General features: G+C 62.9%; 123 protein-coding genes, 1 tRNA gene and 1 pseudogene (1 of these 125 cut by a window edge). 51 read left to right on the forward strand and 74 right to left on the reverse strand.

All coding sequences use genetic code 11. The features are described from left to right. Nucleotides 1-1,425: a chromosomal replication initiator protein DnaA gene (gene dnaA / locus BM449_RS00005; protein ID WP_071799563.1), complete on the reverse strand. Its 1,425-nt coding sequence runs from the start codon at nucleotides 1,423-1,425 to the stop codon at nucleotides 1-3. Nucleotides 1,426-1,519: 94 nt separating this feature from the next. Here dnaA and BM449_RS00010 point away from each other — a divergent pair, with 94 nt between their 5' ends. Next, nucleotides 1,520-2,671, forward strand: a complete 1,152-nt coding sequence (locus BM449_RS00010; RefSeq protein WP_071799564.1) for a trypsin-like peptidase domain-containing protein — start codon at nucleotides 1,520-1,522, stop codon at nucleotides 2,669-2,671. Next, nucleotides 2,668-3,315: a TIGR04282 family arsenosugar biosynthesis glycosyltransferase gene (locus BM449_RS00015; RefSeq protein ID WP_233830843.1), complete on the forward strand. Its 648-nt coding sequence runs from the start codon at nucleotides 2,668-2,670 to the stop codon at nucleotides 3,313-3,315. Before BM449_RS00010 ends, BM449_RS00015 begins: the two co-directional genes overlap by 4 nt. Nucleotides 3,316-3,326: 11 nt before the next feature. Here the strand turns inward: BM449_RS00015 and BM449_RS00020 are convergent, their stop codons facing one another. Then, nucleotides 3,327-3,797 (reverse strand): GNAT family N-acetyltransferase, encoded by a 471-nt coding sequence (locus BM449_RS00020; protein WP_233831387.1) that lies wholly within the window; start codon nucleotides 3,795-3,797, stop codon nucleotides 3,327-3,329. A 105-nt stretch (nucleotides 3,798-3,902) separates the two neighbouring features. Between BM449_RS00020 and BM449_RS00025 the strand changes: the two genes are divergently transcribed. Then, the gene (locus BM449_RS00025; protein ID WP_071799566.1) at nucleotides 3,903-4,700 is read left to right on the forward strand and encodes an alpha/beta hydrolase; all 798 of its coding nucleotides are present in this window, start codon (nucleotides 3,903-3,905) and stop codon (nucleotides 4,698-4,700) included. On the opposite strand, the gene BM449_RS00030 is transcribed toward BM449_RS00025, so the two are convergent. Beyond that, nucleotides 4,673-6,472 carry an ABC transporter ATP-binding protein gene (locus BM449_RS00030; protein WP_071799567.1) on the reverse strand — a complete coding sequence of 600 codons (1,800 nt, stop codon included), beginning with the start codon at nucleotides 6,470-6,472 and terminating at the stop codon, nucleotides 4,673-4,675. The genes BM449_RS00025 and BM449_RS00030 overlap by 28 nt on opposite strands. Further along, nucleotides 6,472-7,131, reverse strand: coding sequence for an ATP phosphoribosyltransferase (hisG, locus tag BM449_RS00035; protein WP_071799568.1), 660 nt, complete (start codon nucleotides 7,129-7,131; stop codon nucleotides 6,472-6,474). Before hisG ends, BM449_RS00030 begins: the two co-directional genes overlap by 1 nt. A gap of 29 nt (nucleotides 7,132-7,160) precedes the next feature. Between hisG and gloB the strand changes: the two genes are divergently transcribed. Next, entirely contained in the window at nucleotides 7,161-7,961 is an 801-nt protein-coding gene (gene gloB / locus BM449_RS00040; RefSeq protein WP_071799569.1) for a hydroxyacylglutathione hydrolase, read from the forward strand. Between the two features lie 22 nt (nucleotides 7,962-7,983). Here gloB and BM449_RS00045 read toward each other — a convergent pair whose 3' ends face one another. Further along, nucleotides 7,984-9,096, reverse strand: coding sequence for an ABC transporter ATP-binding protein (locus tag BM449_RS00045; RefSeq protein ID WP_071801789.1), 1,113 nt, complete (start codon nucleotides 9,094-9,096; stop codon nucleotides 7,984-7,986). 145 nt (nucleotides 9,097-9,241) lie between these two features. Here BM449_RS00045 and BM449_RS00050 point away from each other — a divergent pair, with 145 nt between their 5' ends. The 4 genes from BM449_RS00050 (at nucleotide 9,242) to BM449_RS00065 (ending at nucleotide 11,214) form a co-directional block, all read left to right on the forward strand. Further along, on the forward strand, nucleotides 9,242-9,643 hold the full coding sequence (locus BM449_RS00050) for a Rid family detoxifying hydrolase (protein ID WP_071799570.1): 402 nt from the start codon (nucleotides 9,242-9,244) through the stop codon (nucleotides 9,641-9,643). 96 nt (nucleotides 9,644-9,739) lie between these two features. Next, on the forward strand, nucleotides 9,740-10,009 hold the full coding sequence (locus BM449_RS00055) for a hypothetical protein (protein WP_071799571.1): 270 nt from the start codon (nucleotides 9,740-9,742) through the stop codon (nucleotides 10,007-10,009). A 23-nt stretch (nucleotides 10,010-10,032) separates the two neighbouring features. Then, nucleotides 10,033-11,118, forward strand: coding sequence for an NAD(P)-binding protein (locus BM449_RS00060; protein ID WP_083544585.1), 1,086 nt, complete (start codon nucleotides 10,033-10,035; stop codon nucleotides 11,116-11,118). A 22-nt stretch (nucleotides 11,119-11,140) separates the two neighbouring features. Continuing rightward, nucleotides 11,141-11,214 (forward strand) — tRNA-Pro (locus tag BM449_RS00065). A gap of 220 nt (nucleotides 11,215-11,434) precedes the next feature. On the opposite strand, the gene BM449_RS00070 is transcribed toward BM449_RS00065, so the two are convergent. From BM449_RS00070 to BM449_RS00120, 11 genes are all read right to left on the reverse strand, one after another. After that, the gene (locus BM449_RS00070) at nucleotides 11,435-12,712 is read right to left on the reverse strand and encodes a hypothetical protein (RefSeq protein WP_071799573.1); all 1,278 of its coding nucleotides are present in this window, start codon (nucleotides 12,710-12,712) and stop codon (nucleotides 11,435-11,437) included. Further along, nucleotides 12,709-13,149: a hypothetical protein gene (locus BM449_RS00075; protein WP_071799574.1), complete on the reverse strand. Its 441-nt coding sequence runs from the start codon at nucleotides 13,147-13,149 to the stop codon at nucleotides 12,709-12,711. The genes BM449_RS00070 and BM449_RS00075 overlap by 4 nt, the downstream gene beginning before the upstream one ends. Beyond that, nucleotides 13,127-13,933 carry a hypothetical protein gene (locus tag BM449_RS00080; RefSeq protein WP_071799575.1) on the reverse strand — a complete coding sequence of 269 codons (807 nt, stop codon included), beginning with the start codon at nucleotides 13,931-13,933 and terminating at the stop codon, nucleotides 13,127-13,129. The genes BM449_RS00075 and BM449_RS00080 overlap by 23 nt, the downstream gene beginning before the upstream one ends. After that, nucleotides 13,930-14,703 carry a hypothetical protein gene (locus BM449_RS00085; protein ID WP_071799576.1) on the reverse strand — a complete coding sequence of 258 codons (774 nt, stop codon included), beginning with the start codon at nucleotides 14,701-14,703 and terminating at the stop codon, nucleotides 13,930-13,932. Before BM449_RS00085 ends, BM449_RS00080 begins: the two co-directional genes overlap by 4 nt. Then, nucleotides 14,681-15,256, reverse strand: a complete 576-nt coding sequence (locus tag BM449_RS00090) for a hypothetical protein (protein WP_071799577.1) — start codon at nucleotides 15,254-15,256, stop codon at nucleotides 14,681-14,683. The genes BM449_RS00085 and BM449_RS00090 overlap by 23 nt, the downstream gene beginning before the upstream one ends. Beyond that, the gene (locus tag BM449_RS15115) at nucleotides 15,256-16,512 is read right to left on the reverse strand and encodes a collagen-like protein (protein WP_071799578.1); all 1,257 of its coding nucleotides are present in this window, start codon (nucleotides 16,510-16,512) and stop codon (nucleotides 15,256-15,258) included. Before BM449_RS15115 ends, BM449_RS00090 begins: the two co-directional genes overlap by 1 nt. A gap of 44 nt (nucleotides 16,513-16,556) precedes the next feature. Further along, nucleotides 16,557-17,498, reverse strand: coding sequence for a hypothetical protein (locus tag BM449_RS00100; protein WP_145536832.1), 942 nt, complete (start codon nucleotides 17,496-17,498; stop codon nucleotides 16,557-16,559). Between the two features lie 3 nt (nucleotides 17,499-17,501). Then, nucleotides 17,502-18,308 (reverse strand): hypothetical protein, encoded by an 807-nt coding sequence (locus BM449_RS00105; protein ID WP_071799580.1) that lies wholly within the window; start codon nucleotides 18,306-18,308, stop codon nucleotides 17,502-17,504. A 98-nt stretch (nucleotides 18,309-18,406) separates the two neighbouring features. Then, nucleotides 18,407-19,522, reverse strand: a complete 1,116-nt coding sequence (locus tag BM449_RS00110) for a hypothetical protein (RefSeq protein ID WP_145536834.1) — start codon at nucleotides 19,520-19,522, stop codon at nucleotides 18,407-18,409. Nucleotides 19,523-19,530: 8 nt separating this feature from the next. Continuing rightward, the gene (locus tag BM449_RS00115; RefSeq protein WP_233830849.1) at nucleotides 19,531-19,947 is read right to left on the reverse strand and encodes a hypothetical protein; all 417 of its coding nucleotides are present in this window, start codon (nucleotides 19,945-19,947) and stop codon (nucleotides 19,531-19,533) included. 79 nt (nucleotides 19,948-20,026) lie between these two features. Further along, the gene (locus BM449_RS00120; protein WP_071799583.1) at nucleotides 20,027-20,905 is read right to left on the reverse strand and encodes a major capsid protein; all 879 of its coding nucleotides are present in this window, start codon (nucleotides 20,903-20,905) and stop codon (nucleotides 20,027-20,029) included. Between the two features lie 338 nt (nucleotides 20,906-21,243). Here BM449_RS00120 and BM449_RS00125 point away from each other — a divergent pair, with 338 nt between their 5' ends. Continuing rightward, nucleotides 21,244-21,690 (forward strand): hypothetical protein, encoded by a 447-nt coding sequence (locus BM449_RS00125; RefSeq protein ID WP_162922790.1) that lies wholly within the window; start codon nucleotides 21,244-21,246, stop codon nucleotides 21,688-21,690. Nucleotides 21,691-22,071: 381 nt separating this feature from the next. Here the strand turns inward: BM449_RS00125 and BM449_RS14710 are convergent, their stop codons facing one another. Next, the gene (locus BM449_RS14710; protein WP_162922791.1) at nucleotides 22,072-22,209 is read right to left on the reverse strand and encodes a hypothetical protein; all 138 of its coding nucleotides are present in this window, start codon (nucleotides 22,207-22,209) and stop codon (nucleotides 22,072-22,074) included. An 87-nt stretch (nucleotides 22,210-22,296) separates the two neighbouring features. On the opposite strand from BM449_RS14710, the gene BM449_RS00130 reads away from it, so the two are divergent. The 4 genes from BM449_RS00130 (at nucleotide 22,297) to BM449_RS00145 (ending at nucleotide 24,571) form a co-directional block, all read left to right on the forward strand. Continuing rightward, on the forward strand, nucleotides 22,297-23,022 hold the full coding sequence (locus BM449_RS00130) for a C39 family peptidase (protein WP_071799585.1): 726 nt from the start codon (nucleotides 22,297-22,299) through the stop codon (nucleotides 23,020-23,022). 8 nt (nucleotides 23,023-23,030) lie between these two features. Then, nucleotides 23,031-23,810: a hypothetical protein gene (locus BM449_RS00135; RefSeq protein ID WP_071799586.1), complete on the forward strand. Its 780-nt coding sequence runs from the start codon at nucleotides 23,031-23,033 to the stop codon at nucleotides 23,808-23,810. A gap of 202 nt (nucleotides 23,811-24,012) precedes the next feature. Next, entirely contained in the window at nucleotides 24,013-24,357 is a 345-nt protein-coding gene (locus BM449_RS00140) for a hypothetical protein (RefSeq protein ID WP_162922792.1), read from the forward strand. A gap of 52 nt (nucleotides 24,358-24,409) precedes the next feature. Then, nucleotides 24,410-24,571, forward strand: coding sequence for a sigma factor-like helix-turn-helix DNA-binding protein (locus tag BM449_RS00145; RefSeq protein WP_083544291.1), 162 nt, complete (start codon nucleotides 24,410-24,412; stop codon nucleotides 24,569-24,571). A 29-nt stretch (nucleotides 24,572-24,600) separates the two neighbouring features. Here the strand turns inward: BM449_RS00145 and BM449_RS14715 are convergent, their stop codons facing one another. After that, nucleotides 24,601-24,810 carry a hypothetical protein gene (locus BM449_RS14715; protein ID WP_145536964.1) on the reverse strand — a complete coding sequence of 70 codons (210 nt, stop codon included), beginning with the start codon at nucleotides 24,808-24,810 and terminating at the stop codon, nucleotides 24,601-24,603. 246 nt (nucleotides 24,811-25,056) lie between these two features. On the opposite strand from BM449_RS14715, the gene BM449_RS00150 reads away from it, so the two are divergent. Next, nucleotides 25,057-25,971 carry a zincin-like metallopeptidase domain-containing protein gene (locus BM449_RS00150; protein WP_233830851.1) on the forward strand — a complete coding sequence of 305 codons (915 nt, stop codon included), beginning with the start codon at nucleotides 25,057-25,059 and terminating at the stop codon, nucleotides 25,969-25,971. Between the two features lie 153 nt (nucleotides 25,972-26,124). On the opposite strand, the gene BM449_RS00155 is transcribed toward BM449_RS00150, so the two are convergent. From BM449_RS00155 to BM449_RS00200, 10 genes are all read right to left on the reverse strand, one after another. After that, complete coding sequence (locus BM449_RS00155; protein WP_071799588.1) at nucleotides 26,125-28,347, reverse strand: UvrD-helicase domain-containing protein; 2,223 nt, start codon at nucleotides 28,345-28,347, stop codon at nucleotides 26,125-26,127. Beyond that, a complete protein-coding gene (locus tag BM449_RS00160) occupies nucleotides 28,344-34,943 on the reverse strand; it encodes a DEAD/DEAH box helicase (RefSeq protein WP_071799589.1) in 6,600 nt (2,199 codons plus the stop codon). Before BM449_RS00160 ends, BM449_RS00155 begins: the two co-directional genes overlap by 4 nt. A gap of 94 nt (nucleotides 34,944-35,037) precedes the next feature. Next, complete coding sequence (locus tag BM449_RS00165) at nucleotides 35,038-35,790, reverse strand: RES family NAD+ phosphorylase (RefSeq protein ID WP_071799590.1); 753 nt, start codon at nucleotides 35,788-35,790, stop codon at nucleotides 35,038-35,040. Continuing rightward, complete coding sequence (locus BM449_RS00170) at nucleotides 35,791-36,177, reverse strand: MbcA/ParS/Xre antitoxin family protein (RefSeq protein WP_071799591.1); 387 nt, start codon at nucleotides 36,175-36,177, stop codon at nucleotides 35,791-35,793. 183 nt (nucleotides 36,178-36,360) lie between these two features. Continuing rightward, nucleotides 36,361-36,570 (reverse strand): hypothetical protein, encoded by a 210-nt coding sequence (locus BM449_RS00175; RefSeq protein ID WP_162922793.1) that lies wholly within the window; start codon nucleotides 36,568-36,570, stop codon nucleotides 36,361-36,363. Between the two features lie 56 nt (nucleotides 36,571-36,626). Next, nucleotides 36,627-36,974, reverse strand: a complete 348-nt coding sequence (locus BM449_RS00180) for a hypothetical protein (RefSeq protein WP_145536966.1) — start codon at nucleotides 36,972-36,974, stop codon at nucleotides 36,627-36,629. 36 nt (nucleotides 36,975-37,010) lie between these two features. Further along, nucleotides 37,011-37,700 carry a TerB family tellurite resistance protein gene (locus tag BM449_RS00185; RefSeq protein ID WP_071799594.1) on the reverse strand — a complete coding sequence of 230 codons (690 nt, stop codon included), beginning with the start codon at nucleotides 37,698-37,700 and terminating at the stop codon, nucleotides 37,011-37,013. Between the two features lie 60 nt (nucleotides 37,701-37,760). Next, nucleotides 37,761-39,446 (reverse strand): DUF262 domain-containing protein, encoded by a 1,686-nt coding sequence (locus BM449_RS00190; protein ID WP_071799595.1) that lies wholly within the window; start codon nucleotides 39,444-39,446, stop codon nucleotides 37,761-37,763. Then, nucleotides 39,443-44,362 (reverse strand): class I SAM-dependent DNA methyltransferase, encoded by a 4,920-nt coding sequence (locus BM449_RS00195; protein WP_071799596.1) that lies wholly within the window; start codon nucleotides 44,360-44,362, stop codon nucleotides 39,443-39,445. The genes BM449_RS00190 and BM449_RS00195 overlap by 4 nt, the downstream gene beginning before the upstream one ends. A 3-nt stretch (nucleotides 44,363-44,365) precedes the next feature. Continuing rightward, on the reverse strand, nucleotides 44,366-47,281 hold the full coding sequence (locus BM449_RS00200; protein WP_071799597.1) for a DEAD/DEAH box helicase: 2,916 nt from the start codon (nucleotides 47,279-47,281) through the stop codon (nucleotides 44,366-44,368). Nucleotides 47,282-47,562: 281 nt separating this feature from the next. Here BM449_RS00200 and BM449_RS00205 point away from each other — a divergent pair, with 281 nt between their 5' ends. Both BM449_RS00205 and BM449_RS14720 read left to right on the forward strand, forming a co-directional pair. Beyond that, entirely contained in the window at nucleotides 47,563-48,129 is a 567-nt protein-coding gene (locus tag BM449_RS00205) for a DUF4236 domain-containing protein (protein WP_071799598.1), read from the forward strand. After that, nucleotides 48,126-48,554, forward strand: a complete 429-nt coding sequence (locus tag BM449_RS14720) for a hypothetical protein (protein ID WP_145536969.1) — start codon at nucleotides 48,126-48,128, stop codon at nucleotides 48,552-48,554. The genes BM449_RS00205 and BM449_RS14720 overlap by 4 nt, the downstream gene beginning before the upstream one ends. 285 nt (nucleotides 48,555-48,839) lie before the next feature. On the opposite strand, the gene BM449_RS00215 is transcribed toward BM449_RS14720, so the two are convergent. The 4 genes from BM449_RS00215 to BM449_RS00230 all read right to left on the reverse strand — a co-directional run bounded on the left by BM449_RS00215 (nucleotide 48,840) and on the right by BM449_RS00230 (nucleotide 50,906). Further along, nucleotides 48,840-49,178, reverse strand: coding sequence for a hypothetical protein (locus tag BM449_RS00215; RefSeq protein WP_071799600.1), 339 nt, complete (start codon nucleotides 49,176-49,178; stop codon nucleotides 48,840-48,842). Nucleotides 49,179-49,329: 151 nt separating this feature from the next. Then, nucleotides 49,330-49,701 (reverse strand): AbrB family transcriptional regulator, encoded by a 372-nt coding sequence (locus tag BM449_RS00220; protein WP_071799601.1) that lies wholly within the window; start codon nucleotides 49,699-49,701, stop codon nucleotides 49,330-49,332. Nucleotides 49,702-49,778: 77 nt separating this feature from the next. Then, nucleotides 49,779-50,372, reverse strand: a complete 594-nt coding sequence (locus BM449_RS00225) for a thermonuclease family protein (RefSeq protein ID WP_071799602.1) — start codon at nucleotides 50,370-50,372, stop codon at nucleotides 49,779-49,781. 18 nt (nucleotides 50,373-50,390) lie between these two features. Then, on the reverse strand, nucleotides 50,391-50,906 hold the full coding sequence (locus BM449_RS00230) for a GNAT family N-acetyltransferase (protein WP_071799603.1): 516 nt from the start codon (nucleotides 50,904-50,906) through the stop codon (nucleotides 50,391-50,393). A 56-nt stretch (nucleotides 50,907-50,962) separates the two neighbouring features. Between BM449_RS00230 and BM449_RS00235 the strand changes: the two genes are divergently transcribed. Next, a complete protein-coding gene (locus tag BM449_RS00235; protein ID WP_071801791.1) occupies nucleotides 50,963-51,370 on the forward strand; it encodes a secondary thiamine-phosphate synthase enzyme YjbQ in 408 nt (135 codons plus the stop codon). Nucleotides 51,371-52,191: 821 nt separating this feature from the next. Here BM449_RS00235 and BM449_RS00245 read toward each other — a convergent pair. Together BM449_RS00245 and BM449_RS00250 are read right to left on the reverse strand one after the other, a co-directional pair. Next, nucleotides 52,192-52,866, reverse strand: a complete 675-nt coding sequence (locus BM449_RS00245; RefSeq protein WP_233831389.1) for a flavin reductase family protein — start codon at nucleotides 52,864-52,866, stop codon at nucleotides 52,192-52,194. A 48-nt stretch (nucleotides 52,867-52,914) separates the two neighbouring features. Continuing rightward, nucleotides 52,915-53,406: an alpha/beta family hydrolase gene (locus tag BM449_RS00250; protein WP_186437640.1), complete on the reverse strand. Its 492-nt coding sequence runs from the start codon at nucleotides 53,404-53,406 to the stop codon at nucleotides 52,915-52,917. Between the two features lie 13 nt (nucleotides 53,407-53,419). Between BM449_RS00250 and BM449_RS14725 the strand changes: the two genes are divergently transcribed. The 6 genes from BM449_RS14725 to BM449_RS14735 all read left to right on the forward strand — a co-directional run bounded on the left by BM449_RS14725 (nucleotide 53,420) and on the right by BM449_RS14735 (nucleotide 57,447). Continuing rightward, nucleotides 53,420-53,611 carry a hypothetical protein gene (locus BM449_RS14725; RefSeq protein WP_145536977.1) on the forward strand — a complete coding sequence of 64 codons (192 nt, stop codon included), beginning with the start codon at nucleotides 53,420-53,422 and terminating at the stop codon, nucleotides 53,609-53,611. Between the two features lie 503 nt (nucleotides 53,612-54,114). Further along, nucleotides 54,115-54,615: a hypothetical protein gene (locus tag BM449_RS14730; RefSeq protein WP_145536980.1), complete on the forward strand. Its 501-nt coding sequence runs from the start codon at nucleotides 54,115-54,117 to the stop codon at nucleotides 54,613-54,615. Nucleotides 54,616-54,631: 16 nt separating this feature from the next. Then, entirely contained in the window at nucleotides 54,632-55,180 is a 549-nt protein-coding gene (locus tag BM449_RS15120) for a hypothetical protein (RefSeq protein ID WP_071799606.1), read from the forward strand. Further along, nucleotides 55,141-55,539: a DUF1214 domain-containing protein gene (locus BM449_RS15125; RefSeq protein ID WP_205526827.1), complete on the forward strand. Its 399-nt coding sequence runs from the start codon at nucleotides 55,141-55,143 to the stop codon at nucleotides 55,537-55,539. The genes BM449_RS15120 and BM449_RS15125 overlap by 40 nt, the downstream gene beginning before the upstream one ends. A gap of 239 nt (nucleotides 55,540-55,778) precedes the next feature. Continuing rightward, entirely contained in the window at nucleotides 55,779-56,834 is a 1,056-nt protein-coding gene (locus tag BM449_RS00270) for a DUF262 domain-containing protein (RefSeq protein ID WP_071799608.1), read from the forward strand. Continuing rightward, entirely contained in the window at nucleotides 56,827-57,447 is a 621-nt protein-coding gene (locus tag BM449_RS14735) for an MAE_28990/MAE_18760 family HEPN-like nuclease (protein WP_145536983.1), read from the forward strand. Before BM449_RS00270 ends, BM449_RS14735 begins: the two co-directional genes overlap by 8 nt. A gap of 336 nt (nucleotides 57,448-57,783) precedes the next feature. On the opposite strand, the gene msrA is transcribed toward BM449_RS14735, so the two are convergent. From msrA to BM449_RS00290, 3 genes are all read right to left on the reverse strand, one after another. Continuing rightward, entirely contained in the window at nucleotides 57,784-58,485 is a 702-nt protein-coding gene (gene msrA / locus BM449_RS00280) for a peptide-methionine (S)-S-oxide reductase MsrA (protein ID WP_311134190.1), read from the reverse strand. A gap of 76 nt (nucleotides 58,486-58,561) precedes the next feature. Next, nucleotides 58,562-59,467 (reverse strand): GNAT family N-acetyltransferase, encoded by a 906-nt coding sequence (locus BM449_RS00285; protein ID WP_071799610.1) that lies wholly within the window; start codon nucleotides 59,465-59,467, stop codon nucleotides 58,562-58,564. A gap of 114 nt (nucleotides 59,468-59,581) precedes the next feature. Further along, the gene (locus tag BM449_RS00290; protein ID WP_233830854.1) at nucleotides 59,582-59,815 is read right to left on the reverse strand and encodes a helix-turn-helix domain-containing protein; all 234 of its coding nucleotides are present in this window, start codon (nucleotides 59,813-59,815) and stop codon (nucleotides 59,582-59,584) included. Between the two features lie 19 nt (nucleotides 59,816-59,834). Here BM449_RS00290 and BM449_RS00300 point away from each other — a divergent pair, with 19 nt between their 5' ends. The 4 genes from BM449_RS00300 (at nucleotide 59,835) to BM449_RS00315 (ending at nucleotide 62,302) form a co-directional block, all read left to right on the forward strand. Then, complete coding sequence (locus BM449_RS00300; protein ID WP_233830856.1) at nucleotides 59,835-60,599, forward strand: DUF1353 domain-containing protein; 765 nt, start codon at nucleotides 59,835-59,837, stop codon at nucleotides 60,597-60,599. Between the two features lie 159 nt (nucleotides 60,600-60,758). Then, nucleotides 60,759-61,163 carry a hypothetical protein gene (locus BM449_RS00305; RefSeq protein ID WP_071799613.1) on the forward strand — a complete coding sequence of 135 codons (405 nt, stop codon included), beginning with the start codon at nucleotides 60,759-60,761 and terminating at the stop codon, nucleotides 61,161-61,163. 223 nt (nucleotides 61,164-61,386) lie between these two features. After that, complete coding sequence (locus tag BM449_RS00310; RefSeq protein ID WP_071801795.1) at nucleotides 61,387-61,602, forward strand: hypothetical protein; 216 nt, start codon at nucleotides 61,387-61,389, stop codon at nucleotides 61,600-61,602. Between the two features lie 367 nt (nucleotides 61,603-61,969). After that, nucleotides 61,970-62,302 (forward strand): hypothetical protein, encoded by a 333-nt coding sequence (locus BM449_RS00315; protein WP_071799614.1) that lies wholly within the window; start codon nucleotides 61,970-61,972, stop codon nucleotides 62,300-62,302. A gap of 585 nt (nucleotides 62,303-62,887) precedes the next feature. Here BM449_RS00315 and BM449_RS00320 read toward each other — a convergent pair. The 5 genes from BM449_RS00320 to BM449_RS00335 form a co-directional block, all read right to left on the reverse strand. Next, complete coding sequence (locus tag BM449_RS00320; RefSeq protein ID WP_071799615.1) at nucleotides 62,888-63,259, reverse strand: hypothetical protein; 372 nt, start codon at nucleotides 63,257-63,259, stop codon at nucleotides 62,888-62,890. A 566-nt stretch (nucleotides 63,260-63,825) separates the two neighbouring features. Continuing rightward, complete coding sequence (locus BM449_RS15510) at nucleotides 63,826-63,954, reverse strand: hypothetical protein (RefSeq protein WP_257785593.1); 129 nt, start codon at nucleotides 63,952-63,954, stop codon at nucleotides 63,826-63,828. Next, nucleotides 63,944-64,993 carry a LysM domain-containing protein gene (locus BM449_RS00325; RefSeq protein WP_071799616.1) on the reverse strand — a complete coding sequence of 350 codons (1,050 nt, stop codon included), beginning with the start codon at nucleotides 64,991-64,993 and terminating at the stop codon, nucleotides 63,944-63,946. Before BM449_RS00325 ends, BM449_RS15510 begins: the two co-directional genes overlap by 11 nt. 27 nt (nucleotides 64,994-65,020) lie before the next feature. Further along, nucleotides 65,021-65,527 carry a hypothetical protein gene (locus BM449_RS00330; protein WP_071799617.1) on the reverse strand — a complete coding sequence of 169 codons (507 nt, stop codon included), beginning with the start codon at nucleotides 65,525-65,527 and terminating at the stop codon, nucleotides 65,021-65,023. Continuing rightward, nucleotides 65,524-67,113: a DUF4055 domain-containing protein gene (locus BM449_RS00335; protein WP_071799618.1), complete on the reverse strand. Its 1,590-nt coding sequence runs from the start codon at nucleotides 67,111-67,113 to the stop codon at nucleotides 65,524-65,526. Before BM449_RS00335 ends, BM449_RS00330 begins: the two co-directional genes overlap by 4 nt. Before the next feature lie 103 nt (nucleotides 67,114-67,216). On the opposite strand from BM449_RS00335, the gene BM449_RS00340 reads away from it, so the two are divergent. The 3 genes from BM449_RS00340 to BM449_RS14740 all read left to right on the forward strand — a co-directional run bounded on the left by BM449_RS00340 (nucleotide 67,217) and on the right by BM449_RS14740 (nucleotide 69,328). Continuing rightward, nucleotides 67,217-67,579, forward strand: coding sequence for a UPF0175 family protein (locus BM449_RS00340; RefSeq protein WP_071799619.1), 363 nt, complete (start codon nucleotides 67,217-67,219; stop codon nucleotides 67,577-67,579). Beyond that, entirely contained in the window at nucleotides 67,543-68,061 is a 519-nt protein-coding gene (locus tag BM449_RS00345) for a DUF3368 domain-containing protein (RefSeq protein ID WP_071799620.1), read from the forward strand. The genes BM449_RS00340 and BM449_RS00345 overlap by 37 nt, the downstream gene beginning before the upstream one ends. Nucleotides 68,062-68,545: 484 nt before the next feature. Continuing rightward, a complete protein-coding gene (locus BM449_RS14740) occupies nucleotides 68,546-69,328 on the forward strand; it encodes a hypothetical protein (RefSeq protein ID WP_145537002.1) in 783 nt (260 codons plus the stop codon). Nucleotides 69,329-69,445: 117 nt separating this feature from the next. On the opposite strand, the gene BM449_RS00350 is transcribed toward BM449_RS14740, so the two are convergent. The 3 genes from BM449_RS00350 to BM449_RS00360 are packed head-to-tail and all read right to left on the reverse strand — an operon-like array spanning nucleotide 69,446 to nucleotide 72,456. Then, nucleotides 69,446-70,039 carry a sigma factor gene (locus tag BM449_RS00350; protein WP_071799621.1) on the reverse strand — a complete coding sequence of 198 codons (594 nt, stop codon included), beginning with the start codon at nucleotides 70,037-70,039 and terminating at the stop codon, nucleotides 69,446-69,448. Nucleotides 70,040-70,045: 6 nt separating this feature from the next. Continuing rightward, complete coding sequence (locus BM449_RS00355) at nucleotides 70,046-71,683, reverse strand: terminase (RefSeq protein WP_071799622.1); 1,638 nt, start codon at nucleotides 71,681-71,683, stop codon at nucleotides 70,046-70,048. Then, complete coding sequence (locus tag BM449_RS00360) at nucleotides 71,680-72,456, reverse strand: hypothetical protein (protein ID WP_233830858.1); 777 nt, start codon at nucleotides 72,454-72,456, stop codon at nucleotides 71,680-71,682. The genes BM449_RS00355 and BM449_RS00360 overlap by 4 nt, the downstream gene beginning before the upstream one ends. Nucleotides 72,457-72,622: 166 nt before the next feature. Between BM449_RS00360 and BM449_RS00365 the strand changes: the two genes are divergently transcribed. Continuing rightward, nucleotides 72,623-73,060 (forward strand): SLOG family protein, encoded by a 438-nt coding sequence (locus tag BM449_RS00365; RefSeq protein ID WP_162922794.1) that lies wholly within the window; start codon nucleotides 72,623-72,625, stop codon nucleotides 73,058-73,060. Nucleotides 73,061-73,106: 46 nt separating this feature from the next. Here BM449_RS00365 and BM449_RS00370 read toward each other — a convergent pair whose 3' ends face one another. From BM449_RS00370 to BM449_RS00415, 11 genes are all read right to left on the reverse strand, one after another. Then, on the reverse strand, nucleotides 73,107-73,817 hold the full coding sequence (locus BM449_RS00370) for a 3'-5' exonuclease (RefSeq protein WP_083544296.1): 711 nt from the start codon (nucleotides 73,815-73,817) through the stop codon (nucleotides 73,107-73,109). A 176-nt stretch (nucleotides 73,818-73,993) separates the two neighbouring features. Then, nucleotides 73,994-74,314 carry a hypothetical protein gene (locus tag BM449_RS14745; RefSeq protein WP_145537006.1) on the reverse strand — a complete coding sequence of 107 codons (321 nt, stop codon included), beginning with the start codon at nucleotides 74,312-74,314 and terminating at the stop codon, nucleotides 73,994-73,996. Beyond that, a complete protein-coding gene (locus tag BM449_RS00375; protein WP_071799624.1) occupies nucleotides 74,298-74,678 on the reverse strand; it encodes a hypothetical protein in 381 nt (126 codons plus the stop codon). Before BM449_RS00375 ends, BM449_RS14745 begins: the two co-directional genes overlap by 17 nt. Nucleotides 74,679-74,681: 3 nt before the next feature. Next, complete coding sequence (locus BM449_RS00380; protein ID WP_071799625.1) at nucleotides 74,682-74,900, reverse strand: hypothetical protein; 219 nt, start codon at nucleotides 74,898-74,900, stop codon at nucleotides 74,682-74,684. Between the two features lie 114 nt (nucleotides 74,901-75,014). Next, complete coding sequence (locus BM449_RS00385) at nucleotides 75,015-75,350, reverse strand: hypothetical protein (protein ID WP_071799626.1); 336 nt, start codon at nucleotides 75,348-75,350, stop codon at nucleotides 75,015-75,017. Between the two features lie 21 nt (nucleotides 75,351-75,371). Continuing rightward, a complete protein-coding gene (locus BM449_RS00390; protein ID WP_071799627.1) occupies nucleotides 75,372-76,499 on the reverse strand; it encodes a hypothetical protein in 1,128 nt (375 codons plus the stop codon). Between the two features lie 211 nt (nucleotides 76,500-76,710). After that, nucleotides 76,711-77,427, reverse strand: a complete 717-nt coding sequence (locus BM449_RS00395) for a hypothetical protein (protein WP_071799628.1) — start codon at nucleotides 77,425-77,427, stop codon at nucleotides 76,711-76,713. After that, on the reverse strand, nucleotides 77,420-77,848 hold the full coding sequence (locus BM449_RS00400; RefSeq protein ID WP_071799629.1) for a hypothetical protein: 429 nt from the start codon (nucleotides 77,846-77,848) through the stop codon (nucleotides 77,420-77,422). The genes BM449_RS00395 and BM449_RS00400 overlap by 8 nt, the downstream gene beginning before the upstream one ends. 162 nt (nucleotides 77,849-78,010) lie before the next feature. After that, the gene (locus BM449_RS00405) at nucleotides 78,011-78,586 is read right to left on the reverse strand and encodes a hypothetical protein (RefSeq protein ID WP_071799630.1); all 576 of its coding nucleotides are present in this window, start codon (nucleotides 78,584-78,586) and stop codon (nucleotides 78,011-78,013) included. A gap of 50 nt (nucleotides 78,587-78,636) precedes the next feature. After that, a complete protein-coding gene (locus tag BM449_RS00410) occupies nucleotides 78,637-79,854 on the reverse strand; it encodes a helix-turn-helix domain-containing protein (protein WP_071799631.1) in 1,218 nt (405 codons plus the stop codon). A gap of 68 nt (nucleotides 79,855-79,922) precedes the next feature. Then, entirely contained in the window at nucleotides 79,923-80,174 is a 252-nt protein-coding gene (locus BM449_RS00415) for a hypothetical protein (protein WP_145537008.1), read from the reverse strand. Between the two features lie 63 nt (nucleotides 80,175-80,237). Between BM449_RS00415 and BM449_RS00420 the strand changes: the two genes are divergently transcribed. From BM449_RS00420 to BM449_RS00450, 7 genes are all read left to right on the forward strand, one after another. Then, nucleotides 80,238-80,975, forward strand: coding sequence for a hypothetical protein (locus BM449_RS00420; RefSeq protein ID WP_071799633.1), 738 nt, complete (start codon nucleotides 80,238-80,240; stop codon nucleotides 80,973-80,975). Between the two features lie 187 nt (nucleotides 80,976-81,162). Next, complete coding sequence (locus tag BM449_RS00425) at nucleotides 81,163-81,558, forward strand: hypothetical protein (protein WP_162922795.1); 396 nt, start codon at nucleotides 81,163-81,165, stop codon at nucleotides 81,556-81,558. Further along, on the forward strand, nucleotides 81,555-81,737 hold the full coding sequence (locus BM449_RS00430; RefSeq protein ID WP_071799635.1) for a hypothetical protein: 183 nt from the start codon (nucleotides 81,555-81,557) through the stop codon (nucleotides 81,735-81,737). Before BM449_RS00425 ends, BM449_RS00430 begins: the two co-directional genes overlap by 4 nt. Then, entirely contained in the window at nucleotides 81,734-81,967 is a 234-nt protein-coding gene (locus BM449_RS00435) for a helix-turn-helix domain-containing protein (RefSeq protein WP_071799636.1), read from the forward strand. Before BM449_RS00430 ends, BM449_RS00435 begins: the two co-directional genes overlap by 4 nt. A 378-nt stretch (nucleotides 81,968-82,345) precedes the next feature. Next, nucleotides 82,346-82,621 (forward strand): transposase, encoded by a 276-nt coding sequence (locus BM449_RS00440; RefSeq protein WP_145537013.1) that lies wholly within the window; start codon nucleotides 82,346-82,348, stop codon nucleotides 82,619-82,621. Between the two features lie 119 nt (nucleotides 82,622-82,740). Beyond that, nucleotides 82,741-82,932, forward strand: a complete 192-nt coding sequence (locus BM449_RS00445; protein ID WP_145537017.1) for a hypothetical protein — start codon at nucleotides 82,741-82,743, stop codon at nucleotides 82,930-82,932. Nucleotides 82,933-83,180: 248 nt separating this feature from the next. Then, entirely contained in the window at nucleotides 83,181-83,615 is a 435-nt protein-coding gene (locus BM449_RS00450; protein WP_071799639.1) for a transposase, read from the forward strand. An 803-nt stretch (nucleotides 83,616-84,418) separates the two neighbouring features. Here BM449_RS00450 and BM449_RS14750 read toward each other — a convergent pair. Together BM449_RS14750 and BM449_RS00480 are read right to left on the reverse strand one after the other, a co-directional pair. Next, nucleotides 84,419-86,392 (reverse strand): C1 family peptidase, encoded by a 1,974-nt coding sequence (locus tag BM449_RS14750; RefSeq protein ID WP_145537020.1) that lies wholly within the window; start codon nucleotides 86,390-86,392, stop codon nucleotides 84,419-84,421. A 19-nt stretch (nucleotides 86,393-86,411) separates the two neighbouring features. Next, complete coding sequence (locus BM449_RS00480) at nucleotides 86,412-87,452, reverse strand: hypothetical protein (protein WP_145537023.1); 1,041 nt, start codon at nucleotides 87,450-87,452, stop codon at nucleotides 86,412-86,414. A 509-nt stretch (nucleotides 87,453-87,961) separates the two neighbouring features. On the opposite strand from BM449_RS00480, the pseudogene BM449_RS14560 reads away from it, so the two are divergent. Further along, a pseudogene (locus BM449_RS14560) lies at nucleotides 87,962-88,114 on the forward strand (IS5/IS1182 family transposase); the annotation flags it as partial. A gap of 735 nt (nucleotides 88,115-88,849) precedes the next feature. Then, nucleotides 88,850-89,470, forward strand: coding sequence for a hypothetical protein (locus BM449_RS14755; protein ID WP_145537025.1), 621 nt, complete (start codon nucleotides 88,850-88,852; stop codon nucleotides 89,468-89,470). A gap of 421 nt (nucleotides 89,471-89,891) precedes the next feature. On the opposite strand, the gene BM449_RS14760 is transcribed toward BM449_RS14755, so the two are convergent. Beyond that, complete coding sequence (locus BM449_RS14760) at nucleotides 89,892-90,254, reverse strand: hypothetical protein (RefSeq protein WP_162922796.1); 363 nt, start codon at nucleotides 90,252-90,254, stop codon at nucleotides 89,892-89,894. A 774-nt stretch (nucleotides 90,255-91,028) separates the two neighbouring features. Between BM449_RS14760 and BM449_RS00485 the strand changes: the two genes are divergently transcribed. After that, nucleotides 91,029-92,570: an IS1182 family transposase gene (locus tag BM449_RS00485; protein ID WP_071801798.1), complete on the forward strand. Its 1,542-nt coding sequence runs from the start codon at nucleotides 91,029-91,031 to the stop codon at nucleotides 92,568-92,570. A 307-nt stretch (nucleotides 92,571-92,877) separates the two neighbouring features. Continuing rightward, the gene (locus BM449_RS00490) at nucleotides 92,878-93,186 is read left to right on the forward strand and encodes a hypothetical protein (protein ID WP_162922797.1); all 309 of its coding nucleotides are present in this window, start codon (nucleotides 92,878-92,880) and stop codon (nucleotides 93,184-93,186) included. Nucleotides 93,187-93,518: 332 nt separating this feature from the next. On the opposite strand, the gene BM449_RS00495 is transcribed toward BM449_RS00490, so the two are convergent. From BM449_RS00495 to BM449_RS00550, 14 genes are all read right to left on the reverse strand, one after another. Beyond that, on the reverse strand, nucleotides 93,519-94,622 hold the full coding sequence (locus BM449_RS00495; protein WP_233830861.1) for a site-specific integrase: 1,104 nt from the start codon (nucleotides 94,620-94,622) through the stop codon (nucleotides 93,519-93,521). A gap of 537 nt (nucleotides 94,623-95,159) precedes the next feature. Further along, nucleotides 95,160-96,041 carry a hypothetical protein gene (locus BM449_RS00500; protein ID WP_162922798.1) on the reverse strand — a complete coding sequence of 294 codons (882 nt, stop codon included), beginning with the start codon at nucleotides 96,039-96,041 and terminating at the stop codon, nucleotides 95,160-95,162. A gap of 75 nt (nucleotides 96,042-96,116) precedes the next feature. Next, nucleotides 96,117-96,329, reverse strand: coding sequence for a hypothetical protein (locus BM449_RS14765; RefSeq protein WP_162922799.1), 213 nt, complete (start codon nucleotides 96,327-96,329; stop codon nucleotides 96,117-96,119). 124 nt (nucleotides 96,330-96,453) lie between these two features. Beyond that, on the reverse strand, nucleotides 96,454-96,642 hold the full coding sequence (locus tag BM449_RS14770; protein WP_162922800.1) for a hypothetical protein: 189 nt from the start codon (nucleotides 96,640-96,642) through the stop codon (nucleotides 96,454-96,456). 317 nt (nucleotides 96,643-96,959) lie between these two features. Further along, nucleotides 96,960-97,661 (reverse strand): hypothetical protein, encoded by a 702-nt coding sequence (locus BM449_RS00510; protein ID WP_071799649.1) that lies wholly within the window; start codon nucleotides 97,659-97,661, stop codon nucleotides 96,960-96,962. Next, nucleotides 97,658-97,894, reverse strand: a complete 237-nt coding sequence (locus BM449_RS14775) for a hypothetical protein (protein WP_162922801.1) — start codon at nucleotides 97,892-97,894, stop codon at nucleotides 97,658-97,660. The genes BM449_RS00510 and BM449_RS14775 overlap by 4 nt, the downstream gene beginning before the upstream one ends. 105 nt (nucleotides 97,895-97,999) lie before the next feature. Next, nucleotides 98,000-98,356 (reverse strand): hypothetical protein, encoded by a 357-nt coding sequence (locus tag BM449_RS00515; RefSeq protein ID WP_162922802.1) that lies wholly within the window; start codon nucleotides 98,354-98,356, stop codon nucleotides 98,000-98,002. Nucleotides 98,357-98,967: 611 nt separating this feature from the next. Then, complete coding sequence (locus BM449_RS15515) at nucleotides 98,968-99,102, reverse strand: hypothetical protein (protein ID WP_257785594.1); 135 nt, start codon at nucleotides 99,100-99,102, stop codon at nucleotides 98,968-98,970. Between the two features lie 11 nt (nucleotides 99,103-99,113). Next, nucleotides 99,114-100,217 (reverse strand): hypothetical protein, encoded by a 1,104-nt coding sequence (locus BM449_RS14780; protein ID WP_162922803.1) that lies wholly within the window; start codon nucleotides 100,215-100,217, stop codon nucleotides 99,114-99,116. 44 nt (nucleotides 100,218-100,261) lie between these two features. Next, nucleotides 100,262-101,212, reverse strand: a complete 951-nt coding sequence (locus tag BM449_RS00530) for a hypothetical protein (RefSeq protein ID WP_071799653.1) — start codon at nucleotides 101,210-101,212, stop codon at nucleotides 100,262-100,264. A gap of 3 nt (nucleotides 101,213-101,215) precedes the next feature. Beyond that, complete coding sequence (locus BM449_RS00535; protein WP_071799654.1) at nucleotides 101,216-102,019, reverse strand: hypothetical protein; 804 nt, start codon at nucleotides 102,017-102,019, stop codon at nucleotides 101,216-101,218. Nucleotides 102,020-102,115: 96 nt separating this feature from the next. Then, on the reverse strand, nucleotides 102,116-103,066 hold the full coding sequence (locus BM449_RS00540; protein WP_071799655.1) for a hypothetical protein: 951 nt from the start codon (nucleotides 103,064-103,066) through the stop codon (nucleotides 102,116-102,118). An 8-nt stretch (nucleotides 103,067-103,074) separates the two neighbouring features. Beyond that, a complete protein-coding gene (locus tag BM449_RS00545; protein ID WP_233830864.1) occupies nucleotides 103,075-103,491 on the reverse strand; it encodes a hypothetical protein in 417 nt (138 codons plus the stop codon). Between the two features lie 72 nt (nucleotides 103,492-103,563). Further along, nucleotides 103,564-104,466: a major capsid protein gene (locus BM449_RS00550; RefSeq protein WP_071799657.1), complete on the reverse strand. Its 903-nt coding sequence runs from the start codon at nucleotides 104,464-104,466 to the stop codon at nucleotides 103,564-103,566. 228 nt (nucleotides 104,467-104,694) lie between these two features. Between BM449_RS00550 and BM449_RS00555 the strand changes: the two genes are divergently transcribed. The 7 genes from BM449_RS00555 (at nucleotide 104,695) to BM449_RS14790 (ending at nucleotide 108,139) form a co-directional block, all read left to right on the forward strand. Further along, complete coding sequence (locus tag BM449_RS00555) at nucleotides 104,695-105,231, forward strand: hypothetical protein (RefSeq protein ID WP_071799658.1); 537 nt, start codon at nucleotides 104,695-104,697, stop codon at nucleotides 105,229-105,231. A gap of 295 nt (nucleotides 105,232-105,526) precedes the next feature. Beyond that, nucleotides 105,527-105,730, forward strand: coding sequence for a hypothetical protein (locus BM449_RS00560; RefSeq protein WP_071799659.1), 204 nt, complete (start codon nucleotides 105,527-105,529; stop codon nucleotides 105,728-105,730). Between the two features lie 109 nt (nucleotides 105,731-105,839). Beyond that, entirely contained in the window at nucleotides 105,840-106,574 is a 735-nt protein-coding gene (locus BM449_RS00565; protein WP_071799660.1) for a C39 family peptidase, read from the forward strand. Nucleotides 106,575-106,748: 174 nt separating this feature from the next. Then, nucleotides 106,749-107,153 (forward strand): hypothetical protein, encoded by a 405-nt coding sequence (locus BM449_RS00570; RefSeq protein ID WP_071799661.1) that lies wholly within the window; start codon nucleotides 106,749-106,751, stop codon nucleotides 107,151-107,153. Next, complete coding sequence (locus BM449_RS00575) at nucleotides 107,137-107,448, forward strand: hypothetical protein (protein WP_071799662.1); 312 nt, start codon at nucleotides 107,137-107,139, stop codon at nucleotides 107,446-107,448. Before BM449_RS00570 ends, BM449_RS00575 begins: the two co-directional genes overlap by 17 nt. Before the next feature lie 45 nt (nucleotides 107,449-107,493). After that, nucleotides 107,494-107,934, forward strand: coding sequence for a sigma factor (locus BM449_RS14785; RefSeq protein ID WP_071799663.1), 441 nt, complete (start codon nucleotides 107,494-107,496; stop codon nucleotides 107,932-107,934). Beyond that, the gene (locus BM449_RS14790; RefSeq protein ID WP_162922804.1) at nucleotides 107,921-108,139 is read left to right on the forward strand and encodes a sigma-70 family RNA polymerase sigma factor; all 219 of its coding nucleotides are present in this window, start codon (nucleotides 107,921-107,923) and stop codon (nucleotides 108,137-108,139) included. Before BM449_RS14785 ends, BM449_RS14790 begins: the two co-directional genes overlap by 14 nt. A gap of 29 nt (nucleotides 108,140-108,168) precedes the next feature. On the opposite strand, the gene BM449_RS14795 is transcribed toward BM449_RS14790, so the two are convergent. Beyond that, the gene (locus BM449_RS14795) at nucleotides 108,169-108,384 is read right to left on the reverse strand and encodes a hypothetical protein (protein ID WP_162922805.1); all 216 of its coding nucleotides are present in this window, start codon (nucleotides 108,382-108,384) and stop codon (nucleotides 108,169-108,171) included. Nucleotides 108,385-108,516: 132 nt separating this feature from the next. On the opposite strand from BM449_RS14795, the gene BM449_RS00590 reads away from it, so the two are divergent. Both BM449_RS00590 and BM449_RS00595 read left to right on the forward strand, forming a co-directional pair. Continuing rightward, nucleotides 108,517-108,843 (forward strand): hypothetical protein, encoded by a 327-nt coding sequence (locus BM449_RS00590; protein ID WP_233830866.1) that lies wholly within the window; start codon nucleotides 108,517-108,519, stop codon nucleotides 108,841-108,843. Between the two features lie 88 nt (nucleotides 108,844-108,931). Continuing rightward, nucleotides 108,932-109,507: the 5' portion of a zincin-like metallopeptidase domain-containing protein gene (locus BM449_RS00595; RefSeq protein ID WP_233830868.1), read on the forward strand. Its footprint extends 531 nt past the window's final position; the window shows 576 of its 1,107 coding nt (coding positions 1-576); it begins with the start codon at nucleotides 108,932-108,934; its stop codon lies off the right edge, out of view.

Raw genomic sequence — 109,507 nt, forward strand, 5'->3', positions numbered from 1 at the left:
TCAGCGGCGGCGGCGGCAGTCGATCTGAAGCAGATCGCGCACCTGTTGCAACTGGCGGGCCAGGGATGGATCGATCGCCAGCTTCTTCTCGATCTGCTCAACGGCATACATCACCGTGCTGTGGTCCTTGCCGCCGAAGGCATCACCAATACGGGGCAGGCTCAGATCGGTGCTCTGGCGCATCAGGTACATGCCCATCTGCCGCGCCTGGCTGACAGCCCGTTTGCGGCTGCTGCTGCGCATCTCTTCAACGCCGATGCCGAAGACCTCGGCCACCTTCTCGATCACCTGCTGGGGGGTCACCACGACCTCATTGCCGACAGGATCGAGCATCGGCGCCACCGATTCCACCGTCATCGGCAGTCCGGTGATCGAGGCGAAGGCGACGGCCCGGGTGAGGGCACCCTCCAGTTCACGGATGTTGGAGGTGAAACGACCCGCCAGGTATTGGATGAGATCGCGGGGCAACGACATCCGCTCCTGCTCAGCTTTCTTGTGGAGGATCGCCATGCGGGTCTCCAGATCGGGGGCCTGGATGTCAGCGATCAGGCCCATCGAAAACCGCGAGATCAGCCGCTCCTGCAAGCGCGGAATCTGGCTGGGGGGGCGATCGCTGGCGATCACGATCTGACGGCCCGCCTCATGCAGGGCATTGAAGGTGTGGAAGAACTCCTCCTGGGTGTACTCCTTGCCTTCGATGAACTGGATGTCATCGACCAGGATCAGATCGGCGGCCCGGTAGCGGTCGCGGAATTTCTGCATGCCGTCCTTGCGGATCGCCTGGATCAGGTCGTTGGTGAACGACTCGGTGGAGACGTAAAACACCCGGGCGTCGGGATCGATCTCGACGCGGTAGTGGCCGATCGCCTGCATCAGGTGGGTTTTACCCAGGCCCACACCACCACAGAGGAAGAGGGGATTGAACTCGCGGCCGGGTGCTTCGGCCACCGCCAGCGAGGCGGCGTGGGCCATGCGGCTGTTCGGCCCCACCACAAAGCGGTTGAACACGTAGCGGGGGTTCAGGCCAGGAGCGGGACGGCGGGGCGTTTCCCCCCGCGGTGCTGGGCCGGCGTGCATGGAAGCCGGAGCGGACCCACCAGCAGCATGCAGGGAGGTTGCCTCCACAACTCCAGCGCCACCGCCAGCGCCGCCGTCGAGGCCCAGATCCGCGGCGGGACCCACGGCTGTCTGGACCTCCACCCGCAGATGCTGGCCGGCCAACTCGGAGGCCACCGCCTCGATCGTGGTCAGATAATTCTTGCGCAGCCAGCCACAGGCAAAGCTGTTGGGAGCCTCGAGAAGCAGGCGTCCATCACTGAATCCGGAGCAACGGGCCGGCCGGATCCAGGTTTCGAAGGTGGGCTTGCTGAGATTGGCCTGGAGTGCTTCCTGTACCTGGCGCCACAGCTCCTGACCCTCCTGCACCTCCCCCTCGTCACACAGTGGCCGAATATAGGCAGATCACCAGCGAACGACCGCCCTCCACCCGGCGGTTTTCAGCCTGGCCCCCCCCTCCGCCATGACCTCTGCCCAGCCCACCGTCAAGGCCGTTTTTCTCCGTGGCTTGCTGGCGGCCGGCAGCACCGGTTTTCTGCTGGCAGGCTGCAACCTGCAACTCCCCAGCCTTGTCAGGGAGAGGGTTGAGCCTTCCGAGCCAGCCAAGGTGAGCGATGCGCCGGCGTCGGCCCCGCTGCAGCTCGGCAATCGCTTCATCGTTGATGCCGTCGACAAGGTGGGTCCGGCGGTCGTGCGCATCGACACGGTCAAACGGGTGATCAATCCCATCGGCGGCCTCTTCGGCAGTAGCCCATCGATCCGGCAGCAGCAGGGCCAGGGCTCCGGTTTCATCACCCGCTCCGATGGCGTGATCATCACCAATGCCCACGTGGTCGAAGGCACCAACGAGGTGTCCATCACCCTGCCGGATGGGCGCAATTTCAACGGCAAGGTGCTGGGCAGTGATCCGCTCACCGACATCGCTGTGGTCAAGGTGGTGGCGACGGGCCTGCCGGTGGCGCCCCTGGGCGATTCCTCCAAGGTGCGGCCGGGGGAATGGGCGATCGCGATCGGCAACCCCCTCGGACTCGACAACACGGTGACGGCCGGGATCATCAGCGCGACCGACCGCACCAATGCGATTGGCGAAGGTCAGCGGGTGCCCTACATCCAGACCGATGCCGCCGTTAATCCCGGCAACAGTGGCGGTCCCCTGATCAATGCCGGCGGCCAGGTGATCGGTGTCAACACCGCCATTCGGCAAGCGCCCGGCGCCGGCCTCAGTTTCGCCATCCCGGTGAATCTGGCTCGCCAGATCGCCGCCCAGATCCTCGAGACAGGACGGGTCTCACACCCCTACATCGGTGTGCGCCTGCAGGCGCTCACCCCCCAGCTGGCCCGGGAGATCAACGCCACCGCCTCCAAGTGCCGCTTGCCGGAAATCAATGGCGTCGTGATCGTCGAAGTGCTGGAGGGGAGCCCTGCCGAGAAGGGCGGACTTGAGCCCTGCGACCTGATCGAACAGTTGGACGGCAAGCAGGTCGGCAACCCCACCGAGGTACAGCTCGCCGTGGACAGGGGCAAGGTCGGCAAGGATTTGCTGGTGCGGGTGCGCCGCGGTGATCAGAGCCTCAATCTCACCGTGCGGCCGGCAGAGCTGAGCCGCGACAGTTGACGCGCCGATCAGCTCCAGCCAGCGGCCCCAGGCGCTTGGTGGTGATGAGCCGCTGGCCAGCCCCCGGTCGCTGCAAGCGGCGCCTGGCCGCCAGCCTTGGGGCGCCGATGGCGGCCCGGATCCAGCAACGCCTCACTGGCCACACCCTGGCGGTCGCCCGGCGCTGCGCGACGGCCGCAGCCCCGATCGAAACCCTGCTGGCCGTCGCTGGACTGGGCCCGAGGGCCGCAAAGCGCTGGGCAGCCGCGCTCGGAGCCGATCGGTTCAACCTCCAGGGTGAGGGCAGCCTCGGCCTGCGCATGGCGCGTCAGACCAGCCGCGCCTTCCGGGAGGGCGCCCGGCAGGTGGTGCTGATCGGCACCGACCTTCCCGGGCTGGAGTGGCGGGATCTGCAGGGCGCGTTTACGGCCTTAGAGCGGGCACCGCTGGTGCTGGGGCCTGCCCTCGACGGGGGCTACTGGTTGATCGGCATGAACCGCTTCCATCCCGCCCTGTTCTGCGGCATCGCCTGGGGCGGACAGGCCGTGCGGCACCAGACCCTGGAGGTGGCTGCCGGCCTGGCCCTGGAGACGGCCCTGCTGCCGCTGGCGGCCGACCTCGATCGTGCCGGGGATCTGGGCCCCTGGCAGGGCCCGACCGTTTAAAGCCAGGCCGTTCAAGGGGAGTACCAGAAGGCGCAGCGTCGTTGACGGGGCTCCAGCTGCCAACCCTGCAGCTGGTAGAAGCCGATCACGTCGGGGTCAGCGAACAGGGTGACGCGCTCCACCTCCATCTGCCGCAGCTGCTCGAGCACAAAAGCCATCAGCTCCTTGCCCAGCCCCGCCCCCTGGTAGGTGGGATGGACCGCCACATCCCAGACCGTGGCCTCCAACACACCGTCGCCGGTGCAGCGGGCAAAGCCCACCAGCTTCGGCAGGCGTGGATCGTGCCGCCAGAGCCCCACCCGCAGCAAGCTGTGCTCAAGCGCCTTGCGCACGCGGCGCAGGGGCCGGCGGCTCCAACCGACGGCATCGCAGAGCCTCTCGAGTTCGAGCAGATCAATCTCCCTCTCCAGGCTCAAGACGAGCTGAAGCTTCGGATTGGGCGTGGGGCAGACCCGGAACTGGGAGCCGTAGGCACTGGCCAGGAAGTCGGTGGAATCCAAACCAGAGGGGCGCGGCAACGCAATGGCACGATCCTGCCCGATCCTCGGCGCGCCGTTGCAGGCTGGAAGGCAACCAACGCTGAAGGGATGCCAGCACGCAACACCGGCGACCCCCTGTTGATCTGCCTGCATGGCTGGCTGCTCTCCGGCCAGCTTTGGCATCCCCTGCTGGAGGAACTGGCACCCCGCTGGCGGGTGGAGGCGCCCGATCTGCCGGGGTTCGGTCAGCGGCCCCGACCCCGGGGCCTGCAGCCAAGCCTGGCCAGCTACGGCCGCTGGGTGGCCCAGCACAGCCTGGAACAGGCCGGCAACAGACCGATCGTGCTGGTGGGCCATTCACTCGGTGGCAGCCTGGCGCTGCATGCCGCTCCCCTGCTCGGTGACCACTTGCTTGGGGTGATCCAGATCGGCGTCGGCGGAGGGGTCTACCAGCCACGGGCCTTCGCCCGGCTGCGGCAGGGGGGCGCCGCCCTGTTGCGCTTCCGGCCAGGCTGGCTGGCCGGCTGGCCGGGAACCGCCTCGATCCGCAGTCCCCTGATCGCTGATCGCCGTGCCGCCCTGGGGCTGCTGGCCTGCAGCACCAGCCGGGCGGCCGTACGCGAGATTCCAGGCCTCACCGCCGCCCTTCAGGTGCCGAGCCTCTGGATTGCCGGCAGCCGTGACCAGGTGATGGAGCCCCGCTACGTGCGCCACCTGGCCGGCTATAGCGACCAGCATGAGCTGGCGGTCCTCGACGGTTGCGGCCATCTGCCGATGCGCGAGAGCCCCCGCCAGCTGGCCGCCCTGATCGACGCCTGGCTGGAAAAACGGATCGCTGGCAGCGGCAGAACCAGGGATGGCCAGGGCTTCCCCAGCGCTCAGAGCCTGACCAATCCCCGCTCCTGAAGTTCCGCCAACTGGGCATAAAGGCCACCCTGCCGGCGTAGTTGCTGGTGGGTGCCCTGCTCAATCAGCCGGCCCTTGCGCAGCACCAGGATGCGATCAGCCGCCTCCACAGTGGCCAGGCGGTGGGCAATCACGATCGCCGTGCGGGCCTTGAGCAGCCTGTCGAGGTCGCGCTGCAGGGTGGCCTCGGTGGAGGGATCGAGAAAGGCGGTGGCCTCATCCATCACCAGCACCGAGGGATTGCGGATGGCGACCCGGGCCACCGACAGCAGCTGCCGTTCTCCGGAGGAAAGATTGCCGCCGCGCTCCCGCAGTTCCGTGGCCAGGCCATCGGGGAGCCGGCGCAGCAGCGCCTCAAGGCCCAGGTCGCGACAAAGCGCCAGCATGGCCTGGTCGTCGATGGCGGCATCGAGGCGCAGGTTGTCGGCCACATTGCCGCTGAACAGAAAGGTGTCCTGCAGAACCACACCAAGGCGCTGGCGCAGGGTGGCAATCGGCAACTGGCGGATGTCGATGCCATCGAGCAGGATCCGCCCCTGTTGCGGCTCGTACAGGCGGCAGAGCAGGCGGATCACGGTGGTTTTACCAGCGCCGGTGGGGCCGACTAAGGCCACATGCTCACCAGGCGCGATCTGGAAACTCAGGTCGCTCAGGATCGGATCATCGGGGCGGTAGGCAAACGAGACGTTGTCGAAGATCACCTCGCCGGCGCTGGAGCGCTCCAGGCCGGAATGGACGGCAGCAAGGCTGCGCTGGGACTCGGCCAGGTCGCTGATCTCAATCGGTTCTTCGAGGAGCTCGCCGATCCGCTCGACGGCCGTGAGACCGCCCTGGATCTGGGTGAAGCGTTCCGCCAACTGGCGCAGCGGATCAAACAGCCGCTGGGAGAACAGGATGAAGGTGGTGAGGGTGCCCAACCCCATCGCCCCCGTGGTAACCATCCAGCCACCGAGAGCCAGCACCACGGCCACGGCCGTCAGGGACACCCATTCCAGGAAGGCCGAAATGGAGCTGTCGTAGAAAATCGTGCCTCCCACCGCCTTGCGGTAGGCATCGGTGGTGACGGAGAAGCGCTGGGCATTGGTGCTCTCCCGCCGGAACATCTGCACCACCTCCAGACCCTGGAGGTTTTCCTGCAGGTCGGCGTTGAGCTGGCTGAGCTCCTCCCGCACGCGGTAGTTGGCCTTGCGGTAGCGGCCCTGCAGCCAAAGAATCGACAACACCACGGGGATCTGGATCACCAGCAGCAAGGCCCCGAGCCGAGCCTCGATCGTGAGCATGGTGATGGCGATCACCAACAGGGTGACCAGATCGGCCAACACCCCGACCGCACCGCTGCCGAAGACTTCAGCAAGGGCATCGACATCACTGGTGAGGCGGGTGAGCAGCTTGCCCACGGGGGTTCGGTCGTGGAAGCGGAGCGAGAGCTCCATGGCGTGGCGAAACAGGTCGTTGCGGATCCGGGCCGTCAGCCGCTGTCCCACCGCCTGCACGCTGTAGCTCTGGACCCCCTGGAGAGCGAGCCGAAACAACACGGCCCCAAGCAGCAGGAACACCAGCAGACGCATCGCCTCGGGGACCGCCAGACCCGTAAGCCAACCGAGGGTGGGTTCCCGGCGCAACACCGAGATCGCCTGACCCACCAGCAGGGGCTGAATGGCGGAGGACAAGGCCACCGGAATCAGCAGCAGCAGGGTGAGCAGCAGGCGGCGACGGTCGCGACCCAGGTAGGGCAGCAGCCGCTGCAGGCGGACCCGATCAAGCCTGGCCATCAGGCCACCCCCGCAGGGCTGGCCAGCCTTGAGGTGGCAGCAATCCGCTCCACAATCGACTGCAGCTCCCCTTGATCGAGGCGCAGGGCGATCGGGTGACCGATCAGGCGGGCCGTGCTGGTGAACAGGTCTTCGATCGCCACCAGGCCGTTGTCACGCAGGGTGCGGCCTGTGGCCACAAGATCGACGATCGCCTCGGACATGCCGGTGATCGGACCGAGTTCCACCGATCCGGTGAGCTGAATCAGCTCCACCGGCAGATCGAGCTGGTCAAAGAAAACTTCGGCGCAGCGCACAAATTTGCTGGCCACCCGGCAGTGGGCCGGCAGATCGGCGGCGCGGCGGTAGCCACTGCTGGCCCTGACGGCCACCGCCATGCGACAACCACCGAAACCGAGGTCGAGCAGGGGCGCCACGGGCAACTGGTGCTCACGCAGCACATCGTCACCGACGATGCCGAGCTGGGCCTGGCCGTAGGCCACATACACGGGCACATCGGCATTGCGCACCAGCAGGGCCCGGGCCTTGCCGCAGGGACTGGGCACCATCAGTTGGCGATTGTCGTCATCAAGCAGGGTGCTGAAATCCAGACCGGCAGCAGCAAAGCGCCGCACCGAATCCTTGAGCAGGGCCCCCTTGGCCAGAGCGACGGTGATCATGGAACTACACCGCAATCTGGACTTTAACGATGGGCCCAACCGGAAGCGAGCGGGCCGCTGATGTGGCGGTGGACGTGGCGGTGGATGTGGCCCTGATTCCTGTGCTCAGCGACAACTACGTGTTCGTGCTGCACAACAGCCGTCGGGCGGTGGTGGTGGATCCGGCGGTGGCGCCGGCGGTGATCCGCTGGCTGCGGCAGCGCGGGCTGGAACTCGAAGCGGTGCTGCAGACCCATCACCACAGCGATCACATCGGCGGCACCCCGGGGCTGCTGGCCGAATGGCCTGGCGCCCAGGTGATCGCCGCCGCCGCCGACCGCGAGCGCATCCCCTTCCAGACCCGATCGCTCAACGGCGGTGAGGAGCTCACCTTGCTCGGTCGCACCATCAAGGTGCTGGCAGTGCCCGGCCACACCCGCTCTCACCTGGCCTATGTCCTGCCGGCCGTGCCCGGCGGTAGCGGCGAACTGTTCTGCGGCGACACGCTGTTCGCCGGTGGCTGCGGGCGCTTGTTTGAAGGCAGTGCCGAGCAGATGCAGCGCTCGTTGCAGAGCCTTGCTGCCCTGCCCGCCGACACCCGGGTCTGGTGCGCCCACGAGTACACGCTCGCCAACCTGCGCTGGGCCGCCAGCGTCGCCACAGCTGGCGCGCTGGCCAGCAGGGCGGCGATCGAGGCACGGCTGCTGGAGGTGATCACCAAGCGCCGGGCCGGCGCCTCGACCATTCCCAGCACGATCGCCTTGGAGCGCGCCACCAACCTGTTTCTGCAGGCGCAGAACCCAGCCGAGCTGGCCGAGCGGCGGCGCCAGAAGGAAAGCTGGGCAGGCTGAAGCTATGGGGCAGATTGAGGCCCTAGGCAAATTGCGGCTCAGTTGGTTGCGGATCGCCTGCAACGGGCAGGACGGTGAGTCCCTGGGGAAAGAGCAGGGCAGGCTGGCCGGGGCGCAGCCGCAGCCGGCAGCGCTGGCCGTGGCTGAACTCCTGATCCAGCGGCAGCCGCAGCCGCAACTGGATCGGCGCTTGACCCGGATGGCTGAGTTGCACCTGAAGTAACCATTCGCGACCAAGGAATTCCCGGCCCGTCACCCAGGCATCGCCTTGGGGATCGTCACTTAACTCCAGCCCAGTGGGATCGAGCAACACCTCCAGATCGCTGGATTCAGCCATCTGCCCGTTGCCGGCCTGGGAGTGGGCCGGCTCCAGCCAGCCCAGCGGGGTGAGCAGCCGCTCGCCCTGCCAACGGGCCGGCAGCAGGTTGCGTTGCAGAACGAAGCGCCCAACAAAAGCACTGGCCGGTTCAGTCACCAACTCAAGCGGGCTGGCGCACTGATGGATGCGACCCGCCTCCATCACCGCCACCCGATCACAGATCGCCAGGGCCTCTTCGGGATCGTGGGTCACGATCACACCGCTGGCCCCGCAGCGGCTCAGCACACCGTGGAGCTCGCCGCGCAGGCGCAGGCGCACATCCACATCGAGGTTGGAGAAGGGCTCATCGAGCAACAACAGCGCAGGCCCTGGCGCCAGGGCACGGGCCAGGGCCAACCGCTGTCGCTGGCCTCCTGAGAGCTCGTGCGGAAAGCGATGCTCCAGGCCCTTGAGTCCGAGCAGCTCCAGCAGCCAGCTCGCCCGGCTGCGGTCCTGGCGTGGCCGCAGGCCGAAACAGGTGTTGCGCCAGGCGTCGAGATGGGGGAAGAGGGCGTAATCCTGGAAGACCATGCCAACGCCGCGCCGCTCCGGCTCGACCCAGCGCTGGCTCCCGGCCACTTCCTGGCCCTGAATCAGGATTCGGCCACGGCTGGGGCACTCAAAACCGGCGATCAGGCGGAGCAGGGTGGTTTTGCCGCAGCCCGATGGCCCCAGCAGGCCAACCAGTTCGCCCGGGCGCAGGTTGAAGTGAATGCCTTTGAGGATCCAGTCGTCCCCAGCAGGCGATTGCCCGTAGCGATGCCAGACGTCTTCCAGACGCGCCGGGTCGCGATGAGGCGCTTCACTCCAGCCGGAATCACTGGAGGAAATCGGGCTGGCAATCGGGGAAGAATTCAAGGGCGATGTCGCGGTCGGTCTGCAGCCGAACACCCGTAGGCTCGTGATCCCATCATCCCTTGCCATGCCCTTGGCTTCTGTCCCTGAGGCGATCAACACGGCAGCGGCCCCTGCTCCGGTCGGTCCTTACAACCAGGCGGTGAAGGCAGGAGCGCTGCTGTTCTGCTCCGGTCAGATCGCGCTGGACCCGGCGACGGGGGGCATGGTTGGGGACGGAGATGTGGAAGCTGAAACCCGGCAAGTACTGGCCAACCTCGCAGCGGTGCTGGCGGCCGCAGGCTGCAGCGCCCAGCAGGTGGTGCGCACCACGGTGTTTCTGGCGGATCTGGCCGATTTCGCCGCGGTGAACAAGATCTATGCCGAAAGCTTCGGAGCCGGGGTCTCGCCGGCACGGGCCTGCGTTCAGGTAGCGGCCCTGCCGAAGGGCGCCCGTGTCGAAATCGACTGCATCGCTGTGTTGACGTAACGCGGGGTTGAGGTAACGAACAACACCGTCGGTAATCAAGGTGACAGTCAGCAGCTGGCACAGTCACCACAATGGGGAAATGCTTCAGCTCACCCCATGGCGTCCTCTTCTTTCAGCGTCAGGTCTGTTTTGAACGAAAGCTCCCGCCGCCTCTACCGACTGGTGGATCAGCAATGCTCGCCCCACCCCGTGCTTGATGACCATTTCGAATCGATGGAAGCCGCCTGGGAAGCAGCCCTTAATTGGTGGCAAGACCAGGTAGGTGCTGTGGAGCAGCCAATCGGCATAGGCGTCGAGGTGAGCACCCCCAGAGGTGACTGGCGCACCTTGCGTTATCCCGGCACCTGGCCGGGGCTGATGCACTGATCAACAGGTCGGACCATGTGGCGGTGATTGGTGCGGGTGTCTCCGGTTGCGCATTGGCATCCGGCCTCCGCCACAACGGCTTCGACGGGGAGATCAGCCTCTGGGAAGCGGGGCGTGGCCCCGGTGGCCGCTGCGCAACCCGCCGCAGCCGCGTTGATCCGAGTTGGCGGCTTGACCATGGCGCCCCCTTGTTTAACATCAGCGGCCTCGAGCCGCTGCCGCTGCTTGAGACCCTGGAAACTGGCGGCTGGATTGAGCCCTGGACCGGAACGATCGGCCGCCTCGATAGCCAAGGAAATTTTCAGCTCAAAGTCAGCGCCCCCCTGACAGAGGGCTTTCTCTATCGAGGCTGCGGCGGCAGCGATGGCCTCTGCCGCGGGCTACTGGCCACGGCCCGCGGCCTGATCGACAGCCATTACGGTGTTTTGGTGCGTCGCCTGGAGCGCACAGCCGATGGACAGTGGCAGCTGTTTGGCGCCCTCGGTGAGCAACTCGCTGTTGTCAATTGGTTGCTGCTCAGCGGCACCCTTCTGGCCCATCCCCGCAGCGTCGCTGTGATGGGCTGGAGCGACATCCCCCTGCGCCAGGCTGCCGACGCCGATCCTGCCCTGGGTCAGGCGCTTGAGGCGATCGCCACACTCAGCTACGTGCCCCGCAGCAATCTGCTGCTGCGCTTCGAGGCCGAAGCCGCCCTGGCCTGGCGGGCGCTGCCATTTCAGCTGTTGCAGTTCGCTGATTCCCCCCAGCGGCACTGGGGTTGGCAGCGCCTGTCGATTCAGCCACTGCCTGACGGCCGCTGTGGCGTGGTGCTCCACACCGACGCCACGGTGAGCGATGGGCAGGACCAGGCCTGGATCCAGCAGCAGTACCACCGCCTGATGGAAACCTTGGCAATTTGGCTCGGCCCCGCCCCGCTACCAGCCGCTGATCGGTCGCTGATGCGCTGGCGGGCTGCCTTCCCGCTGCCGCCAGGACTGGACATCGCAACCATGCTCTGCCCCTCCAGCCAGATTGCCTTCTGCGGCGATGGTGTGGCCGGTCCTGGCCAGGGCCGCGTCGAGGGAGCGCTGCGCAGCGGCCTGGCCCTCTGCGAGCAATTGCTTGGCTAGGCGCCAGGTAAGCTCAGAAAACCGGGGCGTGGCGCAGCTTGGTAGCGCGGGTGCTTTGGGAGCACTAGGTCGCAGGTTCGAATCCTGTCGCCCCGATCCAATCATACCAAGGGATCTCAAGGAATCTCAGCACTTGAGAAAGCCCTGATTCGGACCGTTTGTACGCAAAAAGTACGCAAACCAACGGAGAGGTCTCAGATCAGCGACCGATTGAAGGCCCAGCCTTAGCTCCGGTACCAGCCCTCGATCTGCTCCGCCAGATCAGGCTCACCAGCCTGCTGGCCGGCCATCTGCAGATCCTGATCCTGCGGGTCCATCAACCCACCCGGCGGGGCCACAGCAGCCCGCTGCTCGGCCGCGGCGAACCCGTGCCAGCGCCTGAGCCATCACCACCACCGGGCTCGACCTCCTCGCCCTGCAGCTTCAACAGCTCAATCGCCGCCTCTCGCATCAGCGCGTTCTGCCACAGCGCCGTCAGCGGCGTGTAGGCCTGAGCGCGCGGATCGCCCTGATCAGCCAACACCACGCTGCTGACGGGCATCAAATAGAGCATCAGCGCAGAGCTGCGCTCACGCCAGCTGAAATCAGCGAACGAGGTCCAGCCCGGCGCCGTGGTCGGCAGGCTTCCCGCCGGCACACTCAGCCACCAATCCACACTGAAGCCACGGCCGAGCTGCAGCAAGCTCTGGCCACCAGCCAGCTCGATCCGGCCGTTGACATGCATCGCCCGCTCTGGATACAACGCTGGATCGCTGTTCACCGGACCGATCCAGAGCGGCGCCGGCAAGCTCAGCAAAAAGGCATCCGGCACGTCCTGATAAACCAGCTGCCCGAAGGACAGCACCTGAATGCGTGCTTCCGGTTGCAGCGCCACCCGGCTCACCAGCCGCTGCTGCAGCGCACTGAGTGCAGAGAGCTGCACAGCAGGGCGCGCCAGCACAATCTTGCCCATCCGCCCCAGGCTGTTGGGCGCCATGCCCTGCAACTGCCGCAGGCAGACACTCCACAGGCCGCTGGGGGCATGACGGGCCAGCAGGAACGTCCAGGGGTTCGGGTTCAAGTGGGTCTGCATCGGTGCCGCCGCCGCATCACCGCTGAACAGGAACCATTCCGCCCCAAGCGTTGTGTCCTGCGCGAACAGCAGCAGCGACGCTCCAGGCTGCGCCTGCATCGCATCGCACTGCAAGGCCGGATCAGAGCTCGGGCCACGCAGATCCCAGCGTGACCATTCGCCACTGAACGGATCACTCAGTGAGCCGTAGCCGTCGTTGTTGCTGCCGTCGTTGTAGAGCGAGCTGTGGCCGCCGTGATTGACGACCGACCAGTAGTCCTCAGCCGTGGTCGATTGCGTCCAGTACCAGATCCAGTTCTGCTCAGGCCCACCCAGTTGCAGCACCAGGCCGCGGCGCACGCCAGCAAGTGAGCTGCTCGGTTGCCGCAGGATCGCCAGCGGCGAGGCCGCGTTCGCTGGGGCCGCATTCACCACGGCGATGAAGGCGGCAAGCCGCTCGATCAGCAGCGGAAACGGGTCAGTCGCTGCCAGGCCGCGCCAGTTCAGCGATGGGAGCAGTTGGATCCCGCCAGCCCTGCTCATGTCCCCACCGTCCGGGGCCAGAGCACCCCTGCCTCTGGCCGGCTGCTGCCTCCAGGGCCACCGCCATCAGGGGGGTCCTGCAGTAGCTCCAGCATCCAAGCGCGCTGCAGCGGATGGGCCATCGCCAATGCCGCTGGCACGTAAGACGCTTGGTTCGTGCCATTGAGCGGCAGAGGCGGGGCGTCATCGAACGCCGGCAGATTTGGCACCAGCAGCAGGTCCGTCATCCCAGCCACCCAGCCGCCGTAGGCCGCAAACGTCGTCCAGCCCGCAACCGCTGGCATCAGCGCCAGCTCAGCAAGGCCGATCTGCAGCCAGGTCATCTGGAACCAGGCCCGGCCGATCTGGAACAAACGCACGCCCTCAAGGTCGAGGGTGCGGAACTGCTGTTCCAGCCGCTGGGGGTAGGCCCATTCACCACCAGAAACCCGGCCCATCCAGAAGCGCAGCGGCAGCGGCTGCAGCCTGTGGGCTCTCGCTCACCGCACCGGTGCTGCTGCGCGTGTTGCTGGTCACAGCCACGCCGCGGGCCGCGTAACGGGCCAGGCCGGAGAAGCCCGCGAGCGACTGCGTGCTCGAGCGCAGCGTCTCGTACTGCTGCTGCAGGTTGAGCAGGCAGCCCGATGGATTCTGGGCCGGAAACATCACGCACCAGCCGGCAGTGCCGGCCTGGCGGAAGAGCAGAAAGGTCCAGGGCCGCCCGTTCGCCGCGCCGTTGGGATCGAACGGCACCACGCTCGAATCGGCATGGAACAGCCACCACTCCGCCCCGGGCGTTGTGTCCTGCGCCCAGAGCAACACGCCAGGGGAGCAAGTGCTGGGGATCATCACGTTGCTGCCGCCGTTGCGGCAATCCACCGCCGGATCAAGGGCGCTCACGTTCAGCAAGCTGCCGTAGCCGCCGTTGCCGCCGTCATCAAGCCAGTTGCGGGCACGACCCACCCGCAGCAGCGGTGTTTCCAGATCGCTGACCGGATGCACCCACTGCAGCACCCAGTCCTCGGTGGGGGTCTGCAGCCGCAGCACCATGCCTCGTTGGCTGCCTGTCGCATCGGTGTTGCGCTTGAGCACCGTCAGCTGGGCGTTCTCATTGCCCGGCGTGGCGTTCACCGTGGCAATGAAGGCCAGCAGCCGCGAGAAGAACTGGGAGTACGGCGCGGTGCCGCCTGCGCTCTGCCAATCCAGCAGGGGCGAGGTGCGCAGGCCACCACTGAGCGTCATGGCGGTGGGATGCGCACGGCCAGGTTGCCGCCGACTGTGACAACAAACTGGCCCGGCGGAGCCGTGTCCACCTGGGATGTCCACAAGGGGGTCAGCAGGGCGCGGCAGAGAAAGTCAGCCGGCAGCACCAGGGCCGGCTCGATGATCACCGGCCCCTGGTAAAACGCATAGCTCGTCGAGTTCACCACCACCGGCCAGGCGAACGAGGTGCCGAGCATCGGCTGCCACAGCCACTGGGAGCCCAGGCGGATCAGTTGACGGAAACCCGGAGCTGCTGAGCGATCGGCGATCATCGTGCAGCCGTTCTGCAGATAGCTCATCACCAGCCATTGCCCCTCGCTCACCTCACGGGTGATCAAAAACAGCAGGTTCGATTGCGAGCTGCTGGCGCTGGCCATCGACAGGCCGAAATACTCCTGGCCTTCTGTCTCACCAGAGAAGACAAAGTAGTCCTGCAAATGTGGAGGATTTGGCCCAGCTGTTGGGCTCAGCCTGTTACTGGCCAAGCTCGTATTACTGGTGATCAAGGCTGTAGCGCCAAAACCATCGGTCGCTACGGCGGTGTCCACCACACCATGCACACCTCGCGAGCTATCGAGCGGGTCGTAATCGGCCAGCAGGCCGAACCAGACATCAAAACGGTTCTGCCGGTCGGGCACCGGACACAACGGCCCGCCGGCCAACATCTGGGCCACCAAGGCGCCGTGCTTGCTCTCGATCTGCAGCGTCCAGCCGCACCAAGCCGCGTCATCCGCCGGGCCATGCAGCACCGTGATCTGATGCTGTGGGTAACGGCCCGTTCACCAGCGCCAGCCAGGCCTCCAGCTGCGCAGCAGCGCGGCGGGCCAGATCGGGCCAGTCGAGCGTCGCGCCAGCCGGTGGCAGGTAGGAGAGGGTTGCGGCCATCAATCGGTGAGCACCACGGCCTCGATGGCCAGCAGCGGGGTTGAGCGAACCGCTCTCCTCGATCCGCAGCCGCGCCAGTAAGCGCCTCTGCAGCGGCTGCTCGGCGTTGGAGTAACTGGTGCCTGGCGCCAGCAGCAATGCACCACCGCCCAGCGACGGGAAGCGCAGGTCGGCCACCACACCGCTACCAGGCTCTGGATCCTGGTTAAGAGGCCGCAGCAGGTCTGCCTGGAAGGCCGCCTCAGAGTTGTAGAGCGTGATCCAGCTCGCCAGATTCACGTTCACGCGCCGGATCAGAGCATCAGAGCCCAGACCGTCGAAGGCAACCGTCGTGGTCGCTGGGCCGACCAGCAGCGGCACGATCACCTCCTGCAGCTCACGGCGGGGCGTGTCGATCCGGGCGATCCAGGTGGGCATCAGGGGATCACCGCAATCTTGCGGATCGCCCGCGTCTGCTGGGCGAAGGTCTTGCTGTTGCTGAACCAGTTGCCGTAATACCAGTCCTGCAGAATCACTTCTGTTGCTGAACTCTGCGTCGAGGTATTCATCTGCCCATCGAAGAAAGCCTCAGCACCGCCTAGCTCGAAAGGTATGAAAGCTGTGCGGCCAGGGCTTGAAATGGTGTAATTCGTCGATGGCGGCACGGCATAAGCATTGGTGCCGAACTGATCATTGTTGCCTTCATCACTGGTCGGCTTGAAACGCCGATAGAGAATCTCCAGCTCATAGAGAGCCGGCACATACCAATCGTCAAATCCTGCGATCGTCAGTCCCCGCGCCCATTCGTTGGCCGGATGACTCGCATCCTTGGCCGCCTCGCTGTTGGCAAAGCCATCGAAGCTGTTGTCGGCTCCGCTGCTCGCCGTGTTCGAGGTCTTGGTCTGCTGGCTGCTCATCCCCGCCGCCTTTGGCGCAATGATCAGCGCATGGGTGGCCACGCCGTTGGCGCTCTGGGAGATCAGGCCGCCGTAATAGCCACCCTGATAGGAAGAGCCAATCGAGGGAAGATCACCTATAGGAACACCCGCAGGGCCAGCACCAAGCTGATACACCTCGCCCGTGAAGGTGTCGAGATACAGATCACCAGGGATCGAGCCCGCAATTTGAGCCAGCGGCGGGCCTGTGCCCACAAACCAGCCCGTGCCGCGGCTGCCAGCGCTGCCAGCGGCGCCAGGCACTCCCGGCACGCCCTGGATGCCCTGCTGGCCAGCAGCGCCAGCTGGGCCAACGACGCCAACACCCTCAGGCCCCGTCGGGCCGGCAGGGCCTTGCGGGCCAGCAGGGCCTGCCGGCCCCTGGATCTCGCCGGCATCCACCCAGCCCGGCTGCGCCGCATCCCAGACGTAGAGCTTGTCGTTCTCAGCTGAAACCACATAGGCATCGCCCTGCTGCTGGCCAGTACTGGGCAGATCGCCAAAGGTGGCCACCGAACCCCTGAGGTTGATGCCGGTGCCCGCCGGTCCCTGGGGGCCAGGGCCACCGGCAGGGCCAGAAGGTCCAGCAGGCCCCGCCGGGCCTGCCCCGCCAGGGCTGCCTGGGCTGCCCTCAACTCCGGCAACACCCTGCTCTCCAGCCGGACCAGCCGCGCCTGGGCTTCCGGCCGGGCCGGGGCTTCCCGCAGGCCCCGGTACACCCTGCGGGCCGCGGATCGAGCCGGTGTTCGTCCAGGCCATCAAGCGAGAAGCGGTCTGCCTCCTATTGCCAGACGCTCACGCACTCAGCGGTCGCTCTCGCAATACAGCCGCTGCACGCGAATGTGGCGAGACGCAGGATTGATCGTCTGCATCTGGAAGCCAGCACGCATGTAAACCGTGCCAGCAGGAAGGCTCAAGGTCTGGGAACCTTCCGCCAGCTGCTCGGTCGTCAGATCAGTGATCGACCAGAACACCTCGCTCGCGTGGGGTGGGGCAAACACCCTGAAATCAAAGGCGCGTTCAGGCAGAAATGGCAGTCCCGTGTCCTGCAGTTGCAACGTGACGTTGTTCTTGGTGGCGAACTGCCAGTTGGCGTCTTGAGCACCGTCATCTGAATGGCAGCGAAAGAAGCCGCAGTAGTGCCCAGCCGGATTGTCAGAAGCAACAGAAGACGACATGGTCTGACTGGTCAGGCCGCAGAACAGCCGTGTGCCGGTATCAGGGCCGTCGCTGTCGTAACTGTCAGCAGGAAAGCCAAGCCGCGCCGCATAGAAAAAGCCAGCGGCACCAGAGCCGTTGCCGCGCGTCCAGATCACGTCACGGTTGCCGGTGCCTGCCGTGATCCCGGCCAAAGCATTGGTGTTGAAATTCGCCATCCGGCCGCAGGCAGGGCTCGGCGCCGGGTGGGAGATCGTGCCCACGGAGGTCAGTCCGCCACCGAGCGCCGACAGGGAGCTGGTCTGGTTCGGTGACACCAGCCAGAGATTGTTCTCAAAGAGCGCCGGCTGCAGCACCGTGCGCAAGCCCGATGCCCCCCGCTGGTTGAGCAGCATCCGGCCGGCGAGCTTGGCGCTATAAGCACGCAGGACGCCATCAGCTGGTGCAGACGGCTCGCTGACTTGATCGTTGAAATCGACCCACTGCAACGGCTCGTTGCCCGTGCCACCGCCTGGGCCAGGTGGCCCTTGTGGCCCGGCAGGCCCTTGTGGCCCCTGAATCGATTCGCCCGTCGGGTTCCAACTCATCGCTCAGGCCACCAGCTCATAGACCAGGCCCGTCACCCGGTCCAGATAGAAATCACCCGGCGCCGGTGGGGGCTGGATCACATCCATCCACGCCTGAGTCGGTGGCCCGTCACCGGAGTACCAGCGACTGCCACGGCTGGCGGCGCCGCTGCCGTACATCACCGCCAGGGCTGGCTTGCCATCCACCGGGCTCGGCAGCAGAGCCAGTCCGCCATCGGGGTGTAGCCGGAGCCGCCACTGCTCCGTGGCGCTGCCGTTGTACGGCTGGCCATCGAGGCCATCACCCGGCACCAGGGCCTCCACGCCAGAGAGGCCGGCGCCGCCTCCTGCCTGGCCAACGGTTTGGCCCATCATCCCGAACACCACAGCCGGCGGCAGCGGGCAGCCCAGCAGCGACACCGGCAGCGAGGCCACATACAGCCCCATGGCGATGGTCACCACCAGGTCGGAACGCTCGCTGTAGACGTGCCGCAGCTTCGGGACATCAGGCCGTCCGATCGTCCACGGCACCAGCTCGCCTGTGCCATCTCCCCAGTCCACCTGGAGGTCCTGCATCGGCACACCACGTGGATCGATGCTCAGCTCGATCGCGGCCGTGCCCAGCTCCTCATTACAGCGCCGGGCTGATGGCAACCACCACAGTTCCAGCGTTGCCGCTGGCACCGGCCCGAGGCGAAAACCGATCTCCAGCCAGCGCTGCACCTGATGACGCAAGACCCACTCCTCGCCGCCAGGGCAACCCACGGGCGGCAGCAGGCGCAAGCGACCGTCATCGCGCTCCGTCGTGCCAGTCAGCGGATAGGGGGGCATGGCAGACAGCCAGCGGCAGGGGAGCTACCACCCTTTGCCAGCTCAACAAAAAGCCCGCCGTCAGCAACACCGGGTAGGTGTCTCTCCCCAAGCGGGGATTAACCCAGCAGATCGCTGGGGACATCTCCCAGGCCATCACCAGCAGGGGGATCGGGCATGGTGGCCACTTCAAGCTGCAGCCGCTCGGCCTCAGACAACATTTCGGCTTTGGTCATCGATTGATCCAGGTGGATCCCGAAGTCCTGCAGGCAGTGATCGGTGATCTCAGCCTTCGTCATCGAAGCAAAATCGACAGGTTTCGCTTCCGGCTTCCCTTCAAGCTTGGCTTCCGCCTCCTGCTCCAGGCGCTCGGCCTCAGCCACCATCTCCTTCTTGGTCATCGATTGATCCAGGGCGACGCCGTAGACCTCCAGGCAGTGAGATGTCATCTCGTCCCTGGTCATCGCGGTGAAACCAGAGAAATAGGGCTCTGGCTCGGGTTCACCCTCGATCTTGGAATCAACGGGAGCAGGATCATCTTGGGTGGGGAGGACCTCAAGCATCGCCGGATCACTCTGACCCGCGCTATTGACAAGAATCACCGGCAATTTAATTGGCCGTCTGATCGCGCTTGAATCAAAGATAAAACTGCACTCTGTGTCGCTTGTATAGGTGTAATTAGAATCAGCAGATTGCAAGGCTCCATTCACGAGAAGATCACCTGTTGCCTCGATGCCGGTGCCGACCACTGACACGTTCACAGGCTTGCCCCTCACCTCCAGAGGCTCCTCGGGATTGAGCTCAACGATCACCGGCAGCACCGGACCAGGGTCCGGGGGGTCAACGGGATCGGTCGGGTCCGTGGGGTCGGTGCCGCCATCGCCCACTGCGTCTGTCGAGATCGGCAACACCGCCTGCCACTCCAGCTTCAACCAGCCCTCCAGGTGGCAGGGATGAACGAAGCGATCCACCTCGCCTGGCTTGCGGATGCGCAGCATCCCCTCCGGCGTCTCCAGATAGGGCGCGCTCGCCAGGACCGGCTCGCGCACGGTCGGATCCACAGGTTCGATCCGGTCGCTGATCAGGTGTTCAAGGTCATCAGAAGGCGGCGCCAGCAGGTCCGGGCGGGCCGACACCTCAGCAGCCTGCGGCGGCGCCCACGGCTCGCCAGGCCTCGACGGGATCACGCGCATCGTGCCCTCTTGAGCCTGTAGAAACGGTTCCAGTTTCGGCATCACAGCACTCAGGCGTGGGTGAGACCGGCGTAGGCGCCAGCAGGGGTGCTCGGAGTCAGCGTGCAGCGGGCATACACAAAGGCGTGCTCCTTCACGTTCGCCGCATCAGCAGGGGCCATCAGCAGGGCACCGCCGCTGATCGTTGCTTCCACCTGGCCGCCGGCAGCCGGCACCGCCACCGACGCTGCCGTGACCCAGGTGCCGATCGTGCCGTCCTTCAGTTCAGGCGCCAGCTCCAGCAAAAATGTCACCGCAGCAGCAGCGCCCGGGTGCTGAGCAAGAAAGGTGAAGTGACCCGCTGCATCCAGCGGCGTGCTGATCTTCACCACCTCAGCGCTGGCTCTGACCCGCTCAAACGGATCGGTGGCGCTGTGGTTGATCCAGCCCACCAACGTCGTAACTGCATCAATCAGTTTGTTGGCCATTGCAGCCATGGTCGTGTCCTCTCAATCAAAGGTGGATAGATCTAAAAAAGGAGTGGGCTTAGGTGAGCAGATCGAGCAATCAGGTCACGACAGGACTGACGTCATACAGCCGAGCAATCGCCCGGCTGTTGCACACCGCAAAGCCCACGTACCAATCCACCCGGGTGCGAAACACCGGGGCGTCCTGCACTTCGCCGAAGTCCCGCACCGAGAGGCCGTAGCGGCCCTCGAACGGTCCCTGCAGGCCGGTCATCAGCTCATCACCCAGGGCGCAGCAGTAGAAGCTGGTGGTGCCGCCGGCTTCATCGAAGCCCAGCACCTGGTTGCCGCTGGCGTCCTCATCCACCACGAGGATTTCGACGTCCTCAAACCAGTGCCGGCCATCCACCACCTGGTAGAGATCAGCGCTGAGCACCTGGCGGCTGGCGGTGCTGATCTGGCGGCGACCAGCCTTGCTGGTGATCAGCACCTTCTCGCCACCGTTGGCGTTCACCGAATCCACCAGCGATTCGAGCTTGGTGAGCTTCACCGAGCCGCCTTCGTTATCGATGGTCTGGGGAGCAGCAGGGGGGAGACGCTTGCTCAGCCCGTTGAAGGCACGTGGATCAAAGGTGGCATCGCCGTTGATGATCGCCGCCTCCAGGGTGAGGCGCATCGAGCGCACCTTCTGCTCGGTCTGGCTGGCGCGGGACTCGGGGCCATTGAGGTCAACGATCGAGCGATCCACGTCGAGATCGCCACCGAAGAGGTGCACGAACTCCGAATCGTTCTCGACGGCGCCGTAATCCCTGCGGTAGCCCTCATTGACAGCGCGGAAGCCAACGCGAGGCAGCTTCACCTCTTTGGCGAATTGCAAGGCACCACCAGCAAGGTTGCGCCAAGTCATGCGGCGAAGCAGTTCACCTTCAACGAAGGTCTTGGTGACCGCCAGGCGGTCAACCCTCGTCTCATGCTTCATCGCCTCGATAAGGTGAGGCCCATGGTCACTCCGGGGGTCTGGCCCCAGCAACGTCACCACCTATTGCCAGCACCACCGCAGCTGATGGGATATGGGGGGCTGACGGGCTCTTGTGGCCTGAGGCGGCGGCGGCGGGGTTCGTCACGATCCACGGCGGCGCAAGGGCGGCGCAAGTCCGCGAGGCCGCTGCGCGGTCGCGGCCCCTTGCCCTCGCCGTGGTTTCGCTCGAAGTCCCTCCGGCCTTCCTGCCATGGCACCGCAAATCCTGCTCATCCAGCGCCGCTCTCAGCTCAGTGGCTACAGCGCCTATTGCTCAATCAAGCGCCAGATCGCCCACGATGAATCGCTCACGCCCCGCGTCCTCGCCTGGCTGGTGCAATGCCCGCTGCAGGCACTCTCGGCCTGGCGGTCGGCCGATCTGGTTGGCCCATGGCGGCGAGTGGGCCGAGCGCCACGAGCTGGAAAGCTTCCGCTGGGAGCTCAAAGGCAGCACGATCATCCACGGCAAGGCGGTGAGCGTCATGCCCGATGAGATCACCGGCGGCTGGCGGGCACTCACTGAAGGAGAAGCCGAGCATGCCCACAAAGATCTCTGGGGCTTGATGGGGGCCATCACCCAGGCCAAAATGCCGCTCGATTTCAACTTCAAGTTGAGGCTCAGCCCCCAGGAGCTGAAGGCCTATGAAGCGGCCGATGAAGCCGGCAGGCTTGAAATGCGCCATCGGGTCTCTGGGCTGGTCAAAGAGCGCCGCAAACAGGCAGCTGCCATCGGCTGGGCGGCCTGAGGCCCAAGGCCCACCGGGAGCCTCAATCCCGGCACCAAAACACCGTGTGGCGGGCGGCCAGGGCGGAGGGGATCAGCAAGCAAGTCAGTAGAGAACACGGTGACGGCGGGCGCCGTCGCTTGGATGTGGGCTGCGCACAGGCCCCTTCATGGTCGGTGGGCGCCTCAAGGGCTGCGCAAGGCCGGCTTGGTTGCGCCGCTGCGCGGCTGTGGGGCTGCGCAGGCGCTCCGCACGGACGCTGGCCGGCCCCTTGACCCGCCCACCGCCTGCTTCTGGGTCCTGCGCTGCGCCACCAATGGCCACCACGCACCGCTCCACCCGCTCCCGCTTCAGTGCCTTGAGCTCCAGCCGCCTAGAGGATCTGCAATGGATCGCCTCAGGTCAGCCGCGCCATGCCGCCGTGTCGCGGAGCTGGCCGGGCAGATCCTCTTTGAGCGCCAGCTCGCCACTCCGGCCCGCTGCCCGGTGGGGGTAGGGCTGCAGGAGCTGCCCTTCTAAGGCGGCCAGGGGCCGAGGCATTCAGCGGCGGGGCTTCTGCCCGCCTTTCTGCTGACACCTGGCGGCTAGGCCGCTGGCAAGAGGAGGAGAACGTCGCCCAACACGGCAATGCCCACCCCCATGACCGTGGCGCGGTTGATGGACCGCTTCCAGTACTTCGAGAGCAAACAGCAGCAGCAAGACGCCGTGGCGATGCTGCACGACGCGATCGGGCGGATCGAGCAGCAGCAGGGCCAGGCCGAAATCCTGCTGGAAGAGGCGCCATGGGCTCTGCGTTTCAGCGAGTCACCGCCAGCACCGCCGGCACCAGCCTTCGCCAACCCGCTGGTGGTGCCCTACTTCTCCCAGAACGACAACGCCAGCGGCACCGGCTACCGCGAGTGCTTCTCCTCGAGCTGCGCCATGCTCGCCGCCTACTGGGGCAAGGTCAGCAGCGATGACGCCTACAACGTCATTCGCGCCCAGTACGGCGACAGCACCGAGGCCCAGGCCCAGCTCTCAGCCCTGCGTTCGCTCGGGCTGGAGGCCAACTTTTTCACCAATGGCGTCACCGCCGATCTGATCAAAGAGATCGACGCCGGCCGGCCCGTCGCCACCGGCTGGCTGCACAAAGGCCCCAGCTCCAGCCCATCGGGCAGCGGCCACTGGACCGTGGTGACCGGCTACGAAGCGAGCGGCTGGATTCACAACGATCCCAACGGTGAGGCCAATCTCGTCGGTGGTGGGTACACCAGCAACCTCAACGGCAAGGGCCAGCACTACAGCGCCAAGAACTGGGATCCCCGCTGGAGGCCAGGCGGCAGCGGCGGCTGGTTCCTGGTTTGTAAGGGCTGAGCAGAACCATGGCCGACCTCAGCAACCTGCAGCACTGGCTGTCCTTCTTCTGCACCAGCACCGTCACCCGGGCCAGCCTGGGTGCCATTGCGCCACTGAGCCCGCAGGAAGCCGCCGGGTTCATCGGCTGCATGATCGTGGAGACAGGCTCCACTGATCTCTCTGATCTCGATGTGATCGAGGCGGGCAGCGGCGCCGGCCGCGGGGCCATGCAGTACACCGGCCTGCGCCGACCGCCCTACGACGCCGCCAGGGAGCAAGCACTGAGCGAGGGGATCGATCCCAACAGCAATGAGTGGCAGGAGATCTACTTCGCCCAGGAGTACGCCGGCCTGCACGATCCAGCCGAAGGTTCCCTGATCGGCTGGTGCTGCGTCTTTGAGACCGCCCGCTGGCCTGGATCCAGCTGCTGCTGCCGCCTACTGGACCGGTCAGCCGAAGCGGTGAGGGCTACTTCAGGCCCGGCACACCCCACAGCGAACGTCGTCAGGCAGAAGCGCTGCACGTCTGGGACTGATCGAAACCGGAGACCTGCTCATCCCCAGCGAGCCAGACCATGGACGGACGATCTGAGCCACCACACAGCAGAGCTCACCACCAGCAGCCGGGGGGCTGCCGGTAAAACCACCGTTCGACCGCGAACGCTTCCTCTTTGTCCTGCTCGCAGCGGTGATCATCAGCGAGTTCTCGATCTATCTTCTCGCTGGGACGGTGTGCGCCTGGCGTCTGGTCTTCCTCGATGCCAAAGCCTGCCCAGAGTTTCTGATGCGGCTGCATACAGCCACTGAGTCCGCCCTCAACTTGATCCTCGCCCTGCTCGGTGGTGCCGCCATCGGCAGCAGCGTCAGCAGGGGCAAGCCGTAAATGGCAGGAACGATCCGGGCAAGCAGCTGCCGTGATCAAGGGTCCGTGGTGGCCGCCACTCATCCGCTCCCAGCTTGCCCTTCTCTGCGTTTCGGGCTGGTGGTGCGCGTTTTTCGCACACCAGCCATGCCCCGTCCCCTCTCCGCACGCGATGCCCTGATCCTGGAGTTCCTGCCACTCGCCGATGCCAGCGGCGGCGGCTTCTCTCGCCAATTCGCCGGCCTGATCGAGCGAGAAGATGCGATCCAGGTCGCCAGATTGGCCCTCACCACAGCAGTGAGCCGGCTCAGCAAGCGCAGCACAGCCCAGCCTTCTCAGGGCCACCATCGCGGCGCACTGCGTCACCATCTCCGCGATCGCGTCCGCCTGGTGCGGGTGTCACGCCGTGAGCATGAGAAAGGCACCACCCGTTCCGGCACGAAAGCTTGGATCAGCCGCAGCCCAAAACCGGTTTCTGCCTGCTGGATTTGATCCCTGCTGAGGCCAGCGCAGAGCAGAGCGAAGAGTCAGGCAAGCTCGAAGCATGCTGGATCAACTTCCGGCCAATCAGGCCGCCGTGCTCAGGCTGCACATCCTCGAGGGCCTCTCGATTCGCCAGGCGGCAGAAGCCATGGGGGTGAGCCACACCACAGCCCACCGGCTGGAGCGCAAGGCACTGGCCAGCCTCAGGGCGGAGCTGGCCTGAGGGCCATGGCCCTGCATCACACCTACGAGTCAGACCAGCTCCAGCGCCGTGTTGCGGCGCAGGTAGGTCTCCAGCTCAAGCTTGCGGATCACCCGCGACTCGTGGTTGTTGCTGATCTGAACCTTCTGGCCGCTCATTGAAGCCGTCACCCGCCAGGGGCCAGGGCTCGCGGGTCGAGCATCTAAGGCCGCCGGCGACTCACCCAGCAGGGCCGCCAATTCATCCCGTTCTCCAGCCATTCAGCACAAGGCCACTCATCAGCTATTGCCAGAGGGGCGGTTGCAAAAGCCAGTGAACACATCACCCTCAGCCGTCAGCAATGAGGAAGTGCGGGCGCTGGAAAACGTCAAGAAACGCCTCTGACCAGAGGGTTGAGTCGCGCAGGTTTCCTCATGGTCTGCGGCGGCGCAAGGGCTGACGCGAGCGGCTGGCGCCGCCCTTGCCCTCGCCGCAAGTGCCATTCGGGGCACTGCGCAATCCTGTCCATGGCCACCAAAACCCGCTCACGCCGAGGCCGTAAAGCCTCAGAGGGTCCATCGCCCGCAGAAGCGATCGTGGCCGATCTCATCAGCCTGCTGGAAGCGGGCACCACGCCTTGGCGCAAGCCCTGGGAAGCCAGTGGCGGCGGTCACCACGTCAATCTGCTCTCCGGTCACCGCTACAGCGGCGCCAATCCGATCCTGCTCACCCTCGGCATGCACCTGCGGGGTTCCGCCCTGCCCTTCTGGTGCGGCTTTGCCGAAGCCAAGAAGCTCGGAATCTTCCCCAAGAAGGGCTCCAAAGCCGTTCGCATCCTGCGGCCCCAGCTGCACAGCCGCGAAGAGGAGGGCGAAGGCGGTGAAATCTCCCTGAAGAGCTGGGCCAGCTTCCGCCCCGTAGCCATCTTCAATTCCAGCGATCTGCAAGGCGAGGCGCTAGAAGGCCTGATCGCCAGCCGCAAGGCGATCGAAGAGCCTCAGGTGCGGCCAGAGCCTGAGCGCCACGCCGCTGCAGAAGCCACCCTCTCCGCCTGGTGTGTGCCAATCAGTCGCGCTGGGGATCGGGCTTTCTACATGCCAGAGCTCGATCGCATCCAGCTGCCGGAGCGCCATGCTTTCACCAGCAGCACCGGCCACTACGCCACCTGGGCGCACGAGGTCATCCACTCCACAGGGCACAACAGCCGGCTCAAGCGGAATCTTTCCGGCGCCATGGGCTCCCACAGCTACGCCCGCGAGGAGCTGGTCGCTGAGCTGGGCGCGGTGCTGCTGGGGGATCGGCTGGAGATCGGGGCTGCGCTGGAAGGCCATGCCGCTTATATGGGCCACTGGATCGAGATGCTCAAGGCTGAGCAGAGGGTGCTCTTTCAGGTGCTCAGCGAGGCGCGGCAGGCGGCGGATTTGATCTGCCCGAATAGTTGATCACGACGAGGGTTTAGCGGCTGCAAGCTGATGGCAGCATGGGCATCGAGGCCCTTCAGCGGCACGACATCCGAGATAGTTGCCGCCGATTCTTGGCCCTCAATCACCAGATTGATCAGTCAGAGCGCCTTGGCGAATGCACGTAGAAGGTAGTCATTCCACACTCAGATACGGCGAACCCTGGCCAGTGAAAGTAACCACTACCCGTTTTTTGGCGCGAGTGGCTGCAACGTGCAGGAGGGAGCGTTCCTGTTGCTCGAATTGCTCCCGTGAGATCTGGTCAGGTCGGCGATTGAGTATGTAGCGGTAGGGCATCTGGTCGCTATCGAGCCCTGGGATGAACATCTGATCGAACTCCAGGCCTTTGACCCGGTGCATGGTTGCTAGGCGCAGGGCTGGATCACTCGGGTCATCGGATTCGCTGGCCTTGATCACACGGGTGGCGAAGCCTTCCCGTTCCAGCAGGCCGTTGAGCTTCTCGACCGCTTTCTGAGTGCGAGCGGTCACGCAGGTGCCCGACAGGCTGCCCTGCTCCTGCTGGATCTGACGCAGTTTTTCGACAAGGAAGCGCTGCTCGTCGGCCGGATCCTCAAAGCCCTGCACGAGCGGGTGTTCGCCGTGAAGCAGCGATCGGTAGTCACTGGCGGGGTCGCTGCCGCCGTCGAGATCGTCGAAGTCGAGCCCCTGGAGCACGGCCGTGGCCCAGGCGCGCGTTTCCTCGGTGGTGCGGTAGTTGATGCGCAGCTTGCGGGAGCGGCCACGGATCTCGACACCGCAGCGGCTGAGCACCACAGGTTTGCCATAAATGCGCTGGTGGGGATCGCCGACGATGAACAGGTCGTCTGCGTGCTGCTCACCGGCCAGGGCACGAATGAGGCGGAATGAGGCAACATCGAGATCCTGCGCCTCATCCACCACCACTGCGGTGAACAAGGGGGCTTGGGCGGCGTTGGACAACAGGTCAGCCGCGGCCTGTTTGGCCTCCTCGGGCTCCCACAGCCCGCGCTGGCGGAACTCAGCCCGCAGGGCATCGAACACTGGCCAGATCTGGGCGCGGTTTTGCCGCGTGAGGCGAGTGCCGCGGCCGACACGGCGTGCCATCAGGTAGTCATCGCGGGTGCGGCAGCCATTGGCCAACACCACTTCCTGCCACTCCTCGCTGTAGAAGTTCTCATCAAGCCCGAGGGTGGTGTCGGCGACATCCATGGCCAGGCTCCAGCACGAGTCGCGGGCCTGATCGTCAAACACCCGAACCTGCAGGCCCTGGTTCTTGAGGAAGTTCATCACCCAGCCATCGAGATGAATCACCTCGATGCGCTGCAGGGCCTCGGTGCTGCAGATCTTGGTGAGGTTGCTGCGGATGTCGGTGGCGAGGTTGCGCGTGAAGGTGGTGAACAGCACCCGGCCAGGCTCACCGGCATCGGCAAGCCGCTGGGCCAGCCAGGCGGTGCGATGCATGGCCACAACGGTTTTGCCAGTACCGGCACCACCCAGCACCCTCACCGGACCGTTCCAGTGTCGATCCACCAACTTGCGCTGGCTGGGGTGCAGAAACACCCTCCACTGCTCCAGCGGCGCCGAGAGCATGGCTTCGAGCACTTCGTCGTCGGTGATCACGAGGAAGTGGGCCTGGCTCTCGGGGGTCTGCAGAGCTGTGGCCACATCGCTGGGGTCGATGTGGGCCGGCCTTTGCCGCTCGAGCTCCTCAATCACCGCCTCGATCGGCTTGCCATCGGCCAGGAGAATGAGGCCATCGACGCAGTCCTGGGGGAGCCACTCGATCAGCCGTGCCAGGGCCTCGTCATTTCCAACGGCCCGTACGGCTGGCAGGAGAGCTTCTGGCACACCGAGCACCATCAAGTCGTCGTTGCTGCAGGCTGAGAAGAGGCCCGTCTGCCCGTTGCTGTCTCCGCGAGCTGTGGCTGGCGTCATTGGCAGCTCTGGGGCCGGTGCCGTTGTGGGTTCAGAGCTTGGGAGGGAAGCTGGCGCTGGACTGCCAGCGTTTGTTTCGCCCACCGCCGTTTCGGCTGCCTCCACATCCACCACCTGCAGAGCACCGGAGACGCGGTTGACGTGACAGGTTCGGCGACGGGCCCACTGGTAGGCGTCGTCGTGCTTATCGATCCAGAGCAAGACATAGGTGTTGCCTTGCTCCGGTGCGCTGACGATGCAGCGGATGTCCTGATCAACACGCAGGGAGCGGATCATCGGATCCTTGCCACCTTCGATGCGCTCGTAGTTCAAGCCCGGACTGCGGGGATTGTTGCGGAACTTGGAGATGAAGGTGGCAGCCTTACTGCGCCCTTTCTCGGGCAGCTTGTTGAGCGCCTTGAGGAAGTCGCTGGAGATGGCAACGGTGAGGCGGGTGTCGCTCATGGGGCTGCTGGGGTGTGGAGGTCAGTAGCAGTCGTGGACGGAAGAGCGAGCGCGATCGCTTCAGCGGTGCTTTCGGGTGGATCATCTGTGCACCAGCAGCACCAACCGGCGTTCTCAAAGGCTGCTCGGTCGTCTGGCTCAGCAATGAGCGCCAGCTGGTGATCGGGCCAGGCCAGCTCGGCTTGGGCCAGCACCTCACCTTTGCTGCCTTCCAGTTCAAAGCCCGCCATTGGCAGTGGGATGGGCGGCTCGGATGCGTCGGACCTGGAGGCCAACTGGCGTAGGACTTGGAGCACGGTCTGCACGCTGGGGATCGCCAGCTGCTCGAGCTCCTTCCAGGCGGCCTCGTCGGCTGCACCCGGGGTTGCGCCGGCTGACAGAGCGCGTTGGCCGCCGTCCACCCACACCTGATAAGGGTCGATGGCGGCTGCCTGCTCGGCACCGCCCCAGCCTGGGGTGGAGAGCAGCAGATGGGGCAGGAACTGGAAGAGATTGGCTTGCCGCAGCCATTCCCGCCAGGCGGCCTGCTGCTGCTGGTCGGTGGCAGCAGGCTCGGGCTGGAAGTGGATGGCGCGGAAGCTGGCGGCAGGGTGGTGCTGCTGGTGAAGATCCAGATCCGCGAGGTTGAGGGCCTCAAGGCCTGGAGCGATCGGAAGCCGCTGGCCCATGGCCTGCCCAGCCGCTGATTGTTGCCACTCGTCCACATGGGCCCTGAGCTGGAGCGCCTCAATGGCCGTGCTGAGCTCCGGTGCGTGAAGCGGGGTGCGGGCGAGCTGGGCCTGGACAAATTGGTGGGCCAGGCCCTGCCACCAGCGCTCTGAGGGGTTGAGCAGGTAGGCCATCAGCAGCTGCAGGCTGCTGGCCGTCTGGGCCTGGCGGGCGCTGTCGAAGGGAAAGCAGTCGGGGAGCTTGAGCTGTTGGAGCAGAGGCTTCGGCCACCAGTGCAGATAGAGCTCCGGTTTGGTAGTGAAGGTGGGGTGAACTCCGAGGGCCAGGCCGTTGGGCTCCAGCTGGTCTTGGCCGCTGGGGAGCTTCTCGACCACGTCAGCCCAGCTGAGGCCCCAGAACATGTAACGCCCGCTGCGTTGCAGCGCCATGCGCTGCCCGGCATCGGTGGCCAGTCGGCCGCGGTGGTACTCCCAGCCATCGGTGTAGATGGCGATCGGCTTACCGCCGGCGGTGGGAGTGAGCAGGAAGTCGGCCCGGGAGTAGACATCCACCCCTTCGCTGGGGGAGAGGGGCACTTGCTGCTCCAGCTTCCAGCTCACCACGTGGGTACCGGCGCTGAGGCTGAGAAGGAAGCCCTTGCGACCATGAATCAGGTCGTCCTGGAGCCGCACGGTCACCCCCTCGGGTGCTCCCTTGCCCTCGCGCAACTTGTCGATGAACCGCAGCTCGAGTTCGCTTTCGGCGCGGGTGTTGATCACCACCTCCGAGAGGCTGCGCTGGCTGGGCTGGAGATCGCCCCAGCGTTTGAGGATGGCCTGGAGCTGCTCGATGGCGCGGCGTTTACTCGTGCGCAGCCGATCGAAGCGCTGGCGGTAGAGAAAGATGCAGCGATAGCAGCCATCACTGCAGGGGCAGGCCTGGAGCGATTGCAGTGATCCTGCGAAGACCGCTTTGAGGTCTTGGCCGCCGGCCTCCATCAGCTGGCGCACGTAACCGGTACCGCCGGGCACCGAATCAAACAGGTAGAGGAAGGTTTTGCGTTGCTGGCTGCCGGGTTGGGGCTCCTCTGCCACCGCCGACTGCAGGTGATCCACCTTGCCGCCAAAGCGGTGGCGCAGGCCCAAGTGCAGGGCCCCCACGAAGGAGGGCTGTCCGGCCTCATCCCAGAAGTTGGCGCCGGGTAGGAGAAAACGCAGCGCCTCTGAGTTGAACTCCCTGTACATGAACAGTTGCTGATTCACCTGAGCGGCGGCGGGCTTGTCGCGGTAGCGGCAGCCCCAGGTGTGGTTGCTGGCCTTGGCAGGGCCGCGCTGCACCTTGCCGCAGCTGCTGCAGAGCTCGAAGCCCCGCACCTTGAGGCCCTTGCCGGCGATGGTGTGGGTCTGGCCGACGGGGGTGGGCTCGCCGAAGTTGATCTCGCGGAAGCTGCTGCTGGCCAGGTATTCCGCGCCGAAGGGAAAGTCCTCGTCCTCAATCGCCAGGGAGATTTCCCGCCGGCTTAGGTCGGGAAGGATCAGCAGCTGGCGGGTGAAGAACTGGGGGTTGCGCTCATCGCTGTCGTCGCCGAAGCGGCTGCGGGCATCTTCTGTGGTGGCCTGCACCTGACGGAGGCGGGCCATCTCCTTGACCTGGCCCTGATCGGCATAGCCACTGTGGCCGCAGCGTGGGCACTCCTTGCGGCCGAAGTCGTCGTCGGTTCCGCGGCAGGCGAAGGAGCAGGAGGGGCAGAAACGCCAGCGCTCGGGCCTGTTGAGGCTGGGGTCGACTTGATCGACCTTCACCCGCCGGCCCTGGGCATAAAACTGACCATCGGGCACCAGCTCGCGGATGGCGACAGCGGCAGGCCGTTCGTAGCTCAGTGTTGGCAGTTCCTCGCTGCTGCGGCCATCGGCTGAGCCACCCGAGCGGCTGGGCAGCCGTCGCCAGAGCACGGATTTGAGGGTGACGCCGGCCTCTGGGAAGGCGTAGTTGGGCAGGAAGCCCTCATCGGTGAGCATGGCCAGCAGGGGCCGGTTCTCCAGGTCTTTGCGGAGCTGGTTGAAGGCCTTGAGCTCTCGGTAGATCTCCGTTTTCGCCTCTCGTTCGGCCTCGGTGAGGGAGGCGTCGTCGCGGCCCGAGAGCTTCTTGAGCCTTTCGCGCAACTTTCGCGCCTCAGCGCCAAGACGTTTGCGCTCGGCGATCAATTCCTCAAAGCGCTGGATCAGCTCGCTGGCGTAGGGAGCGCTCAACGGCGCTTCTCCCTGGGAGCGAATGATGCGCTGCAGCTCCTGTTGGGTGGAGTCAGCCAGCTGGTCGGGGAAGAGCTGCAAAAAGCGCTCCAACAACTCGCCCTGATGGGCCTGGCACCACTGCAGCCAGGTGTAAGGGAAGGTGTCTGGAAGTCCTGCGTTGCCCGCCTTCTCGACCGCATCGAGGGCGGGTTTGAGCTGGCGAGGCAGGGCCTGGGCATCGATGCCGCTCTGCACCCAGCGATCCAGGGTGAAGGCGAGCAGCTGGCGCCGCAGGATGGCGGCAGCATCGAGATAGCAGCCCGGTGGGCTGACGCGGCCGCGCAGCATCGCCTCCGGCTCCGCGAAGAAGTAGAGGTCGTGGGGGGTGCCGGTGACGATGGTGCCGACCAGGGCATTGCCATCCCGGCGGCCGGCGCGGCCGATCCGCTGCAGGTAGTTGGCGGGCTCGGGCGGCACCGAGGCGAGCAGCACGGTGGAGAGATCGCCAATGTTGATGCCCATCTCCAGGGTAGAGGTGGCCGAGAGAAGGTTGGGATCGCTGCGGTATTGGCCGCGGATGAACTGGGTTTCGAGGCGCTCGCGATCCGGCCGTGGCAACAGGCCGGTGTGCTCACGGGCGACGATGCGATACACGTCGCCGCGGCCATAGAGGCGGCGGTAGAGGGGCAGGCCGCCGCGGGGATCGGTGCGGTAATGGCCTGAGCAATGGCGTACCTCACAGGCCATCCCATCCCAGAGCGGCAGCTGCTGAGCCAGCACGCTCTGGCCATCACCGCAGCAGGTGCAGCGCAGCAGCTGAGGGGTGGCGCTGACCTGAACTGCGGGCGGTGGAATAGCCCAGATGCGCTCAGCGCCGCCGCGGGTTTCCTGCAGCAGGCCCGCGTCCAGCAGGGCCGCCACCACCGCGAGCAACACCTCTTTCTGCTGCTCGCTGTTGAGGCTCTGGCTGGGCTGCAGGGTGCGGCTGAGCCAGTGCTGGGCCCAGGTGGGGCGGCCCCCATCGCGCACCAGCTGCTCGAAGCCGCCCTTGCCGCGGTAGCTGGTGGGGAAGGTGGGGCGCGGGGCCGAAAACCCGAAGCGCGGCGTGTAGGGGATGCGGTTGAAGGGGTAGGTGTTGGTGCCGCCGGAGTGGAGGTATTCGCTGCCCTGGCCGCTGCGGCCGAAGAGCTCAGGAACGACGAGGGCACCGCGCTGGCGCCAGTGGTGCAACAGCCCCACGATCAGCTGCTCGAGCTGGTTGCTGCGGGCCTGGCGGAGAGGCTCGATTTCGTTCTGCAGGCGGGTGAGCAGCGCCGGCAGCAGCGCGTTGATGGCGGCGGGATCCACCGCCGCGGCCAGGGCACCGGCCTGCTCCACCGAAGAGCCCAGGCGTGAGCGGTAGCCGAATTCGGCGGCCACCTCCCAGCGCAGACGATCGCGCACCCAGCCCAGAAGACTGCCTTTGGGATTCAGCGACGGGATGTCCTGCTGCTGCAGGGCGTCCCACTCGCGCAGCCACTCCAGATCAGGGGGCAAGAAGGTGGCGGCGAAGTCGACTTCTTTGGGGAAGAGCTGCTGACCATCGGCGATCAGCTGCTCCTGCAACTGATCCAGACGCATCGCACTGCCAAAGTTGGTGCTGTGCTGTTGAACAGTGCGGGTCAGGGCAGTGCGCAGGGTGGTGCGATAGCCGCGGGCGGCGATGAACCCAGCCCGGTGGGCGGCGTTCTGTACCGAATCGCAGAAGGCCAGCAGCTTCTTATCTCCGTTGAACGAGGAGGCGAACAGAGCGGCGCTCCAAGTGCTGGTGAGGCTGGCGGCGGAGGAACCGATCAGCAGCAGGCCCTGCTTGGCACTGCAGTAGGGGCAGTCGCGGCTGACGCGGGGGTGGTTGTGGTCATCGGTGGTTTTGCAGTCAGGCATCTCCACGGGCAGCAGCTCGGGGCTCTGGCAGTTTGGGCAGACCCCCTGGCCGCTGTCCGCTGGGGTGCTGCTGCTCTGGCTAGCCGTGGGGATGTCCTGCGCCCGATGGACCGACAGGCAGCTGGCGCAGAGCCGGTGCTCGCCTTGGCCCGTTGCCTGCGGAAAGAGATAGCGCAGTTCCGGGGCGCCGGAGAAGTAGGCCTTGTAGAAGGCCTTGAGGTTGGTGGCGCGATCGAGGCGGTTGCTGCCCTGGTGCAGGAGGGTGGAGGTCCAGCCCGTGGCGCCGCAGTCGCGGCAGTGCACCACCGGCAGGTGGGGGCTGCTGTCACCACCGGAGAGATCGTCGGAATGACAGAGCTGGGGCTCGGCCTCCACCGAGGCCACCATGCGCTTGAGCTCCCGCAGCCACAGCTGCAGGCGCAGGTTGAGCCAGGGCACCACCACCTCGCGGCCATCGAGGAGAGTGGTGGTGCGGCGGGCGTGGGCCACCAGGGCGAGCAGGCTTTCCAGCAGCAGCACGCGGTAGCCACGCGGGAACTGATCACCCAGGCCCAGCTGGCGGGAGAAGCGCTCGAGCAGGGTTTCGATGGAGCAGGTGCCGGCGGCCTGGCGCACCAGGTTGTGGATGGCCGGGAGGGTGCCGAGCCTCTGGCCCAGGGCCAGGCGCCAGCTCTCAGCCTGGACATCACCGCCGGGCGTGGGCAGCAGGGTGTCTGCCAGCCAGAGCTGCGCCTGCTGGGCCAGGTAGGTCTGCGGGTTGGTGGCGTTGGCTGGATCGAGCTGCTGGATGGCCTCGACGCCGGGCAAGGGCAGGGCGAACAGGCCGCCGCTGTCCTCATCCCCGTAGGCGGTGTGGGCGGAAAAGAACTCCTCGGGCGTGAGCCGCTCCTCCTCGATCAGCGCCGCCGCCTCGAAGCTGCTCGAGAAGATCTGGCCGGCGTAGTGGAGCATCGCCTCGCGGGATTCGGGGCCACCGAGGGTGGCGGAGGTGCCGACGCACACCAACGCATCGCCGGGGCAGTGGAGGCGATCACGCAGGCGGCGGATCAGACAGGCCAGATCGGTGCCCTGGGCGCCATCGAAGGTGTGGAACTCATCCACCACCAGATAGCGCAGGGTGCTGGTGCCATCGGCAATGGGATGGTTGTGGGCCCAGAGGCCCTGCACATGGGGCTGGATGAGGAGGTAGTCGAGCTGCTTGTAATTGGTGAGCAGGATGTCGGGCGGCGCCTTGTGCAGGGCGTTCTTGTCGGTGATGACGCTGGTGGCGGTCATCGCCGCGGTGGGGCTTTCATCGGCAGCCCCGATGTAGAGACCTGCGCGCAGACCGGCCAGGGACGGGATGGAGTGGATGAGATCGGCGATGCGCCGGGCCTGGTCGGTGGCCAGGGCATTCATCGGGTAGATGAGGATCGCCTTGATCCCCTTGCGGCCCTGGCTGTGCTGCTGGCGGCAGTGCTCGAGGATCGGCAGCAGGAAGCACTCGGTTTTGCCGGAGCCGGTGCCGGTGGCCACCAGGGTGTTGCGGGGTGTGCCGGGCAGCAGCCGATCGAAGGCCTTCTCCTGGTGGCGGTAGGGCGGAAAGGGCAGGGGGATGTGGGGAAACCAGTTGCGGCCGGAGCCTTCGTGGAAGGGCAGCGCGACGGAGATGTAGGGACCCTTGAGCAACCGCTCACGCTCGGCAAGGAAACGCTCGATCAGCCCTGTGAAGCCTGGAGTTGTGGGGTGAAAGGCCGTGCGGATGGCATCGGAAGCTACCTGCTCCAGCTCGCTAGCAACGACTGAGGGGAGCAAAGTGTGCTGCCGATTAAGAGATCATGTTAGCCGAGATCGTTGTTCTGCCAAAGGTTATGAATAGATGCAGCACACGTTTGAACCTGAAGAGTGATCAGCAAGCAGCATTTGGTAGTTGTCCATTGATCAGAAACCGCGCACGCGGGTAGCGATGCAGCACGTTGTCGTCGTGGCACAGAAATGAAGTGTGGTCTGCTGTTACTTCAGCGGTGATGTCCACCTGATCAAAGGGGGTGGACTGAAACACCGATGGGGTGAAGACGCCTACCTGCACAAGTGCTTCGCTGGAACGGGCACTGAGGTACTCAAAGACCTCGACTCCCCGATCTCGAATCCATCCCCCCAGAAGCTGCGTGGACTCGTAGTGAATCGGATCGCGGAGGGCGGCCTGGATGGCCACATCCGCAATGGCCTGCAGCTGCAATCCGCGGCGAGTCTGAATCACAACTGAAAACAGCGTCTGCCGCCGGAGAATCGGTGCCCTCGGAGGGTCGATCAACCCTTCCCAGAACAGCAGGGCGTAGTAGGCGCCTTCCACAAGTGAACCGCTGCGGCAGCGTGAGCCGTAGAACATCCCCCTCGTTTGGCGACTGCCGAAGCGCGAGCCATGCCGAAGCGGGGGATAGCGAAATGGCGTGGACAGGAGCGGATGGCTGGGAGCATCGGACCCGGAGGGTTGGAGCCGGGGCTTGCTGGTTTCCACCAATGCTTCCAGGCGTGCCAGCTGCTCGAGGTCATCAACCAACGGGCCAAGGCTATCGATACCCTGCTGTTGCACCAGCCGCAGCACCGTTCCCTGCAGAGAAACCTCAGGTGCTGAAACTGCGATGGCGCGCAGACCCTCCACTTAGATGGGAGCACGCATGGCGTCTAGGTACTGCGCGATCTCGACAAGCCCTTCGGTGCGCTGTACTTGCTCGGCCGGCACACCACCGGTGTGTCGGTTGGCGGTGTGAAACCAGTGACGCAGATGCTCGCGGTCGTTACCGACAAGGACCGACAGGCTGCGGTACAGACGGATCAGCAGCAGCGCCAGTTCACCGGTTTTGGACGCTGGGTCAATGCCCTTGGCACGAGTGAGCGTGGAACGATCTTTCCCCAGCACCCTGGCCAGGTCCGTGCGGCTCAGATCCAGCTGGTCGGCCGTGCGGAGCACTGCCTGCTGCAGCAACTGGGCATCGGATAGCGAGGCCGCTACTGGGGGAGCGGGTGGGGCGCGATCAACGACGGGCATGGCTCTGTTGCTTTTGCGTCAATCCTAGCCCTTGAAGCGCAAATGCATCAAGCGGGCTTCTGCATGGCTCAGTCGTTCACCACATCGCGCAGATAAGGCTGGGAATGGCCCCCATACATGGAATCTCAAGATTGCGGACTGTCTTCCATGACGCCTTGTCCCTCAAATCAAAGAGAAAGTCAATCAACCTGAAAAGATCTGCTGCCATTCTTCCTCCGACAGCTTGTCACGCAATTCCCGCTTCAGATCATTATACAGAGTCTTGTCCTGCTGAGCAACTGAGCGCACCATGATTTTGGCCATGGCAAGATCATTGTTCGCAACACAAACAATGATCTTGTCGCGGATGATCTTTGGGGCTCCGTGATTACCGGACAAGATATCCTTCAGCACGACTCTACCTAGGATTTGGCCGACGACGACAAGATTGATCCCCCACATGCTGTGACTCAGGAATTCATGAAATCGGAAAAAGCACTGGAGTCCCGGGAGCGCAAGGCGAACAGGTCAAACAGACTGCGGATCATATCTCGATACATGGCTTTTGTTTCTTCATCAGCCCCCTCATTCTTGGAAAGTTCGGTCAGGCCCTGAACTAGGGTGCTGAAGTTCTGGCTATTGATCTGCAGCTCTGCACAGCGAGCCTGAAGCGCCTCTCGGAAGGCATCTTCTTTGGCTCGCAGAGCATAGATGGACTTAAAGCCGTCGATGATTACTGGCAGGTTCTCGACCAAGCCTTTGGCAATTATGGCGCTAGTTGCCATCGACTCATTAGGTGTGATTGACGAATCTGTCATGGCACTTGGTGCTTAGTGATGAGGAGTGTCGGTGCTTCAGTCCTTCTTGAGGACAAGGTCCACAAGTGCTTTCACGCCCCAGATGGAACCTGCGGCAATGGCCGGGACGACCAAAACTGTGCCAGCCAACATGCCGCCGCCGACCAAGGCGCCCAAGGCGGCTAGCCCAGAGGTGATGCCAGCAGCGCTGAGGCCGAAAACTGAGCCCGAGGCGGCGATAGCAGCAATGGGAACACCAGCACCAGCAAGGCTAGAAGCGCTTTCCTTGATAAGTCTGTTAAAGGAGTCTGAGTCGCTTGGCGTATTCCTGATCTGCCATAGGTTGAACTGCACCTGCTTGATCGCCTCGATTTGTTCATCCCCGACCTCCAGCTGTCGGCCGAGAATAAGAACGTACTCTTGCTCTTCAACAGAGATGGAACCGTTAGCAAGGGCCATCAGGAATAAATCAGCAATCAGCGTGAAACGCAGATCCGAGTCGGAAAGGGCTTGGATGCCAGCAATGATGGCGTCACGATGGGAGTCCTTCAAATCATAGACAGCGGCGTATACCCGAGCTTTGCCCTGATCGGTGATTTGCAGCTGCTCCATCTGCTCATCGAGTAGCTTGCGCTCATGCTCGTCGAAGTGACGATCTACGTAGCACAGCTCTCCCAGCAGAGAGACGTAAGCGATCCTAGCCTCTTCAGGATAGGCGACTAACGGATGGGAAGTTTGATCTGTCATGGGTCTGATCGAGTAGATGGCTGTGATGAATCCAGACGGTCTTGCAGAGGTGCAGCAGAGCTATCCGTCAGGTGGATAGATCAGGCCTCCAACTCTGCTGATTGCTGAGGCAATGAGCTCCAGCCGCTGCTGCAGGAATCGCTTGTAGTCGTCGTTCCACAGCCCTGACTCCGGTCCATGGGGAATCAAATGGCTGCTGAGCACGGCCCGCATAGGGAAGCCGGGTTCGTCGCGCAGTTCTGCCATGTAGGTGGAAGGGGCACTGCAGCTGATGCGCTGGTTGGTGGCACTGTCGATTAAGCAGCGGTTGAGCACGCAGTCGCGATGGCGAGAGTCGATGCCACGGTCATCTAGGAACTTGGCAGGGAAGATGTGGTGGTCGTCGATGCCGTTGCTGGCGAGCAGCTGATCGTTGAGCACGGCACGGCTGTGAAAGTCGAGTGGGCGATCGCCACTGGCGAGGATCAGGCAGATCGTGGCACGGTAGAGAGAGCGCTGGCGGGGAGTCACATCCCTGAGCTGGTCGGGGTTGAATCGGAAGCTGCGTACGTTCTCTGGCGCTGGCGCAGTTGGCTTACTTAGCCAGGGGATCAGCTCACTCACGTCGCGGCCGCTCTGGGTGTTTGGTGAGCTCTCGTAGGCCTGACTGAACACCGAGCACCAGAACCAGCGCTTGATCTGCTCGCGCTGGGCACCCACAGCTACGCCCTTGCCGGCACCGGCACGAGCGAGGGCAGCAGCCATCGGCGCGAGCATGGTGTTGTAGGGGAGCCACTTGGGCTGGAGCACCCAGCAGTCGTCGTGGAGGATCGTGAGCGAGAGCGCCAGGGCACGGGTCACGGGCTCCCACCAGGTGGTGACCTGCTCGGCACTGAGGTTGAGCACGTCGCCGCGTTTGCAGCTGGGGGTTTTGCCGCCAGCCAGGGCGATGGCCATCAGCACGTAGTAAGGGTCGACATCGAACTGAGCGATCAAGGGGTGATCGCTGTGGGCCTGCTCCCAAAGCTCGCGCAGCTTGAGGTCTCGGCTCCAGAAGCGGGCAGTGAGCAGCTCAAACACGCTGAGCTTCACGCCGGTGCGGTTCAGCGTTTCGAAGATCGTGCAGAGGGCCGCGGGCTCGGTCTCTGCGGAAAGGGTGACGACTGGGAAGACGTATTGGTCAATGCGGTTGATCCACTGAGCTTCCAGATCCTGAAGCTGATCCTCCAATTGGTCGCGCTCTTCACCTTGGCGGGTACGGGCCACCTGAATGCCCCACTTGGAAAAACCTGTGCTGCCCTTATTGAGTAGGGAGAGTGGAAGCAGGAGCTGCTCGGCCTGCAGCTCGAACGCCTCTCGCTTGGCTACGGCTTTTCTGTTGTGGCGCAGATAGCCAATGGCGTCTTCGAAATCGGCACCGTCGATCAGGGCGCGGATGTCGAGGTAGTAGCGGTGATCGCCAACCCCATAGAAAGCCTGGTAGAGGGAGGTGAGTCGCTGCTGGCCATCGAGCACTAAGAACGTGTGCTCGGTGTTGGCTGCAGGAGCTCCTTCAAACTCGCGGCTGGAGAAAGCTCTCTGACGATCACGCACGCGCAGGATACTGCCGGCGGGGTAGTTGTTGGCGATCGAGACGATCAGCGCCTGGGTAGCACTGGGCTCCCAGACGAAATCGCGCTGGAAATCGGGCAACACCATATCGCCGGTGTGGACCCGATCCAATAGATCGAGCAGGGGCTTGGAGTTGGTGTCTTCATAGATGGTCATGAGCCCACGCGGTGCTGCTCAAAAAAAACCCAAGCCACCCGGTAATCCCCCACCCGATCGCACCGATCAAACGGGGCTTCATAGGTAATCGTGCGCTCCACCGGCCCACCGGGCAGCGTGTCATCGATGATCGTGCGTGACACTGTGCCGGAGGTCATTTCACTAATGTCTTCCCAGCCGGTGGTTTTGTTGGCGCCGCGGCCTGAGCCCTTGCGTGGGAAGCCAACGCCTGTGAGCCCCTTGCTGGCAGTGAAGACGATGCGGCCGTTCTGGTCGTACCAGGTGTCGCGTTCGTATTGCTGCATCACCGGGAATTGCACCCGGTAGATCGTGATGAGTTCATCGAGGGTGAGGCCGAGGGCCTGGGCCACGAGCACGTCGATTTCCACCAGCGCTTGGCGGCGCATGTAATCGGTGCGCAGGGCGCAATCGCGTTGCCAGGTGGGGGTGAGGTTGGTGAAGAAGCTGTTAGACAGGCGGGGATCGTTTTTTGCCCAGCGTTGCTGACGGAAGGCATCATCCCAGCACTCGCTCCAGAGATCGGCGTAGTGGGTGGTGAGGCAGTTGAGGGAGAGGGTTCGTAGACGCAGCTTGTTTCGATTACTTGTGGCCTGAAGAGGAAATAACTGCATGTCGCCAGCTGTCAGATCCGACTTCCCTGTTGATTTCAAATAGAAGTCAAGAGGAATTGACTGCAGCAGTGCACAGAAGTCAATAGCCTTGATCTGCTCGGCAAAGACAGTGGTCACCACGCTGATCACGTGGCCAGTCTTGGGAGGAGCAATCGACGGGATAAGAGTTCTTTCGCCTGACTGACTAAGGCGTTTGCGATGGGCCACCCGGTAAAACTCCGTCACCGGATACTTCTCCCCCCACGGCACCCGTGGCGTGCGAGCACGGTATTCAGCAGGCGACACATCCGGCCGGTAGTTGGTGCGGGGCAGGTAGTCATCGGGCAGGGTAGTGAGATCGAGGCAGTCGTAAGCTCTGTTTGTATTGCAGATCGCTTTTGGGGTTTGATAGAGAGGGTTGGCTACATTGAATAGGGGACCAGAAAGGATCAGCTCTGATGGATCTGGCGGAAAGCTGGTTTCGCGGCGGATTGTGCCGTCTTTCTGGGCGTTGGTTTCATGCCACATCTCTAAGGCAATGTACTCACCCTGCAAATCGCCCAGCCGTTTCGGTGCAGCGGCGAACTTCTCCAGCACATTCAGAAGTTGCTGAGAATGGAGTGCCGGCAAACGGGCCTGATTGGCGGGGGTCCCTGGTTCGTCATAGAGGCGGGCGAAAAGCCGAAGGGTTTGCTCATCAACGGAAATCACTCTTTGTGGATGGCCTTTAAGCTCCCAGCGGCTCTTTGTGTCCTTGATGCCTGGGACTAGACCACCACCTTCAGAGTTAAAGCATTCAGAGAGAGATGAAGCCGCAAAGAGATTGGCAAGAGAAACAAATCTGATCTGGGTTTGATCTGCTGCTTGCTTTTGATACACGTTGATGCTGTATTTAACGGTGTTATGAATCTCGGCAAAGAGTTTGTACTCATTCTCGAATTGGAAGTGTCCACGCAGCCATCGATAAAGCACCTCCCGCAACTCACCGCCCTTCGGGTCGTCATAGACCCCTTCCGGATGCAGGAACCCCTGCACCCCCTGATCTGAAGCCACTCGCCAGGCTTGGGGTAGGAAGCACTTGTAGAGGTTGGTCTGGCTGCCCTTAAGTAGCGGATAGTTGCCCACCGCATTGAGAAACGCCTGGCTGCCGTTCTGCCCCTCAAACTCCTCCAGGTAGGCCGCCCGCAGATCTGGGTGCACAGCCACTGCCTCCCCCCGCCGCTTGGCCAGCTCGCTGGCGCTCACCTTGCGGATCAGCACCATCGGGTCGGCATCGCCGATTACGCCCTTCTCTTCCCACTCCACCTTTAGCCAGGGCGGGTTGCCCACGATCAGATCAAAGCCACCGCCCGCCAGTAGGTCGGCGAACTCCAGATCCCAATGCAGTGGCCGGATGCGGGCCGTCACTGCCTCCACCTGCCGCAGCCGTTCGAACTCTTCTTTGAGCTTCTGCACGTCCACGAAGCCGTGGCGGTCGGAAAAATCCACCGCCAGCTGCACCGGTTGCGTGTCGGCAAACAGATTTCCCTGGCCAGGTTCTGGCGATACGCCCTGCTCCAGATCGCCCAGGATCATGCTCAGCTCCAGCAGCCAGCTATCCCGGCTCGGCAATGAAACCGCCTGCTTGATCGGCCAAAACCAGAGCGCACACCAGTAGTCCATCGCCCACTTCAGCCGTAACCGTGCATTGGTGTTGGCCACGTCACGGCCCAGCACCTCCTGCTCCTGGATGCGGTCTTTCAGCTGCAGCGGGATCCAGGCGGCATCGGCTGCTCCGCTGGGCTCCTGAACTCCTGGCTCCTCCCACACCGGCAGCGGGTCGGTGGTGCGCTGGCGCAGCTGGGCCAGTTGCTGGGCCCAGTCCTGCATCAGTGAGTCCGTCAGCTTGCTGAGCCGCAGCAGGTGGGAAATCTGCGCTTCGGTGAACACCTCGCCCACAAACGCCTTGTTCCAGCGTTTGCAGCGCTCGATAGCCTCTGGTTCCAGCTCCTTGATCACCTTGTCGCCATAGGCGGCCATGCCTGGATCGGGCAGCAGGAAGTGGAAGATCCCATCCGCTGGTAGCTCTGCATCCCAGGCCAGTTCCTCCGGGGCGTGCTCGTGCCAGAGCCTGCGGGGCCTGGCGCTGCGAGTGGTGCTGGTGGGCAGCTGGCTCAGCCGATAGATCTGACGTCGGGCACCGATCAGGGAGTTGCCGCACACCAGTTGTTGGCTGAACCAGGGGATGAACGCCCGGCCATTTTCGGGCGTGAAGATGCTGTTGAGCCAGAGGCTCACCTCCGCCAGCTCCACCGCCACCGGGTTGAGGTCCACGCCGAACACGTTCTGGTCGGCCAGGCGCATCTTCACCTTCTGCAGCTCGGTGGCGTACTGCTCATGGGGGATGCTCTTGCCGGTTTCCTGCTGGCGCCGTTCCAGGTAGGCCTGGGCCAGCTGGTTCACCACCTCATTGAGGAACGCGGCTGAACCCATGGCGGGTTCGCAGATCCGCAGCTTGAGGATCTGGGCTGCCGTGAGCCCCGCCAGCAACTCCTTGAGCGCGTACTTCACCAGGCAGCGGGTGAGGTCTTCTGGGGTGTAAAAGCTGGCGCTCTTCTGCCGGTCACGCCCCGCCAGGCGGTAGATGAAGCTGCCCTTTGGGTAACACTTCGGCGTGCCGGTGGCTGGATCGGGCACGATCTCTTCGCGCCTGTAGGCCTTGAGCTGCTCAGCGCTCACGAAGTGACCCACCTCCAACTCGTCGTGCCCCTGGCCTGTGGCCTGGCCGCTGGCGCGGTTGTCGTCGCCATCGCTTTCGTTCTCTTCGGCGGCTTCATCGCCCTCGGCCGCAGGCCTACCGCCTTTCTTGGGTGGGGGCTGCACCTCGAAGAGGTCTTCTTCTGCGAAGAATCCCCGGAAGCTCAGCAGGGCCTCGTACACCGCACCCAGTTGGTTGATGCCCAGCTGCGCATAGCTCACCCGGCCCCGCCGCTTGCCGCTCTTCTCCCGCGTCAGCGACATCAGTTCGATTACCTCCCGCAGCACCACGTTGCGGAAGCGCACCCGCGTGAGGCTGGGCATGCGCTCGGGGTCGAACAAGTGCGCCTTCAGGGGCGTGAGCCGGAAGCTGTTGTGGAAGGGGTCGTCGGTATCAGCCAGGGGCAGCTGGGCTGTGGCGTCGTCGCGCTTGGGGAAGCCCTCCCAGATCAGCTGGAACAGCCGGTTCAGCGAGTCGCTGATGTAGGTGCCCTCCTGATCTTCCTCGCTGGAGAGCTCAGCAGTGTCCATCTCCCGCAGACTTTCGAGGCTGTAGCCCAGGCGATACACATCGCTGCCCATCGGCGCATAGCCCAGATCTGGCCGGCTCTCGATATAAAAGAGGAACAGCAGCCGGTACATGTAACGCAGGCATTCGCGCGTGAGTTGCTCGGCGTCGGTTTTGCCCTTGAACACGCCCTCATTGCGGCTGCGGCGCCAGTGGATCGCCTCGTTGCCGAGCAGCTCGATAGAGCGGCGCAGGGCGTATTTGAGATCGCCGCTCACCTCATAGGCGTGCTTGTGGCTGTTCTCATCGAGTTCATCGAGCAGCGGCGTGCCGCCCCCTTGCGGGCAGGTGTGCTCGCGGTGCAGCAGGGTGGCCGCCGCCAAAAGCGCATCGGGGTTGTTCTCGCCCAGCAGGGTGACGAGCTCAAAACGCAGCAGCCTGGAGGCGGCCCACTTCTGCCGGTCGATCAGCAGCAGCTGATCACGGCTCACCGCCAGCACCCAGCGCGGCGGCAGTTCCTGGCCAAACACCCGTTCGCTGATCAGCGCCTCCCAGGCTTCGCCCGGCAGCACCAGTCCCAGCGTCGGGTCGAGGATCTGCCGCCCGTGGATGGTGAGATCGAGCGGATCGGTGGGCTCATCGCTGGGGTTGAAGCACTCCACAACCCACAGCCAGGGTTCGCCCTTGGCGTTGCGCACCTCAGCCAGCAGGGGCAGCTGGTAGGCCTCACCGCCGATCAGTACGGCTTCTGGCTTGGGGGCGTAGGGGTAGTTCAGGGCCTCCAGCAGCGGCTGGAAGAACAGCTCCCGCTGCAGCCGCAACCGCTCGGCCGGATCGTTGGTGATGCCAAGTTCGGCCTCGCGCAGCTTCTGCCAGGGTTTGCGCAGTGCTTTGAACTGGGCCTCCGGGGTGCTCACCTCCGCTGTCGGATCCGCTTCCAGCTCGGCCTTGGCCTGCTCCGCCCAGCGCTCACGCACCTTCTTGATGTCGCCTGTCAGCACGCTCTCGAGGTAGTGCGCCGAATAGAACTCGTTGGCGTTGCTGATGCCCGGTAACGCCATTGCTCAGGCCTCCCGGTGCAGCACGGCCACCAGCTTCAGGTAGGGGGCCGGTTCGATCGTCATCACATCGCTCACGAAGCGCTCGTGGTCTTGGAAGCGCACGTTGATCGCCCGTTGGTTGATCTGGCGCTGCTTTTCCTTGATCTGTTGAGGCCGTTGGTCGGCATTAAAGGTGAGCGCGAGCTGCTCCTCCTGCCGCCCGCGCAGCCGCCTCAACCGTTCGCGCTGGGCGTCCAGCGCCGGCCCCATCTGCGCACTCCAGCGCTCACGGCAATCGAGCAGGAACTGATAGGCCGCCTCCACCGCCACCCGGCGCTGCTGCTTGATGGACGGCGGGATCTCGGCTTTGGGGTTGGCGTAGGGCTTCTGGCCCAGCTCCAGTCGCTCGGCCAGCGCCTGGAACGGCTCCACCGCCTCCACCTTCAGGCCCGAGCCGCTGAAGCGCACCGCCACCCATTCCTGCACCACCGGCATGCCCTTGCGGTTGGGAATCGTGCCCTGCAGCACCATCTCCACCTCAGCGGGTTTGAGTCCCTCGCTGAGTTGGAGTACGGGGGCGCAATGGCGGGAGAAGGTGATCTGGCCGCAGTCGGCCAACCAGTCGACCAGCGGATGCAGATCCCAGAGGTATTCCAGTTCAGGCCTGGTGCTGTCTTGCCGGCGGGCTTGTTCCAGGGCCCTCTGCAAGGCCGCCACGTCGGTGGAGAGGGCCAGACGCTGGCCCCGTGGTGGTTGCAGTTCGCGCGGGTAGCGGTCGTAGCGGCGCTGCAGGTCTGGCGGCGGTGTGATCTCCAGCCGTTCCTGCTCGGCAAAGGCGCGCAGGTCAAGTTTCTCGCCTCGGCGTTCCAACGCCTCAGCTGCGGCCTCCAGGGCCCGATCCACGTAGGTCCACAGGCTTGGGAACAGGCTGAACGGTTTGCGCTGCTCCACCTCAAGGCCCGTCGCTACTGGGCTGGCGGTGTCTGCCTCGTCTAGCTCTGCGCTGCCGAACATCTCCTCGAAGAGATTCAGGTCGCTGCTCTGCTCCAGAAATGGCCGGGCATTGGCATCCATGCGCTGCTCCAGCTCATCGGCTGCACCGGCCTCAATCGCTTTGCCGATCTCCTCCTCCTCAATGGCGGCATCGAACACCCGCAGGAACACAGAGGGATCACCGATGTTCTTCTGGGCCTGGTCGTCCTTGCGGATCAGCACCCGCAGGATCTTCTCGGCATCACCCATCCCCTCGCTGCGCGACTGGGTGAGCATGTAGCGGATCTGCGGTTGTTGGCTCTGGCCGTAGCGGTCGATGCGGCCATTGCGTTGCTGCAGGGTCATCAACGACCAGGGGATATCGAAATGCACCAGCCGGTGGCTGAGGTAGTGCAGGTTCAGGCCTTCGGAGGCCACCTCGGTGGCCACCAGGATCCGCACCGCCTCTTTCTCCTGGGCGAATTGCTCCACCACCCGCGTCTGCTCCACATCCGGCATGGCGCCATCGAGCTGCACCACGGCTCCCTCCGCTAGCCCCAGATCTGCTGCCAGGTGCTGCACCAAAAAGCGCTGGGTTTCACGCCGCCCCGTGAAGATCACGATCCGGTCGTTGGGGGCACGGCCTTTCCAGGCCCAGTCGCTTCGGATCAGGCTGAGCAGCCGCTGGTACTTCGAGAAGTCGCCGGCACCGATCACCTCCAGATTGGGTTCCAGATCCTCAAGCGCGGCGATGTCAGCGGGAGCTGGGGTGGCAGCAACATGAAGCCGCTTGAGGCGGTTACGCACTGTTTCCAGCGCTGCCATGGGGCTGGAGAGCAGGCTCTTGGCCAGCGTCGTCTTAAACAGCTGGCCCGCCTTGGCTTTGGCGTCGCTGTCGGGCAGCTTGAGCTCTTTCAGCAGGGCGAACACGCGTTCCTCAGGTTCACTGGCCTGGGCCTCCACATGCCGTGTCTCCCGCTCCTGGACGCTGCTGCGCAGATCGGCGATCACGTCCTTGCGGAAACGCCGCACATACAGGTCCTTGATGTCGTCCTTGGTGTAGGCGCTGGGGTTGGCAATCGCCGTTGGATCGAGCATGTTCATGAGGCTTGCGAAGCTCTCCGGCTTGCCGTCATGCGGTGTGGCTGAGAGCAGGATCAACGTCTCTGATCGCGTCGCCAGGCGCTCTGCCAGCCGCGCCCGTTGGCTTTTCTGGGTGCCACGGGCCCGCTCCGCCACGTTCTGGCACTCATCGATCACGATGATGTCCCAACTGGCGTTGTCGAGGTAGAAGCGGTAATCACGGTCGTTTTTGAGCGTGTCAACCGAGACGATGGCCTTGTCGTAGTAGTGAAACGGGTTCTGGTTGGTGGGAATGTGCTCGCGGATGCGCTGAATGCCCAGCGAATCCAGCCGCACCAGCGGGATGGAGAAGCGGGTCCAGAACTCCTTCTGGAACTGCACCAGCATGCTTTTGGTGGTGACCACCAGGATCCGCTTGCCCCGGCCGCGGCGGATCAGCTCGCTGCAGAGGATGCCGCACTCGAGCGTCTTGCCCAGACCCACCGCATCGGCGATCAGCAGCCGCTGGCGCGGCATGGCCAGGGCCTTGGCGGCAGGCTGGAGCTGAAACGGCAGCGGGTCCATGGCCGCGGTGTGCCCCACCACCAGCGCTGAATCGGTGGGCACCGTGCGGCGCAGGTGCGCCTCAATGAACAGCAGGCTGTCGCGGTATAGGGGCGAAGGATCACTCACCAGCTCGGTGTCTTCCGGCTGCAGCACCTTGAAGCTGCCGGCCGCCTGCTCCACCTCCACCAAGAAGCGGGCTTCCTTCTCCCGCAGGAACGGCGAGACGCCCACCACATCCACCACCTGTTGGCCCTCGGAGCTGCGGCCCAGGCTGCGCACCAACCACTCGGCGCTGCGGCATTCGATGCGGGCCCCGGGGGCGAGAACGGCTTCAGGCATGGTGTAACCCGTTCACCGGAGCGCCGGGCTTGAGGTCTGTAAGACAGGCGCCCATGCAATCACCAGCTCCGGCCAGTCGATCCTGCAGCCCTGATGGGTAGGGGCTGCCATCAGCAGTATTGGCACAACTGACGGGTAGTTTGCCCAGGTCTGAGCCCCGGTAGGGCCAACACACGCAAATCCGGGGGAATTTCTCTGGCAGAAGCAGTATCCAAAACGCTCCGGTGGGTTGCGCCAGGGAAGTATTTCTGAGGCCAAGCTGGTTGGCGCCTCGTAACTCCATGCCCTTCCGCTTCCGCCGCAGCTGCCGCCTGGGCCCGTTGCGCTTCAACTTCGCCAAGAGCGGCCTGAGCTCGATCTCAATCGGGGGCCGTGGGGCGTCGTTCAACATCCCAGTGGCACGCTCCGGCAGTGCCCGCACCACGCTGGGGCTGCCAGGCACTGGCCTGAGCTGGAGCGTCGAGCCCAGCGGTGGGCCAAACCGCCCACCAGCAGCCATCCCAGCTGGTCCTGCAAAAGGTCTGCCCAACAGCCGTCGCCTCAAGGCCGGCCAGCTCGATGCGCTCAAGCAGAGCTGCCTGTCAGTGCTGCGCAAGAAGCTCATCCAGCCCGGCAGCAGCACCCAGCAGCTCTGGGAGTTGGGCCTGGTGAGCCGCCTTCTGGCGGATCCGTCGATCGGCGCCCGCACCACCGGCTTGCTGGCTGTGATCGAAACCCCAGAAGCGATGGAGGCCTACCTGCTGCGGGCCCAGGGCCAGAACGACCTCAAACGGCGGGCTAAGCGCTGCATCGATGCCACCGAAGAAGCTTTGCGGCTGGCAGGGGAGCGGGGCTGGTTGAGGCCATGAGCAAACTGCGATGCAACGGTGTTGGCGGCGGCCCTTCCCATCGTCCGCCCCGCGGCAAGGGCGGTGCGAGTCGGCCTGGCGGCCGACCCTTGCCATGCGGTGCGGCGGTGGGGGCGTCCCGCCTGCGCGCCCATAAGGCGCCTGCTGCCATGCCCCGTCCCATCACCAGCGGCACCGATCCCGTGCTGCTCCTGCTCAGCTGCCGCGAGGCCATCCGCGCCGTTCTCTTAGCGGCCGAGGCCACACGGGCCCATGGAGCTCCCTTTTCAACCAGTGAACGGCACTTCCTGCGGCAAGTGGCGCTGCCGGTGATCGAGCAATTCCTCAGCCGCATCCAGCAGATCCGCAGCGAGCAGGAACAGCAGCAGTGGGAGCGCTTTGCGGCAGGCCCGGGTGAGGCGGCCGGGCCCTCCAGCGGTAGCTGAGCCGTAGCCCACTGCCCATTGGGCCTACGGGTCGATGATCAGCGATTGACGCGGTGCTGGCAGCCGCTCAAGCAGCAGCTCCAACTTGCGGTCCTGTTCCTGCAGCACTCCCAGAAATTGCAGCGGACACGCCCAGCACGGCAAGCCAGGCCAGGGAGGTCAACAGAACAGCCCGCAGAACTCCAGACCAGCTACTGCAGCCGGAGCAACAACCGTTTGGCTTGCCTTCTCTGCAGTTGTCCTCCACTTGCAGATTGAGGACGAGCTTCAGCACCGCTTCCGGCGTCACCGGGACGATGGCGGAACCCGGTGTTGGTGATCGCGTGGTCTCCAGCAGTTCCTGCCGGCAGCGATGCAGTCCGCCGCCTGCCCAAACAGCCCCCAGGCTTTGGTGTTGCGTTGCAGCACCACCCAACGCTTTGGTCTGGCGTCGTTACGCGCCAGCTGGCAGGCTTTGACCAGCGACCAGCTCCGGCCAGCCGCCACCGAGGGATCGGCCTCCAGCAGCAACCTGCCGTGGGGATCACAGGTGAAACCGGTCACCACTTTCAGCGCAAAGACGTCGACGATCTGGCATTGGACAGATCGCTGAGCCTCGCTCCACTCCGGTGCCACGAACAACAAGGCGCCACCGTGCCGTCGCAGGCAGTTTTGACGAGCTGGTTTTCCTGCACCGTGACCCTGCACCAGTGGCAATCACGCTAGGGAAAGTTGTTCGTCGCACCAACCGCAGTGGAGGCCTTGACGTCAGCCGTAACAGAGCTGCACGCTCGCCTCATTCTTCGTCGTCGACCGCACCAGCAGGAATCAGCCGGATCTGCTTCTTACCCAGCTTGATCTCGAATTCATCGCCAGGCTTGAGGTCAAGTAGGGCTGTGTAGGCCTTGCCCACCAGCAAATTTCCGTTGAACTGGATTTTGGCGGTGTAGCTCAAGCTGCGCCCACCACTGCCGCGTCCTTTGCTAGTGCCATCACCAAAGCTGAGGCCTTTGGCCTCCAACAGGGCCTCGTAGAAGGCCGTGAAGTTCAGGCGCTCACTGCCATCTTTCTTGGTGCTCACGTAGCCGGCAGCTCGCACCAGATCAGATTTGGAGCCATCTCCAAGTTCTTTGACTTTGGCGAGCAGTTCAGATCCGGTGAGGGCCATCGATGTAGAGCAAGAATGGAACCAACATAGCAAAGTGGAAGAAGATTCCGGTGCCAATGGTGCGGCCAACCGTCATCTCAAGGGCGCAGCAGTTCCTGGGCGCGGGCATAGGAGCCGATCTCACTGCAGCGATAGCGGCGGCCAGCAGGAACGGATCTGGAATCAGCAGCAGATCGCGATGATCTTCTGCTGCGTCGAAAGTCCCAGGGCCTGGTGATTCCGCCAGGCACCTGCCACACGCCATAGCGGCGCCGGCTGGCCCTGAATTCGGCATCGAGATAGGCCTTCTCGTCGCATTGGCCGAGGTACTTCAGGTACGCAAAGGCCATCCCGTCTTCCACCATCGCCAAGTTCAAGTTGACCTCCCCGATCACTTCGGCCACGGTGCGGCCATAGCGATCCACGGTCTGAGAAAGGAGGTTCACCTTGCTGCCGATCTTCAACCGGCTCTGCAGATAGCTGCGGGCCTGTTCGCCATAGGGAGCCTGGGCCAGCTCCGGGGCGTCAATGCAGGCCAGGCGCACCGTGATCCGCTTGCCGCCTTCGATCACCCGGATGGTGTCGCCATCACCGATGGAGACGACAGTGGCAGTGGCGCGGCCATCGGGGCCGGCGAGCGCAGCCGGCAGCAACGAAAGGGCCAGCAAGGTTGTCAGCAACACCTCTCTCATGCAGCCTTCATGCAGCTCTCATGCAGCTGGACTCTCCAAGAGGCTCTGGACCATCACATAGGCATCCACGTAACCGAGTTGCCTGTGGCGAAAAGCCCCAGGCAGGGTGCCGATGGTGCGAAATCCATTGCGCTTCCAGCAACGGATCCCGGCGGTGTTGGTACTCACCACCAGGTTGAACTGCATGGATCGAAACCCCAGCCGCCGGGACGCCTCAAGCGAGTGCTGGCAGAGGAGGCTGCCGAGGCCTTCACCCCGGCAGTGCCCTGCCACCACATAACCGGCATTGGCCACATGGGCGCCAAGGCACAAGGCATTGGGCTTGAGGTAGTAGCTGCCCACCACCGCTCCATCGCCATTGAGTGCCACCATTACCGCCTGGCTCTGCTCCACCCACAGAACTCTCGCCTCGGCCTCGGTAATCGCCGGGTCGTGGGGGAAGCTTTCGCCGGCGCGGAAGACAGGCTCCAGCAGCCGCCACACCCCAGGCCAGTCGGCCGGCTCACATGGGCGGATCTGCAGGGGAGAGGCCATTAGTGCCAGGAATGCCGATCATCAGATCTGAGATTGTCTCGCCCCCTGTTGCCGCCATGCGTGAGTTGCTGCACTTCGCCAGCCATCGGAACCAGCAGCTGGTGGACATCACCGAGGCCGTGACTGCCGTGGTTCGTCGCAGTGGTGCGTCCGATGGTCTGGTGCACGTCTATGCCCAAGGCGCGACAGCGGCCGTGATGATCCAGGAGAACTGGGATGAGAGCGTGCAGGAGGACGTGATCGATTTTCTGAGCCAGCAGATCCCCAAGGGGGTGTGGAAGCACGATGCGCAGGACGGCAATGGTGATGCCCACCTCAAAGCCGGCCTGGTGGGTCCATCGGAAACGATTCCGTTGATCGATGGGAAGCTGGGCCTCTCGCGCTGGCAGAACATCTTCTTCTGCGAGTTCGACGGGCCACGCGAGTCGCGCAGCGTGGTGGTGACGGTGCTGGCCGACCGCTGATTTTGTTTGCGGCCGCTGCCTGGCGGATCTGAACCACGAAGCCCAAGGGGTCCCGATCCAGGGATGGGGTCTGGGAATCGCCGATGACAGGCCTGTCGGCAGCAGGCAAAAAGAAATCCACCTCTGGAAGACTGGAATCAGGCGTTGATCGGAGGGCTGTGTGGGGAGGCCAGAGTCCGATCTCCCTGTTGAAGGCCCACAGGGCCTGGATCTGCCCGCCGGCCGCTCCTACCTCTGCAGCTGCGGCCGCTCCCGCCAGGGCTGGTTTTGCGATGGTGCCCACCTCGGCAGCGGACTGATTGCTCGTGAGGTGGTGCTGGCGGAGCCAGGCACCGTGCAGGTGTGCCGCTGCGGCCGCTCTCGCCGCTATCCCCTTTGCGATGGAAGCCATGGGCGAGCGGCCAGGAAGCCCTGGTGGAAGTGGTGGCAAAGAACAACCCCAACCGTGAAGACGCCTTCATGAAGAGCCGTTGCCCCCGGTGAAGTCCGATGTCGATCGCGCCACAGACCTTGCCGTCTCCGGTGGGCCGTCCGATTGTTCACTTATCGGTTTCGGAGGCCCAGCGATGGATGACACTCCCCCGGGTCAGGTGCCAGGAGCGCGCTGACGATCCGGTCCCTGCTCCAACATTCTCGACGGATTACTGACTTCCCAGGCGTGTGACGTTGTCGCCGTCCACTGCACCGTTAAAGGCCTCGCCTCAGGTGCCCCGGACCCAAAGGGAGGTCCCACTTGTCAACTGGCCCCAGGCGCCAGCGTCAGCAGCTCCGCCCCCACAATCAAACTGCTCAAAGCCCGGTGGCCTTGTCACTGGGCTTTGTCATGACTGCCCCAGCCTGGGGCGCACCAGCTTGAACACCTCCCCCAGGCGCGTGTAGTCATTCAAGGCCAACTTGCCCACCGGTCGGAGAGCTTCCGTTGAAGCCGTACCCGAGGGGCCCAGGCAACGCTCCTGCACGTGCACCATGACCACCTGGCCCAACGCCATGGTGAACGTGGTGCCAGGCACGGGGATCAGCTCGAGCAGCTCACATTCCAGGCAGGCGGCGGCATCCTGCACACGCGGGGCCGCGATCCGGCTGCAGGGGACGGAGATGAGTCCAGCGGCCTCAAATTCATTGGTGCCGGGTGGGTAATCGGTGGCGGTGATGTTCATCGCCCGGGCGAGCCGGTCATCCACCACATGCACCGCAAAGCAGCGGGTCTGGCGGATATTCCGCAGGGTGTCCTTCTCCCGATCGCGCCGGGCACCGATCGACACCATTAACACCGCCGGCTGATCACTCACGGCATTGAAGAAACTGAACGGCGCCAGGTTGGCTTGCCCCTCGCTGTTGATCGTGCTCACCCAGGCAATCGGCCGAGGCACCACCAGGCTGGTGCACAGCCGGTAGAGCGCCGCGCCATCAAGGGTGCCTGGGTCGATGGAGCGAATCGGCTCGGGTCCGGGCATCGACGAGCCGAGATCAAGGGGCACTTCATGCTGCAGCAACACCGCCAACTGGCCCTTCCTGGCGATGACCTTCTTCTGGGAAGCCAGGGCTCAGCCGCTGAGCAGCTGCCGGAGGAACTGATCGCTTAGCGCCACCGCCGTGGCCCAGTTCTCCGCCTCGCTGAGCCCGGAGCTGCGGGTGGGCTTGAAGCTGTGGTCACCGCTGGGGATCCAGCGCAGCTGCACCTGCGGCGAGAGGCTGTAGGTCTCCACCTCCTCGCGGCGACCGAACGTGTCCCGTTCCCCCTGCAGGATCAGGGTGGACGTCTGCAAGGCGCTCAGGTGTTCGGTGCGCAGCTGCAGCGGTTTGCCGGGCGGGTGGAAGGGATAGCCCAGACAGAGGCAGCCGCGCACCCCATCGCTGGCGGTCAGCTCATCGGCCAGCAGGCTGGCCGCCCGGCCGCCCATCGACTTGCCGCCGATGAACAGTGGCCGGTCCGGGTGCTCCGTCTGCTCAAGCCGTGCCTGCTGGCGGAATGCCTCCTGCAGCACCGGCATCCGATTGGGTACCTGACACCTGCCCAGGATTCGCTGCCGGGCCATGTACGGAAACTCGATGCTTCGCAACCGCAAACCCGACTCCTATTTTGCTCGGCCGCTGCTGACCTCCAGGGACCGGATCAACCGGCACAGCGGAGAGGCACCGCCGATCCGAGGTCTGATCCTGCTCCATCCGGCCTTGGAGCGGATCCCCGGTGACTACGCCAACGGGATGGCCTTCAGTGAGATCGAGGCCCAGCAGCTCTAGAGCAACTACCCATGGCGGGAAGCAAAGCATCAGCGACCTACTGGATTTTCAGAGCCAAAGCATCAGGGACTGCAGCCAGATTGGAAATAACTTGTTCGGCCGTTTTCTTCCTTAGCTGATTCGTCGCGCCCCCTTCTTGGAGCAGCTTCGATTCGCATCTGTATCCAAGTGAACACTCGGTTTGCGGGTCCGCATAAGATCAGGACGTAAAGGGGAGTTGCCTCGCCAAACCGTTGCCAGCCAAAGGGTGCTGACCCTTGGCACGAACAGGACAGTCGTGTTCTGCGGCCGGAGGGGCACCTCAGCGGGTGGATATCAGACCCGCCTAAATACTATTGATTAGACCGGGTTCTTAAGATTGTACTGGGTGTGTAGGATATTTCTGCGGCTAAGCCAATCGCTGGAGCCGACACTGCCTGCTAGCCGAACGACGTTCGGTAGAACTGCGGTGCGGCTCAGCTCCTAGCTAGGCGTCACAATCACCGTCCACACCAAAGGGGCACATGTCCAAATTCAGCGAACTTTGCCAAGCGTATACAGATTCACGTGCGTCATACTTTGACTATCGCGATAAAAGCTATTCGTTTGCGATGGACATGATTAATCGTTATGTGAAATTCTTGGATATTCCCACAGAGAACACTCGCTTTGTACCTCTTGACATAGAGCCAACAGCGAACACCACGTACACATTGCACGGCGCAATGCATTTAAATGAAGACACCTTCTGGCACCTTGGCTTCCAGATGATTCTGTACTCTGCTCCGAACGTATTTCCTCATCAAGCCGTACTGCTAGCATTCAAGTTCAAGAGATCGGAGGATGCATTTCAAGTAAAAATATCTGCCGATGATAGTGGACACAAAGTTCGACTTGGAAACGCCGCAGATTTCGATGCGTTATTTGTTTTTCTTCAATCTCAGATAGAAAAGCATTTCCGAAATGATCTCCAAACATTTCTTGAGAGTTCAGCCTCGACTCGCCAGATTGGCTTCATTCAGTAAGGACGTCTAACAGAACTTGTATTTCTGGCGCAGTTTCATCGAGGACGGCAGCACCGCGACCGCATTTGAGAACACCCGGAAGTTTGCCAAGGTTTATCGGCTGGCCGCCGCCAAGAACCCGCCGCCGATGCAGTTCATCAATGTGTCGGTAAGTTCTTCAATACCATTGGCAGGAACGACTACAGTTTTTTTCACTGACATCGATGAAATCGTCCAAGCCCAGCCGAACGAGGCCTCCAGCGCAGAAATCCTGGGCATGCTGGCCACCATTTGCATCGAGAAGGGCAAGGCCTTCAATCCGGACGCCAAGCTCAAGAAGATGCTGAGCGAAGTCGTGGCTGTGGGCAATGCCACCGCCCGCACCATCGCCTACAAGCCGCGAATGAAGGAGGCTTTCCTGAATCCGGGCAGCGCATGGTTCTTCCCATTCGTGGGCGGGAGCTACCAGTTCCTCTCGCAACCGGGCTGCGCAACCTGGCATCACGTGTCCTGTACTCCTACAACTACACCGGTGTCACTCCGGCGATGGCGTTCGAAATGGTGGGCGTCGGCTCGCAGTACGTGATGGCGACCAGCGGCGCCAAGGGCATGCCGCTGGAAGGTGCCAAGACCTACAAAATTCAGCTGCCACCGAAAATCCCGGCCAAAGACTTCTGGTCCTTCGTCGCTTATGACAACCAGATCCGCTCAATGCTGCAGACCGACCAGCATTTTCCGAGCATCGGCAGCAAGGATAAGGACATCGTCATCAATGGCGACGGTTCGGTTAATGTCTGGTTTGGACCCACGGTCCCCAAGGTGCATGAAAACAATTGGGTTAAGACCGCTTCCGGCAGGGGCCGGTGCGTGCTGCTGCGCCTGTATGGGCCCGAGAAGAGCTGGTTCGACAAGACTTGGAAGCTGAGTGAGTTAGAATTTCAATAGGAATAAAGTCGGGCATCCCTCACTCCTCACTGCCGGAACTGGATGCCCGAGTGGCCAGACGCCGAGCAAAGCCGTGAACCGGAGCGGCAACGTTGAGCAGATTCAAGTCGACAATCTTCTGTCACCCCAGGTTATGGCAAGCGATGGGGGGGGCAGGCAACAGCTCTTCGCTATCATAATGCGTGGATAGATTCGCATAGCCTTGTCATTTGTACTTAACTCTTGCGCCCATACACAGCATGTCTACCACAGAACTTGACCACGCACTGACCGAGGCCAGAAACACGCTCACAGCGGATCGTTTAGATATGAGTTTCGGCGAGCTTATCAATATGTATGACTCAGGTGAGTTAATAATCGATCCAGAGTTTCAGAGGTATTTTAGATGGGGTGTAGAGCAAAGAACTCGATTCATTGAATCAATCTTGTGTGGCATTCCGGTCCCATCCTTATTCATGGCAGAAGATCAGGATGGCAAGTGGGAAGTGGTTGACGGCCTTCAGAGACTCAGCACTGTTCTTTCCTTCTTTGGCAAGCTGCAAGGCCACAAGTCAAGTGAGAATCACTGGCAGATGGGGGCAGGAGATATTGTTCAGGAGCTTGATGGCAAAAGTGTAGACGATCTCCCCCTGAAGTTTCAGCTCAACATCAAGAGAAGCCCTGTAAGAATTGAAGTTGTAAAGTGGGATTCTAAGTATGACATGCGGTATGAACTCTTCAATCGCTTGAACACTGGTGGCTCACCATTAACCGATCAAGAAGTGCGCAATTGCATTTTTCGGGGAACAGGTAATGATTTGTCAAATGAGATTCACGGGCTCGCGTCCAACGAACTGCTCGTGGAATTGGTGGCGCCGAGCGATCGCAAAAAGGCAGGATTATATCTAGATGAGTTGGTCCTGAGATTTTACGCATTGCTCTGGTCGCAAGCACCACGAAATAATCTTGGCGAGCACTTGACCGAATACATGAGGGCTGCATCTGAAAGGCATGAGTTGTATCAAGGCATGAAAGAATTATTTTTAAGAACTCTTGATGCGCTATCTAAAGCAGGCATTGAGAAGGTTTTCCAAGGGGCAAACTATCAGTTCTCCCCATCAAAATACGATGGGATTATGATTGGCATCGCAGAGAATATCGAGCACTGCGAAGGTGATTCATCATTCGTTGCTGTGCGGATTAACAGGCTTAATGCAGACAGTGAATTTAAATCTGCGACGGGTGTGGGGTCAAACTACAAGGAAAGAGTCAAGAAGAGAATTGAACGCGCAAAATCTGTATTTAGCAATGACTGATCTACGCGAGGAGTTATTTGAAGTGATTGACCGCCGTCAATCAGATATAGCGCTTGCCAAGAGATCCATATGCCTTGCCCGAACCGAGGCCCAAAGGAGTTTACTTTTCAGAGCATGTACTCTATTGATATATGCGGCTCTTGAGGGTGGCTGCAAGGAAATGACTAGCTGCTTGCTTTCAAGGGTTGCCAAGACTCGACCAAATATCTCTGACTTGGCTACGCCTTTCCTGTTTTTAGCCATCAAAAGATCTTGCCGCATAGGCGAAGCTGTTCTTGACTTACAAAAGAGGCACAAGCTTGCCGAAGAGGTGAGAGAGGCGGTTTCTGGGCCGGTCAAGATGCCAGGCTCTATCAATATAGAGTCTAACCTGACCCCGAAGACATTGATGAGAATGTGCCAGTCGCTGATGATTAAATATCCACTGGATAACGCTGGCGAACAGGAATTAAACCTGCTACTTCGCTACCGTAATAACATCGCTCATGGTGATCAGAATATGCCAATTGACATGATGCGGATCGATCAGTTCAGTCATATTGCTCAGTTCATACTCGTAGAAGTAGCTAGTGAAGTAAGTGACTGCAGTGTCAACGCTTATTGGAGGCGATGAGGCGCTGTCTCTTTGCCCACCAATAAGCCCCTCAAGTGGACAGGCCGCCGCCATCTTCTGTTTCGCCACCTCAGGCTCCTTGCCTGCAACTCAGGGGCAACGTTAATTGCTCTCAGCATCCCTAGCGAACGTCCTTTATAGGCGGTCTAGTTTCTACACGTCCCTCAGTAACTTATTCAGCCATTTGGATTTTATGTCTAACGCTAGGGCACTTTCAAGAATCCGATAACTCAACCGAGACTGCGATTCTGATTCCAGTCACAGCAATGGGTCTCAACTGACTGGAAGATCAAGAACAGTGATTTATCGAGGTGCCCTTAAGATTGGCTGTTTTTTCTACTGCCGTAACTCCGGGAACGTGCTTCGGAACGTCGCCAGTTTTGGCAGATCGTGCACCACCACATAGGGATGCAGTGGATTGCGCTTCACAAAGTCTTGGTGGTAGGCCTCGGCTGGGAAGAAGCGGTCGCTGCTCTCCACCACGGTGGCAATTGGCTTCTCGAAGCTGCCGGCCTGGTTGAGCTGCTCGATGTACTGCCGCGCCAGCTTCTGCAGCATGGGATCGGCCGTAAAGATCGCCGAGCGGTACTGCTCGCCCACATCGGGGCCCTGGCGATTCAGCTCGGTGGGGTCGTGGGCCACCGCGAAGAACACCTTCAGCAGTTCGCCGTAGCTCACCTGGGCGGAGTCGTAGGTGATGCGGATGCCCTCGGCATGGCCCGTGGTGCCGCGGCTCACTTCGGCGTAGCGGGCTGTGTCCGCTGAGCCGCCGGCGTAGCCGGTTTCGACGCTTTTGACCCCCCGCACTTCCTCGTAGATCGCCTCCATACCCCAGAAGCAGCCTCCCGCGAGCAGCGCCGTCTGGGTGGGGCCGGGGCTCCGGCCTCGATCAAGGGTGGGGTCGGGTAGGGCCGCGGCGCTGGCGGCACCGAGCCGCATGGGCAACTCCCCGGTGAACACCAGTGGCAGCAGCAGCACCCCAGCCAGGACAGCGCCGAGGGAGGTGATCAGCGGCCATCCCAACGTGAACCTGGGCATGGGAGACATCCTGAACGCTGTCTCTGGTCTACAGCTGGAGCCTGGGTTTGGATTGGGGGCTGCTCGCCGGGCCGCTTCAGCCCAGCTCCAGGCAGGCCAGGCCATACACATCCCCCAGCCCCACGCTTGGCGGCTCGCCCCGATACATCCGCAGCACGCTGCTGAGGGGCTGAAAGCCGAGCTGCACCATCAGCGGGCCCCCATGGGGGTTGGCGCCGGGCACATCGATCAACACCACGCCTGGATGTCGGGCCAGCATGCCGAGCAGCAGGCGTTCGGCCAGGGCCGGGCTATCGGCCAGCAGCGGCCCGATGCGCCAGCCGTAGCCCTGGCGCAGCAGGCAAGGCCGGATCCGCCCGAAGCCGTGACACTCCCCCTGGCGATCGATCAGAACCAGCACAGTGCCGGCCCGCTGGCCCAACCAGTCGGCCAGGAAGTGGGGGCGCGGGCTCGGTTCGCGCTGGGCGTCGTAGGCCTGCACCGCCCGCTGCGGCAAGCGTTGCCCCTGCACCAGCTCCAGCCCGTCATGGGGATCGATCGGCCGCTCGTCCCCTGTGGCCAGCGCTTGCCAGCGCTGGGTGGGGGAGGCCGCCCTGAAGCCCCAGCGGCTGTAGTCCTCCACCCGCTCCGGAGCCGCCTCGAGCCCGATGCAGGGCAGCGCGGCCAGGTGGTCCATGGCGGTGCGCCACAAGTCGAGGCCATGGCCCCGGCCGCGCATCTCAGGTGCCACCAGAAACAGGCCGATGAAGCCGTAACTGGCGTTGTAACGCACGCCGGCGATGCAGCCGATCAGCTGCTGGTTGAGCTCCTTCACCCACAACCCCTGGCGATCGGTGTCCCGGAAGCAGGCCACATCGCCATCGCCCGGACAAAATCCCTCGGCCCGCGCCCAGGCCACCACCTGGGGGATGTCTTGAGGGGCAAGGGGTCGGATCAGCCCTCCCGCCCCTCTGGAGCAGTCATGGCCATCGTTCTCAATCATGCCTCGACCACAACCCGCGTCCCCGGGGTCTCCAGCCTGCTCCCGGCTGCCAGCGTGGGGGCAGCTTTGATCCCCGCACCCGCACCCTGGTGCTCGATCTGGTGCTGGCCCTGATCAACGAAGACCCCGCTCACGGCAATACGCACTGAGCTCAGTCGCGTCTAGCCCGGCAGTCTCCAGCACCACCGTGAACTTGTCGGTGGCACCCCAGCCCTCGGGATCTTTCGCCGATGCCGGCACCACTTCACCCTGCAACCGCCAGGTCTTCCTCCATTTGTAGAGGGTCACCACGTGAATACCCAGTTCCTCAGAAATCCGGGCCACGCTCTGCCTGTGCGGCGGGCTCATCCGCTTCCTCACGTCAGCCTTGACGGCCTCGCTGTATCCGCGCATTGGTCATGTCCTCAAGCCCCCGGGTGTACTGATGAGAGGGGTGACATCTTTCCTGAAACTGGGGGCAACAGAAGATAACGTTTTTGGGATTCTGTTGATGTCTTCTCTGGCGGAATTGGTAAGGTTCCCCTCGGGTTTGACTGCATTTATTGACATGACCCAGAATCATGGATTCTTCTCTGGACGGCCACTAGCTAGATGGCTCACGGGAGACAAGCCAGACAGAAAGATGGTTCTTGAAGAGGCCTTCATATTTACTGATCCCGAGGGGAAAGTATGGGAAGTTCCTGCTGGCTACTCAATAGATGGTGCTTCAATACCCAAAGCCCTATGGTCGCTTATTGGTTCGCCATACACAGGTGACTATAGGAGGGCTAGCATTGTCCACGACAAGGCATGTGACGACGCAAAGAAGGACTTCAATGCTCGCCGTGCTGCAGATAGAATGTTCTTCCACGCATGCAGGGCTGGTGGATGCAGTACGGATGAAGCGAAAACTCTTTACTTGGGCGTCAGGATGGGAGCATTAAAAGATCAGATTCCACTCTGGTCGGATAGCATTACTGAATCATTTTCTCCAAGACCAAGAGCTTCGATTCCTTTAGGCGACCGTAGAATCGAAACAGACTTTCGGCTTGCTAGAGAAGTACTGAGACGTGAGGTGGAAACAGATGATCCTTTGGAACTTGAAGAACAGGTTGACAGGGCTCTTGAGCTTGTGGGCGCAGGCACACCATGAGTTCTCTGCATAACTGGCTGAGTCCATAACTTGATTGAATGGGCAGTGGCATCTAACCAGCCCCTCGAGTGGACAGGCCCACCTCAAGCAATCTGCTTCTCCGCCCTAGGCTCTCTGCCTGCCACCCAGGGGCAGAGTTGGGCGCCACAGGAGAGACTTATGGCTCTTGCGATCACTTTTAAGGCATTCGCAGTGTGGCTGGGCATCTTGGTGCTGGCAATCGCAAATGGTGCGCTCAGAGAAGCCGTCATTATTCCAGCGATTGGCAAATCGTCGGGATTAATCATTAGTGGCATTTTGCTGTCGGGACTACTTTTGACAGTTACGTATTATGCGATGTCGTGGTTAGGACGAGCGCCAGCCGTAAGTTACGCCGTAATCGGCTTTGGTTGGCTCTGTCTTACCTTGCTGTTCGAGTTTATATTTGGAAGTATCTTTCAGGGAAAATCTTGGCCGGAACTTCTTGAAGCGTACACTTTCAAGGGTGGCAATATTTGGCCAATTGTTCTGCTTGTCACCGCACTAGCTCCATATGTGGCGGCCAGAATCAGGGGTTGGGCGTGAGGTCGGTGGTGCCTAAATATTCATTCGAGGCTGACAACTTAGCCGGCGCTAAACTCAAACGTTAGGCAGCAAGAGCTGGGGCGTTGCGGCCTAGCCACGCCGAGCAGAACCCGGAAGCTGCACTGGCCTGCTCAGTTCGGCAAGGGCTGCGCAAGCCGCTACGCGGCCCCTGCCTTCCCTGCGCGAGCCGTGCGATGGGATCGGGTTCCTCACCGTATTGGCCATGGCCTCACTGCAAGCACCCTCCTGCGAAATCCGCCGCGTCATCGTTCACTTTTATCCCGAAGGGATCAAGGGAGGCGCTCACAGCTTTGAGCAGCAGTTCTTCGGGAAGCGCGGCAAGCCCGTCAAGAAGATGCGCTTCGTGCCTGCCGAGAAGGCCTTCGCAATCGCCCGTTCCTTGCAGGGCACCAAGGGCTGCACCGTCTCGGTGATCTGAGCCCTCCGGGCCGCTGCGGCGGCCCTTTTCTCTGCTCCTGCTCGCCACAAGAGCTGAAGCGAACCAACGGTGTGAGGCTTAGGTGCTGCACCAGGCTGATAGCGCGGCCTACGACGACGCGGCCTTAGCCGCGCAGGTAGCAACATCAGCAAGACTCGGGCCCACCAGCACCGGCCGCGACTCAGAGGTCGGGCGCATCGGAACGGGCGAAACGCAACCCATGGTGCCCTGGGCTGCCAGCAGCCGATCGCTGCGTTCTCGGGCTGGCGCCGCCGGCCGCGTCAAGGGCTACGCAAGCGGCTTCGCCGCCCTTAGCCCATCCGGCTGAACCACGGGCGTGGGGGCTGGGTTCTTCGCCTCTCCTGCGATGCAAGCCCATACCACCGAGTCCCTGCTGCGCCCCGTGCTGGCTCACAGCCTCGCCACACTCTTCCTCTGCTGCTCCATCGCCTACGGCGCCGGTTTCGCTCTCGGCAGCGGCATTCATTGGCTCAATGGCCAGCTCTCCGCTGTCGCGTCGGCACGGCTGGCACCGGCCAATCCACAGCTCATGGCCACCATCGAGGCCTGGCAGGAGGAAGTCAAAGCCGGTCGCTGGGTTGAGCCACAACCCATCGCCACCGGTTGCTGGCGCGATCTCCAGCCACAAAGCGAGCAGCAGGAGGCCGATCAGGAACTCCCGCTCTCCTGGGTCGTGTAGCACCGGCCAGGGCGGCTCAAAGCCGCCAAAACTGCCTGCAGATGGCATCTAGAAGCCGCCAGAAGGCATAGGACATCGTCGCCGCTGCGCTGCGCTCTGCTCCTGGAGGCGGCTGCTCCAGGCCGCTCCACCCGCTCGCTCCCACTCGGAATTCCACTGCCTCGCGCCTGTGCCGCCACACCAAAGCCAGCAGCCGGCATCACCACAGCTTCTCTTCTCCTCTCGCGCCTGCTCGGGCTTCGTTACCGCTGTTCGTGTGATGCCTCCTGGTGCGGTGTTTGGTGTTTCCAGATTTTGCGACATTTCCGATGCAATGTCCGCGCGTTTCTCAGTTCTAGGGATAGTTACCCCTTTTTGGATCTTGGTTTTTTATTTTCGTACACCTCTGCTTATCTTGCACCGTCGCGTTTGATTGTCGATCAATTCATTCACAGCAAGATCGACGGCGCCGTTCAACAGCTAATACGAGAACCACACCGGCTTCCTGCCCGTATCTTCTCCAAACAAAAGGCCCGGCACAGATGTGCTCGGGCCAGCAGATTCAGTCGTTGCCTCTGTCCAGATCAGTAGCCACTGCAGCTGGGATCAGCGCCTGGCCCCGGCTGGCTTGGGTCCATAGCTGGCCAGGTACAGCTCTGAGGTGGTCATGCTCTGGAGGTTGGTCGTCTGGCCATTGCCATCGAACTCAGCGATCACCGTGTTCGGGCCAAGGCCGCCGCGCTGGCTGAAGAGAAAACTGAGCACCGGGTGCGTGCGCAACGACTCCACGTGCTCAGAAGCAGCGAGGGTGCCGTCATCGCCAAGGATCGTGCTGCCCTTGCTGTCGATCGGCTCGAGAATGTCACGGCCATTGGCATCTTTTGTGAGCCTAAACTCAGCGCCAACCTGAGAGCGGAAGATCTCAAAGAAGCTGCCACGGTTGTCGCCACCGGTACGCCCCTTGGCATCAATGAACAAGCGCTCCAGCAGCGATCCTTGCGCAGTTCATCCACCTGCTTGAGGGCCTCATCACGCTCTTTGGCCACCAGCTTCACCTTGCGGGCAGCAGAGGCTTCCAGTTGGCGCTCGCGGGTGGCAATCTCACGTTCCAGCTGTTCCTTCTGCCGCTCGGCCTCCTGCAGCCGCTCGTACTCATCGGGATTGATCTTGGAGAACTGGGAGAGCTGGCGCTTCAAGGTGCGCAGATCGCGCTCCAGGTTGTTGGTCTTACGGCGCTCGCCTTGAGGGCCTCGCTGATCTGCGCGCCGCGGGGAGCAGGCTCGGGCTCGGCTCATCGCCAGCAATGTCATCGAGGGGTTCCTCGTCGTCCTGGTCCTCGTCGAGCGTTCATCCTCCAGGTCGAGGTATCGGCTGCATGGTCATGGTCAGTGTCGCCGGCACCTGGTTGGGCTGGTGCTGCGCTGATCAAAGGAGACGTAGCGCTGCTGAGCTGCAGCGAGTTGATCAAAGAAGGCTTGAGGCATGGTCCACCCATCGCGGCTGTGGTTGATGGGAGCAGCCCGTCCGGGCTCTGCTCCTGCCTGCTATTGCCAGCGCTTAAGACGGATCGAAGAGAAACCAACCAGCGGCGAAGTCGGATCGGGATTGGGATCGGGATCGGGATCGGGCGTGGGCTGCTCTGTCGGGTCCACATCCCAGAGGTCATCGGTCACCGAGACACCGCGCAGTTTCGGTAGACGGATCCATCGCCAGCGGGAAGCAGGGTCGAGGGCCGGATCGCTGGCACCACAGATCCTGGCCAGGGTCCAGCTCACTGCTGGGCCTGATCGCCGGCACGTTCACCACCAGGCCCAGCGGCAGCTGCTCAGCGCCGGGGTAGCGATCAAGATCCGGCAGGTTGTACTCGCGCAGGGTGGGTCTGGTGGTGTCATAGAGCTCAGCGAGCACGGCCAATGTGTCGCCCTCCAGCACCAGGTGGCCATCAGCGCGAAGCAGTTGCGGGTTGAGGTTGCGCAGGGTGTCCACCGTGGTGCCATGACGACCAGCCAGCAGGTTGAGCGTGTCGCCTTCCACGGTGGTGATCGTTTCGTAGCTGGCCAGTTCAGGGTTCTCCTTGCGCAAGGTCTGCACGGTGGTGCCGTAGCGCTCCGCAATCACGCTCAATGTGTCACCGGGGCTGACCACCAGCACGCGGTTGGGCTTGAGCGCCAGCACCACCTTCTCGCCCAGCTGTGGCTGCACCAAGGCGCCGATGCCACCGGAGCCATAGGCCTGGCCCACCAGCAGCAGAGAGAGGCCAAGCAGCTCAGCTCGCGGCTGTGGGGGCAGCAGGCCGGGCGACTGGAGGCCCGAGAGATCACCCAGCCAGCAGAGGCCATCACAGGGGGCAAAGCAGGTGGTGGCCGGGGGCGTCGTGGTGATGCCGGTGTCGGGGTCGGTGAGATCAGGCGGCTGGTAGATGCCGCGCAGGCCGCTGCCCTGCCAGGGCTGGCTGGCATCAAGGAAGTCCCAGGCGTAGGGGCGCAGCGCATCGAGCACCGCCGCCCGGCAGATGTAGCCCTCGCAGAGGATGTCGCCGGTATCGACACCAGGGCCGTTGGTGTTGTTGGAGATCAGGCGCTGCTGGGCAATGAAGACATCGAGCACATGCCGCGCCACGATCACCGGCTCCCTGGAACCGGGGTGCTGGGGTTGAAAGAACAGCAACCGGGCATTGGCGACAACCTGCAACGGCGAGGCGGACATGGTCATCAGCCGCGCAGGATCCAGCCCTGGTAACTACTGGGCTGGGGGTTGGCCTGCCAACTGCGCAGACTCGGCAGGATCAGGAAGAATCGTCTGCGCGTGAAGACGGCGCTGCTGGGCCGGCGCCAGCGCGGAAGCGGCAGCCGCCTGGTCGGCGCTGGGGATCTCGTATTCGGTGACCACTTCCTCCATGAGCAGATCGGTGGCGTACTCGATCACATCCAGCTTTTTTGTCGGCAGTTGCTCGGGGATCGGAATGGCAGCGCCCTTGCGCGACACCTTCGTCACCACCGCGTTCTGCGGTGGCGCATCAGGGTCAAGCGGGGGAGGTGGAGCGAGCAGGGCGGCATCAATCAAGGCAATGGCATCGAGGCTCGCCTTGGCGCTGGGGATCGGATCGGGGTAGCTGGCCTCCAGCTGCGCCATGGCGTCATTGATGGCACGCACGGCTGGTGCCGTTGCAGGCATCTGCAGGGCACGGCGGATGGCTTCGAGATCAGTGGGACGCCAGGCGTAGGGGTTCGTGGTGGGATCGCTCATGGCTGGTGGCTGGGTACGGCGATCGGATCAGCCGTTGCTGCCATGGGGTTCACCACGCCTGGGGCGCTGGAGAGCGCGAGCTGGTGGCGTAGCTCAGCGCTGCTGATCACGCCGCGCTCATGCAGGGTGAGCCATTCACCAACTGAGGGCAGGGGCCGAGCTGGCGGGGTGAGCGGCGTCACGGTCAGCGACACCCCGGCTCCTGCCTCCAGCGGATCACCGGTGAGAGCGCACCAGTGGCCCAGCAGGGTGGAGAACACCGAGGTCTTGTGCGTCGCCAGCGACTGGAGGAGCGCAAAGGATTGCCCGGCTGTGAGGCTGATCTCCTGTTCACTGCGGCCGGCGCCCATGTTCTCGGCGGGCACGAGCGCATCGCGGCGCATGTTCTGATCCAGCATCTGCAGGTAGGCGCGGTGCTCGGCCAGGGAGCGGGCGCGGATCTCCTTCCACTCGAAGTCCGCGCCGGCAGGCAGGTCCATGAAGGTGTTGGTGGAGAGCACCAGCGGTTCGGCGGGGCGCTCATCGCCATCGGCATCCGGCACGTTGCCGAACTGATCCACCAGGCCGCTGCGCACGGCCACCGGCAGGGCGCAGCGCGAAAGCAGGTCCTCGTACTCGCTCTTGAGGCGGTAGTGCGTCAGGTACTGATGGGCCAGACCGAGGTGCGGCAGATCGCCATGGCCGAAGGACGCACCATCGGCGGCGTACCAGACCGCAGGAAGCTGATGCAACCTGGGGCTAAGCAAGGCGGTGCCAAGGGGCTGGGCCCTGAAACCACCGGGTTCACGGGGGCTGGGCACCGCGGCGAACGACGCCTGGGTCATGCCATCTGGTGTGAGCAGCAGGCGGTGGTAGGTCCAGTCGCAAAGCTCAGCTGGCCGCAACTCCCGGCCATCGGCGCCGACGAAATGCACCGGGATCAGGTCATGGTGCCGCGGCGTCACAGGCCGGCGGCGGTCCTGGCGCCACCAGAGACCGTGGGGCGCCGCCTGCGGATTCGGCTGTGCCCAGTCCAGCAGGTCCGTACGGGGCACAAGCAGCAGCCGGGGCAGGGAGGCGCGATCACCAGCGGCGATGGCATCGAGGCGATGACCCTCGGAGGGCCAGCGGTGCTCGGGCGGCAGCACCATCAACAGACAGCCGCCATCGCGCAGCACGAGCAGATCGGCAACGAACAGGAACACCGACAGGTCAGTGCCGTGGCCATCGACATCACCGAGCACGCGGAGCAGGCTGCTCGGCAGGGCGCGGGGGTGAAGGAAGGAGAGCATGCCGGCATAGGTGCGCAGGGCATCGCGGAAAAAGCCGGTCGGCCGGGCCGCTTCGATGCGGCTGGCGTAGGAGAGGGAAGGCTCCTTGTGGCCCTGGGGCAGATAGACGCTGCGGCGGCAGGCGCCTTCCGGTGACTGCAGCAGGTTCCAGCAGTCGTAGGCGAGCTGAAGCCGATCACGCACGGCCACCAAGGAGGGATGCTCCCGCCAGGGCTGCAGCAGCGGAGTGCCTTTGGAGGCAGCGCGGGCCTGCTGCTCGGTTGGAGAGAGCGGCAGCCACTTGTTGCGGGATCGGCTGCGACTCCTGGAGGCCAAGGGCTTGGTGCTGCTGGGGGCTATTGCCAGGAGGGGGCCTGCCTGCTCCCTTCTCAATCGCCCTTAGAGTCATCCCATCAGATCATCCCTGGAGGGATGGGCCATGCATGCCGTCAGCGTCAGCGGCCTCAAGAACAATCCGGCCGAGGCCCTGCGCCAGTCCAAGCAGGGCATGGTCGTCGTGCTCAACAGGGACCATCCCGATGCGGTGATGATGGGCCTCGATCAGGGCGGCCTGTTGCAGGCACCGGGCGTGCGGGCCGCGCTGGCCACCGCCCTGTTCCGCGATGGTGAGCTCTCCCTGGCTCGCGCCGCCCGGGTCGCCGAGATGGACACCTCCGCCTTCATCTCCCATCTCTCGCGGCTGGGGATCCCGGTGATCCGTCTGACGGAAGCCGAAACCAACGCCGACCTTGACACCCTGGAGCAATGGCTGCAGTCGTCATCAGTGACGCCAGCCCTCTGATCGGCCTCGCCCGTGTGAACGGGATCGGTTGGCTGAAGGAGCTGTTCGGTGGAGGTCCTCATCCCAAAGCGGTGGTGGCCGATGAAGTGATCACCGGAGGCTTCCCTGCAGAAGAAGCGCGCATCACCGCAGCACTGGAGGCTGGCTGGCTCCAGATTGCTGGACCCATCCCAGCCGGGCCTGACCTGCCGGATCTCGATGAGGGAGAAGCGGCCAGCATTCGCCTGGCCCTTGCACATCCGGGCCCGGCGCTGTTGCTGATCGACGAGCGCTCAGGGCGGGCCGTGGCCCAGGGCCTGGGGCTGTCGATTGCAGGTACAGCCGCGGTCATCGGCATGGCCCGAGCGCGCCATTTGATCCCGTCGGCTCGGGCCGTGCTGTCCCAACTGCATGACAGCGATTTCAGGATCGCTCCGGCAGTGATTCATGCCGTTCTGCGGCGCTGCGGAGAGAGCAGCCCTGAAACTCCACAGGAGCCCTGAGGGAGGTCTGGGCTACGGCGCTCAGGCCAATACAGGGGGATGGACTGACCAACGCCACGGTTGTCTCAAGGCTGTTCTCCAACGACTTCAAGTGGCGCTACCCGCTTTCCCCCCGACCACTGCAGGGCAGCATGAACAACCTCAAGATCAAGAAACTCCTGAGTCACTGAGATGTGAGAACGACCATGATCTATACCCATGTTCTCAATCGTGGGTCGCCTGGGATCAGCAGCCCGGTAGAGATTGTGTAGCGTGATGAACAAGTGGTCCTCGGGCCCGAGAACCATGGCTACGCTTATGGAGATAAATCTGAAAGGCTTTAATGCGACTGGGTTCTTACTATGCCCCCGATGTACTTGAGCCGTGGTTCTCGGAAAAGGATGAGCAGTCGGCGGTGGTTCACGGAAACCATCCAATAACAAGTTATGTTTCACAAGAGAAGTATTCAGGAAAAACAACATTTACAAAATTGGAGGATGTTTAAATGAAATATGGATTAGGATGGACAAAGGCTGTTTGGGATTGGTACAACGAAGTTTGGAAGAAGCACGCACGTGGTGGAGTGGGAGGGTTAGGTGGAGTAATCATCACATTTTTTGCCATGATAGTTATGATAATCGGTGTCATATTAGGTGCAATACTCGATACAATCGTGGAATTTTTTAATTGGCTAGGCGGGCTATTTAACGATAAAGATGATGATAGAGCCAGAGCAGAGATCAGGGATATGTCATGCGACGAAATTAATGCTCTTTCTGAGGAGCGTCTGAATTCAATGACTCAGGCTTTACTGGATGGTCCAACTGGTGATGATGATGAAAAAGCGTTAATAAAAATTGTAGAGTGTTTGAACTGTGATCGATTGACCGGCACCTATTGGCCTCGTTTTGGATCGCGGATTCAAGATGATACACATGGTAACGAATTCGATCGCTTGCGTGTCGCTATGCGTAGATGTCGGTTAGTTAATTTCTCAAATTGGGATGATGATGCAACAAGAGTATTCATTCGTAATTCATCTTGTCCTGATTTGCAGCTACTAACGATGGATGACATAAAACAACTATTGAGAAATATGTTTAGTGGCTTTACTGGAGACGATGATGAAAGAATGATCAATAAGCTTATATATTGTTTGGATTCTGATACCGTGCAGCGTCTTGTTCGAGAGCGGGGGTTTTCCATTTCAGACTTTGATGATGAAGTTGACGGTTCGGAGTGGATACAGCTGGTAAGAATATTTAGGAGTAAAGGAGTATCTGCTTGATCCAAGAATGGAAACATAACTAGGCGCTCCAGCTGACCGTAAAAAGCGGCGCTCCTGTCGTCGCTCTGCTTTTTACGGCATCTGAGCTAGGTCGTTCACAAGTCAAGAGCCAACCCTTCAGCTATCCGGCTGCAGCGCAATCACAGTGATCGAGCAAGCATCCTGAATCTCCCGCCAGCGCTCGGCCGTGATCCCCAGCCGCTGCGATATCGCATCGGGCGGTTGTCCTTCCCGCAGCAGCTTCTGCCCGCTGGCGTAGAGGTCGCGCCAGGAGGGCGGCACCTTGATGGCAAAGCCGTGGTCCCGCAGGTAGTGGGTAATCTCGCCGTTGGCGTAGGTGCGGGCGTAGGGGCGAAACGAGCGCCCACCCGTACCATCGAAGCGGGCGGCGGCCTTGAGCAGGCCGATCACCGCGAGCTGACGCAGATCATCAAAGGGATGGGACGTGCGCCGGGCGAAGTTGCCGGCGATCTTGTCGGCCAGCTCGAGGTGCTCCAGCGCCAGGGCGTGGGCTGGCGAGAGGCGCGGGCGTGAGCGCTGGCGCTGGGGCCGGCTCCGTGGTGGCCGGCGAGGCGTGAGGCTGAGCGCCAGCTGTTGAAAACCGGAGCAGGAGCAGACGAGTCGGCGGCGATGGCGAGCGCGGGCCGATGGTCGGGGCCAGGCGGAGGCGTGAACCAGCGCGAACTGAAACGGCAGGCAGAGCTGCAGCACAACGGTTCAACGGGTCAGCAGCATCGGCAGCGGCTCCCGCTTGATGCCAAGACCGCGCCAGTAACGGGATTCGAGCCAGAGGGCACCCTGGCCAAAGGCATCGACCAAGTCCTTGGAGCCCCGCGGGAAGCGGGGCAGCTCCTCCAGCAGCGGAGCGGCGCGGTGATGGAAGCCCAACTGGCCGGCTTCCAGCAGGGGCGCGACAGCGTGGGCGCGCATCAGCTTGGAGCCCTTCGGGGTGATCGGCAGCAGGCCCGGCACCTTGCGCCGCAGGGTCTGGAGCACGGCCGGGCCGTTGGCGGCGTCCTCAATCAGCACCGCGTTGGGGCGCAGCTTCTGGCGCTCCAGGGCGGAGAGGCTGTGGAGCAGGAAAGCGATGGTGTCAGGTAGCCCGAAGCGGTGGCGGGCGGCCCAGAGCACCTCAATCTCCAGATGGTGAGGCGACGGGGGAGTGGCTGATCGCTGGGGCTGGTTGGGGCCGGGCGGGTCGCTCTGCAGCAGGCCCATCAGCACGAAGCCGCAGAAATCGCTGGTCTCCTCGCCCTTAAAGGAGAGGTCACAGGAGAACACCAGCGAGGCGTAGCGGCGGGGATGGCGGCGCTCAAACGGTCCGCGCAGCCAGCTGCGCTGGAACAGGCCGCCACTGGAGGGTGAGGGCCGCTGCTGGTAGAGCGCATTCCACCAGTAGGAGCCGAGGCGGCCACGGATGCGCAGCAACTCATCGAGGGGGAAGCGCTCAGGGCAGAGGGGTTCACCCGGCTGCCGCCAGTCAGGGTGAACGCTGCAGGTCGGCGGGAAGCTCTGGCGCTCAGCTGGCGGCTGGGCGATGGCCGGCAGGTCAACGATGTGCCAGCGCTGGGGGGCCTCACCGGCCTCATCAAGCAGGAGCGAGGCCACCACGTCCTCGTGTTCCCAGCGCGTGAGCACCAGGATCTGGGCCGAGAGGTTGCGCTGGCGGGCACCATCACCGGCCTCGATCGATTCCGGTTCCGCCCGTGTGAACCAGACAGCCCGCAGCCACTCCATCAGGCGCTCGCGCACGCGAGGGGAACCAGCATCAGCCGGGCCTTTGTAGGGGTCATCGAGGATGCCGAGGCTGTAGCCCTTACCGGTGAACGGGCCATTGACACCAGCGGCGATGCAGCCACCGCGCTGGGGCGTGAGCCAGTTGCCGACCGCCGCTGAATCACGGGAGAGCAGGCTGCCGCTGGCCCGGTAGAAGTGCCGCGCTTCGCGGGAATGGGCATAGGCCAGCTCGCCGGAATAGCTGGCGATGGCGGCGAACAGGTGCGGGTGGCGATAGACGAAGTAGGCCGGGAAAAGCTTGGAGATCAGCAGCGATTTGCCCAGCCGCGGCGGGCAGGTGACGATCAGCCGCGAAAGATCGCCATCGGCGATGGCCTGGAGCAGGGCAACCAGCTCGTCATTCCAGCGGTGGAAGGCGTAACGGGGGAAGACTTCGGTGATGAACGCCCGCAGCGCCAGGGGTGCCGTGGCGTTGTTGGCGGCAGCGGACTTTGCAAGGCCGAGCAGGCCAAGATCAGCCCATGGATCGCCGTGCAGGGGTGAGTGCAGCAGCCCGCCGCTGAGGGCCAGCTGGCGCGGAGGCGGGGCAAGCGGTCGGGGGCCAAGCAGGTTGCTCATGGCCCCGAAAGCATTGGCGCCTTGACAGGAGCGCGGAGCAGGCCGGCGATTTCGCAGATGACGCGATGGGCACCAACGGAAGCACTGAACTGCTCAGCATCAGCAGCGCGGCGGGCGACATCCATCAGGGCGTAGATCTGCTCGGCCTGGTGCATGAGCCGGTCATCCACCAGCTCCTCAACCATGCGAGAACGCGCCACGCGCATGTACTTGCGCAGGGTGCATTCCGAAGTCATGTCCCAGAGGATGGAGGCCTGATCGCGGATGAAAGAACGCGGCTGGCGTTGAGCGATCCAGAGCTGGAAATGGGCGACGCGGTTTTCAACCTCAGCGCGACTGGGACGAGGTTTGCTGACCTGCTGGGGGAAGCGAACACCTTCGCCGTGGCGCTTTTTTCCCTTGGCGCTGAGCTTGGCGCCGCTGGCGGCCCCCGGCCAGAGAGGGTTGCCGTCGTCGTCCTCATGCGGCGCTGAATCACGGAGGATGTCAACAGCGGGTTCGCGGTACGAACGATCGATCTCGCCAAGGGCAAGGGCAAGGCTCTCTCTGATCTGTAGGCGAACATCCACAACAGGAAGGAGCAGCACCGCCAGGGGCGAACGGTAGCGAACCCAAGAATACAGAACCAAGAAGTCATAGCAATGCTGGCGCCCGTCGGCGGGGGTTGAGGGTGTCACGCCACGCAAGGGCTGCGCAGGTTCGGCTGACGCCTCACCCTTGCGTTGGCGTAATGGATTCCCCTTGCCGCCGCAGGGCTGGTGCGCTGAGGTCACGGCGGCACGGCGGCCTTCCCGCGGCTGCGGTGGCCAGGCGCCTGAGGCCAGCTGGCTGTCGCGCGTTAGCGCATAAAGGCCAATCAGGAGTAGAATAGCGTTCGTTAGGGATTGGTTGTTGGTGCGTGCTGGCGCTGAGCGAACTGGTGCGATTGGTGGCCTTCGGTTGGGGGTTCAGCTGGGCCTTCTGCCAACGGCGCTACCGCTCAGGGGTCCCGTGGTGATCGTCACCAGCGGAGGGCGGGATCTGGCCTGGAAACCAGCTGTTGTCGAAGCAGCCATCAAGGAAGCAGCCGGCGGCCAGGCGGTGCTGCAGCTGCTGCATGGCGGCGCCCGTGGTGCCGATTCCCTGGTGGATCGGGCGGCACGGCGGCTGGGCTGGCCAGTCGTCGCGGTGAGCGCCGAGTGGGATCGCTACCGGCAGGCAGCCGGGCCGATCCGCAATCGCAAGATGCTGGAAGCGGCGGTGATGGCGGCGGCAGCCGTGGAGGGAGACGTGCTGGTGCTCGGTTTTCCCGGCGGGGCCGGCACCCGCGATTGCCTGCGCTATGCGCAGTTGCTGCGGCGCAGCGGCAAGTCGGTGCGGGTGGAGCGGCTGCACTGAGCAGGCCGCTCAGCCGGCGGGAAGTCCCGTGTTTCGCGGCTCAGGTTCAGGCGTTGATCCAGGTGAAAGGGAAGGGAAGGGCCTCGATCTGCGCGTTGGTGAGGCGGCGGCGCCACTGCTTGGCCTGAGGCTCCCAGCGGAAACCCGCTTCTTTGGCCTCGTCTTTCCGGGAGAAGGGCAGATCAGCGGCCACCAGATGGCGAGGTTCAAGGCCTTCAAGCAGCAACTGCTCCAGGTTCGGGGCCCGCTGCAGCACCTGGGCCAGGTAGGTGCAGTCGGTCAGGGCACGGTGGGCCGACCAGACAGGGATCCCGTGGGCCAGAGCCAGGCTGGCAAGGGAGGGGTTGGGCTTGAGATCGGGCCAGCTGATGCCCTCGTAGCTGCAGATCCAGGGGATCGCTGGGGTGGCGCCAAGTGCCTTCTGAAGGAAGGATTCGATCCAGGGGCGATCAAAGCTGGCGTTATGGGCCAGCAGGGCATCAGCGCTGTCAACCAAAGAGAAGAACAGAGCGCGTGCCTGCTGGTGCGGCATCGCCAGGCGGGTGATCTCAGCATCGATGCCATTGACGGGCTCAGCCTTGTTCTCGTAGACGCCAAGCAGAAAGGAGAGCTGCTGCAGCACGGCCCGGTGGGGCACAGAGAAGAGCACCGCGCCGATCTCACACAGCTCAGCCTCTGGGGCCTGAAGGCCAGTGGTTTCGGTGTCAAGGATCAGCAGGGTGGTGGGCACTGCTGGGTTCGTTGCTGCCGCGCTCATCGGCTCTCCCTGGTGGTGCCAGCCGGGCTGGAGTCGTTGCCCAGCGGGACGCAACAGCAGACAGGAGAAGCGCAGCGGCTGGGGTTGTGGGTCATCGGCAAACGGCCTTCGCCAACACTGGCCAGGAAGCTGCCGTCAGAGGGAGGCCAGAAGCGGAGCCGTTCGGGAGTCACGCTTCAACCATGCGGCCGTTGGCCATCAAGGAGATGCAGGAGCGCATGCAGGCGTCCATGGGTGTGGTGGATCTGATTCCAAAGATTGAGCGCTTCTCCGTAGAGCCGTGCGTGCTCAGGGTCTGAGGAATAGGGCGGAGGAGCCGGCGGCTCAGGTGGGGCGGGGAGCTGGGCCACGATCGCCCGCAGTGGTGCCGCTGCGAGGGCGGAGCGGCAGTGACGGCCAGCCCAGAACTCACGCTCAAAGGCATCGAGAACAAGCCGGGCCAGCTGCTCAACGGCGCAGAGCGCGGCGGTGGTATCTGGATCAGAAGGGAATCTCATGGTCGAAGGTGTTGTCTATGGAAGGAGACTGATCACCTGCGGGGTGGCCGTAGCGGCTGGGCTGGAGATGATCAGGTTGCGATAGGGGCTGGGTCTGATAGTCACCAGGGCCGCCCATACTGGCTGGATCTTTGAGTTGCACGGTGCGATAACTGTTGCCACTGCGTGAGGTATTGGAATACTCGAAGGCCAACAACTTGACTACGTTTTCCTTCAGGTAGTCATCATGTTCACCGGGCTGGCCAAGCAACCATTCGGCGAAAGCATGAACGTCAGAAATAGGAATCGTGAGATTTCCTGCACCCAGATAGCTCTTGCCAGGTTTGGGATCAAACAGCTTGACGGTGAGGCGAGGAAGACCCATGGTTCAAAGATCAGTGGAGAGGTTGAAGTAACGGCGAAGAATGTCGTGAATCGCGCCAGAAGGCGTCAGTCCGCAGAGGGAGGCGTAGGAGGAGAGATGGGCGTAGACATCAGGCCAGAGACTGGTTGTGACCCGCCTGGCAGCCGTGCGGCGGCCATAGCGGCGCAGAGGTCGTGGCAGAAAGGGCTGATCAGGCGATTGGCCAGGCGCTGCGGCTGCCATGGCTCAAAGCTCCCCAGACCGCTGGCCATCAGGCTCACCCCCAGCGGCGTGATGGATCGCCTCAAGATCCATCCGGAGCAGGGGAGAGGGAGCGGATTCAGGGAGCTGGTTCTGCTACAGCGGCAGGGTGGAGCTGAGGCTGAGGGTGTCTTCGTCGAACCAGAACGCATGGGCCGGTGTGGGCCGGCGTGGTTCCTTGAGGGTGACCAGATCAAAGACAAGAAGTTGCTCAGCATTGTCTTCTGAGAGCCTGAGCTTGCCCTGGAGGGTCAGCTCGCCGTTGAGGCTGGTGTCAGCAACGGCCAAAGAAAGGCGCGAGAGGGCCTCGGTGAGTTCCTGATGCAACTGGCCATTGCGCTGCCGCAGCAACCAGGCGGCAAAGGAAGGATCAGGAACAGGGCTGGTCAGGTCGATGACGACCAGTCCGGTCGTTGCGCTGTTGTCATCCATGGATGGGATCAAGAAGGGTGATCAGATCGCCGCCGGTTGGCGCCGCTGGGCGATGCGATCACGCAGAAAGGCGGCGTGATCGGCGGTCTGGATGTAATCGGAGACAAGGGCAGTGGAGGAGAGCTCAAAGCGTGAACGGAAGTCCGAGACGATCTGGGGGATCACCTCGGCGGGAAGGGTGCGGATCTCACCGATCAACTCCTGAACCTCGGTGGAGCTGAGCCTGTGAGGCTGCTCAGGCGGCTGGCTGGCAGCGGCAGGAGCTGGAGCGGGCTGTGGATCCTGAACAGCTGTTGGTTCCGAGGGTGCAGGAAGGGAGGGCTTGCTGCTGCGGCGCCTGCGCGTGGGAGCGGTCGGCTGGGCGCCAGCAGCAGAGGCCTGGGCAGCAATGCCGGTGGGTGCTGCGGTGGAGCTGTGGTGCTGGGCGGCCGGTTCTCGGTGGCTGGATTCGTCGCCGTCGTTGTCCTCAGCGGAGAGGCAGAGCAGGGAGAGGATCTGATAACGGCGGAGGTAGGTGACCACACCGCCGAGGGAGTGAAGCGGATTGGTGGTGGTGCCGAGCTGCCCGAGCAGGGTGTAGAGGCCCTTGAGCTGGTCATCGAGCCGCAGGCCTAGGGGGCGCTCAGGCGCAGAAGGTGCGGGGAGGGAAGGCTTGGCGCCGTTGCTGGCCGCAGGGACTGGATCAGTGAGAGGGGGGTGATCAGCGGCTGGGGCTGGAGGCCGTGGCGGCAGGCTGAAGGGAACGGCACCGGCAGCAGCGAGGGCAAGGTCGATCGGGAACCGCTCGATGACGGCCTGGCGCAGCTCATGGCTGCGGACGAGTAAGGCGTCGAGGGAGGGGATCAGCCATTCAGAGCTGATCGCTTCGTCTGTATCGGCATGGAGCAGCCGGGTGCGCAGCAGGCTGGCGCCATCGGCGGCGGGGTGCAGGGTCTGGGTGAGCACCAGTCCCTGATCGAGCAGGGGAGGGGTCACCGCTTCAAGGACGGTCTGGAGGTTGGCGAAAGCGCCGTATTTGGCCTGGGAGGCCTTGTAGATGGGGCCGACGTGACGGTGAAAGGCGAGGAGAGCGAGGCCGATGGAGCCGTGCGTGGCGGAAGCGGCAACGGGCTGGCCGGATGGAGCGGAAGCTGGCGCGGAAACCGTCATGGAGGGCCGGCAGTGTCGCTTAAATCTAGCACTAGCGTTCGCTATAGAGTATCTATAGCGGTAGAAGGTAGCAAGCATGATGGTGCGGGCCGGCGGCCGCTCAGCAGCTGTCCGGAGGCGCGTCCGTTCAGTGTTCCCAGCCAGCGCCAACGCGAGCCAAAGCCAGGCAACAGGACTCAGCTCCTGCCTTGGGCGTCAGGCGCGGGCAGGCTCAGTTCAAAGCGAGCTGTGACTGCGGCTTAGCGACCTGGCCCGTGGACCACTGCTGCAGCGCCAGCAGGGGCCTGAGTTCGCCGTCAGTGTCGTAGAGGGCGTGCAGCTGCTCAGGCGTCCAGACATGCCAGCCGCTGAGCACATTGCGCAGCACTTCGAGCTCGGCGCGGCTGAGCAGCGGCTGGCGGGAGTCGATGACCACTGCGGCGAGATCCGTCCAGGCCTGAGGCAGATCAACCTGTCGCTCCTTGGCGATCACCTTGAAGCGCTCGGCGACATCGGCGCTGAGCTCCACAGCCTCAGCCAGGCTCGGCAGCGGCCTCTCCTGGGCCCAGCCCGGGGCCTCCAGTTCTCCGATGAAGTGCGAGAAGAAGTCGGTCGCCGTCCAGATCTGGCCGTCCTCATGCTCCAGGGGACGCTGGCGGGCCAGGCGCTCCACCAGGGGATCGTCAGCGGGCAGGCCGTAATCCATGCGATGCAGGCGATCGTTCATCACCCCGAACTGGATGAAGGTGAGCGGATAGGGCTGCTCGATCAGGCCGCGCTGCATCCGGCTGAAGGTGGAGTCAGCAACGGCCGGGAAGCCTGCCGCCTTGCCCCAGCGCAGGGGGAGATCACTGCTCCAGCCGCCGCGCTCCATCCAGCGGCCGAGGGTCGCTCCGAAACGGAGACGGGCCTGGGGGGAAGGAAGCTGGGAATGGAGGGGATTACCCATCGAGGTCAGGCCAGGAAGAGGGATGAACAGCAGTCGAGCGATCGGTTGCGGCGGAAGTGGCGAGAGGGGACGGAGCCGCCGAGGGCTTGTGAGTGAGCAGCAGCACCAGGCGCGCCCACTGCTCAGGGGTGAGCACGCAGCGCCAGGAGCCGCCTCGGAAACGAACGAAGGTGGTCGCGTGATCGCTGCAGGCGTTGCGGCGCTGACGTTCGGCGCCGAGGGGTTTTTCGCGGGCGGCGCGGGCCACATCGGCCCAGTCAGCGACCTGAAGCGTGAAGCCATCGAGGCCGTCAAGATCGCCCACGTCATCGAGCCGACCAGCGCCGAGCTTGCGGCGGATCGGTTGACCGAGCAGCAGGGAAAGCAGCTGAGACAGCTCCCGTTCAGCGCGGTCACCTCGTTGTTTGGACGGGTTCGCCATGAGCCGTAGCGAAGCAATCCGAGCCTACAGACCGCTAGAGGGATAGGGAAAGGGCTAGGGCCTTAAAAAAATGATCAATTCTTGAGCGGAAGGGCAAGGACAGGTCGCGCCAGAAGCGCCGGCAGGCCCCCGCTGGCCAGGCCTCGGTGAGCACTTGGCGCGTCATGGCCTGGGCAGGGAAGGTCCAGCCAGGGCCTCAACGAGGCAGGAGCCGATCGACTGCAGGCCACCGGCACTGGCAGGGCGCTCAGCCAGTTGCGCCGTGGCGCGGCGGACTTCATCCCCGGTCTCGCGAATGAACCAGGGCAGGGCGGGGCTGAGGCCAGCAGCCTGCTGCCGGCGCCAGCCGTTGATGGTGGCCTCGGTCTCGGCCCAAGCCTTGGCTCGCTGCCTGCGCAGGTCATCGAGCTGGGCCGCCGTCAGCTCAGAGCCGATCGAGCGCCCATCACCAAGTCGCCGCAGTCGGCCGTCAGCCTCGCGATAGCCGCCGCGCCCCTGGCTGTCAGCCGCAGGCCGGGACGTGGCAGCGGGGCAGTTGCAGACCAGGGCCAGGTCAGAGCCGGAGTTGGGGCGGCCATCGCGGAGGCAGTCGTAATCGGCCAGATGGCTGTTGACCAGTCCATCGCCGTTGGTGACCAGGCCGGTGTCATTGCAGGCCAGGCAGGCAAACGACGGGTGACGGAAGCTGATCTCACGATCACCCGCGTCACGCTTGTGGCTCGGAGGCACAAGGAACACAAAAGTGCCTTAGCGACTGACAGAAGAAGTCTAGGGCTTTGCGTCCGCTATCAGGGGCTGCGAAACAGCTGATAGGCGCCGCTGTTCATCAGCGGCAACGCTGCGGCCTGGGGTGCGGCCTGGGCTGACTGCCGCCTGAGCCAGCTGCGGCCATTGAGCGCTGGCCAGCCCGCCTGCAGGCCCTGGCGCAGCAGCTCCACCACCGAGTCACAGCCGGCGGCGCGTTGCACCAGCTCGAGCTCCTCGAGCAGGGCCAGAAACACCGCCCGGTTGCGCGGGCCGTTGCGGGCGAGCCAGTAGGTCTCGATGCGATCGGCGATCGGCCGCAGGGCCGGTGGCAATTCGGCCACCGGCAACGGCAGACGTCGGGCGGCCGCATCAGGCTCAGACACCAGCGCCAGCTTGGGTGGCCCGCCTGCAGGCGCTGGCTCCGGGTCATCGCCCTGGAGTTCACGCCGGCGGCGCCTGGCCTCCTGGCTCGCTGCCGAACTCAGGTCTGCGTAGGTGCGGTGGAAGGCCACCACCAGAGCCGTCGGTAGGGCGTTGTAGGCCACAAAGTCAGCGGGCTGCAGCGGCCGGGAGCGGGTCGGCATCCGCGCCGCGCCGATCACCACCGGCAAGCCCGCCTTGACCGCCGCAATGACCGACAGCCGGGCGGCACCCATGGCCAAGTCATCCCGCTCAGCCGGCAGCGGCACCAGCACCGGCGCCCGATCGGGCGGGCAGATCTCCGGGTCATCGTCAGGCACAGCCGCCAGGTCGGACGGAGCCAGCTTGCGCGCGTTAGAGACAGAGGAAAGGATCAGTTCTTTTCTAGATCCTGGCTTGTAGTTCCTGGGATCTAGTTCGTAGCCATCAAACAGGGGCCAGGTGTTGGCCCCTGTTTGATGGCCGGGTGCTGGCCCCTGCTTAGGGGCCAGGTCCTCGTTGGGGTGGCCCCCATCTGAGGGCCGGGTCTGGCTCTGGGCTGGGACCGCGGGCCTCGGTCGGTCCTGCACCCGATAGACGCTGGTGCGACCCGGTCGCTGCAGACGCTCGAGCCAGCCGGTGCTGCAGAGCCAGGCCAGCCCACGCTTCACCGCATCGCGGTTCATGCGCGACAGGGCAGCCAGGGTGGCCACCGAGGCCCAGCAACCCAGGGCATTGCCAGCGGCCCGCTGCCTGATGCACAGGTACAGGGCCATGTAGTTCTTGTGATCACCCGCGAGGCACAGCTCGAACAGCTGGTGCGGGAAGGCCAGGAAGCGATCCGGTGTTGTCGCACTCATCGAGGGAAATGGTGGCGGAAGCGAAGCGGGTCGGCCAGCGAAACAGCGGCCAGCAGGGCGGCACTCAGTCAGGTCGCCAGCGATCGCACGGGCGAGGGCTCAGCTGCTGGATCGCCACTTTCCTGCCGCTGTTTGCGGCAGTGGGCCAGGGCCAGCCGTTCCACATCCCGGCGCTCGTCCTCCATCAACTGAGCGATCAGGCGCCGCATGAAGCTCGAAGCGTTGCCCGCGGCATGGGCTCGTATCCAGGCGATCTGATCGAGCTGGAGCAGAAAAACGACCGAGGCCGTCGGCGTGGACACAGTCGGGGGAACGGGCACGGCCATGATCAGCAATAGACTTGTGTTCGCTAGATTAGTCTTAATTTTCTAGCGAGCCACAAGATGAGTGCAGCTGGATCTCCTCTCCCTGTTGCCAGGGCGCCGGTCACCTGGCTGCAGCGGCTGCCCCTGCGCCGCGACAACAGCACCTGGACCTACTGGCTGCAGCAACCAGCGCACCAGTTCCCGATCTCGATCACAGGCGTGATCGCCAAGGTCTGCAAATCGGAGGACGCCCTGGGCTGGATCGAGGCCTGGCGCACGGTCTGGGAGCCCAGGGGCAACACGGTTCACGCCGCCATGCAGCACTTCGCCCTGCACCGCTGGGGTGCCCCCAGCGAGCTGTGGCCGTTGAACGACACTGACGGCCAGCGGCTCGACTGCAGCCAGCCACCCGAGCCGGCAGGACTGCGCTACGGGGCCTACAGCGACTGGATCCGGCCCCTGTTCGCTCAGCCGCTCTGGGCTCACATCACTGTCGTGGGAGCCGAGGTGATGGTCTACGACCTGGAAGACAACGTCGCCGGGACGATGGATCTGATCCTGAGATTTCCCGATGGCAGCCACGGCATGGCTGACCTCAAGACGCTCTCGGCCAGTGGCAGAAAGTACGACACCAGGGCCCAGATCGGCGCCGGAATCAGCATGGCCGAGCAGCGCTTCGGGCTGGAATTCTCGCGGGGACTGACGATCTGGTCCGGCCCAGGCCAGTGCGAAATCCAGACCCACAGGGCCGACGACTGCCGGCGCAAGTGGCGCCAGACCATGAACCGCTACAGCGCCATCTGGCGTCCATTCTGATCTGAAATAGCGTTCGCTAGCGCTAGAATGCAGAGGTAGTCCTACCGATCCTGCTTCAGCGTGAACGGTCCCGAGCTGCCCTGCTTCCCGCGCTCCAGGCGCATCCCACCGTCCTTCTGCCTCCCCTGCAGCGATGTCTGCCAAAACCCACGTCACTTCAGTCGCCGCCATCAACGCGCCCAGCTCCATGCCTATGGCCTCTGCTGCGCCACCTCTGGCTTCCTGTTCGGAGCCCTCGCCATCGCCCTTCTCGCTCACGCAAGAAGTAGCTGACGCCCTCTATTGGGCCGCCGAAGCCAAGCAGGCCGTCCTCGATGCCCAGGCCAACCTCCAGTCCGCCACTGACACCCTTGATCAGATGGTTGAGATCGGCGCCCTGCCGGAGAAAAACCTGCCGACTGTCAGCGGGTTCGCCATCTACCGGCAGGAAGGTCGCGTCTCCTGGTCCTACCCGCCAGCGATCAAGGCCCTGGAGGCCCAGGTCAAGCAGCAGAAGCAGCTCTGCGAACAGCTCGGCGAGGCGATCCAGAAGCGCGGCAATCCCTTCTGGACCATCAAGCCATTCGACGCCAGCAAGCCATGAGCCCCACGGAAACAACAGCGGCGAGCAGCGTCATCACCACCCACCTGCGCGAGCTGCCCAACACCGCCTTGGAAGCCGCCATCGACCTGGTGTCCCAGAGCGGCCCCGCCGCCCTGATCGAGCTGATCAGCGACGAGTTCTGCCGGCGTCAGCCCTTCATCCAGCGAGATACACCATGAGCACCACCCCATGGCTTGGGGCGCCAGAAGCCTCCCGCGCCCTCGGCATCAGCGTCAGCACCCTCTACCGCTGGCGCACCGCCCGCTTGATCAAGGCCGGCGAACACTGGCGCCGTAAGTACCCGAGCCCGCGGTCACCCGTCCTGTATCACCTGCGGCGCTGCGAGCACCGCATGAGTGAGTTGAGCGCCTGCACTGCCGCCAGCATCGAGGTACCACTGAGCTTCTAGTCAGCGCTCCTGGTTCCATCGCATCGTGTAAGCAGAAAGCGCGACCTGGGGCCTGCAATTCAGAAGACGAAGCGTGCCAAGCCATGGCTAAGGGGTCAGGAAAGTTGACACCCCTCTCATACGTACATCCGGGGGCTTGAGTACATGACTAGTGCGTTGTTATAGAGAAGCCGTCTAGGAGCTTGTCGCTCATAGATCAGCATCCGAGCTTTACACAGGCGCCCTGAAATCTGCCCTGAACAAAGTGACTACAATGGTTTTGGGCGAGAGAATGGGCCATGGTCAAGCCCAGGTCTTCCGTCCCTGGAACACGTAGCAGACGCAGCTGCTGCCGCCCTCACCGGTGGCTGGCTGCCTCAGAACCACCTGGTGTTCTTCATGCTGGAGCTTGCTGCTGATCTTGATCTGGAGGCGATCCACTCCGTCTACCAGCAGAAAGATCCCCGGGGTGAGAATGCGTATGAGCCGCGGATGTTGGTGCTGTTGCTCTCGTACGCCTACGGCGTAGGGCTGTCCAGCTCCCGCAAAATCGAGAAAGCCTGCTGGGAAGTCGCTGACTTCCGCGTGTTGACCGGAAACCAGCTGCCCGACCACAGCCGGATCAGCGATTTCCGCCGGCACCATCTCACGACTTTGGCCGGCTTCTTTGTTTAGGTACTGAGACTCTGCCAGAAAGCGGGGCTGGTGAGCCTGGGCCATGTGGCGCTGGATGGCACCAAGATCCGCGACAATGCCAGCAAGCACAAGGCCATGAGCTACGAGCGGATGCTCAAATGCGAGAAGCAGTGAAAGGCGAGATGCGGGCCCTGCTGCGCAAGTCAGAGATCATCGACGCCCAGGAAGACGGCAAGTACGGCAAAGACAAGCGGGGTGATGAACTTCCTCAGGAGCTGCAGCGGCGCATCAGCCGGCTGAAGTGGATCCGCAAGGCCCTAGCCGCAGGCTTCCGCACAGCGGTAAGTTGAGATGGAGGCAGAAGCTGCTGCCGCCGAGACCTCACATCGGCAACGACACGCCGAGGTAGCTGAGCAGGAAGCAGCTGAGTCACAAGCCAGTGGTGATACCCAGGCCAGCAAGCGAGCGGCACGGCGTACTCGTGGTGCCCGCAAACGGCGGATGACGCTCAGAAGCTGACTATTTAGAAGGTGGAGGCGGCAGGCCTTGAGACTCCCGACAACAGAGCTGATGACGAGATGGTGGGGTTCCCCTGGCGATGCCCTCTCGCAAGCTCACCACCGATGCAGTGGGAAACCACAAGGCCAGTGCGCTGAGGAATTTATCAGACCCAGGCAGCCACATCTTCAAGGGCAGTGATGGCTGGATTCAGGGCTACAACGCCCAGGCCGCAGTGGATAGCGACCACAAGGTGATCGTGGCCATCTGCGTGAGCAACAAGGCCAGCAATGTGGTGCACTCGCTGCCCATGCTGGAGCGAACACGGGCCAACACCGGCCAACTGCCAACAGTGCTCACGGCGGACGCGGGTTACTGCGGCAGCGCCAACCTTGAGGCCTGTGAGCACCGAGGGCTGGATGCCTACAATTCCACCAACAGGCAGAAACACGGACAAAATCCCATGCAATCCTGGGGCAGCCCTCCAAAAGGCCTGGACGCCCGCGGCCGTATGGATCGCAAGCTCCGCTCCTAGGCGGTCCAAGCGATCTACGCCCTCCGCAAGACGGTAGTCGAGCCGGTATTTGGTCAGATCAAGGGAGCCAGACGGCTGGATCGCTTCCGATTACGAGTGCTGGAGCAGGTGAATGGGGAATGGGCGCTGATGGCCACCACCCACAACCTGATCAAGCTGTTCAGGGCAGCAGTGGCGACGGCATGAGGGCCTCCCTCAGTACTGCTTGCTGCCTGGTAAATAAATTCGCTGAAACGCCAGTCGCTTTGTCAGGCCTTGGTCGGGCCCAACCAGCGAATAACTCCTAGCTGCGAGCTTCTGCGAAGCAGTGGGCTGATGTGAGAAGGCAGATGAGCCCGGCGCAGCGGCAGAGCGAGACCCTGAGGCTGGGCCTGTTTTTTGTCATTATTCTCGGTTGGCTGATTGGTCTTTGTAGCTTCTAGGATTGTGAATCAGAGGGCTGCCACGCGCTGAGCGGTCAATCGCCCGTTTCCGACTTACGAAATTATATTGGAAGCCTCAAGACGTTGGCTGTTGCGGCGAAGCAACTGCATGTTGCGGGTCTGCTTTGGTTTTGATTTTCAGGTATCCCTGCGTAGAAAGCCAGTCTCAGCCCACCTCTGGTGCTGGAAGCTGGCCTCGGCCTCTGGCCTGCACAATGGGATGCCAGCCAGTTCCACCAAATCTCGGTGGTAGTTGGTTAGGTCGTTTTTGACGAAGCCGTGCAGATCTGTATTGCCACAGGTATGGACCATGTCCTGCATCAGCTGCACTGAGGTGAATGGCTTTTATTGGACAGATTGGGCTAAGCCTGTCGATTGTGGTCAGGAGTAATCATCTTTAATGCTCTTCAACAATGCTCCGATCATTCGGCTGTCGCTCATCAGATCAGCATGTTCCGGCATGGCGTTGCTTGTTGTGTAATGCTCAACGTCCTGGAACTGCAGCCAGGCTGGTATGTGTTCTACTTGGGCTGCTTCAGCCAGGTCTTGGCGAGACCCGACAAGCTTGTTCGGTGATCTCAGAGACGGATTTCTTCCATCAATCGGGAAAGCGCGGCGAGCCAGTTCAAGAAATGAGCCTTCGAAGCCTCCTAGACAGCTGGCTTTCTCCTGTTCAGAAGGGAGCGTGAATACGCGGATTGGTTTTCTGCCAGCTGTTATGGCTCGCTCGGGGAACTCAGCCCAGAGATCGCTAGCAAGTTTTAGTACGGATTTCATTGTCGCGATTGGCGCGAGTAAGTCGATGCTGGAGATCGTGGTTCGGCGTGCTTCTCCAGACCCGATCGCAGCAATCAGAGAAGCCTGCTCCTGATGAAGACGCTGTGCCAAGGCAGACAACCAAAGAATGCCAGAGCTATGAACAATGAAGTGTATCGTCATGGGATTAGGAGGAGTCAGCGCTGCTTCCAATAGCCGGCTCATAACCCACCACCCGATACCCCGCTCAACCTCGCTGGCGTCGTCCTGGAATATACGCTCCGCTTCACCTTCGAGAGTTCGCCACACCGGTTGTAGCCAGTCTTGGGAGTAGCGAACCAGATGACTCAGTGTGGCTCCTGGCAGCCCACCGGTGATCTGGCGAATCCGATTACTACGGGCATTCAGAAGGTCGATCACCAACTCCTGCACATCTTCTCGCCAGATGATAAAGAGAGGAAACATTGAAGGATAAGCTGCCTTGATGTGTGCTGTTGCGATTGCCGCTTTTTCAGTCATCGCTTTTACTGATCCCAGCCCACTTTCTACAAACACTACTAGGTGACGATAAGGAGATGGTGGTTCAGTCGAACTAAGCAACTTTATGGTTTCTTCCACAGTGGGCTTGTCGCTCACGAACACACCCTGTCGAACAAACTGACCATCACGGGTGTGAAGGTAATGTCCCTGGATCATGATCCGCGTCACTCCTTGAGCTTGATCACTCCCAAGGGCCAGATATGGCTCCATACCGAACAGTCCAGCCAACGCTTGACCCTCATTGGCATATGGTACGCCTAGCCGAATAACCCAGGCGTCGAGTAGATTTGCGCGCCAATCTTCGTAGCGCCATAGCGAAATACCCTCCCATGCCTGACCATTACCGTCAACCCACCTGCTCCATGACTTCCCCCTAGAGTTTAGGATAAGGAAGCCTCTGTCGTCATAGCCAATTAGAACAAAGGCATGGCTGGCACCGTCTGTACTGGCTGTTGGGTCATAGTCAATAGCGCCTCCCTTTGGTGTGTCCCATCCGGCATGAATTCGTGCCGACACCACCACAGCCCCCACTTCGTTCAAAGCGGTTTGGTAATCAAGCAGCTTTCGCTCCAATCTCGCATAGGCGCCGAGTGTGATTTTCCTGGCCTGCTTGCATCGGTCGATCGTAAGTACCCATTCCAGCGGATCTGCATTATCCTCAATACGATCCTTGAGGCATACGCCGTTCTGCTGAAAGCCACGCATTACCCCGCGCAACGTAGAGCCGTGCTGTTCTTCATCAAGAAGTTCGTCAAAGGCCTGACCCATTCGATAGAGCATCACTGCGCTCACTCGATTCGGCTCTGCCGCTCTACCCTTCGGATCAAATGATCCTTTGTTGCCATCCCACATCTGTCGGATGCGGAGAAGATCCACAACATTTGCCGTCGCAATACCCGTACATCTGGCGTCGATGTCCTGTTCATAGATAAATCGACCGCCATTTCCGATAAATTCTCTGTGGGCCGCTGTTGGCTCCAATTTGTGCGGCAGCTCGATCAAAGGTGGCTGGTAGATTCTGTCGTTGAGATCGACGTTGTCTTGCCGGACCTTTTTCACTTTAGGAACCTCCTGTAATTTAGGCGGATGTCACACCAGCAGCCTTTAGCGCTGCGCCAAAGTGCCGGGACGCGCTCTTGAACCCCTGGTCATTGGCATGTAGCTCATCTGCCCATTGCGTTGGCAATACTGTTCCTCTTAGATCGATATAAACCCCCCTGGGGTTCTCATCACATACCTTCTTAGTGATGACATTAAGCTTGTCGATTAAGATACGTATAAGCGCACTACCGGTGGCATTGTCTGGGAAGAAATGGGCTCTCAGCGGATCGCCTGTCCAGTTGACTGCCCAGAATGGCTTGCTAGGATTCTTTACTGGCAGGCTTTTAACTTGCACATAGTCATACCCATGGATGTAGACCTTTAGTTGAGGAAAAGCCAGGAATGGAAAGCGACTATCGACAGACTGGAGCAAGCTTCGATAAGAATCTTCAATGAAGGCGAGGCGTTCGCGCGTGGCTTCAGTATCAAGATGCCATTCAAGCGGCTTATTGCTATCATAATCCTTCACCATGCCCATGAGATAGGAAACATTGTTCTCATCGGCTCCAACTACGTCGTTGCCGGCTCCTGAAAACAAAAAACCCTGAACATTATATTCTCGTACGTGGATTAACTCAGTGAGTGTATCGAGGTATTCGGCATTACTAATATCAAGCATGCTCTTGAGAGTGTCACCCGCTCTGCTTGTATCGTAGACTAGATATTCCTCGCCGAGGTTGTCAATTAGTTCACGAATGAAAAAGGGGAACTGAAACCAGGAGTCGCCTTCCGCGTAGAGAATCGGACGTGCTGGATTCTCGTTGATTGCTCTTTGGAAACTTCGCTTCCGATTAGTGCGTTCAATCTTGTTAGTAAAATCAAATGCGAGTTGCCCTTGGGTCTCTTCGTCAGCATTCATTGCACCCAAGTCGACCGTTTCAGGGTTGAATGTGAGAGCTGGAGCAAACGGCCTAGAGCGGCGCGGGTCCGCAACTAAATACTTCTCGATCTCACTCCGATGCGTCTCTGGGTTCATCAGCTTGCTGCGTAATTCTCCAATCGTGATTTTTGGGCTCATTACTAGGACCGCTAAATAGTTTCTTTATAGCTACCAGATAAATCCACGCCCTCACGTGCCAGGAACTTGTTATAACTTGTTAGGCCATACTGCTTCTGCTTGGCTTCAATAGCTCTGCTGCGCGTCAAACTGGGGGAATAACCACCTCAGGTTCTGCCACCATCCGCGCCCAGTTGATTGCTGCCATCACCCTCGACATTGTGGCCCCCCCCTCTCAGGAAACGTACCAGTACCCCTGAGCACGCCCTTGCGTCCGAAACACTCATGGCCAAGTCCAAAGGCCGTTGCCAAAATGGTCATGGGGAAGACAGGCCATGACCGATGACAACTTTGGAGACTTGTTCACGAAAGGAGTCGTGGTCTGGGTTCTCACAGCGCTCCCTGCCCTGGCGACGACACTTCTGGAGAAATCCCGAGTGCTGATCCCGATTAGGAAACTGTTCATTGTTTAGGAGTTCGTTGAAAAACTCGGCCAACTCTGCGAAAATGGGGCAATCGCTCAGACGTTAATACGAGGTCAGCAGGAGCGCAGGAGCTCCCTGTTCTCTTACGCCTCGATCGAGGAGCGGATCCCGACCAGCCATCCGCTACGGCGGATTCGCAAGCTGGCGGACCAGGCTCTCGAACGGCTCAATCCCACTTTCTGCCAGCTGTACGCCTCATAGTGACTGGAGCAACAAAGGGGGTCACGTCACTTGCAACGACAAACGTCTGAGGAGCGGTCTGCCAGCCCCGGCGTAGCCGGGGCTGGGCTCTCAGCTTTCACAACAATCGAGGGGACGCGGCTCTGATCGCCTGCATGGCGACCCTGACCTTGAACTCAGGACTGCGGGTGCGGCGTTTGCTCATGAATGGGAGTCCCCTTCAGGGGCGGTGCCCCGCCTCAGAGGTTAACGATAGAGCCTGTCCAGAAAAGCCAGACCATCTCACTCATCCGAGCACCATAGATGGCCTTAACGAACCTTATTAAGTCGAGATCAGTTGCAGCAGCTACGGTTTCGCAGTCGGAGAAGGACAATCTCGCTCAAAAATCCCAGCGCTGGCTTCTCTAGTCTGCAAGTTTGCCATACACTTTGAACCTTCTCTCCTAAACAAGTTCTCTCGCAGCGTGTGAACAATTTTAGTTTCCGTGCCACTCGATACAGCTCAGCCGCTGTCATCGTGATGAAGTTTTAAAGTGATTTTTTAGATTTTTTTCCCATGAATGTTCAACTACCAAACGGCATGATCGTTGAAGACGATGTGATACCCGAGAAATACAAAAATCAAAACTATGTTCTCGAATGGTCCGACGACAACGGAGGAATATACGTTGTGACCAGCAAGAAGAAAAATGTACCGATTGGAGGGTAGGCAGGTTATCAAATACAATTTGACCAAGACACCCCTTTGCTTTGGTGACTATGCAGTGGAAGGTATTCCCTTCGATTTTCAAATTTGCAAGCATATTTTTGCTTGCAGATGCAAGTTTATCTCAAACGATATTTGTTCCAACCTCCCAAGAGCTGTCTCCATCATTCACAAGTGGAGCTTCAAAGTATTCTCCCGATACTGGAGTTGATTGCCCAACTCCCACCATGAATGTAACAGCATTTGGGCGAAGTACTAATGGCTGGTCAGATAGCTACTATTCACTTGAGGGTGCATCTGGAGGTGTTGGGAACTATGGAGGTGCAATCGGTTTTAGCTATCCTTTTGGAGGGAATCTGCGTGAATTCTGCAATAAGTTCGCAGAGTCTAAGGCAAAGTTTGAAAAACTAAGAGTCCAAGCCGACCTACTAAACAAATGCAGATACCTTGCGTTTGACCTTGGTGTTACTGGTGAGCTATTTGATGAAAACAAGGAAATGTTCGAGAAGAATGGGCCATTGTCCTCATTTGCCGAGTGCAGAGCCTTTAGAAGTCTTCTTAATCCTAGAAAGACCAAGCCAACTCTATCTCTGGATGAGTCCTCTGCCACTAAAACAGAACCATTTTCACCAAAGCCTCCGGCTACTTACAACATAAACCAACCCTAGTAAGACTTTGGCTTAAGGAGGCTCTGCGTGGAAAGACGCCTGAATCCCTGGCCGCATTGGTAATTTCTATGGCCCTTGCGATGTAACCCAGGATGGTCGGCCAAGATTCTGCTCATGGCCGCATTCATAATTGACAAAGGGCAGGTAGACCTCCATGAGCAACCTACTATGTATCAGTGCCTTAAGGACGTAGAGGGAGGTGCCACCAATGCGACCAAACACGACGGCTGATCCCTAGCCTCTGATACATTTAGCCAAAGGAGGGTCGGATAAAGGAACGTTCTCATAAGCACGTCAGGCAATACGAATATTATTAACTACGAAGTCCTGGCCAGCAAAAGCGGCTGCATAACCAGCTCGATAGACTGAGGAGTCCGCTAAAGCGGAATTTTAGTCGCGGCTTCAATGCATGTACAACCCCTCATAGTACTTGAAAAGAATTAAGAATACCACGCATTTGCTCGTAGAGTTCGGGTAAGGCAGAGTGGTCAGCTTCTAGTTTGCTCCCAGTAGCAATGTATGCGCGGGCTTGCGAAAGAATGACACGTTGGATTTGATAAAGCGTGCCATCAAAATTTTCATTTCGGAATACGCGAACCCCAGATTGTGTTGTGGGATCCTGCGAAGTCTCCAAGACCTTGCACCCAAGTTTGCTAAGACCTTGATTGCCAAGCTCCATCCACGTACTTATAGTGGCGTTGCCTATCTCTTCCACGGTAACATTCACGTTTGGTGTAAAGTTTCCAAAGGCCTGATGATAGGCAATAAACAGAGCCGCACCCATGGAGGCGGCTAAGGTGTCATCCTGAATCCATTCCCCTCCTGCTGGCCAAGTAAGCCTAAAGCTGTGAGTTGGATCAATATAGGAAACGCGAGTTCCAACAGGCTCATTCGCGGCCACTGACCCCGACGGATTACTAACTGTGGTTTGTCCTAAAGGAGTTATTGTGGTTTGCAACTCAAAATACCCAGGAATCTTAAACCCGGTCGCTCGATTCAGAAGTTTCCTTAACTCCTCACGGAAAGTAAAGATACATACCAGCACAATAATCCCTATTGTTATCCAGCCAGTGTTGCTCATAGTATGCAGTAGATTACGAGAAAGTGGCGATTAGATTTTATCTGAAGTTGCCTTGCCATACCTAAATAGCATCGGACGAGGCGTTTAGTCCCGGCTTGATACGTTGCCCTGGCCATCAGGTCAGTGAGACCCTCAAACCATTAGACGAATTACCCAGCCTGGATAACTTCAAATATCGTCCAACAGTAGCTGCAAGGTTACGATCACGCAACGCTGCCTTACTGGCTCCTATCAAGGGAGACACATCCTTATGTAGGCGGGGTCGGATATTCACCCGCCGAGGTGCCCCTCCGCTCAGGCCCCAGAACACGCCTGTCCTGTTCGTATCACGGGTCAGTGCCCTATGGCTAGAAGCGGTTTGGCGAGACAGCGCCGTATGAGTCTGTTGCGCATAGATCGCCAGCAGCCACTCCACAGACGCCCTTAAATCTGCCTTGATCCCAGTGATTTCAATGGATCTGGTCGATAAACTTGGGCATGCAGAAGCCCAGGTCTTTCCGCCCTTGGCAGCCTGAGCAGACCATCCTGCTCCCGCCATCATCCAGGGAGTGGCTGTCGGCTGATCACCTGGTGTATTTCTTGCTCGATCTGGTAGATGAACTGGATCTCTCGGCGATACTTCTCCCCGCGCAGGCCAAGGATCCACTTGGGGAGAAGGGGTTTGACCCGCGGATAATGACTTTGTTGCTGCTCTACGCCTACTGCGTGGGCACGGTCTCCTCCCGCAAGATCGAGCGCGCCTGCTACGAGGACCTGGCCTTTCGGGGGCTGACGGGCAATCAGCAGCCCGACCACAGCTGCATCAGTGAATTCCGGCGCCGCAATCTCGATTCCATCAAGGGCCTGTCTATTCAGATCCTGCGGCTATGCCAGAAGGCCGGGCTGGTGAGCCTGGGCCATATGGCACTGGATGGAACGAAGGTGCATGCCAATGCCTCCAAGCACAAGGCCATGAGCCACGAGCGAATGCTCAGGGCAGAAAAGCAGCTGCAGCAAGAGATCAATGCCTTGATGCGCAAGGCCGAGATCCTTGATGCCCAGGAAGACCAGCGCCACGGCAAGGGGAAGCTGGGCAGTGAGCTCCCCGATGAGCTGAGGCACAAGCAGGGCCGCCTCGAAAAAATCCTTCAGGCCCGTAAGAAGATGGAAGCGGAAACCGCTGCAACCGCAGCGCAGCAGCTGCATGAGGAGGCCAGAGCCAAAGCCGCTGCCTCTCAGGAAGCGGATGCAGCGGCAGCGGAGCAGGCCGAGCTGAACAGAAAAGCCGAGGGGGCAGCAGCCAAGGCCAAGGCTGCCCGGGAGGCTGCGATCGAGGCCGCCGAGAACGCCGGTGTGGAACCACCAGATCTGGAGCCACTGCCGGCTGATGCGATGCCCAGGCGGGGCCTGGCGCGAAAGGCTGATGGCACCCCAACCAAGAGGAGCCAGCGTAATTTCACAGATCCTGAAAGCCATCTGATGCAGTCGAGAGGTTCCTATCTGCAGGGCTACAACTGCCAGCTGGCGATGGACAGCGATCACCAGGTGATCGTGGCGGTCGGCGTCAGCAACCAGCCCCCCCCCGATGTTGAGCACCTCGAACCCATGCTGGAGCGCATCGCCGCCAGCGCTGGTGCACTGCCGGATGTGATGACGATGGATGCGGGCTACTGGAGCGAGGACAACGTCAACGCCTGCGCTGAACAGGGCATTGACGCCTACATCGCCACCGGCCGACTGCCGCACGGCCAACCGCCACCGCCTAAGCGAGGCCGTTTGCCCAGAGACTCCGATGCCAAAACCCGCATGGCCCGCAAGCTCAGAAGCAAGAAGGGATCAAGGATCTACGCCCAGCGCAAGGCAATCGTGGAGCCGGTGAACGGCCAGATCAAGGAATGCCGGAGTCTGCGACGCTTTCTCCTCAGGGGACTGGAGAAGGTGAACGGCGAGTGGCATCTGATTGCTGCCACGCACAACCTGCTCAAGTTGTTCAGGTTCAGGCGATCACAACAACAGGCGCTGGCTGCGGCATCTGGATGAGGGGCAGGGGTAACCCTGGCGACAACACTAGGACTGAATGAGCCCCACATAAAATGGGGAGCAGGCAGCAGAAGAACAGAGCCGCAGCGGTTCAGCTCAGGGCTGGTGATTCGCATTGACCGGTGGCCCACTGATCTATCAGCAACAAGCTCCTAGCCACCGTGCTGGTGTGCGCCGGCCGCATCGGCTGGATCGGCCTGGCGAGAATCTTGATCGCCACGGCCTACGGCCAGGCGAATCAGCAGGCCAGCGATAGCCAGCGCCTGGCCTGAATCAGTCGGCCCCCTCGGAACGAGGGGGCCCAGTGGTGGATTCCACCGCATCATATCGAAGCTCCTTCTATGGCAACGACACCTACCTCAGCAACATCAGCAAGGAATTGCTCGAGGTGCCGCAGCACTTCGGGGCGGAGGCTCCAGCCCTAGTCAACGCCTATGTCAAAAAGCTCAAAGACAAGCTACTCAAGGCCTTGGCAGATCAGAATCGCCTGGCCGAGGTGATAGCCCAACAGCAGGAGTCCATCAATCACCTGCAAGCCGTTTTGCCCTGGCCACCGCCGATTGCTAGGAGACGGGCGGCATCCTCTCCAACCCAAACCGCCTGGGCAGCTATGTGAGCGGCTTCTTCGGTGCCGAGAGACCCTGCCCCGGTGAAACGGTGATCTCGCGCTGCACCAGCTCCTCCCGCTGAATCAATCCTTCAGGCATCACCTCGTGGCTGAGATCCACAACTAAAGGTGGGTCAGTTCGCGGCTCGTCTGACCAAGCCCTGATTCCAAGAGGCTTCAGGCTCCAGCTGGGAGAACTGGCTGCGTGGGAGCGGCGTTTCACGGGCTTTCCCGGTCCAATCTGGCCGCTCCGTAAGCTCTGAGAAGGACTAATTCAGCTCTGGGGTCCACATCAGCAGAGCTGTCCGCCACCACCGCAGACAGCATCGAGACACCGGCCTTCAAGGCAGCTGAGGCGATGGGCCAGGGTCAGCCAACGCTCGATCAAACGCCGCCGCAGTCGCCGCCTCAGACGACCAGGGGTAGGAGCGCAGATGCACTTCCAGGGAGTGGCCCATGCTGCGCGCCACGCTGCCGGCGTCGATTCCCAGCTGGTGTCCGCGCAAGCTGTAGCTATGGCGGAAGCTGTACGGCACCGCCCGTTCATCACGGCTCGCAAGACGCTCAACAAGGGATCGCCAGGCCGGCTGCCGCTTGAGGTAGGTGCCCAGAGCGTCAGCAGCGCCGGGGCCGTTCCCGAGCGGTGGCAACTCCAGCAACCCCGATCGCCAGCGCTCCATCAGGTTCCACTGCTGCCGGGCGCCATCCCAGTCCGTCAGAGGCAATGAATGGATGCGCCGCGGTTCCGTCAGGCCGCCGCCGCTGCGCTTGCGGTGGCTGCACCACCAGATCAATTCACCGCTTCCCAGCTCCAGCCGAACCGCCAGGTGCTTGAGCTCGACCGGCCGCAGTCCTAACTCCGCCAACAGCCGCAGGGCATCGGCCCAGCGCCGGCCGGGAACGTCATTGGGCAGGGCCTTGATCAACGCCAGGATCTCGGTATCACTGAAGGGGTCGCCGCCACCTGGGGTCGGCGCCACGGCAGCCCCGATCGAAGCCCGCAGGTCGGCCGGTGGCCTCCACCGCCCCGCGAAGCCCTCACGATCGACGCAGTGCCGCAAAAACTGAGCCAGTGACTGGGCTCGGATCTGCCGCATCCGACTGCCAGGAGGGTGGCCGCGCAGGCAAGCATCGAGCAGGTCGGCCGGGGTCAATGGTGCGGCGTCGCCATCGAGGAGCTGCACTGCCATGGTCAGCACCGGCGCGTAATGCTTCGCCCAGGTGCTCGGCTGGATCGCCGTACCGTGCTCCAGCTTCTGCCGCTGGAAATTGAGCAGCGCCGTTCCCCAATCCCGCGAGATGTTGCCGACCGCACCGGAGAGAATCCGCGCCGCCTGATGCACGTCATGGCCCTGCAGGGTCAGGAGGTAGAGGTTGCGGATGCGGGCCAGGGCCGGGCCCAGCGAGGCCCGGCTCCAGTCGAAGCCGATCGCGAGGCTCTGCATCGGCTGGCCTATTTGCCGAACCTCAAGACGGATCCCGCCACGGTGTTCACGGGCGCTCCAGCCCTTCGCGGTAGACGCACGCACGGAGGCACGAAAGCCAGCGGCCCATGGCTGCTGAAAACGGAGCTGGGGCACCCGCGTTGTACGCAAGATGTACGCAAAAGTAGCCGAGCCTGACCGATCAGGGCAAGGCAAGGCCAGTCACCAAGCCAGTTCTGGCCTGAAATCTCAGCTAGAGACAGAGCTCGCCGATCACTTTGGGAGCACTAGGTCGCAGGTTCGAATCCTGTCGCCCCGATTGACTTTTCAGCGATCGACCTTCGGGCGTGAGCAGAAAACGAGCAGAAAACCGACCGAGAGGCTTTAGCTCAGCTGCCGCCTGACAACCCAGCTCTGGCCCTGAAACCAGGCCTCGATCTGATCCACCAGCTCCGGCGGGCAACTCACCTGGCGCCGGGAGTCCACCGGAGCGCTTCGGGCGGCCACAGCCAGGCCGTCATCCTTCTCCGCTCAAGTGTCACCTGCTCGGAATCGGGTTCAGAAGATAGTTGCGTCGTCGCTGGCAGGGGCTCCCACCCTCCGGGGCCACAGAACCCCACTGCTCGGCCGCGGCGAACCCGTGCCAGCGCCTGAGCCATCACCACCACCGGGCTCGACCTCCTCGCCCTGCAGCTCCAACAGCTCAATCGCCGCCTCTCGCATCAGAGCGTTCTGCCACAGCGCCGCCAGCGGCGTGTAGGCCGAGCTGCGCGGATCGCTCTGATCAGCCAACGCCACGCTGCTGACGGGCAGCGCGTAGAGCATCAGCCCAGAGCTGCGCTCACGCCAGCTGAAATCAGCAAACGAAGTCCAGCCAGGCGCCGTGGTCGGCAGGCTTCCCGCCGGCACACTCAGCCACCAATCCACACTGAAGCCACGGCCGAGCTGCAGCAAGCTCTGGCCACCCTCCAGCTCGATGCGGCCGTTGACATGCATCGCCCGCTCTGGATACAACGCCGGATCACTGCTCACCGGACCGATCCAGAGCGGCGCCGGCAAGCTCAGCAAAAAGGCATCCGGCACGTCCTGATAACCCAGCTGCCCAAAGGAGAGCACTTCAAGCCGTACTTCCGGCTGTAGCGCCACCCGGCTCACCAGCCGCTGCTGCAGCGCACGGGGGGCAGAGAGCTGCACACCAGGGCGCGCCAGCACAATCTTGCCCATCCGCCCCAGGCTGTTGGGCGCCATGCCCTGCAACTGCCGCAGGCAAACAGTCCAGAGGCCGCTTCCATCACGGGCCAGCAGGAACGTCCAGGGGTTCGGGTTCAAGTGGGTTCGCATCGGTGCCGCCGCCGCATCACCGCTGAACAGGAACCATTCCGCCCCAGGCATCGTGTCCTGCGCGAACAGCAGCAGCGACGCTCCAGGCTGCGCCTGCATCGCATCGCACTGCAACGCCGGATCAGAGCTCGGCCACGCAGATCCCAGCGTGACCATCGCCACTGAACGGATCACTCAGTGAGCCGTAGCCGTCGTTGTTGCTGCCGTCGTTGTAAGCGAGCTGTGGCCGCCGTGATTGACGACCGACCAGTAGTCCTCAGCCGTGGTCGATTGCGTCCAGTACCAGATCCAGCTCTGCTCAGGCCCACCCAGTTGCAGCACCAGGCCGCGGCGCACTCCAGCGAGCGAACTGCTCGGTGCCGCAGGATCGCCAGCGGCGAGCCGCATTGGCTGGGGCCGCATTCACCACGGCGATGAAGGCGACAAGCCGCTCGATCAGCAGCGGAAACGGGTCAGTCGCTGCCAGGCCGCGCCAGTTCAGCGATGGCAGCAGCTGGATCCGCCGCCCTGCTCATGTCCCCACCATCCGGGGCCAGAGCACCCCTGCCTCTGGCCGGCTGCTGCCTCCAGGGCCACCGCCATCAGGGGGGTCCTGCAGTAGCTCCAGCATCCAGCGCGCTGCAGCGGATGGGCCATCGCCAATGCCGCTGGCACGTAGGCGCTTGGTTCGTGCCATTGAGCGGAAGAGGCGGGGCGTCATCGAACGCCGGCAGATTTGGCACCAGCAGCAGGTCCGTCATCCAGCCACCCAGCCGCCGTAGCCGCAAACGTCGTCCAGCCCGCAACCGCTGGCATGGCCGCCAGCTCAGCAAGGCCGATCTGCAGCCAGGTCATCTGGAACCAGGCCCGGCCGATCTGGAACAAACGCACGCCCTCAAGGTCGAGGGTGCGGAACTGCTGTCAGCCGCTGGGGTAGGCCCATTCACCACCAGAAACCCGGCCCATCCAGAAGCGCAGCGGCAGGCTGCAGCTGTGGGCTCTCGCTCGCCGCACCGGTGCTGCTGCGCGTGTTGCTGGTCACAGCCACGCCGCGGGCCGCGTAACGGGCCAGGCGGAGAAGCCCGCGAGCGACTGCGTGCTCGAGCGCAGCGTCTCGTACTGCTGCTGCAGGTTGAGCAGGCAGCCCGATGGATTCTGGGCCGGAAACATCACGCACCAGCCGGCAGTGCCGGCCTGGCGGAAGAGCAGAAAGGTCCAGGGCCGCCATTCGCCGCACCGTTGGGTCGAACGGCACCACGCTCGAATCGGCATGGAACAGCCACCACTCCGCCCCGGCGTTGTGTCCTGCGCCCAGAGCAACACGCCAGGGGAGCAAGTGCTGGGGATCATCACGTTGCTGCCGCCGTTGCGGCAATCCACCGCCGGATCAAGGGCGCTCACGTTCAGCAAGCTGCCGTAGCCGCCGTTGCCGCCGTCATCAAGCCAGTTGCGGGCACGACCCACCCGCAGCAGCGGTGTTTCCAGATCGCTGACCGGATGCACCCACTGCAGCACCCAGTCCTCGGTGGGGGTCTGCAGCCGCAGCACCATGCCTCGTTGGCTTCCCGTCGCATCGGTGTTGCGCTTGAGCACCGTCAGCTGGGCGTTCTCATTGCCCGGCGTGGCGTTCACCGTGGCGATGAAGGCCAGCAGCCGCGTAAGAACTGGGAGTAGGCGCGGTGCCGCCTGCGCTCTGCCAATCCAGCAGGGCGAGGTGCGCAGGCCACCACTGAGCGTCATGGCGGTGGGATGCGCACGGCCAGGTTGCCGCCGACTGTGACAACAAACTGGCCCGGCGGAGCCGTGTCCACCTGGGATGTCCACAAGGGGGTCAGCAGGGCGCGGCAGAGAAAGTCAGCCGGCAGCACCAGGGCCGGCTCGATGATCACCGGCCCCTGATAAACGCATAGCTCGTCGAGTTCACCACCACCGGCCAGGCGAACGAGGTGCCGAGCATCGGCTGCCACAGCCACTGGGAGCCCAGGCGGATCAGTTGACGGAAACCCGGAGCTGCTGAGCGATCGGCGATCATCGTGCAGCCGTTCTGCAGATAGCTCATCACCAGCCATTGCCCTCGCTCACTCTCGGGTGATCAGAAACAGCAGGTTCGATTGCGAGCTGCTGGCGCTGGCCATCGACAGGCCGAAATACTCCTGGCCTTCTGTCTCACCAGAGAAGACAAAGTAGTCCTGCAAATGTGGAGGATTTGGCCCAGCTGTTGGGCTCAGCCTGTTACTGGCCAAGCTCGTATTACTGGTGATCAAGGCTGTAGCGCCAAAACCATCGGTCGCCACGGCGGTGTCCACAACACCATGCACACCTCGCGAGCTATCGAGCGGGTCGTAATCGGCCAGCAGGCCGAACCAGACATCAAAACGGTTCTGCCGGTCGGGCACCGGACACAACGGCCCGCCGGCCAGCATCTGGGCCACCAAGCGCTGTGCTTGCTCTCGATCTGCAGCGTCCAGCCGCACCAAGCCGCGTCATCCGCCGGGCCATGCAGCACCGTGATCTGTTGCTGTGGGTAACGCCGTTCACCAGCGCCAGCCAGGCCTCCAGCAGCGCAGAGCGCGGCGGGCCAGATCGGGCCAGTCGAGCGTGCGCCAGCCGGTGGCAGGTAGGAAGGGTTGCGGCCATCAATCGGTGAGCACCACGGCCTCGATGACAGCAGCGGGTTAGCGAACCGCTCTCCTCGATCCGCAGCCGCGCCAGCAAGCGCCTCTGCAGCGGCTGCTCGGCGTTGGAGTAACTGGTGCCTGGCGCCAGCAGCAATGCACCACCGCCCAGCGACGGGAAGCGCAGGTCGGCCACCACACCGCTGCCGGCTCTGGATCCTGGTTAAGAGCCGCAGCAGGTCCGCCTGGAAGGCCGCCTCAGAGTTGTAGAGCGTGATCCAGCTCGCCAGATTCACGTTCACGCGCCGGATCAAGCATCAGAGCCCAGACCATCGAAGGCAACCGTCGTGGTCGCTGGGCCGACCAGCAGCGGCACGATCACCTCCTGCAGCTCACGCGGGGCGTGTCGATCCGGGCGATCCAGGTGGGCATCAGGGGATCACCGCAATCTTGCGGATCGCCCGCGTCTGCTGGGCGAAGGTTTGCTGTTGGAACAGTTGCCGTAGTACCAGTCCTGCAGAATCACTTCTGTTGCTGAACTCTGCGTCGAGGTATTCATCTGCCATCGAAGAAAGCCTCAGCACCGCCTAGCTCGAAAGGATGAAAGCTGTACGGCAGGGCTTGAAATGGTGTAATTCGTCGTTGGCGGCACGGCATAAGCATTGGTGCCAAACTGATCATTATTGCCTTCATCACTGGTCGGCTTGAAACGCCGATACAGAATCTCCAGCTCATAGAGAGCCGGCACGTACCAATCGCTGAAACCTGCGATCGTCAGTCCCCGCGCCCATTGATTGGCCGGATGACTCGCATTGTTGGCCGCCTCGCTATTGGCAAAGCCATCGAAGCTGCTGTCGGCTCCGCTGCTCGCCGTGTTCGAGGTCTTGGTCTGCTGGCTGCTCATCCCCGCCGCCTTTGGCGCAATGATCAGCGCATGGGTGGCCACGCCGTTGGCGCTCTGGGAGATCAGGCCGCCGTAATAGCCACCCTGATAGGAAGAGCCAATCGAGGGAAGATCGCCCACCGGCACACCGCTGGGGGCAGCACCAAGCTGGTACACCTCTCCAGTGAAGGTGTCGAGATACAGATCACCAGGGATCGAGCCCGCAATTTGAGCCAGCGGCGGGCCTGTGCCCACAAACCAGCCCGTGCCGCGGCTGCCAGCGCTGCCAGCGGCGCCAGGCACTCCCGGCACGCCCTGGATGCCCTGCTGGCCAGCAGCGCCAGCTGGGCCAACGACGCCAACACCCGCCGGTCCAGTCGGTCCCGCAGGGCCAGCTGCTCCCGCAGGGCCTGCAGGGCCCTGGATCGCGCCTGCATTGATCCAGGTGACCAGCGCTGCATCCCAGACGTAGAGCGTGTCGCCCTCGTCCTGAACGATGTAGGCATCGCCCTGCTGCCGGTTTGCGGTTGGCAGAGCCGAGAAGGTAGGGACTGAACCCTTGAGGTTGATCCCCGTTCCCGCCGGGCCCTGGGGCCCCGCAGGTCCGCCCGGTCCCGCAGGGCCCGCAGGCCCCGCTGGGCCAGTCCCGCCCGGGCTGCCCGGCCCGCCAGCCACGCCCGGCACGCCCTGCGGGCCGGCAGGTCCAACCCCGCCCGGGCTGCCAGCCGCACCAGCACTTCCGGGTAAACCCGGCACGCCCTGCGGGCCGCGGATCGAGCCGGTGTTCGTCCAGGCCATCAAGCGAGAAGCGGTCTGCCTCCTATTGCCAGACGCTCACGCACTCAGCGGTCGCTCTCGCAATACAACCGCTGCATCCGAATGTTCCGGGCTACTGCATTGATCGTCTGCAGCTGGAAGCCAGCACGCATGTAAATGGTGCCAGCAGGCAGTTTCAAGGTCTGGGAGCCTTCGGCTATCTGACCTGTGGTGAGATCGGCGATCGACCAGAACACCTCCGTGGTGTGGGGTGGTGCAAACACCCTGAAATCAATGGCACGTTGCGGCAGAAACTCAAGTCCCGTGTCCTGCAGTTGCAACAAGGTGTTGTTCTTGCTGGCGAACTGCCAGTTGCCATCTTGAGCACCAAGTTCTGAATGGCGGCGAAAGAAGCCGCAGTAGTGCCCAGACGGATTGTCAGAAGCAACAGAAGCCGACATCACCTGATTGGTCAGGCCACAGAACAGGCGGGTGCCGACGCCGGGACCGCCGCTGTCGTAACTGGCATCAGGAAAGCCAAGCCGCGCCGCATAGAAAAAGCCAGCCGCGCCAGAACCGTTGCCGCGCGTCCAGATCGTGTCACGGCCACCCGTTCCAGCCGTCACATTCGCCGTCGCCGCTGTGGCGAAGCTCGACATCCACCCGTAGGGCGCGGTCGACGCCGGGTGGCCGATGGTGCCCACGGAGGTCACAGCACCTCCGATCGCTGAGAGCGAGGTCGTCTGGTTCGGTGACACCAGCCAGAGATTGTTCTCGAAGAGCGCCGGCTGCAGCACCGTGCGCAAGCCCGAAGGCCCCAACTGGTTGAGCAGCATCCGGCCGGAGAGCTTGGCGCTGTAAGTGCGCAGGAGACCATCGGCTGGAGCCGATGGCTCGCTGGCTTGATCGTTGAAATCGAGCCACTGCAACGGCTCGCTGCCCGAGCCACCACCTGGGCCGGGTGGCCCAGCAGGCCCCGCAGGCCCCGCAGGCCCTGCTGGGCCCTGGATCGATTCACCCGTGGGATTCCAGCTCATCGCTCAAGCCACCAGCTCGAACACCAGGCCCGTCACACGGTCCAGGTAGAAATCACCCAGCGCCGGTGGCGGCTGGATCACCTCCATCCACTGCTGCGTCGGTGGCCCATCAGCCGAGTACCAGCGGGTGCCCCGGCTTGCTGCTCCGCTGCCGTACATCACCGTCAGGGCGGGCTTGCCATCCACAGGGCTCGGCAGCAGCCCCAGCCCGCCCTCGGGATGCAGCCGTAGCCGCCACAGCTCCGTGGCACTGCCGTTGTACGGCCGGCCGTCGAGGCCATCACCCGGCACCAGGGCCTGGGCGCCCGCCAGGCCGCCTCCACCACCGCCCTGGCCCGTGCCTTGGCCCATCAGGCCGATCACCACAGCCGGCGGCAGCGGGCAGCCCAGCAGCGCCACCTGCAGTGACGCCACATACAGCCCCATCGTCACCGTGACGAGCAGATCACTGCGCTCGGCGTAGACGTGGCGCAGCTTCGGGACATCAGGCCGCCCGATCGTCCATGGCACCAGCTCGGCCGTGCCATCACCCCAATCCACCTGCAGGTCCTGCATCGGCACGCCACGGGGATCCACGCTCAGCTCGATCGCCGCGGTGCTCAGCTCCTCGTTCCAGCGCCGCGCCGAGGGCATCCACCACAACTCCAGCATCGCTGCCGGCACAGGCCCCAGGCGAAAGCCGATCTCCAGCCAGCGCCCCACCGCCTGGGGCAGCACCCATTCCTCACCGCCAGGGCAGCCCAGGGGCGGCAGCAACCGCAGACGGCCGTCGTCTCGCTCCGTCGCGGTGGGCAGCGGGTAGGGCATGGCAGAGAGCCAGCGGCAAGGGGAGCTACCACCCTTTGCCAGACCAACAAAAAAGCCCGCCGCGATCAACGGCGGGCCGGTAGGTCGCGGGCGCATTCAGCCCAGTAAATCGCCAGGCACACCGCCGAGGCCATCAGCGAAAGCCGGATCAGGGGCCGTGGCGGCCTCCAGCTCCAGGCGCTGGGCCTCAGACACCATCTCCGCCTTGGTCATCGACTGATCCAGGGACACATCAAAGGCAGAGAAGCAGTGCTCGCTGATCTCCGCCTTGGTCATCGCCGCGAAGTCGATGATCAACAGCTCGGGCTCAGGCTGGGGCTGGGGATCAGGCACAACTGTGAACTCTTCAGCAGTCTTCGGGCCGACAGAAAGCATCACCGGCTCACTCTGGCCCACGCTGTTGACAAGAATCACCGGCAGCTGCATGGGCTCCTTGATCGTCTTGCAATCGAGGATGAGGCTGCATTCAATCTCGCTGCCGTAGGTGTAATTCGAGGCTGCAGATTGTGATGCGCCATTGATCAGCACATCGCCAGAAGCCTCAACGCCACTGCCCGTCACCGAAACCTTCACAGGCTTTCCTTTCGCCTGCAGGGGGGCTTCAGGCTTGAGCTGGGCAATCACCGGCAGGACAGGATCCGGTGGATCGGGGGGATCGGTCGGATCGGGGGGATCAGTCGGGTCAGTGCCGCCATCCTCGCCATCCGTCGAGATCGGCAGCACGGCCTGCCACTCCAGAGCCAGCCAGCCCTCCAGATGGCAGGGATGCACGAAACGGTCCGCCTCGCCTTCCTTGCGGATGCGCAGCATCCCCTCCGGCGTCTCCAGATACGGCGCACTTGCCGAGATCGGATTGCGCACCGTCGGATCAACCGGCTCCATCCGGTCGCTGATCAGGTGGTCCAGGTCATCAGAGGGGGGCGCCAGCAGTTCAGGCCGGGCCGATACATCGCTCGCCTGCGGTGGCGCCCATGGCGAACCCGACACCACCGGCATCACCCGACGAGCACCTTCCTCAGCCTGCAGAAACGGTTCCTTTTTGGCCATAGCAGCACTCAGGCGTGGGTGAGACCGGCGTAGGCGCCAGCAGGGGTGCTCGGAGTCAGCGTGCAGCGGGCATAAACGAAGGCGTGCTCCTTCACGTTCGCCGCATCAGCAGGGGCCACCACCAGGGCACCGCCGCTGATCGTTGCTTCCACCTGGCCGCCGGCAGCCGGCACCGCCACCGACGCTGCCGTGACCCAGGTGCCGATCGTGCCGTCCTTCAGTTCAGGCGCCAGCTCCAGCAAAAATGTCACCGCAGCAGCAGCGCCCGGGTGCTGAGCAAGAAAGGTGAAGTGACCCGCTGCATCGAGCGGCGTGCTGATCTTCACCACCTCAGCACTCACGCGCACCCGCTCAAACGGATCGGTGGCGCTGTAGTTAATCCAGCCCACCAAGGTGGTAACCGCATCAATCAGTTTGTTGGCCATTGCAGCCATGGTCGTGTCCTCTTTGTCGAAGGTGGAAGAAAAAAGCGGGGGTTCAATGAGCAGGTTCAGCAGTCAGGTCACGACAGGGCTGATGTCGTACAGGCGAGCAATGGCCCGGCCGTTGCACACCGCAAAACCGACGTACCAATCCACCCGGGTGCGGAACACCGGGGCGTCCTGCACTTCGCCGAAGTCCCGCACCGAGAGGCCGTAGCGGCCCTCGAACGGTCCCTGCAGGCCGGTCATCAGCTCATCGCCCAGGGCGCAGCAGTAGAAGCTGGTGGTGCCGCCGGCTTCATCGAAGCCCAGCACCTGGTTGCCGCTGGCGTCCTCATCCACCACGAGGATTTCGACGTCCTCAAACCAGTGCCGGCCATCCACCACCTGGTAGAGATCAGCGCTGAGCACCTGGCGGCTGGCGGTGCTGATCTGGCGGCGACCAGCCTTGCTGGTGATCAGCACCTTCTCGCCACCGTTGGCGTTCACCGAATCCACCAGCGATTCGAGCTTGGTGAGCTTCACCGAGCCGCCTTCGTTATCGATGGTCTGGGGAGCAGCAGGGGGGAGACGCTTGCTCAGCCCGTTGAAGGCACGTGGATCAAAGGTGGCATCGCCGTTGATGATCGCCGCCTCCAGGGTGAGGCGCATCGAGCGCACCTTCTGCTCGGTCTGGCTGGCGCGGGACTCGGGGCCATTGAGGTCAACGATCGAGCGATCCACGTCGAGATCGCCACCGAAGAGGTGCACGAACTCCGAATCGTTCTCGACGGCGCCGTAATCCCTGCGGTAGCCCTCATTGACAGCGCGGAAGCCAACGCGAGGCAGCTTCACCTCTTTGGCGAATTGCAAGGCACCACCAGCAAGGTTGCGCCAAGTCATGCGGCGAAGCAGTTCACCTTCAACGAAGGTCTTGGTGACCGCCAGGCGGTCAACCCTCGTCTCATGCTTCATCGCCTCGATCAAGGTGAGGCCCATGGTCACTCCGGGGGTCTGGCCCCAGCAACGTCACCACCTATTGCCAGCACCACCGCAGCTGATGGGATATGGGGGGCTGACGGGCTCTTGTGAGCCTGAGGCGGCGGCGGCGGGGTTCGTCACGATCCACGGCGGCGCAAGGGCGGCGCAAGTCCGCGAGGCCGCTGCGCGGTCGCGGCCCCTTGCCCTCGCCGTGGTTTCGCTCGAAGTCCCTCCGGCCTTCCTGCCATGGCACCGCAAATCCTGCTCATCCAGCGCCGCTCTCAGCTCAGTGGCTACAGCGCCTATTGCTCAATCAAGCGCCAGATCGCCCACGATGAATCGCTCACGCCCCGCGTCCTCGCCTGGCTGGTGCAATGCCCGCTGCAGGCACTCTCGGCCTGGCGGGTCGGCCCGATCTGGTTGGCCCATGGCGGCGAGTGGGCCGAGCGCCACGAGCTGGAAAGCTTCCGCTGGGAGCTCAAAGGCAGCACGATCATCCACGGCAAGGCGGTGAGCGTCATGCCCGATGAGATCACCGGCGGCTGGCGGGCACTCACTGAAGGAGAAGCCGAGCATGCCCACAAAGATCTCTGGGGCTTGATGGGGGCCATCACCCAGGCCAAAATGCCGCTCGATTTCAACTTCAAGTTGAGGCTCAGCCCCCAGGAGCTGAAGGCCTATGAAGCGGCCGATGAAGCCGGAAGGCTTGAAATGCGCCATCGGGTCTCTGGGCTGGTCAAAGAGCGCCGCAAGCAAACGGCTGCCATCGGCTGGGCGGCCTGAGGCCCAAGGCCGGCCGGGAGCCTCAATCCCGGCACCCAAACACCGTGTGGCGGGCGGCCAGGGAAGCGGGATCAGCAAGCAAGTCAGCAGAGGACACGGTGACGGCGGGCGCCGTCGCTTGGATGTGGGCTACGCACAGGCCCCGTCATGGTCGGTGGGCGCCTCAAGGGCTGCGCAAGGCCGGCTTGGTTGCGCCGCTGCGCGGCTGTGGGGCTGCGCAGGCGCTCCGCACGGACGCTGAGCCGGCCCCTTGACCCGCCCACCGCCTGCTTCTGGGTCCTGCGCTGCGCCACCAATGGCCACCACGCACCGCTCCACCCGCTCCCGCTTCAGTGCCTTGAGCTCCAGCCGCCTAGAGGATCTGCAATGGATCGCCTCAGGGTCAGCCGCGCCATGCCGCCGTGTCGCGGAGCTGGCCGGGCAGATCCTCTTTGAGCGCCAGCTCGCCACTCCGGCCCGCTGCCCGGTGGGGGTAGGGCTGCAGGAGCTGCCCTTCTAAGGCGGCCAGGGGCCGAGGCATTCAGCGGCGGGGCTTGTGCCTCGCCTTTCTGCTGACACCTGGCGGCTAGGCCGCTGGCAAGAGGAGGAGAACGTCGCCCAACACGGCAATGCCCACCCCCATGACCGTGGCGCGGTTGATGGACCGCTTCCAGTACTTCGAGAGCAAACAGCAGCAGCAGGACGCCGTGGCGATGCTGCACGACGCGATCGGGCGGATCGAGCAGCAGCAGGGCCAGGCCGAAATCCTGCTGGAAGAGGCGCCATGGGCTCTGCGTTTCAGCGAGTCACCGCCAGCACCGCCGGCACCGCCGGCACCAGCCTTCGCCAACCCGCTGGTGGTGCCCTACTTCTCCCAGAACGACAATGCCAGCGGCACCGGCTACCGCGAGTGCTTCTCCTCGAGCTGCGCCATGCTCGCCGCCTACTGGGGCAAGGTCAGCAGCGATGACGCCTACAACGTCATTCGCGCCCAGTACGGCGACAGCACCGAGGCCCAGGCCCAGCTCTCAGCCCTGCGTTCGCTCGGGCTGGAGGCCAACTTTTTCACCAACGGCGTCACCGCCGATCTGATCAAAGAGATCGACGCCGGCCGGCCCGTCGCCACCGGCTGGCTGCACAAAGGCCCCAGCTCCAGCCCATCGGGCAGCGGCCACTGGACCGTGGTGACCGGCTACGAAGCGGGTGGCTGGATCCACAACGATCCCAACGGTGAGGCCAACCTCACCAGCGGTGGGTACACCAGCAACCTCAACGGCAAGGGCCAGCACTACAGCGCCAAGAACTGGGATCCCCGCTGGAGGCCAGGCGGCAGCGGCGGCTGGTTCCTGGTTTGTAAGGGCTGAGCAGAACCATGGCCGACCTCAGCAACCTGCAGCACTGGCTGTCCTTCTTCTGCACAGGCAACGTCACCCGGGCCAGCCTGGGTGCCATTGCGCCACTTACGGAAGAAGAAGCCGCCGGCTTCATCGGCTGCATGATCGTCGAGACAGGCTCACCTGATCTCTCTCAACCTCGATGTGATCGAGGCGGGCAGCGGCGCCGGCCGCGGGGCCATGCAGTACACCGGCCTGCGCCGACCGCCCTACGACGCCGCCAGGGAGCAAGCACTGAGCGAGGGGATCGATCCCAACAGCAATGAGTGGCAGGAGATCTACTTCGCCCAGGAGTACGCCGGCCTGCACGATCCAGCCGAAGGTTCCCTGATCGGCTGGTGCTGCGTCTTTGAGGACCGTCCCGCCGGCCTGGATCCAGCTGCTGCTGCCGCCTACTGGACCGGCTCAGCCGAAAGCGGTGAGGGCTACTTCAGGCCCGGCACACCCCACAGCGAACGTCGTCAGGCAGAAGCCATGCGCATCTGGGACTTGATCGAAGCCGGTGACCTGCTCATCCCCAGCGAGCCAGACCATGGACGGACCAACTGAGCGACGACCACAGCAGAGCTCACCACCAGCAGCCGGCGAGGAGCTGCCAGCAAAACCACCGTTCGACCGCGAACGCTTCCTCTTTGTCCTGCTCGCAGCGGTGATCATCAGCGAGTTCTCGATCTATCTTCTCGCTGGGACGGTGTGCGCCTGGCGTCTGGTCTTCCTCGATGCCAAAGCCTGCCCAGAGTTTCTGATGCGGCTGCATACAGCCACTGAGTCCGCCCTCAACTTGATCCTCGCCCTGCTCGGTGGTGCCGCCATCGGCAGCAGCGTCAGCAGGGGCAAGCCGTAAATGGCAGGAACGATCCGGGCAAGCAGCCCGCGTGATCAAGGGTCCATGGTGGCCGCCACTCATCCGCTCCCAGCTTGCCCTTCCCTGCGTTTCGGGCTGGTGATGCGCGTTTTTCGCACACCGGCCATGCCCCGTACCCTCTCCGCGCGCGATGCCCTGATCCTGGAGTTCCTGCCCCTCGCCGATGCCACCGGCGGCAGCTTCTCTCGCCAATTCGCCGGTCTGATCGAGCGAGAAGATGCGATCCAGGTCGCCAGGTTGGCCCTCACCACAGCAGTCAGCCGGCTCAGCAACCGCAGCACAGCCCAGGCCTTTCTCAGGGCCACCATCACCGGAGCACTGCGTCACCATCTCCGCGATCGCGTCCGCCTGGTGCGGGTGTCACGCCGCGAGCATGAGAAAGGCACCACCGCCGTTCCGGCACGAAAGCTTGGATCAGCCGCAGCCCAAAACCGGCCTCTGCCTGCTGGATTTGATCCCTGCTGAGGCCAGCGCAGAGCAGAGCGAAGAGTCAGGCAAGCTCGAAGCGATGCTGGATCAACTTCCGGCCAATCAGGCCGCCGTGCTCAGGCTGCACATCCTCGAGGGCCTCTCGATTCGCCAGGCGGCAGAAGCCATGGGGGTGAGCCACACCACAGCCCACCGGCTGGAGCGCAAGGCACTGGCCAGCCTCAGGGCGGAGCTGGCCTGAGGGCCATGGCCCTGCATCACACCTACGAGTCAGACCAGCTCCAGCGCCGTGTTGCGGCGCAGGTAGGTCTCCAGCTCAAGCTTGCGGATCACCCGCGACTCGTGGTTGTTGCTGATCTGAACCTTCTGGCCGCTCATTGAAGCCGTCACCCGCCAGGGGCCAGGGCTCGCGGGTCGCGGCGCGGGGGCAGCAACAGCTGGTACCTCGCCCAACAATGCCGCCAGTTCGCTTCGTTCACCAGTCATTCAGCACAACGCCAGGCATCAGCCATTGCCACTGAGCAGACGGCAGAACGCTGAGAAGTCGGCTGGCGGGTTGCTTCATGGTCCGCCGGGGCGCAAGGGCTACGCAAGCGGTTGCGCTGCGCACCACCGCCCTTGCCCACCCGGCGGGAACGGGCGCGTCCCGTCACTCCGCCTTTGGCGGCCCGGCCCATGGCTTACGCCCTCGATTCCCTCTCCCGGCAGGATCCCCTCGCTGTCGTGCAGTCCTGCCACTCCACCCTGCTGGGCCTGCTGCGGCGCCAGCAGGGCCGCCCGATCAAGCGGCTCTGGATCGATCACCCCTACGGAGAAGAGGAGCTGGCCTTGCTGGAGGAGGAGCTGCTGCCGGCCATGGAGCAGTTCCTGGTTCGCGTCGGCGAGATCGATGCCGCCATCGAAGCTGCAGCGGATCGAGCCAGCGAGATCAGCAGCGCAGCCTGAAGCCGCTGGTAGATGGCCTGGCGGCCCTTAGCTCACGCACCAGAAGTGGGGCACCGGGGGCCGCCTCGCTCAGGCTTGCCACGCTGCCGTGGCGGTGTCTTTCGGCAGCAGCCCAGGAGGCCCAAACGAATCTCACAGTGGGGGTGAGTCGCGCAGGTTTCCGCATGGTCTGCGGCGGCGCAAGGGCTACGCAAGCGGCTTCGCCGCCCTTGCCCTCGCCGCAGTTGCCATCGCGGTCCTGCGCTCGTTCGCACCCATGGCCACCACCACCCGGCCCCGTTCCAAGTCCAAGAAGTTCGAGGGGCCATCCCCAGAGGAAAGGCTCACCGCATCCATCGTCTCCCTCATGGAGAAAGGCGTCGCACCCTGGCGGCGGCCCTGGGATGGCACTGGCGGTGGCCACCACGTCAACTTGATCTCGGGTCATCGCTACCGCGGCGCCAATCCGATCCTGCTCACGCTCGGCCTGCACATCCGGGGATCGGCCCTGCCGTTCTGGTGCGGCTTTGCCGAGGCCAAGAGGCTCGGGATCTTCCCCCGCAAGGGCAGCAAGGCGGTTCACATCTTGCGGCCCCAGCTGCACAACCGCGAGGAGGCAGGCGATGGCGGTGAAGTCACCTTGAAGAGCTGGGCCAGCTACCGGCCGGTAGCGGTCTTCAATGCC

Source organism: Synechococcus sp. SynAce01, assembly GCF_001885215.1.
Classification (GTDB): Bacteria; Cyanobacteriota; Cyanobacteriia; order PCC-6307; family Cyanobiaceae; genus Regnicoccus; species Regnicoccus frigidus.

Coding starts and splice junctions, on each gene's coding strand:
- BM449_RS00010 (WP_071799564.1), top strand. CDS start 1,520: ATGACCTCTGCCCAGCCCACCGTCAAGGCCGTTTTTCTCCGTGGCTTG.
- BM449_RS00025 (WP_071799566.1), top strand. CDS start 3,903: ATGCCAGCACGCAACACCGGCGACCCCCTGTTGATCTGCCTGCATGGC.
- BM449_RS00030 (WP_071799567.1), bottom strand. CDS start 6,472: ATGGCCAGGCTTGATCGGGTCCGCCTGCAGCGGCTGCTGCCCTACCTG.
- hisG (WP_071799568.1), bottom strand. CDS start 7,131: ATGATCACCGTCGCTCTGGCCAAGGGGGCCCTGCTCAAGGATTCGGTG.
- gloB (WP_071799569.1), top strand. CDS start 7,161: ATGGGCCCAACCGGAAGCGAGCGGGCCGCTGATGTGGCGGTGGACGTG.
- BM449_RS00050 (WP_071799570.1), top strand. CDS start 9,242: ATGCCCTTGGCTTCTGTCCCTGAGGCGATCAACACGGCAGCGGCCCCT.
- BM449_RS00055 (WP_071799571.1), top strand. CDS start 9,740: ATGGCGTCCTCTTCTTTCAGCGTCAGGTCTGTTTTGAACGAAAGCTCC.
- BM449_RS00070 (WP_071799573.1), bottom strand. CDS start 12,712: ATGAGCAGGGCTGGCGGGATCCAACTGCTCCCATCGCTGAACTGGCGC.
- BM449_RS00075 (WP_071799574.1), bottom strand. CDS start 13,149: ATGGGCCGGGTTTCTGGTGGTGAATGGGCCTACCCCCAGCGGCTGGAA.
- BM449_RS00080 (WP_071799575.1), bottom strand. CDS start 13,933: ATGACGCTCAGTGGTGGCCTGCGCACCTCGCCCCTGCTGGATTGGCAG.
- BM449_RS00090 (WP_071799577.1), bottom strand. CDS start 15,256: ATGCCCACCTGGATCGCCCGGATCGACACGCCCCGCCGTGAGCTGCAG.
- BM449_RS15115 (WP_071799578.1), bottom strand. CDS start 16,512: ATGGCCTGGACGAACACCGGCTCGATCCGCGGCCCGCAGGGTGTACCG.
- BM449_RS00100 (WP_145536832.1), bottom strand. CDS start 17,498: ATGAGTTGGAACCCGACGGGCGAATCGATTCAGGGGCCACAAGGGCCT.
- BM449_RS00105 (WP_071799580.1), bottom strand. CDS start 18,308: ATGCCCCCCTATCCGCTGACTGGCACGACGGAGCGCGATGACGGTCGC.
- BM449_RS00110 (WP_145536834.1), bottom strand. CDS start 19,522: ATGCCGAAACTGGAACCGTTTCTACAGGCTCAAGAGGGCACGATGCGC.
- BM449_RS00115 (WP_233830849.1), bottom strand. CDS start 19,947: ATGGCCAACAAACTGATTGATGCAGTTACGACGTTGGTGGGCTGGATC.
- BM449_RS00120 (WP_071799583.1), bottom strand. CDS start 20,905: ATGAAGCATGAGACGAGGGTTGACCGCCTGGCGGTCACCAAGACCTTC.
- BM449_RS00125 (WP_162922790.1), top strand. CDS start 21,244: ATGAATCGCTCACGCCCCGCGTCCTCGCCTGGCTGGTGCAATGCCCGC.
- BM449_RS14710 (WP_162922791.1), bottom strand. CDS start 22,209: ATGCCTCGGCCCCTGGCCGCCTTAGAAGGGCAGCTCCTGCAGCCCTAC.
- BM449_RS00130 (WP_071799585.1), top strand. CDS start 22,297: ATGCCCACCCCCATGACCGTGGCGCGGTTGATGGACCGCTTCCAGTAC.
- BM449_RS00135 (WP_071799586.1), top strand. CDS start 23,031: ATGGCCGACCTCAGCAACCTGCAGCACTGGCTGTCCTTCTTCTGCACC.
- BM449_RS00140 (WP_162922792.1), top strand. CDS start 24,013: ATGCCCCGTCCCCTCTCCGCACGCGATGCCCTGATCCTGGAGTTCCTG.
- BM449_RS00145 (WP_083544291.1), top strand. CDS start 24,410: ATGCTGGATCAACTTCCGGCCAATCAGGCCGCCGTGCTCAGGCTGCAC.
- BM449_RS14715 (WP_145536964.1), bottom strand. CDS start 24,810: ATGGCTGGAGAACGGGATGAATTGGCGGCCCTGCTGGGTGAGTCGCCG.
- BM449_RS00150 (WP_233830851.1), top strand. CDS start 25,057: ATGGCCACCAAAACCCGCTCACGCCGAGGCCGTAAAGCCTCAGAGGGT.
- BM449_RS00155 (WP_071799588.1), bottom strand. CDS start 28,347: ATGAGCGACACCCGCCTCACCGTTGCCATCTCCAGCGACTTCCTCAAG.
- BM449_RS00170 (WP_071799591.1), bottom strand. CDS start 36,177: ATGCCCGTCGTTGATCGCGCCCCACCCGCTCCCCCAGTAGCGGCCTCG.
- BM449_RS00180 (WP_145536966.1), bottom strand. CDS start 36,974: ATGACAGATTCGTCAATCACACCTAATGAGTCGATGGCAACTAGCGCC.
- BM449_RS00185 (WP_071799594.1), bottom strand. CDS start 37,700: ATGACAGATCAAACTTCCCATCCGTTAGTCGCCTATCCTGAAGAGGCT.
- BM449_RS00190 (WP_071799595.1), bottom strand. CDS start 39,446: ATGACCATCTATGAAGACACCAACTCCAAGCCCCTGCTCGATCTATTG.
- BM449_RS00195 (WP_071799596.1), bottom strand. CDS start 44,362: ATGGCGTTACCGGGCATCAGCAACGCCAACGAGTTCTATTCGGCGCAC.
- BM449_RS00200 (WP_071799597.1), bottom strand. CDS start 47,281: ATGCCTGAAGCCGTTCTCGCCCCCGGGGCCCGCATCGAATGCCGCAGC.
- BM449_RS00205 (WP_071799598.1), top strand. CDS start 47,563: ATGCCCTTCCGCTTCCGCCGCAGCTGCCGCCTGGGCCCGTTGCGCTTC.
- BM449_RS14720 (WP_145536969.1), top strand. CDS start 48,126: ATGAGCAAACTGCGATGCAACGGTGTTGGCGGCGGCCCTTCCCATCGT.
- BM449_RS00220 (WP_071799601.1), bottom strand. CDS start 49,701: ATGGCCCTCACCGGATCTGAACTGCTCGCCAAAGTCAAAGAACTTGGA.
- BM449_RS00225 (WP_071799602.1), bottom strand. CDS start 50,372: ATGAGAGAGGTGTTGCTGACAACCTTGCTGGCCCTTTCGTTGCTGCCG.
- BM449_RS00230 (WP_071799603.1), bottom strand. CDS start 50,906: ATGGCCTCTCCCCTGCAGATCCGCCCATGTGAGCCGGCCGACTGGCCT.
- BM449_RS00235 (WP_071801791.1), top strand. CDS start 50,963: ATGCGTGAGTTGCTGCACTTCGCCAGCCATCGGAACCAGCAGCTGGTG.
- BM449_RS00250 (WP_186437640.1), bottom strand. CDS start 53,406: ATGGCCCGGCAGCGAATCCTGGGCAGGTGTCAGGTACCCAATCGGATG.
- BM449_RS14725 (WP_145536977.1), top strand. CDS start 53,420: ATGCTTCGCAACCGCAAACCCGACTCCTATTTTGCTCGGCCGCTGCTG.
- BM449_RS14730 (WP_145536980.1), top strand. CDS start 54,115: ATGTCCAAATTCAGCGAACTTTGCCAAGCGTATACAGATTCACGTGCG.
- BM449_RS15125 (WP_205526827.1), top strand. CDS start 55,141: ATGGCGTTCGAAATGGTGGGCGTCGGCTCGCAGTACGTGATGGCGACC.
- BM449_RS00270 (WP_071799608.1), top strand. CDS start 55,779: ATGTCTACCACAGAACTTGACCACGCACTGACCGAGGCCAGAAACACG.
- BM449_RS14735 (WP_145536983.1), top strand. CDS start 56,827: ATGACTGATCTACGCGAGGAGTTATTTGAAGTGATTGACCGCCGTCAA.
- msrA (WP_311134190.1), bottom strand. CDS start 58,485: ATGCCCAGGTTCACGTTGGGATGGCCGCTGATCACCTCCCTCGGCGCT.
- BM449_RS00285 (WP_071799610.1), bottom strand. CDS start 59,467: ATGATTGAGAACGATGGCCATGACTGCTCCAGAGGGGCGGGAGGGCTG.
- BM449_RS00290 (WP_233830854.1), bottom strand. CDS start 59,815: ATGAGCCCGCCGCACAGGCAGAGCGTGGCCCGGATTTCTGAGGAACTG.
- BM449_RS00305 (WP_071799613.1), top strand. CDS start 60,759: ATGGCTCTTGCGATCACTTTTAAGGCATTCGCAGTGTGGCTGGGCATC.
- BM449_RS00310 (WP_071801795.1), top strand. CDS start 61,387: ATGGCCTCACTGCAAGCACCCTCCTGCGAAATCCGCCGCGTCATCGTT.
- BM449_RS00315 (WP_071799614.1), top strand. CDS start 61,970: ATGCAAGCCCATACCACCGAGTCCCTGCTGCGCCCCGTGCTGGCTCAC.
- BM449_RS00325 (WP_071799616.1), bottom strand. CDS start 64,993: ATGACCATGTCCGCCTCGCCGTTGCAGGTTGTCGCCAATGCCCGGTTG.
- BM449_RS00330 (WP_071799617.1), bottom strand. CDS start 65,527: ATGAGCGATCCCACCACGAACCCCTACGCCTGGCGTCCCACTGATCTC.
- BM449_RS00340 (WP_071799619.1), top strand. CDS start 67,217: ATGCATGCCGTCAGCGTCAGCGGCCTCAAGAACAATCCGGCCGAGGCC.
- BM449_RS00345 (WP_071799620.1), top strand. CDS start 67,543: ATGGCTGCAGTCGTCATCAGTGACGCCAGCCCTCTGATCGGCCTCGCC.
- BM449_RS14740 (WP_145537002.1), top strand. CDS start 68,546: ATGAAATATGGATTAGGATGGACAAAGGCTGTTTGGGATTGGTACAAC.
- BM449_RS00355 (WP_071799622.1), bottom strand. CDS start 71,683: ATGAGCAACCTGCTTGGCCCCCGACCGCTTGCCCCGCCTCCGCGCCAG.
- BM449_RS00370 (WP_083544296.1), bottom strand. CDS start 73,817: ATGAGCGCGGCAGCAACGAACCCAGCAGTGCCCACCACCCTGCTGATC.
- BM449_RS14745 (WP_145537006.1), bottom strand. CDS start 74,314: ATGAGATTCCCTTCTGATCCAGATACCACCGCCGCGCTCTGCGCCGTT.
- BM449_RS00375 (WP_071799624.1), bottom strand. CDS start 74,678: ATGGGTCTTCCTCGCCTCACCGTCAAGCTGTTTGATCCCAAACCTGGC.
- BM449_RS00380 (WP_071799625.1), bottom strand. CDS start 74,900: ATGGCAGCCGCAGCGCCTGGCCAATCGCCTGATCAGCCCTTTCTGCCA.
- BM449_RS00385 (WP_071799626.1), bottom strand. CDS start 75,350: ATGGATGACAACAGCGCAACGACCGGACTGGTCGTCATCGACCTGACC.
- BM449_RS00390 (WP_071799627.1), bottom strand. CDS start 76,499: ATGACGGTTTCCGCGCCAGCTTCCGCTCCATCCGGCCAGCCCGTTGCC.
- BM449_RS00395 (WP_071799628.1), bottom strand. CDS start 77,427: ATGGGTAATCCCCTCCATTCCCAGCTTCCTTCCCCCCAGGCCCGTCTC.
- BM449_RS00400 (WP_071799629.1), bottom strand. CDS start 77,848: ATGGCGAACCCGTCCAAACAACGAGGTGACCGCGCTGAACGGGAGCTG.
- BM449_RS00410 (WP_071799631.1), bottom strand. CDS start 79,854: ATGAGTGCGACAACACCGGATCGCTTCCTGGCCTTCCCGCACCAGCTG.
- BM449_RS00420 (WP_071799633.1), top strand. CDS start 80,238: ATGAGTGCAGCTGGATCTCCTCTCCCTGTTGCCAGGGCGCCGGTCACC.
- BM449_RS00425 (WP_162922795.1), top strand. CDS start 81,163: ATGCCTATGGCCTCTGCTGCGCCACCTCTGGCTTCCTGTTCGGAGCCC.
- BM449_RS00430 (WP_071799635.1), top strand. CDS start 81,555: ATGAGCCCCACGGAAACAACAGCGGCGAGCAGCGTCATCACCACCCAC.
- BM449_RS00435 (WP_071799636.1), top strand. CDS start 81,734: ATGAGCACCACCCCATGGCTTGGGGCGCCAGAAGCCTCCCGCGCCCTC.
- BM449_RS00440 (WP_145537013.1), top strand. CDS start 82,346: ATGCTGGAGCTTGCTGCTGATCTTGATCTGGAGGCGATCCACTCCGTC.
- BM449_RS00445 (WP_145537017.1), top strand. CDS start 82,741: ATGCGAGAAGCAGTGAAAGGCGAGATGCGGGCCCTGCTGCGCAAGTCA.
- BM449_RS00450 (WP_071799639.1), top strand. CDS start 83,181: ATGCCCTCTCGCAAGCTCACCACCGATGCAGTGGGAAACCACAAGGCC.
- BM449_RS00480 (WP_145537023.1), bottom strand. CDS start 87,452: ATGAGCCCAAAAATCACGATTGGAGAATTACGCAGCAAGCTGATGAAC.
- BM449_RS14760 (WP_162922796.1), bottom strand. CDS start 90,254: ATGGGTGCGGCTCTGTTTATTGCCTATCATCAGGCCTTTGGAAACTTT.
- BM449_RS00485 (WP_071801798.1), top strand. CDS start 91,029: ATGCAGAAGCCCAGGTCTTTCCGCCCTTGGCAGCCTGAGCAGACCATC.
- BM449_RS00495 (WP_233830861.1), bottom strand. CDS start 94,622: ATGCAGAGCCTCGCGATCGGCTTCGACTGGAGCCGGGCCTCGCTGGGC.
- BM449_RS00500 (WP_162922798.1), bottom strand. CDS start 96,041: ATGCAGGCGCAGCCTGGAGCGTCGCTGCTGCTGTTCGCGCAGGACACG.
- BM449_RS14765 (WP_162922799.1), bottom strand. CDS start 96,329: ATGCGGCTCGCCGCTGGCGATCCTGCGGCACCGAGCAGTTCGCTCGCT.
- BM449_RS14770 (WP_162922800.1), bottom strand. CDS start 96,642: ATGACGCCCCGCCTCTTCCGCTCAATGGCACGAACCAAGCGCCTACGT.
- BM449_RS00510 (WP_071799649.1), bottom strand. CDS start 97,661: ATGACGCTCAGTGGTGGCCTGCGCACCTCGCCCTGCTGGATTGGCAGA.
- BM449_RS15515 (WP_257785594.1), bottom strand. CDS start 99,102: ATGGCAGATGAATACCTCGACGCAGAGTTCAGCAACAGAAGTGATTCT.
- BM449_RS14780 (WP_162922803.1), bottom strand. CDS start 100,217: ATGGCCTGGACGAACACCGGCTCGATCCGCGGCCCGCAGGGCGTGCCG.
- BM449_RS00530 (WP_071799653.1), bottom strand. CDS start 101,212: ATGAGCTGGAATCCCACGGGTGAATCGATCCAGGGCCCAGCAGGGCCT.
- BM449_RS00535 (WP_071799654.1), bottom strand. CDS start 102,019: ATGCCCTACCCGCTGCCCACCGCGACGGAGCGAGACGACGGCCGTCTG.
- BM449_RS00540 (WP_071799655.1), bottom strand. CDS start 103,066: ATGGCCAAAAAGGAACCGTTTCTGCAGGCTGAGGAAGGTGCTCGTCGG.
- BM449_RS00545 (WP_233830864.1), bottom strand. CDS start 103,491: ATGGCCAACAAACTGATTGATGCGGTTACCACCTTGGTGGGCTGGATT.
- BM449_RS00550 (WP_071799657.1), bottom strand. CDS start 104,466: ATGGGCCTCACCTTGATCGAGGCGATGAAGCATGAGACGAGGGTTGAC.
- BM449_RS00555 (WP_071799658.1), top strand. CDS start 104,695: ATGGCACCGCAAATCCTGCTCATCCAGCGCCGCTCTCAGCTCAGTGGC.
- BM449_RS00560 (WP_071799659.1), top strand. CDS start 105,527: ATGGCCACCACGCACCGCTCCACCCGCTCCCGCTTCAGTGCCTTGAGC.
- BM449_RS00565 (WP_071799660.1), top strand. CDS start 105,840: ATGCCCACCCCCATGACCGTGGCGCGGTTGATGGACCGCTTCCAGTAC.
- BM449_RS00575 (WP_071799662.1), top strand. CDS start 107,137: ATGGACGGACCAACTGAGCGACGACCACAGCAGAGCTCACCACCAGCA.
- BM449_RS14785 (WP_071799663.1), top strand. CDS start 107,494: ATGGTGGCCGCCACTCATCCGCTCCCAGCTTGCCCTTCCCTGCGTTTC.
- BM449_RS14795 (WP_162922805.1), bottom strand. CDS start 108,384: ATGACTGGTGAACGAAGCGAACTGGCGGCATTGTTGGGCGAGGTACCA.